This window comes from Sphingomonas sp. EU05-FHT14C10 (assembly GCF_058790595.1).
This window is the reverse complement of the sequence record NZ_JBYTEN010000008.1, coordinates 1-113,101: the sequence shown is the minus strand read 5'-3', so window position 1 is coordinate 113,101 and position 113,101 is coordinate 1. Positions and strand designations below refer to the sequence as shown.

Sequence of the window (113,101 nt, the reverse complement as noted above, 5' to 3'; positions counted from 1 at the left end):
GAGACTGGTGTCGCCATGCTTGTCGCTCGCGGCGTGGCCGATCCTAAACGGATCGGCATAACGGGGTTCAGCGACGGAGCGTCCACGGTTCAGTTCGCGCTTTTACATAGCAATACCTTCGCGGTGGCCGCCATGAGCCAATGCTGCTGGGATCCTTCATTGCCGCTTCGCGTCGGCTCAGGCGCGATGCGCGATTTCAGAGCTCAGGGTTACCCTCGCCTCGTTGATGAAGCGGCTTTCTTCTGGTCGCAAATTTCGCTTGCGCGCAACGCGGCGAAAATTCGCGTTCCGATTCTGCTCCAGGTTGCTGACATGGAATATATGAGTTCGCTCGAGAGCTTCACCGCTCTTCGCGAGGTGGATGCTCCGATCGAGATGTATGTCTTTCCCGACGAGCAGCACGTCAAATGGCAGCCAGCGCATCGGCTGGCGATTTATGAGCGGAGCGTCGATTGGTTCGTCTTCTGGCTGCAAGGCAAGAGAGGGGCGCATAGCGAGCGCAGAGCGGAATTTGACCGATGGGAAACGCTTAAAGAAATGTCTAAAACACTTCACTGACATGAACCGATCCGCCATCCCAAGATGCGGCCCAGGCTTCGGCATCAACCAGATGGAGTATCTTCACCTGTTCGATGCCAATATTCGGCCCAGCATCGGACAAAGTTTGTTCGAGAGCGCGTCCGTCAATGACGCCGTGCTTGGCAAGCCGGCCGTCTAGCAATCGATCTCGGATTTCGGCTCGGCGGTGCTCAATGATCTGAGAGCCGAAGGCATCCGGGCCACCCTTCGTGCGCCTCGATATTAGGACCTCGGGTAGGTCAGGCGTGAAAGCCTGCCTCGCGACTGACCTGTTCATACCACCATCGCACCACTCCCAGCTCTGAATTCCCAGGCAAGCCTCCATGATTGGTTGTGCCATGAGGGGGTCGATGATCGGTGCGTATGTGCTCCGCTGCGAGCAACCGAGGCTTTGCTGGGCGCGCAGGAGGGAGGCAATATGTGCGGATTTACCCGGTAGAGCGCCTGAAGGCGCAGTTAGCCACGGATGGGAAAATCCCTTTTCGGCAAAATCAGCGCAGCGCTGTGGGTCCAACAGCCGGGCATCAGGCCGCCAGGAATAGGATCGGCGCCGCGACAGAGCGACGCGCGAGGCTGCGCGCAGGGCTTGCCAGACGCTGCACCCATTCAGTCGGCATATGTCGCCAATCGTCCGGAGAAGATCGCAACTGGGGCCTTCACCGAGCAATCGGTCCAAGATCGCGGTCGCTGACTGGGAATAGCCGAAGACATTATCGCCGCCATTGCCAGTAAAAAATGCCGGGATTGAGTGAGCCTGTGCGATCCGAATGAATTCTGCGTCGAATGCCTGGGCAAGGCTTCTCCCGATTGGCCGCGGCAAATGTGCAACTGTCGATTTGCCGAGATCGACATCCTCGAGGCGATAGAAGGATTCGTACAGAGGGACGCCGAGATGAGAGCAAAGTATCCTCGCGGGATCGCGCTCGTCACCGTCCGGATCATTGGTCGCCATCGTCAAGCAGTGGAGTTCGGCCCTACTTCGCTTCAGGCAAGCCGCGACGATGGATGAGTCCAGACCTCCCGACACGCCGAGCAATACCTTATTGAATAGCGAGGCCCATGCGGAGATCGACAAAGTCACCGCTCGACGCAGCAGTTCGATCGACTCGGACGGCGGTCGGCCCGGCAAAGGGCGCGCAAAGTCCCAAGGGTTCCACATGGGTTTCGTGCATGACGATTTCTCGACACTGGAAACCTGAGTACCGGGGAGCACTTCCCGTACATTCTTGAGCGCGGTTGCGGGAGCCGGAAGCCCCGCGCTCCAGAGCTGCCAGGCAAGGCAGTCCCAATCGATCTCGGCGCGTGATGCAAGCGCCGCATAAATCAAGGAGACGTTAGAGACAAAGATCGTCATCTCCGGTTGGTGGACCCAATAGCAGGCCAATCCGCCCGAAGGGTCCCGCAGAACCGAAGGCTCCCTCCCGCCATGATAGGCGACATATGCGCCCCAGTACCGCTCGATCAGCGCGACCCCGTTCGAAGCCAGGATCGCCTTTTCCCGTGTAGCATCGAGCGATGTCATCTTCGATGGAGGACCATGTTTTTCAAAGAGGGTCCCGATGATGACGCCCTCGCCATTACCGAGGTCAAAAACGTTCAGCCTTTCTGACGAGAGAACCACCGCAGTATCGGAGGTCCAAACCACGCTCAGCTTCGTCTTGGCGCAAACCCGTTCGACTGCCCGCTCCCTGATGGAGGGCTCGGCTGCGATGATCAACGCGTATGCCATCGGGTTCAGACCGCGAGGATCGGCGTGAACAGGCGTATGTTCTCAACGCTGTCGTTGAGCACATGTGTGTCGCTCTGGACCCAGCAATGAGCGGTGAAGGGGTTGATGCGCACGCCAAGCACTAGCGCGGTCGGGATTTTACGGCGCTGGCAAAGCTTGAAAAATGCGATCGACCTGGGAAGGCACCGGTCGGCGGGACTGAAGAGCAGCGCCGATCGCGAAAAGCCGTCCGCGATCGCCTCGGCTCCGACATGGGGCTCGGGCCACGTCTCCACGCTCTCCTTTCGGCGAGAGAGTGTCGCAACGACAGAGCCGAATGACTGCGTCCGCAAAATGGCTGTTGACCATAACTGGGCTGCGATGGATTGGCAGCAGACCGTCAAGGAAGCGCGGCGTGGATCAGGAAGTATTTGGGCGCTCGGCCGCGGCACTTTCGTGGGCTCGATCTGAGTTCCAACCTCCACTCGTTCCAAGATTCCGGCCTTGATCAAATTATCAAGGCGTAAGGTTGGATGTCTGTCAGGAAATTCGGGCGACGATAAACTCCGAAAGTCGGACTCCCAATCTTGAGGAAGACAGAAATACCTGCCTGTTGCGACATTGATAAAAACGAGACGGTCGCCGCAATCACAGAAGCTCAGATCCCCTTTCAATGCGTAAGCCATCGTTCGCGCACGCCCCGGATGTAAGTGCGGCGCGTACCGGATCGGCACGCGCCGCGAAGTGAGACGTCAGTCGATGCCGAGTCCGGGAACCAGACGCTGACCGATGTCCTGATCGTTGAAGTTCTGGGCGCTGCCCTTTGTCTCGTCGACGATCGCACCCAGGTCGATCAGATGGTCATCACGATTTTCGTCATTGCGCTGCATGGGATTACTCCTCGTGTTTCGCCGCAAGAAGTTGCGACAACGCGAAAATAGCGTGGAGCGGCACCATGCTGGCGAGGATATTCCCCGCCAAATTGGCGTGGTATCCGCCACGAACGCAATGGGGCGAAACACAGATACAGCTGTGTTTCAACAATCACTTGGGATTATGGGATATTCCACCAGCACGGCGGTCAGGGCGCAAATACGCCCGAGCTCTTCAGGCGGTCAATTCTCCGCAGATGATAAGATTCAACGCGTCTCCGCATGCTCTTGTGGATATCCTTCACGTCCGCATTTATGAAATTTTGCAATTCCCTGACGGCAGTTGACGAACTGAATGGTTCCGCGATTCGCACATAGTGCAATCGTTCATTCGTGCGGCGAACATCTGCAGCCAACCGGCGATTGCCGGTGTCCGCCGAGAGCGCCACGAATATCTCGGTCGTAAGCTGAGCCATGTCGATGGCAGTCGGAACGATGATGACGTCCGCGAACCGGAGCAAGGTGCGGCGAACCGCAGATTCTTTCAGCCCGGAAATGACGCCCAATATCATCTGCATATGGCAATCGTACAGATCAATGATGTCTCTCGGTTCATCAACCGGGACGGTAAAGCCGCCGTCAGGGTGATGCACCAGAAGGCCTTGCCCAACCATGATGCAGGCTGCCTCCCGCACCGGCGTCTTGCTTGCCCTGTGCCGCATTGCGAGCTCTTGAATGTCAAGCCGCCGTCCGGGAACGAACGTCCCAGCCAAATAGTCGGCCTTCAGCGCGTGATAGACGCGTTCCTGAAGCAGCGGATCCATCGCCGCCATCAAAGGCTCGCTCCGGCCGCAAACTGGGGTGATCGCCAGCGAGGCGTCAACGCTGTGGTGAGTTGGCTGAGATTCCGCTCGGCGATGACCTCGATGCACAACCTCTCGAGATCGCAAAGGTCGCCCATGGCGAGCTGCTTTGGGAAGGACATGCGCTGTCCCGCGAACAGCAGCGGGATCAAGATATGGCCAGTCGAAAGGCCAAGCCGATAGGTGCAGAGCAGATGATCGTCGAGTTTGGACTTGGGGTTGCCAGACTCGATCTCGCGCAGCCAGCGAACCCCCATTCCGAGGTCCATCGCCAATTGGCGCTGTGTTATGCCTTCGCGCTTCCGTGCTTCTTCGATCTGCCGTCCCGACTGCAATTTGACGTACGAGAGCGGGCTTTCAGCAACGGACGCCGCGCATTCAAGCGACATTTCCGCGTCTCCTTTACGGGAGATACTGCCCGCCAAGGCCATTGTGCAGAGCAAAAGCTAGGTGTGCATACCACCACTGTCAAACGGAACCTCGGCCATTCTGTCGGGATCTGTCCATTGCAGCCGCTTGAAATCGCTCAGCTATCTGCGGTTGGGCAGACGCCGATCCTTTTGACCGGCCCCTGCGCGCGATCGAATGCGGCGAGGAGGTCCGCGCCATCGGCGAGCGTGAGCTGCCGGAGTGCGAGGATGTAGATTGTTCCCAGCGTTGGCGGCGCCCGATCCGGCATGGCGCAGCGCAGCCGATCGGCAATATTGGATGCGACATCCCAAAGGCGGTGGGACGCACCGACATGATGCTCTTCGCTACCGCTCAGCCTTGCCTCCCGCAATTCCTCCAGTTGCGCGACCAATGCGCTCGCCGGAACGGTGTCGAGATAGTTGACCGCGACATGCAGCGTCGTCCCCCAGGCAATGAGGCAGCGGGTCGTTCGAATTAGGTGGCAATGTGAGTCGATAAGAAGATCCACGCCGGCGGGTGAGAGCCGGAGCTTGAAGCTGCGTGTCGGTCTGCCCATTGCGCCTTCTACCTCCTTCCCAACGGGGATCGGCCACCGTCTCGGTTCCGAAAATGCGCCTGTTTTCCTTTCAAATTGCCCCAAGCGGCAATGAAATGCCGCTTTGGTCCGTTTCATGCGCATCGCGAAGATTATCTGTCTTCAATACTCCAATCATAAACTTCTGAGCTTTCTCTCGCCGGTTCGGCACTTCAGTGCCCTCCCTATTGCGGGCAATTCGGGACATCGGCATTGCTGCTGCCACACCGGATCGAACGTGGTCGGCGACCTTAGCTAACGCCCGGCAACGCTCGACCCGCACCTCCAACAACCGAAGCAACGCGCGGCACCGCGCCACGAGGAGACGCGTCTCATGAATTTGCCACGCCCTTTGTCCGGCCTCATCGCGACGCTGTCGCTCGGGCTCATCGCCTTCCAGGCCCAGGCCCAGGATTACCGTCCCGATGCCGAGGGCTATCCGTGCGATATGCGCAACCGCCTTGCCGTCGTTCAAGACGATCAGGGCTATTCGATCCGAACGCACCCTGGCCTGAGGGCGACCGACCAGGCGCCCGTCCTCTCCACGATCGCAATCGGAACCTCGCACAAGATCGACACCGGGATCGTCGCGCGGTCACCTCTTGCCAAGGTGGAGGTTTCTCATGCCCCGCGCCGTTGAACTGGTGGCAACGGCCCTGCTCGCCGTCGCGACGCCCGCTCTCGCTCAGAATGAAACCCAGCAGGGGACTCTCGAAACGGCCGCACAAGACGCCCAGCGCCAACTGCGCCAGACCTTCACCAACCTGCAGTTCGAGGATTTCGGTCCGGCGCCTGTGAAGGGGCCAATATATCAGGCGATTGCAGGCGGACGAGTCATCTATTTCGCTCCGGAGAGCGAACATCTGCTCTTTGCCGCCATCTACGACAAGAACGGGGTCAATGTGACGGCGCTGGCGCAGGATGCGAGCGCTCGCAAGCGCCTCGGCGCCGTCAATCCTGCCGATGCCCTTGTCATCGGTCCGACAGGCGCGCCAAAGGTGATCGAGTTCACCGATCCCGATTGCCCCTATTGCCAGGCGCTCGAACGCTTCTGGACCGCCAAAGCCGCGGAGGGCAAGCCGGTCCAGCGCCTGATTTATTTCGTGAGCGGCATCCATCCCGATGCGGCGGCCAAGGCCGAGCATATTCTCTGCTCGGACGATCAGACAGCGACCTTCAGGGCGATGTACACCGGCGCCAGGCCAGCGGTGCTGGCCAAGTGCCGCGCGGGCGCCGAGAAGGTCGCCCGGGATGCCGAAACCGTCCGCAAGATGGGCATATCCGGCACGCCGACGCTGTTCGTGGACGGGAAGCTCATATCGGGCTTCCAGCAGGCCGAACTCGAGGCGTTCCTCGAACAGAAGAGGGAAAACGCCGATGCGCGCCGCTGATCGTCGCATGGCGGCGGCCGCACCCTCTGTAACCACCGTACTGGCGGGTCTCGCCGTCACCCGGAACAGCCGCTCACACGAGCATGCGGCGGGCGATGCGAGGACCGGGATGCCGGCGGCCGCGCTCCTCCTGGAGCCGTCCAGCGTCGCCGCCGGCCGGACACGATCTTCATCGCTGCCGGCAGGCATGAAGCGGACGGCTCCCATTCCAAGGAGACCATCAATGTTCACTTTGCCCGCGTTCAGTTTTCTGGCGCGACGGACGTTCCGCACGATCGACGCGGCTGTCCTTTTCCTCCTGGCCGCAATCGCGGCAAGCGGCGTCGCCCATGCCTTCCAGGCGCCCGCCGCCGGCGATCTCGGCTACGACATCTACGACATCGTCGTAAACCAGGGGGTCAAGGGTCCGCTCGGCTTCGTCGGTGGCGTCGCCGCCTTCCTGTTCGGCGTCTCGCGCCTGTTTTCCAACATCATGATCGGCATCCCGACGATCGTGGCGGCGGTCTGCCTGATCAAGGCGGATTCGATCCTCCAGACCTTCGGCATGGTGATCTGAAGCCTTGGGCGCCGCGCCGGAGCTTCCGGCAAGCGGCCGCCTTTCGAGACGGGGGGTGATGGTCACCTCTCGGAAGTCACGCCGACGCGTGATGAAGCAAGGGAGAAGGGCGTTGGACGAACGTCTGCCGCAGTTCCTGCACCGGCCGGTCCAGATCCTCTGGTTCGACAGTCAGGAGTTCATCGTCGTGATAGCCACGATCTTCGTCGCGGTCATCGTCGGCGGGATCATCGGCTGGGCGCTCATCGGCGTCCTTCTCCTCTTCATTCCCTGGAAGCGCACCAAGCCGCGCGGGTTCATCCCGCATCTGGCCTGGCGCTGGGGCCTCACCCGCTTCCGCCACTATCCGGGTCCGACCCAGACCCGCTTCTTCGAGTAGAGCCGATGGGAAATCCATTTCGACGCAATACGCCCGACCTGATCGGGGATGTGCGCCCCAGCTGGCATCTGCACCGCTATCTGCAGGGCTCTGCCAATCTCTTCGAAGAGAACCGGCTGCTCAAATTCGCCTTTGCCGGGCTGTTCGGGATCACCGCCGTGCTCGGCACGGTACTCTATACCTCGAACCAGAACCAGCGAACGGTGATCGTGCCCTTCGGATCGGGCGGCGATCTCTATGTGACCGGCAACAGGCCGTCGCAGACCTATTTGCGCACCATCACCTTCAACGTCGTCAGCCTGGCCGGCACCTATTCGGCCTATTCCGCCGACCGGCAGTTCCAGGAACTGCTGACCCTTGTCCATCCCAGCGCCTACAATGCGCTGCGCGACAGTCTCAATCGGCTGCTGGACGAGCTCAATAACAATCCGACGCTCTCGATCGCCACCTATATCCGCAGCGACCAGCCCGTCACCTACACCGCGTCCGAGATCGTGGTGCCCGTCGAGAAGGTGCGCGTGATCGGCGGTGTGATCCGCAAATTCCGGGGAAATCTGCGCATCCGCTACGCGGTCGAGAATGGCCGCTTCTGGCTGACCGCCCTTCAGGAGGAGAATTTCAATGCCGAGATTCGGTAATCGGAGTCATATCCGTCCACTGGGGCTTGCCTGCCTGCTGGGCATCCTGCTGTCGTCCTCGCCGGCCTTCGCTCAATCGATCGCAGCGCTCCCCGATCAGACCAGTCGGATCAGGCTCTCCAACCGCGACGTCAATCATGTCGTCTGCGTCGGCGGCGACATCGAGGATGTCAAATTCTCCGCCGAAAAGGGTCTCTCGGTCGAACGCGGCGGATCGGATGCCTGGGTCAAGTTCCTCGTGCTCGAGACCGACGATCCAAACATCGGTGGGGCCGGCGCCAAGACTCGGACCTATGTGACAACGCCTTCGGAATTCTTCGTCGCCTGCAATGGTTCAATCTACCCGCTCTATGCCGAGCCCTCGGACATCCCTGCCCAGACCGTAACCCTGATGCCGGGCAGCCCGCAACGGGCTCGCGCCAACGAGGCGCTGCTGGGACCGTTGGTCGAGGAAGAACGCGCTGTCGGGATCGCTCTCGCGATCCTGCAGGACCGGGTACCGGCATCATTCGCCGAAGTCGCCCCAGGCAGCGCTCGCGTGATCATCGCTGATCTGCCCGCCGTGTCGCTCGTCGAGCGCAGGCGTCTCGAGATCGAGGGCGCCGGCCTTTCCGCGAGCGAATATCTCGTTCGCGCGGCGGCCCCGGTCACGCTCGACGAACGCGATTTCCTCGACAGCGCCCTTGGATCCGATATCTTCTCGGTGACGCTCGATCGGCTGACGCTCGGGCAAGGTGAGAGCGCGCGACTGATCGTGGTGCGCCGGAGTGCCGGACAATGACCGGCACCACCGATCCCCAAGCAGTCGAATCCGGCCCAATCTCGCCTGCCCATGCACATGAGGATTCCACGCAGCGTGAAGATCGGCCGGCTCTGCTCGACCTGCGCGCCCAGTGGGAACGTTTGACCTCCGACCAGAAGCTGCGCGCGAAGCAGCTCGGTGTCGTCACGACGATCGCTGTGTTGGGCTATGGCCTCTACACGGCGAGCACGAGCGGCACCCAGGAGGCGCCGAAGCCCCCTGAAGCTTCCAAGCTCGACATGGGCGCCGGGCTGCGCGGCGACAGTCTCGAGGTCAAGCTGCGCGGCGATCTTCAGAAGATCCTCGACGGACAATCACTGCTCGGCGACCGTGTGACCGCGATCGAGGAAGGTCGCGTCGTGCCCGGCTCGGGCGGTCCGAAGTCCGGCATGCAGCCAACGGAGGATGGGCTCCCGCCCGCGCTTCCCGGTGATGCGCCGTCTTATCCTCCGGCGCCGGCCGAAGCACAGGCCGAAGCCGGGCAACTGCCTCCGCCACCGGTGGCACCATCGGCGCCCCCTGCCCCGCCGGCACCGCCAACCGAACGGCAGATCGGCGCCATCGGCGCAGCGACGACCGCGGTTGCAGCGGAAGGAGGCGCGGCCGGCGGGGCACGATCAAAAAAGCCCAATCGGACGATCTATTTGCCACCTGGTTTCATGAAGGCCAGGCTGCTGACCGGCATCGACGCGCTGGCGAGCCGGGACGCGACCAATAATCCCGAGCCGATCATTGCCCGGGTCCAGGCGCCTGCAGTGCTTCCCAATGACGTGAAAGCCAATCTCGCGGGCTGCTTCGTCATTGGCAACGCCACCGGCAGTCTGGCCAAGGAGCGGGTCGAGATCCAGCTCGTGTCGATCTCCTGCGTGGATTTCGACGAGCATGCGGTTGTCGACCAGCCCATCAAGGGCTTCTTCGTCGATGCCGATGGGAAGAAGGGGCTTTCCGGCAAGGTGGTGACGCGCGCCGGTGCGACGCTCGCGCGATCCTTCATTGCCGGCACGATCGCCGGGATTTCCCAGAGCGTGGAAGGCACGTTCGGCAATGTGTCGACCTCGGCGCTCGGCAGCGTCCGGACGCTCGATGCGGGCGATGCCGCGAAAACGGGCATTGCAGGCGGCCTGTCGCGCTCCTCCGACAAGCTCACCGACTTCTATCTCGACCTCGCGCGACAGGCCGGCCCGGTCGTGGAGGTCGGCGCGGCGAAGGACGTGGTCGTCGTCATCCAGGAGGGCCTCGCCCTCGAGATCAAGCCGTCGGTCGGAGCCAAGTTCTGATGCGCCGGACAACCTCATCTCAAGGAGCGTTCATCATGCCGATCCAGGCATCACGCCTCGCCATGTGCGGGATCCTCGCTGCCACGACACTGCTCGGTCTTTCGGGTTGCGCGACGATGGGATCGCTCATGTCGCCCTATTCCGAGAAATTCTCGTGCAAGAATGATGACCACGGCCAGTGTATCCACCCGGAGAAAGCTTACGAAGATGCTGTTGCCGGCGTCGCGTCGAAGTCGGATCCGGCGGTCACCAACGACAAGCGCATGCTGCGCGGCACGGCTGTCGAAAATAGCGGCCGGCGGAGCCGATCCAGGGCGGATGCCAATGCCTATGGCAGCTACAAGGATAGTGTCTTCCGCGAGCTCAAGGGACTGATCGATGCCCCCGTCACGCCGATGCTCAAGCCGGCGCGAACGGTCCGTACCCTGATCCTTCCCTATGCCGACCGGCAGCGGCCGGACCGGCTCTACATGCCCCGTTATGTCTATTCGATCGTCGACCGGCCCGTCTGGGTCGTCGGCGGCACGCTGGTCGCGCCACCGAGCAGAGCCGAACGCGCACCCGTCTTGGGCCAAATCAAGGAGCCTGCCGCCTCCGCAGTCGCTGATGCGCCGGAAGGTGCTCAGGTTACTGAGCAGGAGCCGCGCAAGTGATCGGCACAGCGTCTCGCAATGGGCTCAGCTATGGGCGCATGCGGAGCGCCGTGCGGCGCGACAGCTATTCGGACTTTCTTCCGCTGGTCGCCTGGGATCCCGAGACCGAAGCCTTCCTCTGCATCGATGACAGCTGGGGTCATGCCTGGGAGGTGCTGCCAACGGCATATATGTTCGCCCATGTTCAGGGCGCGCTCCAGGGGCTACTCAACATCCATTTTCCCGATGGGACCGTCCTGCAGCTCCATACCTTCGCCGATCCGTTGATCGACGATGCGCTCGACGCCTTTCTCGACATGAAAACCCGCGACGATCCGCTGATTCAGGCCTCCGCGCGCCGCACGCATGAATATCTGAGCCGCGGTCGCCATGGCTTGAAAGCCCTGCACGACATACCGGTGCGAAACTTCCGCACGCTGCTTTCGATCAAGACACGCCGTCCGCTCGGCGAGGATCTGCGCCGGCAGGTGGAGGAGCAACTTTCCAAGCTTGGCATTCGCAGGCTTGAACCGGAAGAAATGGTCGCCTTCTATCGGCGCGTCTTCAACGGGGTTGCCAGTCCTGCGCCGGGCGTCTTCGCCGATGGTACGACGATCGGGGCGCCGCCGATCGCGAAACAGATCATCGATGCCGGACCCGATCTGTTGTTCGAAGGACCCGAGGTATTCCTCGGCAACCAGGTCGCACGTTGCCTCACGCCCAAGGCGCCCGCCCGGCGGATCACGGCCGAGCGCGCCAATCGGCTGCTCGGCGGCATGCGGGGCTCGTCCGAAGACAGCGACCAGATCGGCGGGCCGTTTCTCTACACGCTCAATGTCCTGTTCGATCACTCGCAATTCGAAATCCACAAGCGCGCACAGATCCTCTCTGCGCAGAAGGCGGCGGGCAGTTTCGCGGTCGAGGTGGGCAAGCAGATCGAGGAGATCGGGTGGATCCTCGATGAAGCCGGCAATTCCAAGTTCGTGCGCGTGATCCCTACGGTCTGGGTGTTCGGCCGCGATCGCGCCCATGCGCGCGAACTCGCGGCGCGCGCCAAACGGCTGTGGGAGGGCGAGCCCCTGCCCTTCTCCATGCAGGAGGAAAGCTATCTCAACCCGACGCTGCTGGTGATGAGCCTGCCCTTCGGCCTCTATCCCGACCGCACCATGCTGCGGATGCTTGAGCGGGATTTCCGGATGCCGGTGAAGGCGGCCGTGCTGATGGCGCCGATCCAGACCGATTTCGCCGGAGGCGGGCGCCCGGCGCTCCTTTATACCGGCCGCAAGGGCCAGCTGATCACGCTCGATCTCTTCGATCCGCGCATCAACAATTACAACTTCATCGTTTCGGCCGAAAGTGGCGCTGGCAAGAGCTTCCTCCTCAACAATCTGTGCCAGCAATATTTCGCCTGCGGCGCGCTCATCCGCATCATCGACATCGGCGGCAGCTACAGGAAGCTCTGCACCCTCTGCTCCGGCCGCTACATCGATATCGGGGAGGAGCATCTGGTCCTCAACCCATTCGACATGGGCCTCGCACTCGACGGCGACGACAAGCAGTCGGCGATCACCATGGCGGTCGCGATCGTCGCTGAGATGGCCAATGCATCGACGCGCAAGGGCGTCACGACGTCGGAATGGAATCTTCTCAAATCCGCCGTCCAGTGGACGATCGATACCGGCCGCGCGGATCATGGCATCGACGCCGTGCGGGAATGGCTCGGCACCTATCCGGCACATGCGGGCAGCGAGCTCGATCGGGTCGAGCACCTCGTTCCGACGGCGCGCGAACTCGCTTTCAATCTGCGCGATTTCGGGTCGGAAGGGGCCTACGGCCATTATTTCAACGGTCCCTCGACCCTCGACATCCGCGCCGACGAATTCGTGGTGCTTGAGCTCGAACGCCTCAAGGCAATGCCCGACCTGTTCAACGTCATCGTCATGGTGGTGGTGAACGCGGTCACGCAGGAGCTGTACCTCTCGGCCCGCGACCGCCCGCGCTTTGTCCTGTGCGACGAGGCGGCCCAGTTCATGACACGGACCGAGGGCCAGGATCTTTCACGCCTCGCGGAAGCCTTCGGCCAAGGCTACCGCCGCGCGCGCAAATATCGCGGGTCCTTCGGCATCGTCCTGCAGAGCATGAACGACCTCATGCTCTTCGGTGGCACGGGCCAGGTGATCCTCGAAAATGCCGCGACCCGCTTCCTGCTCCAGGGTTCGACCTATGACCGCGCGGTTGAGAACAAGATTCTCGATTATTCGGGGTTCGTCCTCGATCTTCTGAAATCGGTCCGCAATTCCAAGCCGAACTATTCCGAAGTCTTTATCGATTCGCCATTGGGGCTCGGCATCGCCCGCCTTGTCGTCGATCCCTTTTCCTACTGGATCAACACCTCGGCTCCCGACGAAGTGGCGGCTTTCGAGGCGCTGATGCGGCAGGGTCTCTCGCCGCTTGAAGCCGTCTGCCGTCTCGCCGGCGTCGACCAGCAAGAAATCCTCGGGCCAGGGCATCTCCGAGCCGCGGCGGAGAGCGGACGATGAGACGCCCGAGCAATCACCATCCGGGCCAACTGACGATCGAGTGGCCGGACGAGGCCGAGATCGACCGGTTGGTGGAAGCCCGCCTTGCCGAGCGGTTCGAGGCGGAGTCCTTCCGCTGGCGTTTCCGTCTGATCGCGATCGAGACGCTCATGATGGGGCTGCTCGTCCTTGTCGCCGGGCTGATGCTCAATCAGCCGACCATGATGGTGCTGCGCGCGTCCGTCCTGGTCGCGGCATCCTGCTTCGCAACCGGACTGCTGCTGCTCGGCCTCTCCGCTTCCGCGGCCAAGCTCGTCACGCGCCTGCGGCGCCGGAGGGCATCATGACCGGCCTGCTCTCGACATGTCCCTCCCAGTCCGCGATTCGCTTGAGCCTTGGCGGAAGCCTGCTTTCGATCGTGCAGTCCGCGCTGCTGCTTCTGATGCCCGACCTAGAGGGCGCGGTACGAGCGCTCATTTGGTTCATCACGAGCCTGTCGGCGCTCGCGCTGCTGACCGCCGTGATCGGCTTGCCGGATCCTCCGCCCCATCATTGGAGGCGCCGCCATGCACGTTAGCCGTTTGCCGCAAGGGTCCGTCCTTGCCGCCACGAGCATGGCAGGCGTCCTGGCGCTGAGCGCGGGCATCGGTGCGGCCGCCGGGACCAATGGCTCCAGCGCCACCATCGGGCGCACCTGGGCGATCGCCGAGCGCGATGCGCTCGAAGAGATCGAGGCGAAGGTGGCGACGCTGCCGCGCGACATGAGCAAGGCCTATGGGCCGCGCAGCCAATGGAGCGCTCTCAAGGCCGCTCCGCTGGCCGCGGCGACCGCCGATCGCGTGCGTTCGGTCGTGCCCTTCTACACGCTCGAATTCGACATCAGGCTGCCGGACGGGAAATTGCTCTACCCCAAGGGCTTCACCTTCAACCCGCTCACTTATGTGCAAATGCCCCAGCGCCTCGTCGTCGTGCATCCGCGCGATCTTGGCTGGGCGCTCAATATCGCGCGACCAAGCGATTTCATCCTGCTGACGGCGCTGGGCACGCAAAATGGCGACGCTATCGATCTCACCGAAAAGACCGGACGCGCGATCTACATTCTCGAAGAGCGGGTGAAGGAACGTCTCGGGCTCACCGTGGCGCCGGTGATCGTCTCCCAGACCGGCCCGAAGCTGGTCTTGACCGAATATGGGCCGAAAAGCCGGACGCTCGTGAAGGGAGCAGCCCAATGACGCGGCGGCTCCCCATCTTCCTGATCGGCGTCCTCCTCGGGCTCGGCATGATGCTCGCCTGGCCCGGCGAGGCCTATGCCTCGAAATGCGAGGCCGGAACAGTCTTCAACCCCATCACCAAGGTTCGCTGGACCTGCATCTTTCCGATCACGGTCGGCGGCGTGAGGGTCGGCAGCTTCGACAAGCTCGACAAGGCGCTCGATGCGCAGTCCGCTTCGAAGCCGCTCTGCGCATGTCGCAAGGGTGTCCAGTTCTGGTTCGGGGTGAAGGTCTCCTACTGGAGCCCCAACCGCATGGTCGATGTGGTGACCGAGCCGGGCTGCATGATGGCGCTCGGCGCCGACCTTATGCCGACCGGCGGCAAGCTCCAGGGCAGCCAGTCGTCGATCTCGGACGGGACCAACACGCGCAAGATGTTCGCGCAGATGCACTATTATATCTCACCGGTCTGGGCGATGCTCGACATGTTCACGGATTTGCCCTGCCTCGAAAATGACGGGTTCGACGTCGCGCTCATCACCGAGGTGCTGCCGACCTGGCAGTCGGGAACGCTGGGTGCGATCATCCAGCCTGAAGGCATATTGTTCGGTAATCCCGCCGCGGGTCTCGCCTGCATGGGCGACAGTGCGGCGGCGGCAGCCGGCAAGGTCATCGACCCGCTCTTCTGGTGCATGGGAAGCTGGGGCGCGACCTATCCGATCGCTGGCGACATCCATTTCGACGACAGCGTCGAGGCCTGGGCCGGGCTTGCCGCGCGCGGCACCTTCATGATGGGACGCTTGGGGGCGCTCACGATCAGTTCGGCCGATGGCTGCTCGTTCATCCCTCAGCCGATCTGGACCAAGAGCCGATACAAGCTCCAGATCATGGAGCCGGTGAAGGGCGGCAAGTGCGTCAATATCGGGCGGCCCGGCGCGCTCTGGTCGAGCGGCAAGCACGCGCCCGGCAAGGACAATGCCCAATTCATGCTCTTCGAAAAGGTGATCTGCTGCGCCGGGATTCCGGTGCCATGACAGACGAGCTTTCCCCCAAAGCCATTCAAGAACGCCCCGTGCAAGCCGCCGACCTGGATCGGAGGTCAACCCGCCAAGGCCCTTACGGCCGCCGGTGGCTGCGCGGGACGGGAGCGGCGCCGACAAGCCCCCTTGGCGCCGCTCCACCCCCGGCCAGCGCGGTTGCGGCGCTCCCCCGGCGGCTCGGGCGTATCCTCTCCGCCCGAACCGTTCTCGCAGCCGCGCTGGCCACCCTGGTTTCATCTCCGTCTGTGCTCGCCCAGACGATGGAAGAGCGCGCCCGCTCCGCAGCAGACGCGGCTCGCGCCAAATCGAGCGACAGCGACGCGCTCCAGCAGAATTATCTGACGCCGGGTCTTTCCGGCCAACCCATTACGACGGTGGATAGCAGCCGCACCTTCACACCCGATATCGCGTGCCAAAAGACCGCGACCTTGATGGAAGTTCTGGTCCAGCCTTCATCGACCGGCGATCTCGGCAGGGTCAGCATTGCCCGCGACACCGATCTCGACGGAACGGTCGACAGCCGGAGCAACTTGCCGGTGCCCGTCTCCGGCATTTGCGCCAACGGGGTCATCGCCTGCCAGCCCGGGACATGGGGGCAATGCAGCTATTTCCGCTGGGACGTCGACAGCGCCCGCGCTCTCAAGCTGACCCAGGTCGACATGCCGCAGCTTTCGGGCTGTTATTGCATCAATAACAGCTGCGGCTCGAACCTCGCCTGGGGCAATATGCCCCAGGTTCTGCGTGATCTGGGCGGCGGCATGATCGGCGCGCTCACCACCGCCGATCCGCGCTATGGTGTGGCCGAGGCGGTGATCGATGGACCCGCGATCCGCTATGTCGGTGCGCAATCGACCGCCTGCTCGACGAATCCCGCGCTGCCGCAGACCGCCTATCGCGCCAATCCGACAGCGATCGCCGCCGACGCCTATGCGAGCTCGACCGGCAGCGCGGTCTTCCAGGCGCTCAAGGGTTCCGCCATCGGCACGGGCACGGCGCTTGGGTTGAGGCATTGCACGATCGAGCGGCGCGTGACCGTACTCAAGACCGCCGCACAGGACGTCATCAGTAGGATCGCGGGCGGTTATGCGACGCTGAAGAACGGCTCGTCGTTCGACTTCCTGATGGGGTCGCCTGCCGATAATAGCCTGAATGGCGGCAGTTGCCGCCTCTTCGATTTCCGCATGACAATACGGGTCGGCGAGGCCGACCGGATTGTCGACGCCCGCCTCTTCCAATATTTCGCGGACGACTGGGCGCAGGTCCGGGTCGACGGGACGCTTGTCGCTTCGGGACCGAGTCCCTGGACATCGATGGGCTTTCCGCCGGGCAAATGCGAATTGAAGCGGACCTTCTATTCCTATCCCAATATCGACCTTAAACCGTTCCTCACCCCCGGAGATCATGAAATCTGGCTACGCGCGGCCGTGGGCAGCGGCGGCGAGGCGTTCGCCCAGGTCCGTGTCGACGTAGATGAAAGCTGCAAGACGATCGAGCAGCTCGTCGATCAATGCGGCATCATTGCCACTGACCCGCAATGTCGGCTGGACAGCGAACTGGTCGATGGCGTTCAGACCTTCATCAATGGCGTCGCCACAGGCCTCAAGCCCCTGCCCCAGACTCGCGTCATGGGCAATTCGGCCTGCCCCGTCGAGCTGACCCGCGATTTCTTCCTCAAGGACCGGACCTATCGCTGCAAGATCGATGACATCGCGCAGCCTGACACGAGCCGCGGCACCTATATCATCGATCATTCGACAGAAACGATGCTGGCGGACAGGACCAAGGCGAGCGACGGCAGCTTTGCGGCATCAACACGGGCCTTCAGCCTGCCCGACCGTGGCTCGGTCCCGGCCTGCGAGGCGATCTGCAAGACGCGTGCGCCCAAGGCAAACAACGACGCGGCGCTCTCGGGTGTCGTCGGCGACAAACAGAATGTGCCGACCGGCTATGATATCTTCTATCACGCCTGCGACAGCGCCGCTCGTTGCCCCGCAGGCCCCGGCGAGGAGATCGTCTCGGCCTGTGGCTGTCTCGACGATTTTCCAGAAGCGGTCGTCATGATGCAGACGGTGCGGCTCGCCGGCGCCGACCTCGTCTGCACGGGAGCAACGCGATGACGCGCCGGCATCTCATGTGGTCTCGCGTCGTGACCGCCGCGACGCTCATGGCGCTCTCCTGCCTCCTGGTCGCGTCGCCCGCGCAAGCGCAGACGGGCCAGCAACTCTGCGCGGCCGATCTCAATGGCAATGGCGACGCCGCTGATCCGGGCGAGATGGCCTATTGTGCGCAGACGCCATCGGGGCAGTTTCTGTGCCCGATCCAGGAAGTCGCCTGTGTGGCCGATGCAGCAGGCCAATATAGCTGTCCGGCAGGCCCCCAATTTGCCTGTCTCGCCAAGACAACGGGGGGCATTCCTGCCTGCTCGCCCAACCAATGCGCGGACCTTGCCACCAATCCGATCGTCGATGAGCCCCCGATCGACGATGCCGGCATCGATCCTGACGCGCCGGTAGACGCCGACGGCAATTGTCTTGGCACGGTCGAGATCTTCGGCGGTCGCGGAATGCGATGCCGCCCTCCGGGTCTCAGCACGACGTTCGCCAATTGCTGCAAGGACAAGGGCAAGATCGTGAAGGACGGCATGGGCTCGTCCATCTCCTCGATCGGCACCAAGATCGCCGTCGCCAAGGGCGTGATCACCGGCATGAAGGCCGCCTATACCGCCTTCAAGGCCGGCGCGACCGCGAGCCAGGCAGCCAGCGCTGGCGCGAATGCGCTTGTCGTCGGCCTCGACCCCACCTCGATCGCCGTCAGCCTCGCCATCAACTTCATGATCGATTTCCTGTTCTCCGGCTGCGACCAGCAGGACATGGAGACCGCAATGCTGCGCTCGTCGGGCATGTGTCACGAGATCGGCACCTACTGCACCTCGAGCTTTCTCGGCATCTGCCTCCAAAAGGCACGCGGTCACTGCTGCTTCAACACCAAGCTCGGCCGCATCATCCAGGAGCAGGGCCGGCCTCAGCTCAAGGCATTCAACGGCAATCTCTGGGGCACGGCGAAGAAGCCGATGTGCCGGGGCTTCACGCCCGAGGAGTTCCAGGCGCTCGATTTCAGCAAGATGGATCTCTCCGAATATTATGCGGACATTGAGGCCCGCACCCAATCCGACATCCAGATCGATATGAAGGAACGCGTCGATGCGTATCTCAAGGCCGTCGGCCCATAGCGCCGTCGCACTGACCGCGCTTGTCCTCGCGACTGCCGCGCTCGCGCAGGATTCGCCTCGCCAGTCGATCCAGAATGAGGGCGAGAGCGCATTGAAGCGCATCGAGGGCGCCGTTTCCCGAGCGCAACGGCCCCAAGAGGGGGCCTCACCCCAATTGCCGGAGGAAACGCATCCCGCAGAACGGCGCCGCGCCTTCGAAGCGCTCCGCAGACGCGCGCCGATGCCGAATATCGATGCCAGGGCGCGCGCAGCGCTCGACGCCGGCGAAGCGAAGATGGCGGCCGAACGCGAGGTTCAGGCGAAACGTCTTCGCCAGGCCCTCGGGCTCGAACCATCCGAGATGGAGGCAATTGCTAAAGCCGGCGCAAGGCCCGCGGCTAAGAGTTGGGTGCCAGTCCTGTTCGTCTCATCCTCGATGCCGGTTGCCGTGCTGCGAAGCTATGCCGTCCAACTCGAGCGGGTCCATGGCGTGCTTGCCTTCCGCGGTATGCCTGGGGGTCTCAAAAAGGTCGGGCCGATGGCCAAGCTGTCGGCGGAGATCCTCCGGCTCGATCCTGGATGCGAGGGACCGAACTGCGCGATGCGCAGCGTCCAGCTCATCGTCGATCCGATCGTCTTCCGCCAGCACGGGATCGCGCGCGTGCCGGCCTTGGCCATGATCCCGGGCGATCCGACCGAAGCCTATTGCGAGCGGGACGACGAAAGCCCGAGGGCGGCGCACGTCGTCTATGGCGACAGCGCGCTTTCCGGCCTGTTCGAGGAATATGCCCGTCTGGGCGGGAAAGAGGAGGTGCGTGATGCTCAGGCTCTTCTGGGCGCTCGCTAACGCGCTCCTCGGGCTCTGGCCGAGACTGCGTGGTCTGCCGCGCAAGGCATCGGTCGCGTTAGGCGCACCCAGCCCCGACCTGCCCGCACGGCCGGAACGCCTGTGCCTTGCGGTTGCGATCGTGCTCCCGATCGCACTGCTCGCTGCGCTGCTGGTGCCACAGGTGACGCTCGTGATGAGCCCATCGATCGAGGCCTGGGCGGTCCGCAAGGCCCCCGGCCCTATCGCACGCGGAGACTATGTGATGTTCATGCTGAACCACCCGATCGCAGGCCCCAATCCGGTGCCGGTGACCAAGCATGCGCTTTGCATGCCGGGCGACCGGCTGACCATGATCGAAACCCCGTCGATAACGGCGCCGCGAGCCTTTGACGGACGCTATTTCTGCAATGGCGAGTTGCTCGGCGTCAGCCTGCCCTTGGCGCATAATGGGATGAAACTCGAGCATATGCGCTGGAGCGGAATTGTCCCGCCCGGCATGGTCTATGTCGGCTCGCACCATCCGCGCGGGTTCGACAGCCGCTATTTCGGGCTGCTTCCGATCCAAAGCCTGACGCGCATGGAGCGGCTCCTGTGAGCCGCCGGTCCGCCTTGGCCGTTCTCGTCGTCCTGCTGCTGCCCGCCGCGGCAATGGCGCAGGAGCCCGGCATCCCTGCGAAGCCCAAGCAGGGCTATTGGTGGTATGAAGCGCCGAAGCCACCGCCAGCACCCGACGATCCCGATGCGCTCAAAAAGCCTGTGATCCCTCCAATGAAGGAGCTGGCCACCTGGACACCGCCCAGGATTCGTAGGCTGATTGAGGCGCAGCGCGATTATGCGGCGACCGTGCTGACGGTCGATGCTGTTGCCGATTTCTGGCGGCTGCAGGATTTTGCGCGGCGCAAGGCCCGCGCCTTCGCCGGGGTCACGCAGATCGCGATGCTCCAGCACCCCGAGCTCAACTCGAAATCCGCCAATCCGATGGTCGGGGATGCACGCTCCGAACTCACAGCGCAGAAGGATGCGCTCCGCCGTACCTATCTGCGCGCCCACGCCAATGAGTTCGCGCTCGTCATGTTCTCGCGCGCGACCTGCGGCTACTGCCGTGTGCAGTGGCCGATCGTGCAGAGGTTCCAGGAGGAAATGGGCTGGCAGGTCACGCTTCTTGACGTCGATCGGCGAGCGGATGTCAAGGAACGGTTCGGCGTCGAGATCACGCCCACCACCATGGTCATCCGCCGCAACAGCCAGCAGCGCATGATCATCGCCTCGGGCGTGGAGGCTTATCCCAACCTCGCGCAGATGGCCTATCAGGCCGTCCGCCTGCTGCGCGGCGACATCCGTCCCGAGCAGTTCATGACCGGGCCAGGCGAGGACGATGGCTTCTTCGACGCGCTCGGCAATGGCCCCGTCTCCGCCACCGATCCGCGCGCGCTCGGTGGCGACCTCATCGATGCGAGTGCGGGAGAGAGGCCATGAAGTTGCTGGTCCTACTCGGCATACCCGGTCTCGTCATTGTTACCGGTTCCGCGGCGACAGCGCAGACGATCACCCGCGAGCAGGCCCTGCGCGCGGCGATCCATCCGGTGGCAGAGGTGCGAACGATGCAGTCGTGGTTGTCTCGCGTGCCTGTCACACGAGACTATCCGGATGATTTTGCCGCGACACTTCAAAATCGGGGACCGGCTTTTGTGATCGAGATGACGACGAGCCCCGGGTGCATCCCCTGCGGGGATCTATGGACCAAGCTCGTCACGCTGGGGAAGCGCTACGGCTGGAAAGTCCAGGTGCTGGGCACACAGGACGCAATGATCCGCTCAGGAAGGCTCGGCCTCCCGTGGGTTGGCAATCCCGTAGCGTGGGTGAGACCAGTCAACGATCCCGGCAGGACGGTGCCGGTGGCCATCGGCACCGATCATGCACCCAATCTCGCTCGCAATCTCTATCTTGCCGCGAAGATGCTGACCGGAGTTAGGCCGGCGGTAGGCGTGCGGGCCATGTCCAAGTTCACAGGCATCGTCGGGTTACCGACATCGTACACCGGGAGGCGCTGAGCAATGGCGGGCGCTGTCTCTCTTCCCCTTCCATCTCCACAGGAGCCCGCCATGTTCGTTCCGGCCACCCGCGTCCGCATCGTTGTTGTTGGTCTGACTTTCGCGCTTTCCGGAGCGGCAATGCCGGCCCACGCGCAGAGCTGGGCGGAAAGCTGGTTCGACAATGTAACCTATACCTCGCCCGGCAGCTTCGAGGACCAGACCCGGGGCTATGTGACCGCCGGCGGCATGTCAGGCAGGGTCGATGTCCATAACGACTATCTGATGTCCGTGAGCCTGCCCAAGGTGCGCGCCGGCTGTGGCGGCATCGATATGTTCCTGGGCGGCATGTCCTTTCTAGACCCGGACTATCTGGTCCAGAAGCTCGAGAGCATCCTCCAGGCGGCGCCGGCGGTCGCATTCCAATATCTGCTCGAGACGCTCGACGAGAAGATGGGGAACATCATCTCGAAAATGGAAGCCGCGACGAACTTCCTGAACTCGATCCAGGTCAATGACTGCCGCCTCGCCAACCGCATGGTCCAGATTGCCAAGGGTGACGACAATATGTCCGGGATCATCGAGGAGATGACGGGTTACCGCTCGGTCAAACAGGGGTTCGCCAAGAGCTATCAGCAGTCGCGCGAGAAGATTGAGGCGAACAACAACAATCCGACCGAGGATCTGAAGGATGCTCTTGCCAACTGCCCGGCGGAGGTGACCGAGATATTCCGGACCGGGTCGTTGCTCTCCCATGCAGCGGCCAGGGTCGGTGCGGGCGATTGGGCGAGCGTCATGCGTGCGCGGGTGGGCGACGTCTATATGCGTTGGGATCCGGCCGACAAGGTGCCCCTCTTCACGGCAATCCCGCAATGTCCCGCCCAGGATACGGAGAGCGCACAGGATTTCCTGACTGGCCGTGTGCAGCGCCGCGCGCTCAACGTCCCTCCGACTGGTGCTGATTGCAGCCAGGACGGCAGTGGGCGCGGTGCCCTCATCCTGGCGCGCGAGAGGATGCAGTCGATCGCGACCAAGATCCGGACCAGGTCAGCGCTGACAGCGGAGGAACGTCAGTTCGTCGCTAATGTCCGCACATTGCCCATCTACCGGATGCTCGAATGGGGCGTGCGGCAGGGCGTGATCGACTCCGTCATCGGCGATACCGACGAACTGGTCGCGCTCACCCTCGCCTATCAGATGCTCAACGACCTGACGCGCACGATCGATTTCACCGTCAGCAATGCCGAGCGCGGCGCGACGGTGGCGGGCGCCGCCGACGGTAACGCCGCGAATGTCTGCCAGACGAGGATCCTCGCCAAGGGGATCGAGCAGTTGCGTGATCTGCGCGATGAGGTGCTGCGCCAGCGCGCGCAGATGCGTCAGAGCTATATGGCCGCGCTCCAGGCGGCCAATCTCTCGGCCAATTATGCGGGTCTCATTCGCGAGCGCGACCAGGATGCCCGGAACGCCGCCGGCGCCGCTGCGGCACGCAATCAGTAACGGAGCCAGTCCCCATGCGCCGTTTCCCCCGACTGATCGCCGCTGCCCTCGCGGCTATGACGGCATCGCCTGCATTCGCAGTCGACACGAGCTTTCATACTTATGATGGCTTTGCCGAAACGGTGGATGCTTTTCGCCTCGTCTCGATGATCTTTGCCGACCCCCGCTATGAGACGCTGGTGCTGATCGTGGCGACCGTCGGCATCGGTCTTGGCGCTGTCATCGCCAGCGTGCGCGGTTCGGGCATGGGGCTCGTCGCGTTCGGTTTCCAGATCCTGTTCGGCATCGGTCTGTTCGTCGGGCTGATCGCCACGACGGGGACCGTCCATGTCTACGATCGGGTCCGCAATGCCTATCAGCCGGTTGGCGGCGTGCCGAACCTGCTCGTCCTGGTCGCGGGGGCGACCAACATGATCGAACGCGCCCTGGTCGAGACCATCGACGACAACACGATCGATCCTGACGCCAAGATCGAGTTCGGTGCGGGTGGCCACAGCTTCGACCTGTTCCTGAACGCAGTTTCTCCGCGCGGCCCGATGACCGACACTTTCCTCGACGCGACAATCAAGGATTATGTCCGGCAATGCTATCCGGTCGCCCGCGTCTCGGCCGCGTACGGCGTCGATGACGACAAGCTGTTCCGCACCACGACCGATCTGCCGGCGGCGTTCGCGGCGATGGCGGGTCCGGCGACCTTCTCGACCGTCTATACGGAGACCGACAAGGGCGGGACGACGGTGAGCTGCAACGAGGCCTGGCAGCATATTTCCGATCGGCTGTCGGACCCGACGCTCTTCGACGGCTATACGCTGCAGATCTGCGCGCGGACCGGTTTCGATACGGGCAATGCACAGCAACTCGCGCGCTGCCGCCAGCAACTGGGTGAGATGGGCCAGATGATGCTGGATCGGCCAATGACCACGCAGGCGCTGATGACCCATATCCTGCTCGGCAATACGGTCGGCGACGTTCTGTTCGAGGATTCCCCGGCAAGCGCGGCCAGGGTCATGGCGAACCGGGCAGTGATCTCGAACGGCCTTGCCACGCTCTCGGTCGCCAATGAATGGATGCCGACGATCCGGGCTACCGTGTTCGGCATCATGCTGTTCATGGTGCCCGTGGCGCTGCTGTTCATCCTGACCCCGATCAATCTGCGGGTCGCAAGCTTCGCGCTCGGCCTCTTCGTGTTCGTGGCGCTCTGGGGCGTAATCGATGCAGGCATCTATCAGCTCACGCTGGGCCGGGCCTCGGCAGCGCTCGAGGAGGTGCGCTCGAATGCTGTCGCGGCCAATGCGTGGCTGCTGGCGCCATCGGCCGCGATGAAGGCCTTGGCGATCTTCGGGAGCTTCAGGACGGCGGCCGCCGGGCTTGCCGGCGCGTTCGTGTTCACCGTGTTCCGCTTTTCCGGCAATGTGTTCACCTCATTTACATCGGGCACTCTCGGCATTGCCGGCCAGGGCACCGCTGCTGCGGCGCCGATGGCCACGACCGAGGGGCGCGCAGCGGCGCTGGAGGCCCAGGCCTCTGCATTGGGAACGCGCGCACGCGCTGGCGCGACATCGAGCTTCGGTGACTTCGGGGAACGATCGAGCTTCGGGGCCAACAGGAGCTTCGGGGAAGCCGACCGAATCCTCGGGGAGCGCCCCGGTACGAGTGGCGGGACGGCGCTGGCGCTCGGCGGGATCGAAGGTTCGCGCCAGTTGGGGAGCCTCTCCCCTGCCCTCAATGGCCGTGATCTCTCCGACCCGCAGGTCGCGCGCGCCGTCCAGGCCAACGCCGCGACAACGGCGATCCATCAATTTGCGGAGAAGGATGCGCTCAGGGGACTCGGCACGACCTATTTCGGGCAAGGCGAGACAGGAGAGAAGGCATTCGCCGCTTTCGCCCAGAATCTGGTCCAGTGGCGCGCTTTCGGGGACCATAGAGCCTATGGCATGATGATGCAGGCGGCCACCCGTCATTTCGAGCGGGCGGGCTATTCGGCCAAGGATGCGGAGCTGAAAGCGTCGGGCGTGATCGGCGAGGCGCAAAGCGACCCGACCTTCGCGAAGCTCATCGCTAACGCCTATGACCAGGAGCAGATGCTCAGCAACGACCTTACCGCCGCCCAGGTTCAGGTCGGCGCCATGGAAGGACGGCGCGATTTCGCGGGCGACAATGTCGCCGGTATCGAGCGCGCGAATGTCGCGACCGAGCAGGCCTGGCGGACGGGCGGCAATCAGGGTCAGCGCGATGCGTCCGCGATGCTCGGGCTTCCGGTTCAAGAAACCGCCCGCCGCATCGGCTTCATCAATGCGCTGTCCGGCGAAGCGCGCAGCACCGCGATCTCCCAGCTCGCCCGCGCGACCGGCCGCAACGAGGCGCAGGTCGAACGGGCACTGGAGCGTTACAATGCATCGGTTCAGGTCGGGACGGCGGACGGTGCCACGGCCGAAGCAGCGCGCGAAGGGACCAGCGTCTATGGCCGCACGCGGGAAGCCGCCGGCTACGACTTTGCCGAGCGATCGGGCAAGCTTGACGCGCAGCGCGAGGTTGGCACGAGCGGCACGCGCGCGGCGGCGCGGATCGGCGAGCAGCGCCGGCAGTCCGAGAATTTCGGCTTTGCCGAAGGGGCGGCCGCGGCCGGCGTTTCGACGCGAGAGGCGGCACGCCTCGACAGCTTCATCCAGGCGCTCAGCCGCACCGCCGGCAACCAGGTGGACATGGCAGAGGGCGGCGCGGCGGGAGTGGCGGATCGTGCCCGCAATGAGCGCCTGACCCAGATCGTCGATCGCGAACGGCTTACCCGCATGCAGGGGCTGCTGCGCAGCCAAGGCATCGTCATGTCGAAGCGCGATCTGGCGATGGTCCAGAATGGCGATCTCGCGATGAATCTGACGTCCGAACAGGCCAACCAGCTGCTCCGTGCCGGACTTATCAACGAGAGCCAGGCCGGTGCCCTGGCGCAAGGCGGCGTTGCCCGTTTCAGCTTCGCAAACAACGACCTTTTGGTTTCAAGTACCGCCGGGTTCCAGCAATCGGCGCGGAGCGACACCAGCACACGGTTCGAGGCCGGCAAGCAGGCGGGCCCCGACACGATCGAGCATTTCATGGGTGGCGGCGATGAGGGCCGCAGAGCCATGGCCAACTGGCTGCGCGGCGGCTTCGAAATGGATCGGCATGGAAACTGGCGCCTCAAGCCCCAGGTCGCCGATACGCTGCAACGCGACGTTCAGGCGATCATGGCCCAGACTGGTTGGACGCGGAGCATCTCTCGGGTTGCAGAAGATCAAACCACAATGGGTACCGAAGTGGGGGCAAGAATAGGCGGCACCATCGAAGCCGCGAGTTCCGGTACAGGCAAAAAACAAGCGGCCGGCCGATCAACCTCCGGTCGAGTGGGAGGTGAGCTAGGCTTCACCAGTCGTGACATTGGGATGACAAGCGAAACGGCGCAAAGCCAACTTGATATTGTGAATTACGATGTACGGAGCGCCATCGCTGCTGCTGAACGGGCTGCGTCGCACTCATCGACGCCTTCCGAGGCATTTTCTCAGGAATTGGGGCGACAAATCCTCGGCCCAGAGGGGCTCAGGAATCGCTATCTTGGACAGGCAGACTCCGGTCGTGGGACAGCGGATATTACGGGGCCGCTCACTTCTATCGAACAGTCATCGGTCCTTAGCAGCGGTAGTTTCTCGACCGATCTCGCCAATGGTCCATTTGACGGCAACTCTGAATTCAAGAAGAGATGACGTTACTTCAGAACCGATGATGGCGGCGATAGATCGAGCCCGAGAGCGGATTGCTAGGATCTGTATAAGGATCGATCAGCGGACGATGAAACAATTCGTCTTGCTTCGGCTCGACGAATTCCCAGTCACCCCTCGCAAACCACGCACGCACAAGACCAAGGCCGAGCACCATCAACGCTACAGGCGGGAAAAAGGCCACGTTTAGGAAACCTGCCAATGCGCTGGTATAAAATTCATCCAGAGCGGGCACAGTGAGGGAGATGGCCTTTCCGATCCAGTAGGTGGCAATTCCTGTCCACCAGAGCTTTGCGTACCACGGCCGCCAGAGCCAATCGCCGATACGCAATGTATCGACCTGCTGTTCCGGGACTTCGTCTTCCGCAGTGTGGTTGTTGTGATCGTGCGCCATTGCTGATCTCCACCGCAATAGTAGCACAGCGCCTATCCGGCGGAAGCGCTAATCGCTCAATCGCCTGCCGCTCCCTCCCCTTCCTCGCCGGCTTCGCATGCTGGGGAGCCGATGGCTCCCCGGATCACTTCACGGATTCAAACGATCCTTCACGGCTTTTGCGGGCGTGAAGCTCAGTTTCTTCGAAGCTGCGATCTTGATCGTCTCGCCGGTTGCGGGGTTGCGGCCCTCGCGCGCAGCCGAATCTTTCACCTTGAACTTGCCAAAGCCATTCAAGGATATCTCACGCCCGCCCGTTGCCGCATCGGTAATCGCCGCGAAGACGGAATCGACGATTTTGCGAGCATCAGCTTTGGTGAGGCCATGCTGGGACGAGATCTGCTCAGCAAGTTCAGTGTTATTTGTCAATCGGCGTCCAAAAAGGACCCCCTATCGGCGTGCAAAAGGGACCCCCTTCGTCGAGCAGCGTAACGGGTATGACGGGCGCACTGTTCGTGCTGGTTGCGGCGTAGGGCGGGCGTAGCCCGACCGGAGGCGCAACCAGCACGAAGCGTTCTCTGCCGGTGCCCCAGGCTTCAGCTTCGATGTTTGAAGCGCCAGCTGTCGTTGCCGGTTTCGACGATGTCGCAATGGTGGGTAATGCGGTCGAGCAGCGCGGTGGTCATCTTGGGGTCGCCAAAGACGGTCGGCCACTCACCAAAGGCCAGGTTGGTGGTGACGATGACCGAGGTCTTCTCGTAGAGCTTGCTGACGAGGTGGAAGAGCAGTTGACCGCCCGAGCGTGCAAACGGCAGGTAGCCAAGCTCGTCGAGCACCACGAGATCGAGGCGCGAAAGCTGGGCCGCCAGCGTGCCGGCCTTGCCGAGGCGCGTTTCCTCCTCGAGCCGGTTCACCAGGTCCACTGTGTTGAAGTAGCGTCCGCGGGCGCCGGCTCGTACCACATTGGCAGTGATGGCGGTGGCGAGATGCGTCTTGCCGGTACCCGTTCCACCGACCAGCACGACGTTGCGTTGGCCCGGAAGAAACGAGCCGCTGTACAGCGAGCGCACCAGTCCCTCGTTGATGGGAGTGTCGCCGAAGACGAAGGCGTCGAGGTCCTTCACCGCGGGTAACCTGGCGGCCGACATCCGGTAACGGACCGAGGCTGCATGGCGGTGCGTCGCCTCGGCACGCAGCAGGTCGGTCAGGACCTCCATGGTCGTGCGCTTGCGCTGGAGACCGGTAGTGACCGCCTCGTCGAAGGCGCCAGCCATGCCCTTCAGCCCCAACTCGGCCATGGCCGTCATCATCTCATGCCGCTGCATGGAGACCTCGCAGGCTGTCATAGCGGTTGCAGTCGGCACGGGGCGGATGGCGCAGCGCCAGATCTTCTGGCGTGACAATAGTCAGCGGTCGCGGCGGTTCGCGCCGGCGGGCCAGGATGTTGACGATGACGTCGTCGCTGGCGACGCCGGCCAGCAATGCTTCGCGCACGGCCACTTCTACCGCCTCCAGCCCGTCGTCGAGCACCGCTGCCAGCACCCGCACGAACCGCCGGTCGGCATCGTCGCCGGTGCCAAGCTTGCGCCGCAGTCGTGCCAGCGCAGGCGGCAACTCCCAGCCCTGGAACGGTGCGCCGTTGCGCAGGGCACCCGGCTTGGTCACCAGCACCGGCAGATAGTGCCACGGGTCGTAGATGGTCCGGTCGCGGCCGAAGAACCGGGGATGGTCGGCGACGACTTCACCGTCGCAGCGCACGACGATGCGGTCGGCATAGGCGCGGACCTGGACGGCACGTCGCACCACCCTGGCAGAAACGGAATAGCGGTTGCGGTCGAAGCTGATGAGGCATGTGCCGCTTACCGCATGCTCGCTCTCGTGGAAGCCGTCGAAGGGTGCGACAACAGGCTGGAGCACCGCCCGTTCTGCTGCCCATGCCTGGGCGACTGTCAGCTCCTTCTGCTCGGGATGCTGGTGCAACTCTGCCCAGCGCCGACACTCCGCCTCCAGCCAGCCGTTCAACTCCTCGAGGCCGGTAAATCGCAGGCGCGGCTGGAAGAAGCGACCGCGTGCGGTCTGCACCTGGTTCTCGACCTGACCTTTCTCCCAGCCCGACGCCGGCGAGCAGGCGGTCGGCTCGACCATGTAATGGTTGGCCATGACCAGGAAGCGACGGTTGAAGACCCGCTCCTTGCCGGTGAACACGCTCGTCACCGCCGTCTTCATGTTGTCGTAGATGCCGCGCGTCGGCACGCCTCCGAAGAAAGCAAACGCCCGTGCATGCGCGTCGAACAGCATCTCCTGTGTCTCGCGGGGATAGGCCCGCACATACATTGCCCGCGACGCGCACAGCCGGACATGCGCGACCTTCACGCGCATCGGCTTGCCCGAGATCTCGACGTCCTCGTGGCTCCAGTCGAACTGGTAAGCCTCGCCCGGCCGGAACAGCAGCGGGATGAACGCCGGCGCATTCATCACGTCGCGACGCTGCGCCTGCCGCCAGCGCGCCGCATAACGGCGAACCGCGTCGTACGAGCCATCGAACCCCTCGCGTAGCAGCAGGTCGTGGATGCGCGTGAGGCGCAGCTTCTCGCGCCGCGGCCGTGCCTCATCTTCCTCCAGCAACGCATCCAGTCGCGCCTGAAACGGCCCCAGCTTCGGCAGCGGCTGCACCTCTCGCCGATAACCCATGTCCGCTTCCGGCGCCCGGATCGCCTTGCGCACCACCTTGCGCGACAGGTGCAGGTCCCGCGCTATCGCCTTGATGGCCTTGCCCGACGCGTGCTCGCGCCGGATCCTCAACACCGTCTCCAATACCAGCATCCCGATCTCGCCGCCTGACACACCGCCAAGCGAACAGCCTAGAACACCAGGATGAGGGGTCCCTTTTCGACGCCGATCACCCCGCTAACGGGGTCCCTTTTCCACGCCGATCCACAGTGTTATTCATGTCGACTCCTTTTGACGTAGGCGGATAGGCGGGGGATAGAGCTAGCGGCGGCGCGCTTCAACAGCGCGAGGGGGCCTTTAATACCACCTGCCAGACAAACCGTTTTCCGCAGACCTTTGCGCGCGAGGGCGAAACGGGCGACATTTCGGGTGGCCAGCTCAGCGGATGATTGCAGCAAGCCGCCAACCTTTGCCCTGAAAAAGATCGATCTGGAATCGACCGCTCCTTTGTGGTAGAAAGGTAGAACGTTTATCAACCAGGTGGAATATGGGTATCAGTCTCAACATCAAAGATCCCGAAGCCCACAAACTGGCGCAGGCGATCGCGCAGGCGACTGGCGAGCCTATGACGCGAGTGGTAGTTGAGGCACTTCGGCAGCAACTGACCCGGCTCGAACAACGCCGGCAACGGGCGAGCGTATCCGAGCTTCTGGCCATCGCCAACCGGTCTGCCGAATTGGTGCGCGGTCCCTATGCCACGCATGGGGAGGAGCTCTATGATTCCGATGGGCTTCCCAAGTGATCGTCGACACATCGGCACTGGTTGCTATTCTCTATGGCGAAGAAGAGGCTGCTCAGTTTACCGGGATCATCCATGACGCCGAAATTTGCCGATTGAGCGTCGCCAGTTTTCTCGAGCTTACGATGGTCGTCGAGAAGCAGTTGGGGCCAGAGGCAACCCGCCATGCCGAGGCGTTTATTCGGCGCGCGGGAATTCGGATCGAGCCTGTCACCGTCGAGCAAGGGCTGATCGCGCGGCAGGGATTCTTCGATTTTGGCAAGGGGCGCCACAAGGCCCAGCTGAACTTTGGGGACTGTTTCTCGTATGCCCTCGCGAAAGCCCTTGAAGAGCCGCTGCTGTTCAAGGGTAATGACTTCGCCCTGACAGACATCGAACGTGTCGCCTAATAATCCCATCATTCGAGCCTATTCTTAATGAAAACCGACCTCGACCATCTCCCGGCAAAGAAGCAGCGTGAGCTCGAGCGCGTTGTCCAGATCCTGTTCGAGGAATTTGCGGATGCCCACGGAGAGCCGACCGGCAAGCGCAAGATGGGGCGCATCCTCAAGATCATCCTCTACGGCTCCTATGCGCGCGGCGGCTGGGTCGATGAACCGCACACCGCCAAGGGCTACCAATCCGACTTCGACCTGCTGGTCATCGTCAACCAGAAGGAGTTGACCGATCGCGTCGATTACTGGGAGCGGGCCGAGGAACGGCTTACCCGCGAGCGCGCGATCACGAGAACGCTCAAGACGCCGGTGAACTTCATCGTCCATAGCCTGCAGGAAGTGAACGACGGGCTCGCCCATGGCCGCTATTTCTTCATGGATGTCGCCCGCGACGGCATCGCCCTCTACCAGTCCGATGAAGGCGAGCTGCTAACCTCGAAGCCCAAGACACCGCAGCAGGCCTTTGATCTAGCGACAGAATATTATGACTATTGGTTCTCGCTGGCAGTCAGCTCGCAAAAGGGTTTTAGGTTCTTCTTATCTCAAGATGAATATCGCGACGCCGCCTTCAATCTGCACCAGGCCTGCGAGCGGCTATATCATTGCGTTCTACTCGTCTGCACCTTCTACACACCCCACGTCCACAATCTCAATTTCCTGCGCACCCAAGCCGAACGCCTCTCCCCGCGCCTCGTATCCGCCTGGCCCCGCGGTAACCGGCAGGATCGCGCCCGCTTCGAGAAGCTCAAGGACGCCTACGTGAAGGCCCGTTTCTCGAAGCACTATAGCATCTCCACAGAGGAACTTCTGTGGTTGGCCGAGCGTGTCGAGGAGCTCGGGAAGGTCGTCGACGAGATTTGCACGGCACGGCTTGCCGAACTGAAAGCGGCTCTTTGAATCGGCGGTCTCTGATCTTCGCAGTGGCCGTTCTTACGCTGTCCGCGAGCCCGGCTCTCGCCGATCCATGCACAGGTGCCCTTCCCCGCCCGGGTTCGACTTTCACCGGCGCCGTCCGGTATATCGGGGACGGTGACAGCCTGTGCCTGGGCGTATCCCGCAGCCCGGCTTCCTGGGTCGAAGTCAGATTGGCGGACTTCAACGCACCGGAACTGCATGACCAGGGCGGCATCCAGGCGAAGCGCCGCCTCAATGCAATCGCGATGGGACGAACTCTGGTCTGCCGGGCAAAACATCGGAGCTATGATCGCATCGTCGCGTACTGCACGCTCAATGGCCGCAGCGTTGGCACGCTGCTGCGTGAAAGCGGCGGCGTCGAAGGCGGTCGTTAGACCGCAGCGAAGGCAGCACTGAATGGCGTCATGCCTGACGGCCTGCGGTTACCGATCAGGATGCCGGGGCCTTCGGCTTCCGGCCGCGCCGCTTGGTCGGCTCTGCTGCGGGTTTCGGCTCGGGCTGCGGTGGCGCTCCACGTCCCTTGCGACCAAGACCGATCTTCTTGGCAAGGCTCCGACGCTGTTCGGCATAGGCTGGCGCGACCATCGGGTAATCCGAAGGGAGTTTCCATTTCGCGCGATAGGCATCGGGCGTCAGCTGATAATGCGTCATCAGGTGCCGCTTCAGCATCTTGAGCTTTTTCCCATCCTCAAGGCAGACGATGTAGTCCGGCTTGATCGAGGCGCGAACGGAGACGGCGGGCTTTAGCTCCTCGTCGGCCGCGGACGCTGGTGTTGCGCCGAGGCTCGCAAGCGAACGATGTACGTTGGAGATCAGCGCGGGAAGATCACCGACCGCGACGCTGTTGTTCGCCACATGCGCCGAAACGATATCAGCCGTGAGCGCGAGAAGATCGGGTTTGTCGGCGATCGTATCGTCCATCGTCGTCCTTTGCAGTGCTGAGTGTCGGCCGCCCACAGCCGATTTCATCCTGTGACCTAAGTCGAATAGGCCATCCTTGGCAATGATCGAACAACCCATGCCTCACGCCGCCACCGAAGCGGTGTCGTGCCGACCCTGCGACCGAACGTGTTGGTGAAGTGGCTTTGATCGACAAACCCGCACTCGAGCGCGATTTCAGCCAAGGGTGAAACGGTGTGCGCCAGCAACTCCTGGGCATGCGCGATCCTTTGTCCAAGGAACCAGTCATAGGGAGCCGTTCCCACGGTGTTGGCGAATGCCCGGATGAAATAGCTGAGCGAGAGCCGGCAGGCGCAGGCGACATCGGAAATCGAAACAGGTTCCGCCAGATGTTTTCGCATCAGTTCCTTGGCAAGGTGCTCCTGCCATGGCGCCAAACGCGGCCCAGCACCCGACCGGGTCTCGCGGCGTGCAGACCGGGCGGCTGGCAGACGGCCAGACAACGCTTCGTGGCCCTGCAAAGCGCACGCGCTCGTCCTCCTGCCCGTCATCAAACGTGCGCTGCCGCCATTGCGACCCCCGTGGGACAATGGGCTGGCTGCGGACGCCGAAGGGTGTCTGGTCGCCGATCCCTTTAGTCGACACGCGCGGATCCGGAGCGTCTGTCGAAGCCAGACGAAGCGGGAAGCGGCGTGAGGACCCTGTTACTCCCTATTCTCCTTGACACCTGGGATGCCCCAAAGGCGGCGCTGCAATGCGCATTTTTTTGCGGGAGAGGACGCAACCGACTGGAACGGGCTCGGCAACTTATCGGTGGGATGCCTGAACATTTGGCTATAGGCGATCGAACAATCCGGGCGTCCGGAGCATGACTGCATGCTTGATCGCTGCTACTTTCGCGGCTTTTCCCTGCCAAGCGCGGCCCGCAGATGCCGCTCGGCGCGGGTCAATTCCTTCTGGACGGTTCGTTTGTGGAGCCGAAATTCCTCCGCGATTTGGGCCTGCGTTTTGTCATCACGCCAACGAGCGAGGAAAATCTCGCGCTGCCGTGTGGGCAGAGCAGAGAGCGCTGAGAGCGCGCGAGCCATCTCGTGCTGCGCGCCCACCACATATTCGGGGTTCGGCGCGTCATCAGGAAGCGTGTCGAGGTCAGAGATGTCGACAGGCGCAAACCGGGTTTCTCGCCGCCGACGATTCTTCGCCAGGTTGATTGCCATTCGGTAGAGATAGGATAGCGGCTGCCTGATCTCACCGACTGCGGCTCCGCTTCCGAGCTTCAAATAGGCATCATGCAGTGCGTCGGTCGCCGCATCTGAGGAACGCAAGCTGGACGTGAGCCTGGCAAGCAGCCGGCCATATTCGGCTTCCAGGAGCCTCAACAGGTGATTGAGCGATGTGTTGCCGGCGTCATCAGTGCGGGAAGCGGCTCCACTTAGTTCAGGCGGCATGGACGCATCGATCTTCATGAAAAGCGTCGAAGCATCTCCATCATTCATGAGCAGCGCCGCCTCCGACCAGCGCCGGCCCATTACGCTGGGTTGTGCTCGTATCGGCGATAGAAGCCGTTCCTACATCCAGGAAATGGCTGACGCTGAAAGCAAACATTGCTGAACCGGCGATTTCCGCTCGACCAGCGCATTGAGCGATGGTCGAGCGCTCGATCCCCGGATTGTCGCAGACTACGCACGCATTGTCTTGTTGAAAAATCGACTGGAGTCGGATCAGGAAATCTCGCCGCCGCCATTCGGCGAATACTGGAGGCGATCGATGATCGGACAATCCGGTCGGTCATCGCCATGACAATGATCCGCAAGGTCGAGCAGCGTCTGGCGCATAGCCTGCAGGGCCTCCGCCTTGCGTCCGAGTTCGGCGGCGCGCGCCTCGGCCAGCGCCTTTACCTCGGCGCTCGAGCGCCCGAGGTCGGACCACAGGCCGAGAAGCATCCGGATCTCCTCAACCGGGAAACCGAGGTCGCGGGCATTGGCGATGAAGCGCAGGCGATGCACGTCCGCATCGGCGTAATCGCGATAGCCGCTGTCGCGCCGTGGCGGCGCGGGGATCAGACCGATCTTCTCATAGTGCCGGATCATCCGCTGCGAGACGCCGCTCGCGTCCGACGCCGCCCCGATATTCACAATGTCACCCGATTGAGGCGGAGCGCGTTCATCACCACGCTCACCGACGACAGCGCCATGGCTGCCGCCGCGATGATCGGCGAGAGCAATATGCCAAAGAACGGATAAAGCAGTCCGGCTGCGATCGGCACGCCCGCGGCATTATAGATGAAAGCGAAGAACAGGTTCTGCCGGATGTTGGACATGGTCGCTTCGCTGAGACGCCGTGCCTGCGCTATTCCGGTCAAATCACCCTTGAGCAAGGTGACGCCCGCGCTCTCGATCGCGACATCCGTTCCCGAACCCATGGCGATGCCGACATCCGCCGCCGCCAGGGCCGGTGCGTCGTTCACGCCGTCGCCGGCCATCGCAACCACGCGACCTTCGCGCTTGAGCCGCTCGACCACGGCGCTCTTTTGATCGGGAAGCACCTCGGCCTCCACCTTCTCGATGCCGAGTTTGCGCGCAACGGCTTCGGCGGTGATGCGATTGTCGCCGGTCAGCATGACGATGGTGATCCCTTCGTCGCGCAGCGTGGCGAGCGCCTGCGGCGTCGTCTCCTTGACCGGATCTGCGATCGCAAGAATGCCCGCGACCGCGCCGTCGATTCCGATGAAGATAGCGGTCGCGCCATCGCCGCGCAGTGCATCGGCCTGAGTCACAAGCTTGCGCGCGTCGATGCCGCTCTCTTCAAGGAAGCGCGCGTTGCCGAGCGTGATGCGCTTGCCATCGACCGTGCCGACGGCGCCCTTGCCGGTCGGCGAGTCAAAATCGGTCACCTTCGGAAGGTTCATCTTCCTTTCCTGCGCGGCGGCAACGATGGCCAGGGCGAGCGGGTGTTCGGAGGCGCGTTCGACGCCGGCGGCGAGCCGCAGCAGTCCACCTTCATCGAAGCCATTGGCGGCTACGATGCTCGTGACTGATGGCTTGCCCTGCGTGAGTGTCCCCGTCTTGTCGACAATCAGCGTGTCGACCTTCTCCATGCGTTCGAGCGCCTCAGCATTCTTGACCAGCACGCCCAAGCCCGCCCCTCGCCCGACGCCGACCATGATCGACATCGGCGTGGCGAGCCCCAGGGCACAGGGACAAGCAATGATGAGCACCGCCACCGCGGCGATCAGCCCGTGCGCGAAGCGTGGCTCTGGCCCCCAGATACCCCATGCTGCGAACGCGGTCACCGCGACCAGCAGCACGGCAGGAACAAACCATCCCGCAACCTGATCCGCCAGCCGCTGGATCGGCGCGCGCGAACGCTGCGCCTCGGCGACCATCTGGACGATCCGCGCCAGCATCGTGTCGCGGCCGACCTTCTCGGCGCGAATTACGAGGGCCCCGCTCTGGTTCAGCGTGCCGCCGATCACATGATCGCCCGTGGCCTTTGTAACCGGCATGGATTCGCCCGTCACCATGGACTCATCGAGGGCCGAACGCCCGTCCTCGACGATCGCGTCAACTGGCACCTTCTCTCCCGGACGCACGCGCAGCCGATCGCCGACCGCGATCAGGTCGAGCGACACTTCTTCATCGCTGCCGTCTTCGCGGATTCGCCTGGCTGTCTTCGGCGCCAAATTGAGCAGCGCCTTGATAGCCCCCGAGGTCCGTTCGCGGGCGCGCAACTCGAGCACCTGTCCGAGCAGCACCAGCACAGTAATGACCGCTGCCGCCTCGAAATAGACGGCAACCGAACCGTCGGTGTCGCGGAACGCCGCCGGAAAGATTGCAGGCGCGATTGTCGCAATGACACTGTAGGCCCAGGCGACGCCAATACCCATGGCGATCAACGTGAACATATTGAGATTGCGGGTCTTGAGCGACGTCCAACCACGCTCAAACAGCGGCCACCCCGCCCACAGGACAACCGGTGTCGCCAGCAAAAGCTGTGCCCAGGCCGACATCTTGGCTGGTATGAGATGCTCGAGCTGCGGGATCAGATGACTCATTTCGAGAGCCAGAATGGGAAGGGTGAGTACCAGACCGATCCAGAACCGACGGGACATGTCGACGAGCTCGGCGCTCGGGCCGGAATCGGCGGTAATCATCTCGGGTTCGAGCGCCATGCCGCAGATCGGACAGGCGCCGGGATGATCCTGCCGGACCTCAGGGTGCATCGGGCAGGTCCAGATGGCCCCGGGCGCAGTATCGATTGGCGCCTCGGATCGACCGGTCAGATACCGATCGGGATCGGCCACGAATTTCGTCCGGCAGCCGGCGCTGCAGAAATGATAGTCATGGCCGGCATGGGTGGCATGATGGGACGTCATCGCCGGATCCACCGTCATTCCGCAAATCGGATCGATCACCGTCGCGTCGCCCTTGTCCTTGCTGGCCGCACAGCAGCTATGGGCGTGAGCATGGCTCGTGGGTTTGGACTCGGGCACAACACGTCTCCTTGTTGACGTTCCCTATCTGGGGTCTGACATTATGTCAGGGTCAAGCGCTCTGCTGAATATTTTTACCCGCGAAGCCCTGTCTATCCGGACAAACGATTGTGAATTGCGGTCGCCGCGATGGCCGCCTGACCCGCAGCAACGGCGATCTGATCCAACCCCTCAACGATGTCGCCGGCCGCAAACACACCATCAATCGTCGTTTGCTGATGCTCATCGACAATGATGCAACCCGATGCGCTCAGCTCAGCACCAGCCATCATCGCCAATTCCGAGCGGGCGGAGGTTCCAAGAGCGACGTAGAGGCTGTCGAAGCAGAGCGATTGGCCATCGACCAGGCTCACGAAGATAGAGTCATCCTCAATCGATAGGTTTTGGATGGGCGCAGGCTGGACCACGATCTCGCTTCGGACCAGTTCATCCTCATCGGTTCGTGACAATTGCGAGACCTCTTGGGTTAGCAACGTCACGGTATCGCTATAGCGACGAATGAAGCGCGCCTCGGCCGCGCCATGGTTAGAGCGACCCAGGACGGCTATGCGTTTTCCGCGGACTTCAAACCCGTCACAGATTGGACAATAGCGAATAAGCCCACGCGCGACGGCACGGTCATGGACCTTAGCGGCGAGCCTTGGCTGGCGATTCGTCACGCCTTGGGCAAGCAACAGGGTCCGCGCTTCGACGGTACGCGACCCTATATCGACAACAAAGCCGGATTGAGCTCGCGTAATCCCATGGACGCTGCCACTGACCAATTCCGCGCCGTAGCGAGCGGCATGCCGATGCATGCGTGCAAGCAGGTCTTCACCGGATATACCGTCTGGGAATCCAAGGAGATTGTGCGTCTTGGGAATACGGGCGGCGCGGCCGCTCCCGGCATCCACGAGTAGCGTTCGGCGGAGAAACCGCCCGAGATAGGTCGCGGCCGTTAGACCTGCGGGTCCCCCACCGATGATAACGCAGTCGTACATGCGCGCCTTTCGCTGACGTCTATCCTCACTCCTATTACGCGGCACACCGCGTCTGCCCTCAAAAGCCTCTGCTTTTGGGAAAATGCAGCGCGGCGCGAGGGGTTGGCCTCGTCGATGCGTAAATCAAATGTAGCCCAGTAAATGAGGCAGAAAATGCGGTTGCCCACGGGTCGCAGCGTGGGGCGGGGACGGACGGAAATGGAGAAGGCGGATCGGGAACATGATTCCACTCCACATCCGCCCGCCCCCGCAACAGTTCGCATCGCGAAACAATCCCATGGCCGCGGGAGGATGCATGCAGATCGACAGTCCCTTTTCCGTCTCAGTGGGGCGCGCGCTTTGGGTGATGGCGATGGTGGCCGGGCCGCCTCTGCTCATCATGGGGCTGGTCGGACTGGTCATTTCGATCATCCAGGCCGCGACGTCGGTCAACGAGCAAACCGTCAGTTTCGTCCCTAAATTGCTGGCGCTCCTATTCGTCCTGGCCGTCTTCGGCGCCGCGATGGGAGGATTGCTCATTGACTATACGCGCGACCTTCTGATGCACATACCAGACGAAATTCAATGAACGGCTAGTCCCGTGGCATGCGTTCATCCGGGCGATGTCGATCAGAAATCTGGTTTGCCGCCTGACCTGATGCTAGCGTCGCTGAGGAACGGCGAGATTTAATGGGGGGCGGTTTGGCGGACTTTGAATTGCTGGCGAGGCAACTGATCCAGCGATGGAAGGAAGACCCGAACGCAACCTATCAGAGCTGGTTTCTGTGGGATGAGCGCATCAAGAATTTCCGTTCCATCCGCCGCGGTCTGGCCCAGGTTGTCGCCGAGATCGAGGCGGGGCGATTTGGCGTCGCCTATCGTGGATCGTCGCTTGAAACCGTGGTCCATTCGGTCGCGGAGCAGCGGCAGATCTTCAAGGGCGCGGATCACGCCTTTCTGTGGAAACCCAAGCTCCGAATACCCGACATTTATGAAAATTCGGCGCACCAGCGCGCCTTTGGACGGCTGCTGGATCATTGCGCCTGCTGCGATACCGCTGAAGAGATCATCGCGGGCATCCACACGATCGATCGCATGAACATCAAGGGACTGGGGCCAGCGGTCGCCAATCTCCTCTATTTTCTGCATCCCACGCTGGTTCCGCCGTTCAACACGGCAATCGTCAACGGCTACAACAAACTTACGGGCGGGAAGGTCAAGCTCGGCAGCTGGCAGCATTTTCTCGCGATGCGGTCGGGTATCCTCGATCTCAATGAGCAGTTTCGGGACTTACTGTCGAACGATCTGGGGGCGATTGGCGGGCTGTTGTTCGATATCGGTTCGGGGCGATATCCGGCGCCGCCGCGGGATGAGGAAGATCAGGCCGCTGGAGCCTGGACGATCCGGCTCGAACAGGCGCGGGCCGAGGCGCAAAGCCTCAACAAGGCCGTCCAAAAGCAGGGCGAAAGCGATCGAACGCATTCGGAGATCCAGGCATGGCTTCGCGATATAGGGCGTGCATTGGGCTATGATGTCTGGATCGCGGCAAACGATCGGGGTCGTCTCCATGACGGGGTGCGTTTGGGAGAGGGGTGCCTTGAGAGCCTGCCCGCGTCGATTGCCACTTCGACCGGCGGTGATGCCATCCGCCTGATCGACGTGTTGTGGCTTGAACGGGATAGTGATCGCGTCGCAGCCGCGTTCGAGGTGGAGCACTCGACCTCGATCTATTCGGGCATCGTTCGCATGCTCGACCTGGCTCTGAGCGGCAGCGAACTGCATGCCGCCGCGGGTCTATTTCTGGTCGCTCCCGATGCCCGCGAGGGCGACGTGCGGGCGCAACTGGCGCGGCCCGCCTTCAGTCGTATCGCCGATCTTGAGATCGCCTATCTTCCCTATGGCGAACTGGAACGTCACAAGGATGCGATTTCCCGGTTCGGGTCGGGGCTCAAAGCGATCAAGGCCATCGCCCGCGCTCTACCCTGAAAACCGCTCTCACATACCCGATGCCGGCGGCGCCAAGAGTCCGAGCCAGGCAACCAATGCGAGGATCGCGATGGCGCAGCCGCCTTCGACCAGGAGGCTCCGCCGCAGCGCCCGGACCGCAGAGAGACCGTCGCCCTCTTCCAACGCCGCCCCGAGCGCCGGCGTCAGGAAGAAGCGGTTGGCAGCCGCCAGCGCCAGCATCGCGCCGAAAAGCAGCAATTTCGTCAGAAGCAGTACACCATAGAGGCTCGTGAAGAGCGCGCCCAGCTTTGACGGGCCGATCAATATCCAACTGTTTATCAGGCCGGAGACGATGAGCAGACCGACTACGATGGTGCCGACCTTTGCAAAGCCGTCCAAGGCCCGGTGCGAAAGATGGATATGGTCCCGCGCCATGCGCGCCGCCGGTCGAAAAATGAGCAGACAAAGGGCACACAGCGCCCCGATCCATATCCCGGCGGCGAGAAGATGGGTGATGTCGGCGCCCAGATGAATCCAGCCAAGCGCGCCTTCATCCGCCGCACCGTGCCCCGTCCATGCCAGCGTCGCCAGGGCTGTTGCCGCCGCGGTCGACAGCGCGGTCAGAGCGAAGGTCGGCCGTTGCCAACCTGCGATCGAAAAATAGAGTATCAGCAAGAGCGCGGCGATACGCACTTGCCAGACGGTGCCGGCAGTCGTTCCCGATATGACCATATTGACCGTAGCTCGGTCGATTTCACCGATCGGGACGCCTCCCATGGACGCCGACAGCACCATCATGCCCAATATCGACAACCCGATACCGACGAGGGCGATGGTGGCGAGAACAGGGCGGAAGCGCAGGACCGAGCCGGATTTCCGCTCGGCCCCGCGCAGCGTGTAGAGCCCGAACATCGGCAGCCCAAAGAGAAGCATGAGGTCAATATAAAGACCCAGCCTGACGGCAGTCGCCACCATGTCCGGCACGGCCTTACTTCACCTTGAACGTATAGCCGCCCTGGATGCGATGCGTATCGGTCGATACGACGTGATAATCGACCCTATATGTGCCGGCCGACAGCGGCTTCGCAAACGTCGCAACAAGGGTCTTGCCGTCAGGGGCAAGCTCGGCCTTGACGCCATTGATCTTCATCGGACCCATCTTCATGCCGGGCATCTCCGTCATCGTCAGGTCGATGCCGGAAAATTGTGCGACCAGCCCCTCGGTGAAGACGAGCTGGATCTTGGTCGGGGCGGAAACCACTGCATCAGCCGCGGGCGACGCAGTTGCCAGCCTGGGGTGCGCCTGCGCGGCGGTAGTGACCAAAGCCGAAGCCGCCAGGGCGACCGCAAAAACTGTTTTACGAAACATCGATTTCTCCATTGGCGGCGGTACTGCCGACACAACCAATTACGCACGGAAGCGCACGCCCCCTCATCGATACAACCATATTTCTTTGTGGCGCGATCCATCCGGCCGCACGGCATCGCACCCGTATGATTTACGCGTCCCGTGAGGGGTGAGGACGGCGCGTGCGTATGATCAGATGGGCGGGTCTGAAATAACCGCTCGTCCAGGCACTTTTGCTGGGGAGGATGCGATGACAGATTCCAGGGCAACAAGATTGAGGCGGCATCTGCCGAGCGGCCCGTTCGTTGTCGTAGCGGCGCTTGCGGTCGCCGCGGTCGGGGGCATGGTTGTATATGTCGGAGCCTATAATATCGGCGCCGACGCGCCGCATAGCAAACCTGTCTATTGGCTGATCGATCAATTGCGCCATCGATCGGTTGCTGTTCGGTCACGCAACATCGTCGTTCCGGCAAACCTGATGGACGTGAAGCGTCTCCAAAGCGGAGCCGGGCTCTATACGGAGATGTGCAGCGGCTGCCATCTCGCGCCGGGCATGGAAAAGACCGAGATCAGCCAGGGGCTCTACCCCAAGGCGCCAGAACTATTCCGCGACCCGCAACTGTCGGCGAGAGAACAGTTCTGGATGATAAAACACGGCGTCAAGCTGACCGCCATGCCGGCTTGGGGCAAGACGCATAGTGACGAGTTGATCTGGGATATGGTGGCCTTTGTCCGCCAACTGCCGAAGATGTCGGCGGCGCAATATCAGGCCGCTATCGCCAGCGCCCCCGAGGATCATGACGCGATGATGAAGGACATGCCCGGCATGGCGAAGCCGATGCATTAGATCGGCATGCGCGAGTCCATCTGCCCCGCGAATGCGCCAGGGGCAGGCACCGATTCCCTGCGTGCTGCCCGGGCGGTGAAAGACAAGGTAGGGTGGCCGCAGTATCGAAGGGCCAGATTGAACGATTGGGAATATGTGATGAATACAGACCTTGATGGGCTTTTAAGCCGCCTTCGCACCGAAGCCGTTCATCCCGGGCTCGCCGGCCTGGAGGAGGCTGTGTTCAAGCGCCTCGCAGCGCGGCCGCAAGTTTCCACCGCTCAGCAGTTGAGCCTTGGGATGGTTGCTGCGTTCGGCGCCGTACTCCTCGGCGTTGCCAGTAACGGTCTGGCGCCGCCCGCCGAAGCCTCTGTCATGCTTTCCCCCTTCGGTCCCTCCAATCCCCTAGCGCCCTCGACGCTCCTTGCAGGTCCGCGATGAGACCCAAGCTGTTTCTGTTGATCGCGCTTGTCGCCTTCTTCGCGGCCATGGCGGGTGTGTGGCTTGGTCGCCATTTCTTCCCGCAGCCGGCGACTGCGGGCGTCGAGCTGCATGATGTGCTGCATAGCAAGCTTGATCTCGATGACCGTCAGAAACGCCAGATCGATCTTCTCGAGCAGCGGTTTGCCGTGCGCCGCAGTGCACTGGAGTTTGAACTGAGGGCCGACAATGCGCGGCTCGCCGACGCAATCGAAGCCGAGCATGGCAACGGTCCACGCGTGACGGCGGCCGTCGACCGGTCGCATCAGGCGATGGGCGAGCTGCAAAAGGAAACGCTCCGCCATATCTTCGCCATGCGCCAGATCCTTCGCCCGGATCAGGCCAGGACCTTCGACCAGGCGGTGGTCCATGCGCTCACCGACAATGTGCGGTGAGCCTCGACCTCAAGGCGTGTTCGGACGGTGAACTGGCTGCGCTGACCCTGGGTGGACGGCAAGCGGCATTCGCCGAAATAATGCACCGGCATCAGACCCCGATCTTTCGTCTGGTGCGCGGCCTGGTGGGCAATGCCGAAGAGGCGCTTGATCTCACCCAGGACTGCTTCGTGTCAGCCTTCGGGCATTTGCGGAAATATGATGGGGATCGCCCGCTGCGCGCCTGGCTGTCGCGGATCGCGATCAACAAATGCCGGGATTGGCGGCGGCGGCAAAAAGTGCGGCAGTTTTTCACCTTCGGCGCGGCGACAACCGAACAGGAGTGGGAAGAAGTGCCCGATGATAGCCCGTCGGCACATGACAGCGCAGCAGGGAAACTGGAGCTGAGGCGCTTGAACGCGGCGATTGCCGACCTCTCGGCACCCTTGCGCGAAGTGCTATTGCTGCGGACCGTCGAGGGAATGACGCAGGCGGAAACAGCAGCCGCTCTCTCGATCAGCGGCAAGGCTGTCGAGACCCGATTGTATCGGGCTCGAACGCGACTTGCGGAAATTTTGGCGGAACGATGAGGGATCGGCCTTCGTCGTGCGTAAGGCTGAGAGAGTGCGGTAGATAAGGAAGTTCCCCGAGCCCGCGTCCGCCATATGCAACAAGGGAGATTACATGACCCCGGTATTGACCCGCCGCGATCTGATCCGTGGCGCCACGCTCGCCGGAGGGGGCCTGGCCTTTTCTGCCTGGATGCCGGCATGGGCTCAGCCAGTCTCCGCAGGGATCGTGAAACCACTCCCCATGGTTTCGGGCGCCGACATAGCCCTGACAATCGCCAGACAGACGATGATGATCGACGGCCGGAAAATGCGGGCCATTGGAATCAACGGAACCGTCCCGGCGCCCCTGGTCCGGCTGCGCGAGGGGCAGACTGTTCGTCTTCATGTGACCAACGACCTCGATGAGGACAGCTCGATCCATTGGCATGGCGTCCTTGTCCCGCCGCAATTCGACGGCGTGCCCGGTGTCTCCTTCCCCGGCATTCGACCCAAATCCACGTTCGTCTATGAATTCCCGGTCATCCAGAACGGCACCTATTGGTATCACAGCCATTCCGGTCTTCAGGAGCAGCTCGGCCATTATGGCCCGATCGTGATCGATCCTGCGGGCACCGATCCGGTCCAATATGACCGCGAGCATGTCATCGTGCTGGCCGATCATAGCGTGCTTTCGCCAGAAGCGATCTTCCGGCGGATGAAGGTGGATGCGGGCCATTTCAACTTCCAGCGCCAGACGCTTGCCGGCTTGTTGTCCAAGCGGGACCAGACGCTCAAAGATCGCCTCGACTGGGGCAAGATGCGGATGGATCCGACCGATATTTCCGACACTACCGGATCGGCTTACACCTACATCATCAACGGCTATGGGCCGCGCGACAACTGGACGGCGCTCTTCACGCCGGGCGAGCGGGTCAGGCTGCGCTTTATCAACGCCTCGGCCATGACGACCTTCAACGTGCGGATACCGGGACTCCCGCTCATGGTGGTGCAGGCCGACGGCCAGAATGTGCGACCGGTCACGGTCGATGAATTCCAGATCGGCGTCGCTGAAACCTATGACGTGATTGTCACCCCTCCCGATGACCGGGCCTATACGCTGGTCGGCGAAGCCATCGACCGCTCGGGCATGGCGCGCGCAACGCTCGCACCGCGCGCAGGCATGACAGCCGAGGTGCCGCCGCTCCGCGAGCGGCCGCTCGCCACGATGAAAGACATGGGGATGGACATGTCCTCGATGCCCGGCATGGAAGGCATGGATATGTCGGGAGGCGGAATGTCTCCGATGCGAGGCGTCGATCCGACTGCCGAGCAAAACCCTTCCGGGAAGCTGGCGACCGCGGGCGCCATGGCGATGGGCGCGGCTCCTGGCGGAAGCGCGATGGCTGGCATGGATCACACCGCCATGGCCGGGATGGATCATTCCAATGTGGCAGGCGTGGCCGCAAGTGGCGGTGCGATGACCGGCATGGACCATGGCGCCATGGGTGGCCAGCAAGGCGCGATGCCGGGGATGGATATGGAATCCATGGAGATGGGCCCAATGAACATGCGCGATTTCTCCAAGGCCCCGCAGGTCAAGAAGTCGCCTGGAGTCCAGACGATCTCACCCATGCCGATGGACCGCACCGGCGAACCCGGGCAGGGCCTCGAGAATGTCGGCCACAAGGTGCTTGTCTACAAGGATCTCATGGCATTGGAGCGCAACCCGGACGTGCGGGCACCAGACCGCAGCCTGGATATCCATCTCACCGGCAACATGGAGCGCTTCATGTGGTCGTTCGACGGCGAGAAGATGTCCGACGTCCATGAGCCGATCCCGTTCATCGAAGGAGAGCGCGTCCGGATCAATCTCATCAATGACAGCATGATGGGCCACCCGATCCACATTCATGGCCATTTCTTCGAACTGGTCACGGGGCATGGCGATCACGCGCCGCGCAAACATACCGTCATCGTGCAACCCGGCGGCAAGGTCACCTGGGATTTTACCGCCGATGTGGTCGGTGACTGGGCGTTCCACTGCCATCTTCTCTACCATATGCACGCCGGGATGATGCGCGTCGTGAGCATCCGCCCGAAAGGAGAAGCGGCATGACCCGCACTTTGACGGCACTATTTGCCGGCTCGGCGATGCTGCTCGCCATGCCGGCGATCGCTCAGAATCGGTCGATGCAGGGCATGGACCATTCCAGCATGCCTGGCATGGCGATGCCGGCAAAGAAGCCCACGCCCACGAAGCGCGCAAAGAAGCCGGCGCCTAAAAAGCCAGCACCAAGGAAGGCCGCACCAAGGAAATCAGCGCCAGCCAAACCCGCGGCCAGCCACAATATGGAGGGCATGGATCATTCGGCCATGCCTGGGACGGCGATGCCCCGGGCGGCTCCTGCGGGCGACAAGGCTATGCCGACGATGGATCACAGCGCCATGCCAGGCATGGACATGGGAAACAGCGGTTCGACGTCGAAGGCCGACGGCATGCAGGGCATGGATATGTCTGGCGATCATGCCGGTCACGATATGGGCGCCATGCAAGGCATGGAAATGACCGGAACCGCACTTCCGGCAGGAAATGCTCCGCCCCCCAAGCCGCCGATGGATCATTATGCTGACAGGCAGTTCCCGCCCGCCGCGATGGAACGATCCCGGATGGCGATGATGCACGAACAGGGCGGGCAGACTTTTTCTCAGGTGATGTTCAACGTTGCCGAGGTCCAGGTAAGGCAAGGCCGCGAAGCCTATCGTTGGGATGGAGAGGCCTGGTTCGGAGGCGACATCAATCGCCTCACGATCAAGTCCGAAGGGGAAGGCATCTTCAGGCAGGGCGTTGAACATGCCGACGTTCAGGCGCTCTACAGCCGAGCGGTCGGCCCCTTTTTCAATTTACAGGCGGGTATTCGGCATGACTTTCAGCCAAGGCCGTCCCGCACCTATGCGACCATCGGCTTTGAGGGGCTCGCGCCTTACTGGTTCGAGGTCGAGGGGGCCGCTTTTCTGTCCGACAAGGGCGATGTTCTCGGCCGCCTCGAAGGCTATTACGACCAGCGACTGACGCAGCGGCTTGTCCTTCAGCCCCGCGTGGAACTCAATCTCTCCGCGCAGGATGTCCCTGAAAATCGGATCGGTTCCGGCCTCGTCGACGCGGAATTGGGACTGCGGCTTCGCTACGAGATCACCCGCCAGTTCGCGCCCTATATCGGGGTTTCCTATGAAGCCAAGACCGGGCGGTCTGCGGATTATGCGCGTGCCGCTGGCGAAGATCCAACCACAACTAGCGTCGTCGCAGGCGTACGTATATGGTTTTGATCCGAATTCGCTATCCTGATCGGTTTACGAAAAAGCGTGGGCCGGCGCATGCGCATTCATCTATAAATTAGTAAGGAGAATTGGAGTGACGAGGATCTCACGACTTTATGCTGCAGCTTGTCTCAGTTTGGCTGCAATCACCGTCTCACAGCCGCTGACCGCACAAGGGTTGGGACATACCTTTTTCATGCGGGGCCAGGTTGTGAAGGCAGCCGGCCCCGACGTCGTCGTATGCATCGGAAAAGCCGATGGTGCGCAGGTGGGCCAAACGCTCAAGGTTGTTCGCGTCATTGAACGACCCGGCCCTCCCAAGGGGACGGCTCAATTTGATCGCCGAGATGTGGGAAGGGTCACGATCACCCAAATCATCGACGACCATTTCGCCCGTGCGTCAATAGCGAGCGGCGACGTCAAGAAGCATGATTTGGTCGAACTGCATAGGTGATTCAATACGAGCCGAGCATGCGCCAACCTGGCGCGCGCTCGGCAATTGGCGAGGCGTCGGAAACGCTAAGAGCGTGGCAATTTCACACGAAAATGGCCGCCGTAGTAGCGAGCAGATCTCCAGCCCGACACAACCGAACGCGCCCTCTCCGAGACTGAATCCTTCCGTCGTGAGACCGCTTCAATTTGCTGACTTGTGGGCGCCAACACATGTGGCGCCCGCGTCCAATTTTACGCCCGAGATTACCTCCGAGTTCACTGCGGCCTCCCGGCCTGGCCGTTGACTCGCATCACCTCAGGCCGGGTGCCGCGCATCAGCGAGATCGCTGCCCGCTCACTCCAGAGGCGGACAGGTTCGCCGTGCTGCTGCCACAGCGCGTCATGCGCACAACAGATTTGGGAGGCTCTCAGTCAACGTACCTGCCCATCCTATTCGGCATTTCTACACCTAACACTATGTAACATCACGATAGTTTGTCATCCCATGCGAAACATGTGTGATCCAATCACAACAGGCAGCTCGAATATGGAATGCTGCCGAGATGTTTCTTGTGCATTGCACAACATTTCTACAATTTACCCATCTTCGCTAGCAACTTGGCCCCATCCCCCAGGATCGAGAGGTATGAGCGCGGTGAAGCGCAGGAGAACAAGGAGAACGATCAGGTATAGTAAAAGGGGGAATCTTCATGCGCAAATCCATAGCCGCGCTTTCTGCCATAGTGTTCGCGAGCGCCGCCTCTCCTGCGCTCGCTCAAGATGCCAATAGCGATGCGGCTCCCAAGGCCCCGGCGAGCTGGTCTGACACCATCAAGCTCTCCGGTCATGTCGAAGGTGGCCTGACCCTGAACACGGCCAATCCGCCCGATGGGCTCAATTTTGGCCACTTGTTCACGGACAAGGAAGGCAAGCCGCTGCTCAACCAGGCGATATTGACGATCGAGCGTCCGATCGATGCCTCTTCGCCGAATGTCGATGTCGGGTTCAAGCTCCAGGGAATGTATGGTTCCGACGCCCGCTATACGCATTTCCTCGGCGAGCTTGATGATGTCACGAATGATCGTAATCAGTTCGACATCGTCGAAGCTTACGCACAAGCGCACCTCCCGATCCTGACCGCCGGCGGCGTGGACATCAAAGCCGGACAATTTGTCACGCTGGAGGGTGCTGAAGTCATTTATGCGCCCCAAAACTTCTTTTATTCGCACACCTACATCTTCAACTTCGGTATTCCCTTCAAGCACACGGGCGTGCTGACGACGACCCATGTGAGCAAGACGCTCGACATTTATGCGGGCATCACCTCGGGCGTGAACACGACGTTGTGGAAAGGCGATAACAACGGCTCGCCATCTTTCCATGGCGGTTTGGGGCTCAACCTGCTCGGCGGTGGGCTCACAATATACGCCACCACGAGCATTGGTCCTGAAATTCCGCGTGGCACCGTCGGCGTCCGACCTAACAAGGATCTTCGCTATCTCAATGACGTCACCGTCATCTGGAAGATCAATGACAAGCTGACGTCCACAACCGACCTCAACTACATCCACGACGATGGCTTCGATGCGTCCGGAGGCGGTGTCGCACAATATTTCACTTATGCGCTAAACGAGCATTTTGGGATCGGTATTCGCGGTGAGGTCTGGCGTGATGACGATGGTTTCTTTGTCGCCGCCTTCCCCGGCAACCGCGATTTCGTCAACGTTGAAAAGGGCCGGCCGGCGCCAAACGTGTACGGAGGGGGCAGGACGACCTATGGCGCCGTCACCTTGGGCCTCAACCTCAAGCCGCCGATGCACAATGTCCCTGGTGCGCTGCTTGTGCGGCCGGAGATCCGTTATGACTGGTCGCTCAATGACACGACGCCGTTCGCGGCTGGAACTCGTGGGCATCAGCTGACCGCCGCGGCCGATGTCATCCTGATGTTCTGAAGGCCAAGGCATCGTCACATTGGCGGTGTCTTGTTCAAAAGGCCGCGCCCAACTTGACGACGAGAGCCGCATCTGCGCCATTCTTCAACTTGCCACCTTTGAGGAATGGCGCAGAGCGGTTGGTATCGACATAGCCGAGGCTGAGACTGAACGGATTGCGGACGTAGACAAGATCAAGGCTCCAATCCAGCTTGTCCCGGAAGAGCGCATTATCCTCCCAGCCGAGGTGGGACGCCACCGTCAGCGGCGTCCCTGGAATGCCCGCATCAAGGTCGGAATAGACATAGATGCCGCGCTTCCCGCCATAATTGCGCTGGTCAGGTGTGAATGCAAAACCAAGTTTGGCTGACAACGGCCCGAATTGCGTCTGACCTGAGCCAAAGAGTTCATAATAGTCTTTAGCTGACAGATCCGGGAACAAATAGCCGCGCCCGCCAAGGGACAGGCGAAAAATTCCGACCTGCTGTTCTACGCCAGCGTAGACTTGCGCTTGAAACGAACCATAATCCGGGTTGCCCTGGGTCAGGGATCCGATACCGCCGGAAAAAAGACTCGTTGAACCGCCAACTGGGAGCGTGGCATCAAGGCTCGCCTGTGCGACCGGCTCCTCCTGGCTGCGTGAATAGCCTCGGAACCGATAGTCTGAAGCCACCTCGACATCCCCGGAAATGTCTGGCGTCACGCGTTCCTGCGCCCATGCCCCTTGAGAGATGGCGGCACTCAGGAATGCGGTGCATCCCCAAATCAATCGAGCCGGCTTCAAGCTTTCCCTGCGGGATTCAATCATGTCTGGACCTTCGCGTCGCAACCAAAGCTGAAGATGGGTTTGGAGTCCCATACTTTTCCTCCATGGCAGATGCAGGTTGAGTGCTTGCTGCGCAATGGCATGTTGCAAATTTCTATCGTCCGCGCGCGGCTGGATCCGATGCAAGCGATCGGCGTTAAATCTGGTGAAGGCGCGATGTATCATTACCATTTTGAATATTTCTTTCTCGCACAGGCGCATGGGTATAGAATGGTGTAGTGATCCTAACGCGACAGGCATGCCAATGCATAACTGTCTGACCTTGCCAGTTCGGAGGGCGCCATCCGGCGGACGGCGCGGGCGGCTGCGCCGCGCTTCCGGACCAACGCATCGCGCGCTTTTGGTCCTTCTCATGATCGCATTGAGCTTGTTCGCGACGCAAGCCATTGGCCAGCGACCTTGTCCTGCAATGCCGTTGCAAGACTGTATGATGGCGGCGACCGCTGAAACTGCTGCATCTTCCGTATCGCAAGATCAGGACCCGCCCTGCTGCCCGCTCCAGCATATGGCAAATTGCACCGGCGTAGCATGTACCGGGACCTACATCGCAGCACCTCGAGCGATGGGCTTCGATATGCCTCTCGCTGTGCAGCGCCACGGGCTTCCGAGGGTCGCATCCGAACAGGCCCGCTCATTCACCGGCAATATATTCCATCCCCCGCGAATCAACTTCTCCTGATGCCCATGCGCCGCAATGGCGCACACGGAATCTTATTGGAGAGGTATAGCCATGATTACCTATCGAACGCTGGGCGCCTTTGTAGCGCTGACCATGATGTCGGTTACACTGAGCGCCTGCGCCGGCTCTTATGAGACGGCAAGGATGGAGGCGCCGCCACAACCGGGAATGAAGCAGCGATGCTTCACGCCGCCCAACCCCGGCCGGGCGGTGTCACCGCCAACGAAGTGCTGGTGGTATTGGCCGAAAACGCGGTCGCCCAAATAAGCTCGGCCACCTAGCGGCGAAGTCCGCGCAGTACCAGTGCCGTGACGATTGGCTGCGATGCGCCACCCCGACCAAGGGTGTGCCGTTAGGCGAACCGTCATGGCACGGCAGCGGTTTGCGTTCGACCACAACACCAAGGTCGTTGCTAATGGAACCCGCGGTTCCCCGGCATAACGGAGCGCGGCAGTCGCTATCGTCGCAAGCTTTTGATGCAGGATGCCGGGTCACCGATACGTTTTTGCAGACTGCTCAAGCCCCATGCCGACGGAGCGGGTCGTACGTTATTCGTCCGTTCAAATTCTCCCTCAATGAGTCCTATTCCCGATCGCGCTTGGCGGACGGTTGCGGACGCGGTCATATACGGTCGGAGACTGGATGACTGGCCGACCAAGATTGCTGCTCGAAAATAATTCAATATCCCTATTGACCTTATCACAGTGTCAAGGCGTAACCTCCTGAGCGTCACGGGGAGAAGGACACCACATTCGCGTCCACTCGTTCCAGGACAGCAAAATGACACCAATAAGGAAACTGAAACGATGAGAGTTCAGAAATACCTTCTGATAGCCGCGCTCGGCTTGGCGGCGACACCCGTCCTCGCCCAGTCGATGGGCGGCAACATGGAGGGCATGCCGGGCATGAAGCACGACATGTCGGCGAACAAGTCCGCGCAAGCCACAGGTACGGTCACGGCCCTCGACGTCAAGGCCGGCACGGTCACGATCAGCCACAATCCGATTGCGGCTCTCAATTGGCCGGCAATGACCATGTCGTTCAAGGTCAATCCGGTTTCGCTGGTCAAGACGGTCAAAGTCGGCCAAAAGATCCGTTTCACGGTCATGACGGGCGGCGCGGCTCCCGAAGTGACGACAATCCAGGCGATCTAAGGGACCGGGCGATCGAGAGATGAAGCGTCTGTTGCGTCTTGTCCTGTTCGTGGGAGCCTTCATGGGGCTACTCCTGCAGACTGCTGCCAATGCGGCAGGGCCGGACACGGGCGTCGCGGCCGTGCAATCCGCCCAAATGGATCCGGGTTGCATGGAGAAGATGCAGCAGTATGGGCAGCAGGCGCCGGAAAAGAAACCCTGCCACGGCCTGACCTTGAAATGCATCGCGACCATGGGTTGCATCTCAGCGGTCGGCTTGCCGAGCGATTTCGCACTCATGGCGGAACGCCTGTTTTCCCCGCCCCAGTCGTTCTGGACGACGTCCACGGTGCTTACGGGCACTGATCCCAGTCCCGAGCATCATCCGCCGCCCTTCCTTGGCTGAATCGACCGGCCGTAGCGGGACCTGATCAGGCGAACCAACGCCTGAGGCACCCGAAACGGCACCGTTTTGAACTCAGCTCAAGGAATACGATCATGAAGACCCTTACTGTCCTCGCCGCGATGGCGGCTGTTCTCACCGTGTCTGCGCCTGCCTTCGCGCAGAACACCACGCCCCCGGCGGAAACCGGCCATTGGGAATGGCAATCCCAGCCCAGCTATGGCCCCCGCGCACCGCTTCGTGCGCCCAAACGCGTCTGGGTCCCGGCTGCGAGCGAAACCGCCGCCAAGGATGACAAGTCCGGAAACTGCGACTGCGCTATGATGCACGCCTCGGCTGGCAAAGCCGCCGACTGCATGAAGATGGACAAGTCGGCGAGCTAGCCTCGGTCTTCCCCGGCGGGGCCTTGGAGCAGCGCTGGGGACGGACCTGTCGGCGAGACGGTTGCTGCCCCCATACCATCTCGCCGACAACGCTCCCCTAGGCTGGTCGCGCATGCAAGGATCGATTTCCCTGCGGCGCGAGCAGTCGGCCGGATATCCGTGGTAGCAAAACGCCAGCGCAGCGCGGCCCGCGTCCCGGGTTGCACCGATCTCCGTAACCGCCCTTGTCGCAGTCGGGGCCCGGTTCCATAGTCATCGTGGCTCCGCTGAGAGGACATAATTATGAATCAAAGGCTTCAGCAGAATAATACGCCTGACGCTTTTTACTTGCGGCACGAAACTGTCCCAACGGGACGGAAGAAGGCGAAACTCTCAAGAACAGTTGCCACCGCCCTCGCGCTCCTACTTTTGGCGCCGAAGCCGGTGCTGGCGCAGGAGAGTCGGAACCATGACGACGCTGCTATGACTACCGCTCCCGTTACTGCGGGACCGGAGCTTGGCCTCAACGAGGCGATTGCCCTTTCGCAAGGCGATCAACCGAGCCTCGCCGCTTATGAGCGCGATGCGAGGGCGTCCGAGGAAGCCGCCGTCGCAGCCGGCACGAAGCCCGATCCGGTGCTGCAGACCAGCATCCAGTCCTATCCAGTGACCGGTGGGAGGGCGTTCAGCCCGAACCGCGACGACTTCACCATGTACACGATCGGCTTCATGCGTGAGGAGGTCAGGCGCTCGAAACGCGAGGCCGCCGCGGCAGCGCTACGCGCAGATGCCGTGGTTAGCCGGACCCAGGGGACCGTCCAGGAACGCCGCATCCGGCGCAATGTCATGGTCGCCTGGATCAACGCAGTCGAGGCGAGCGGCAAGCAGAGGTTGCTTGCCCGGATCATCTCTGATCTGCAGGTCGCCCATCGGGTAATGGAGGCGGGCGTTCCAACAGGCGCCGCAACCCCCTCGGATGCGCTGCAGATGCAGGCGGAAATCTCGCTCGCAGAGGCGCAGCGCGTCGAGGCCCGCGGCCAGGAGCTCCGCGCGCGGGCGGAGCTCGCGCGGTGGATCGGCGATGCGGCGCGGCGCCCGCTGCCGACACGCGTCCCCACGATCGAACTGCCCGCCGGCGTCGACGCCAAGTTCGATCCGGCGAGCCATCCTGAGGTGCGGCTTGCCGATGCCGAGGAAGCGGCCGCGAAGTTGCGGACAGACGTCGCGCGCCGGGACCGCAGGCCCAATATCAGTTGGGGCGCGAGCTATTCATTTCGGCCCGACTATGGCGATTTCATTGGCTTGCAACTTAGCATTCCGCTGCAGCTCAATCGATCTAGGTTGCAGGACCGTCGCATTGCGGAGGCATCCGAACGCGAGTACGCCGCCCGGTTTCGCGCGCAGGATATGCGGCGTGATCTCGATGGCCAATATTATGCGGCGATCGCCGACTATCAGGCAGCCGACGCGCAACTTACGATCCTGACCAGTAAGTCAGTGCCGTCGCTCGAAGCTTCGTTCGATGCCGCAGAGGCTCGATACGGCGCCGGTCAAGGGACGCTCGAACTGCCGCTGTCGCTGGTCCGGCGCTACGTCGAGACCACGATTCAGACGCTCGAAGAGCAGGCGAAGCGCGCCCGCGCCGCCACGGACATCACCTATCTCACACAGGACGTCGCGAAATGAACAGGAAGAAGTCTATCCTCGCGGCGGGTGCCGCGCTCGCACTCCTGCTCGCCGGGGGCGGCAGTTATTGGCTCATCTCGGGGAATCAGGCCGCCTCGGGAGACGGCGGCAAGGGCGGTGTCATCGACGGCGTCGTGCAGGACGCCTCGGGGCGCCGGGTCAAATACTGGTTCGACCCGATGGTACCCGCAGAGCGCTACAACGCGCCGGGCAAGTCGTCGATGAACATGGACCTCATGCCCAAATATGCAGATGAGGCCGGCAACAACGGCATCGCCGTGTCGAGCCGGGTTCAGCAGAACCTAGGCGTGCGCACCACGCGCGTCGAATATGCCGACCTGTCGCCATCGGTCAGCGTTGTAGGCCGCGTCGACGTCGATGAACGCCGTATCGTTGCGGTCCAAACGCTCACGCCTGGCTTTGTCGAGCAGCTCAACGTCCGCGCGGTCGGCGAACATGTCTCGGCAGGGAGCCGCGTCGCTAGCGTTTATTCGCCCGAGCTGCTCGGCGCGCAGCATGAATATTCCGCGCTCCTGCGCATCGGCAAGTCGACCATCACGCCCGACCTGCAGCGCGCGACACGGCAGCGCCTGACGCTCCTAGGCCTGCCCGAGAGCACGATCCGCAACCTCGATCGCGGCGGCAAACCCCAGCGCACTTATGGTGTCTTCGCGCCGCGATCAGGTGTGGTCACGGAAATCGGCGCGCGACCCGGCGCCCGCGTCGAGGTCGGTCAGTCCATCCTGACGCTGGCCGATCTTTCGCAAGTGCTGGTGGTCGCTGAGGTGCCCGAGGTGTCGCTCGGCCAGGTGAAGATTGGCCAGCAGGTTCAGATCACATTCCCGAGCTATCCGGGCGAGGTGCGGCAGGGCCGCGTGGATTACATCTTTCCTACGCTCGATCCTGAAGCGCGAACTGCCCGGGTCCGCGTCATCCTGCACAATGGCGATAGCAAGCTTAAGATCGGAATGTTCGCCAATATGACGATTACCGGAAGCTCGACCAATGCGCTGGTTGTTCCGACGGAGGCGGTTATCGCGACCGGCAAGCGTAACGTCGTGATCGTACAGCGGGGAGCCAGCTTCATTCCGGTCGAAGTCCAGCTTGGGCGGACGGTCGGCGAGAAAACCGAAATCCAGCGCGGCCTAGCCCAGAACGATGTCGTGGTGGTCTCGGGCCAGTTCCTCATCGACTCGGAAGCCTCGCTGGCAGGCCTGATCGAACGACTATCGCGTGGGCAGCCGACACCGGGGCAGTCTGCGAAGCCGATGAACATGCCCATGCCGGGCGGACAACAGCCGCAAGAGCAATCCGACCTCATCGAAGGGACAGGCACCATCAAGTCGCTGGACACGGCGGGCGCCAACGTGACGCTTGCCCATGGCCCACTACCGGCGATCGGATGGCCGGCCATGACGATGACGTTCCCCGTGCAAAGCGCCGCACTGCTGCGCGGCCACAAGGCCGGTGAGCGCGTGCGCTTCGGCTTCAAGAAGCCCGACGCGGGCAAGACGCCGATCATCTCGCGCATCTCCGCGGAGGGCGCACGATGATCGAACGCATCATCCGATGGTCGGCCGCCAACCAGTTGATCGTTCTTCTGGCAGCGGCCTTCATTGCGGCCGCGGGTGTTTTCGCCGTCAACCGCACGCCTCTCGACGCCTTACCCGACCTGTCAGACGTGCAGGTGATCATCCGCACACCCTATCCGGGCCAAGCCCCGCAAATTGTCGAAAGCCAGGTCACCTATCCACTGGCGACGACGATGCTGTCGGCGCCCAAGGTAAAGGCGGTCCGCGCCTTCTCCTTCTTCGGCGACTCCTTCGTCACGGTGATCTTCGAGGACGGCACCGACCTTTATTGGGCCCGGTCGCGAACGCTCGAATATCTCAATCAGGCGGCGGGACGTATGCCAGCTGGCGTGACGCCCGCGCTCGGCCCTGACGCCACCGGCGTCGGCTGGGCCTATGAATATGCGCTGGTCGACAAGACCGGGCATAATGACTTGGGTCAACTTCGCGCCCTGCAGGACTGGCAGCTTAAATATCAGCTCAAGGAAATCCCCGGCGTCGCCGAAGTGGCAAGCGTCGGCGGCATGGTTCGCGCCTTCCAGGTACAGGCCGATCCCGAGAAGCTGCAATTCTATCGTATCTCACTCAACGACGTGATGGATGCGATCAAGACCGCCAATAATGAGACCGGCGGCTCGGTGATCGAGCGCGCCGAGGCGGAGTACATGATCCGCGTCGGCGGTTATCTCAAGACTCTCGACGACTTCCGCAACATCCCGCTCAAGGTGAGCGAGACCGGCGTACCGATCACGATCGGAGACATCGCCCGCGTCCAGATCGTTCCCGATTTCCGGCGTGGCATCGCCGAACTAAACGGCCAAGGTGAAGTGGCTGGCGGCGTCATCGTCGTCCGCGCCGGTGCCGACACCCGTTCAGTAATCGATGCAGTCAAGGCCAAGCTCGAAGACCTCAAGGCATCCTTGCCTCCGGGCGTCGAGGTCGTGACCGTCTATGACCGCACGAGCGTGATCGACCGCGCGGTTGAGAATCTCACTCATAAGCTGTTCGAGGAGTTCATGGTCGTCGCGATCGTGTGCGTGATCTTCCTCTTGCACTTCCGGTCGTCGCTCGTGGCGATCCTGACGCTTCCGCTCGGCGTGCTGACCGCCTTCATCGTCATGTATATTCAGGGTGTTAACGCCAATATCCTGTCGCTTGGCGGCATCGCGCTCGCAATTGGGGCGATGGTGGACGCCGCCGTCGTCATGATCGAGAACGCCCACAAGAAGCTTGAACATGCCGAGCACGAGCATGGTGGCATGACCGAGAAGCTCAGGCGCAAGACCCTCATCGACGCTGCCGTCGAGGTGGGACCGGCGCTGTTCTTCTCGCTGCTCATCATCACGCTCTCGTTCCTGCCTGTGTTCAGCCTCGAGGCGCAGGAAGGAAAGCTGTTCAAGCCGCTCGCTCTCACCAAGACCTATTCGATGGCGGCGGCGGCGGGCCTGTCGGTGACGCTGATCCCCGTGCTGATGATCATGTTCATCAAGGGCAAGATCCTCCCAGAGGAGAAGAACCCGATCAACCGCTTCCTGATCGCAGCCTATCGTCCAGCGCTGACCTGGGTGATGCACCGGCCGAAGCTGGTGCTGGGTCTGGCGCTCGCGGCCATCCTCGCGACGGCCTGGCCGATTTCGCGGCTCGGTGGCGAGTTCATGCCGGCGATAGCGGAAGGCGACCTTCTCTACATGCCGACCGCGCTTCCGGGCCTCTCGGCATCGAAGGCGTCGGAACTGCTCCAGACCACCAACCGGATGATCAAGACAGTGCCCGAGGTGAAGACCGTGTTCGGCAAGGCCGGACGCGCAGACACCGCGACCGACCCTGCGCCGATCGAGATGTTCGAGACGACCATCCAGCTCAAACCGCAAAATGAGTGGCGGCCGGGCATGACGATGGACAAGATCATCGCCGAGCTGGACTCGAGGGTCAAAGTGCCCGGGCTGGCCAATGTGTTCGTCCCGCCGATCCGCAACCGCATCGACATGCTCGCAACCGGCATCAAGAGTCCGGTTGGCGTGAAGGTCACCGGCCCAGATCTCGCGACCCTGGACCGACTCGGCGCCCATATCGCGCAGGTGGTCAAGGGCGTGAACGGCACCTCCTCGGCGATCTCCGACAAGATCCTGGGCGGGCGCTATGTGGACATCCAGATCGACCGTCTGGCTGCTGCACGCTACCGCCTCTCAATCAAGGATGTCCAGAATACGGCGGCGGCGGCGGTCGGCGGCATGCAGGTCGACCAGAAGATCGAGGGCCTTGCCCGCTTCCCGATCAACGTCCGGTTCCCGCGCGAGAGCCGGGATAGCGTCGAAGCGCTTCAGAACCTGCCCATCGTCGCGCCGACGGGCGGCATAGTGCCCTTGGGCGCGGTGGCAAAGATCGCGATCGCCGATGGTCCGGTCATGGTGAAGAGCGAGAATGCTCGTCCCTCGGCCTGGGTATATATCGATGTGCGTGGACGCGACATTGTCGGGTTCGTCAACGAGGCGCGCCAGCGCGTCGCCAGGGAAGTACCACTTCCGCCCGGCTATTCGATGATCTGGTCCGGCCAGTTCGAATATGCCGAGCGAGCGTCGCAGCGCCTGATGTGGATCGTTCCAGCGACGATCGCGGTCATCTTCCTGCTCTTGTACATGGCGTTCAAGCGGGCGCGCGAAGCGATGATCGTGCTCTCGACCTTGCCCTTCGCACTCGTGGGCGGCATCTGGCTCATCTATCTGTTGGGCCATGCCTTCTCGATCGCGACCGCTGTCGGATTCATCGCCCTATCGGGTCTTGCCGCCGAGTTCGGTGTCATCATGCTCGTCTATCTCGACCGCTCGATCGAGGAGCGCATTAAGGCAGGCAAATTCTCGACGGCCGAGGATCTCGAAGACGCCTTGATGGAAGGCGCGGTGCTTCGCGTGCGGCCAAAGGCGATGACCGCCGCGGTCATCCTCGCCGGCCTGTTCCCGCTCCTGATCGGCACCGGAACCGGCTCGGAGGTCATGCAACGCCTCGCGGCGCCTATGATCGGCGGCATGATCACGGCGCCGCTCCTGTCCCTGTTCGTTCTGCCGACAATCTACAAGCTGTTCGGCGTGCAGCGCTTCCTCCCCCGCGCCGGCGACCCCGAAGACGAGGCGCCGAAGCCAGCGGCCCACCCGGAGCCGGCCTAGCGCCGGCTCCGGGTGCAGGGCGCTGCACAACATCAATCACCGCGTTCGAATTTACCTGAAGGAGAATGAAGACCATGAAACCCATCTACACTGCGTCCGCGCTCGGCCTCGTCGCGCTGCTCGCCGCCTGCGGCTCCAAGACCCCAACCGAGGCGCCCACCACCGCTAACAATGCCGAGGCGAACAGCGCCATGACCGGCATGGAACCGACGGACGCCATGTCGAACATGAACAATATGTCGAACATGGCGAGCCCGGGAGCGATCGAGACCATGATGGCCAAGGCCACTGGCAAGGTGACCGCCATCGACGCCGCTGCCGGCACCGTCACTATCGCGCACTCGGCGATCCCTGAGGTGAAGTGGCCGGCGATGACCATGACGTTCAAGGCCAACCCCAAGCTGCTCTCCGGCATCGCGGCCGGCGATCAGATCGCGTTCGATCTCACCGTCAAAGGCAATGACGGCGAGGTCACCGCGATCAAGAAGCAGTGATCCCATGTTCGAGATGATCGCATGATCGAGGTCGCTGCGGACATTGTGATCGGGGCTGCGCCAGACCGGGTCTGGCGCACGCTCACCGATTTCGCGCGTTTCCGGCAATGGCACCCGTTCCTCGAGTTGGAGGGCGTGCCCGAGAAAGGAACGAAGGTCCATTATTGGTTCCGGCTGAAGCCTGATGGGCCGCGCCAATGGGATACGACAGCCTGGATCACAGAGTTGGAGACGCAGCGCGCGCTCGTTCTCGAGCTTGGCATCCCCTTCCTGCTACGGATCGAGGAACGGTTCGAGCTTTCGCGAGAAGCAAACGGGACGCTGCTCAAGCACATCGCGCGCTTCCGGGGGCTGTTGCCAGCGATGATGCCGCGCAAGTTCATCCAGCGGCGCGCGATCCATATTTACCGGACGCCAATCGAATGGTTGCAGCGCTATTTCGCGACCGCAACCCCGCCTGTTCCGCAGCCCCCGCAACAGGGGCCGAACCGCTTCCAGAGGCGGAGCGTGCGAAGCAGGCGTTGAGGCCCTTTTTGTTGCAGGTCGTTGCGCCTCGACCTGCCTGTTGGCGCGCCTTGGAGTTTGGAGGACCGGATGGTCGAATGTACGCAAACAGCTCCGCAGCATCTTCCGGCGACCCGGGTGAAAGGCTCGCCTTAATGATCACCAATGCTCATCAATATAAGGTCGCGCGGCGCGCGCTCCTGACGCTTCGGGCGAAAGCGGAACGCGCGAGGTCTCGGGCAGACGGCGACGACGGGAATAACCGGTCCGACATCGAGCAGCGCATCGTCGAGCTGACACGCGAGGTGGAACTCTATGAGAGCCTCCAGGCGGGCAATACGCCCTTGCTCGCGATCGGCAACCTTGAGGCTCTGGCGGACCTGCTCATCGCCGGGCGCATTGCGAGGGGCATGACGCAGAAGGATCTGGCCGATTTCCTTGGGCTCAAGATGCAGCAGATCCAGAAATATGAGTCCGACCGCTATCAGTCGGCGAGCCTGCGCCGGATCACGACGATCGCCGAGGCGCTCGGGCTCGATGTCCACCAGGCCGGCGGACTCGTCGGGCGGCCTACTCTTAGCGCGACCGATCTGTCGCGGCCGGCAGCCTTTCCGCTCGGTGACATCTACAAGCGCGGGTGGTTCGCGCCTTATGGCGGCACGGTCCTCAGCACCCGCGAGACGGCGAGCCAGCACCTCGCCGCCTTCTTCACCCAGGCCTTCGGCGGTCGGGCTGGTCCGCGCAGACGATATGCGAGGTCTGCAAGCCCTCCGCATGAACCCGCAATTTCCGCGTGGGAAGCGAGGATCATGATCCTCGCGGACGAACGCCCTCCCCCGCGCATCTCGATGCCGAGCCTCGTCAATGAGAACTGGCTTTCGGGCCTCGTTGGGCTCACCCGGGAGCGTCATGGCGCAAGGCTCGCGCGCGATTATCTCACGGAGATCGGCATCGCCCTGATCGTCGAGGATCCATTGCCGGGCGTGCGGCTCGACGGCGCAGCATTGCGGACGGCGGGAGGCCGGCTTGTCGTGGGCCTGACGCTGCGCGATCCGCGCCTGGAGAGCTTCTGGTTCACACTCATGCATTTGGTTGCCCACATCTTCCTGCATATCGGCCCGAACCGCTACGACGCGATATTCGATGACCTCGATGCGCCGGCGAATTCAGAGATCGAGGAGGAAGCGGACACCTTCGCGCGGGAATTGCTGGTTCCGAGCGAGAAATGGGCCAAGTGCAAGTCGCAATATAGCTGGAGCCGCAAGACGATCATCGAGGACGCCAGCCGCCTTGGTGTCGGTCCAGCGGTGATCGAGGGGCATCTCCGCCGACTATACGGCGACGCTCAGGTTCAGCCTCGCCTGACGCCCAATATCGACGTGAGGAAACTGCTCAAGCCCTAGCGTGCCCGGCGCGATCGATGGTGTGAGCACCATGCCAGCCTAGGTGAGGATGCGCCACGCCACCTCCGCGAACCGCGGGCGAGAAAATGCCGGCAGAGCCAGGGCCCTGCCAGCAAGGGTTGGAGGGAGGTTCGAGGGGTAGGCGTTACTTTTGCGAGCCGCTGTTCGAAGCCGCGGCCATTGGGTTATCGGGCACCCAGGTTCGCACCGGCGGGCGAAGCGGAGCGCGGGGACCATATTGCGCTTGCGCACGCCACTCCCAATGGCCGGGGCCGTCCTTCGGCCCGAGCGTGCGGGCGAGCTGGCGCTCGACGACGGGCTTCCCATCGGCATCGACCAGGACCCGGACCGGCGCGCGCAGCGGCGTGCGGGGGCCGTATTGCGGCGGCAGGCGCCACTCATAGTGGTTGCCGCTGGTAGCGATGCTGACCTCCTGGGCGTTCGCGACGGAGGGGAAAGCAGCCGCAAGGCCAGCGAGGATCGAAGTGGTGGCCGCAATGGTGGCAGCAGCGGTGATGAACTTGGGCATGATAATCATCCTTTGGATTGAGCTTAATGTGAATTCGTATTGAGGTGCGCGAGATCCGGATGAGCTGGATCGAAGGGCGATCCCCCAACGGCGCAGTCGCGCGAGCTACGAAGTCAGATCAAGCTCGGAGGATGAGGTTCTGGACCGTCGGATCGACCGGCAAGGGACGTGGCTGGCATCGGACCATAGTAGGGCGATGCGAGCGGTATGACATCGGCCGGGCCGAAATCTTCATTAAGGACAACGGGAGCGCTGCAGCTCATTTGAGCGATGCAGTCGAGAGTCATCTTCTTGCAAGGGACAGAGCTCTTGCCGTCATTGTGGGATGCCATCGCCATACCGGCGCAGTCCATGTCGCTCATCGCGGCGACCTGCTGCGTGACCGTTATCGGCCTCGCGAGGTCGGCGCTCTGCGCAAACGCCACTTGCTGGCCAAGCAGGCCAATCCAGGCGCCAAGCAGGAGCAGCAAGGGAAGTACGCGTTTGAGCACCGTCAGTTCCTATCCTGACCGATCAGCCGGTCATTGAGTAGTTCGTCGTCCTGGTCCGAAAGGTTACATTCCGATCCGCAAGAAAGTGCGACCTTGTTGCCGCCGCTCGAGATGCCGGCGAGGATCGGACAGTCGCCGAGATCGTCGTCGCCGTGGCACTGGCCGATGAGCTGCTGGAGCGCGCGGCGCATGGCTTCTAACTTGACCGCCTTGCGGCCCATCTCCTCGGCGCGCGCGACCGCCAGCGCCTTCACCTCGGACTTCGAACGATTGCGGTCGGCCCATAGCCCGAGCAGTCCGCGAATCTCCTCGATCGCGAAGCCGAGATCGCGTGCGTTTGCGATGAAGCGCAGCTTGTGGACATCACTGCCGGAATAGTCCCGATAGCCGCTGTCGCGGCGCGGGGCCGGCGTAATGAGGCCAATTTTCTCGTAGTGCCTGATCATGCGCTGCGAGACGCCGCTCGCACGCGAGGCTGTTCCTATGTTCATCATGTCTCCAGATTCAGTCGAAAGGCGTTGGCCACCACGCTAGCCGAGGACAGCGCCTTGACCTCCGCCGTGATAATGAGGGAAAGCAGGATGGCGAAGAGGGGATAGAGTAGCCCCGCCGCGATCGGGATGCCCGGCGTGATGGGCCGTGCTGGCGGGATCGACCGTCATGCTGCAAACCGGATCGAACACGGTCGCTCCGGGCGTTGCGCAAAATCCTAGATGGCGCGCGCGATCGCAGACCGGTGCATGCATATCGTTGGGCGACCCGGTCACGGTGTATCTCCTTCTCGATCGGCACCTTCCTGCAGACGAACATGATGTTAGGGCCAAGAAGGATTTTAACGACAGTCCGGCGATCACCAACGTAGCAAGCGCGGACCCAGAATGGCGCCGATCAGGGCGCAGAGGATCACCGGACCGCCGAACCAAAGCGCCACGAAGGGGAGTGAACCACCGGGATGATGGAGAGCGAAGGCAGTTGCGCCGATAGCGCCGGCAACCAGTCCAGCCACAGCGCCGGTTAGACGCAGGCGTGTCGGCGCCTCGTTACGCAAATACCAGACGAGCGAGGAGAACGGGATGATTGCCGCGAGAGGAATGCAAACAAGGCAGTCCGCCCATTGCGGACCGAAGATCATCGCGCTCCAGCCCGAGGGCCGTCCAAGCGAAAGGGCAATCACGGCAACAGCGATCAGGCCGAGAAGCAGTAGCCCAACGATCGCGAGCGCGCCGCGCCCGGCGTTGCCGGGACGTGCTGCCATGCTGAGAAAGCGCGCGCCAACCGCGGCTAGGCCGAGCATATAGGCCAAGGTTAGGATGGTGAGGCCAAGGAATTTGTCGCCAAGCGCCTCGCCGGGCACGCCGAATATCACGAAAATGAGGCAGAGGGCAGCCGCCGCGCCAATGCCCAGGGCAACAAGCAGCGCGCGGCGCCGTTCGCCGTCGGCGACCGGCTCGACATTCGTACCGAGCATGTTGATCAGATCATTTGTCTTCACGATGGTCTCCTTACGCGAACCAGCAGGCTCAGCGCCTTGAGTCCCCGATGTACCATCACCTTGATCGCCGACTCCGACATTCCGGATTGCTCCGCGGCCTCGCTGACGCTGAGGCCATTCAGTTTCACCAACCGGATGACTTGCCGGGTCTTGGGCTTGAGTTGGCCGAGAAGGTCATCCAGGTCCAGCCTGCTCTCGATCGCGGGTGCGTCGTCCAGGGCAACCAGATCCTCGGCCTCTTCCACCTGCACCATGAGCTGCGACGACTTAGTGCGCCGCAGAAAATCGATCAGACGATAGCGCGCGATTGCATGGACCCAGGGGGTCAGCAATTGGGTCCGGTCATAGGTGTGCCGGCGCGTGTGAAGCGACACCAGCGTCTCCTGGACCAGATCCTCTGCGTCGGCCGGACTGCGGCCCATGCGCGCGCACTGCCCAGTGAAGTAACTGCGAAGATAGGCGCTGAGTCTCGACAGGAGTCTCTTGTAGGACGCGTCATCGCCTTCGAGCCCAGCAAGCATCATTGCCCGCAACTGTGGTTCTTCGGAGCGTATATCCATTCAGATCGTGCAGTCGTCGTTGCGGATGCCCATCACACGCCCCTTCCAATAGTCCATGAGATTGGACCGATATCATAACATGGTCCCTCGCTATCAATGGAAATCCCCCTAAGATCGAACGGAACCGGCGGATCGGCAGGCTTCAGGATTGGGGCGTTTCGGCGTTGGCTGTATCGATGTTCAGCGCCGCCGGCCGCGCGCTCCGCTGCCCGCCATGGCCCTTCATGCACATGAACATCATTGCCATGCACGGGAGGAGGAAGAGCAAGGGTACGAGTTGGACCGCGAGTAGCCAATGCTGGTCAAGCGCCAGCGCGAGCATCGCCATCGCGATGAGCGCCATGCCGCGCCGTCCGCTTATGAAACTACCGGCGCCACCCTTGCCCGAATGGCAGGGAGCGGAAGGTTGGGAAGTGTCGGTGACACATTCAGTCATATTCATCGTTCAATCTCCGCTATGGTTGGGAAGAGCCCGCGGCAGCGCCGCAGCCGCGCGCAAGTCGATGGATTCGCCGACCGGCGAATGGCGGCGCCTTGCACTGAAGAAGCGCCTGAACAGCTTGATTCCGGCGTAGATCAGAACGCCGTCGAACAGGAGAGTTGAGATCAGCATGAGCCATCCTGGAGAAATACAGTTCAGGGCCGTGGCCATAAGCACTTGCTCCGTTGTCGGGTCGCCAGGATTTTCGATCTGGCGGATCGCAAAATATCGGGCGGTCGACACCACCCTCACGATGAAGTACGCAGCCGTGTCGGAAGAGGTTACCTTGCGCCCTCGACAAGCCCATCGAGTTGACCTCGCGCACGTAGAGCTACCGTGCTCCGGGCAATGGCGTATTGGCACGACCGGCTCGGAGGTCATGCAACGCTTGGCGGCGCCCATGGTTGGAGGAATGATCACGGCCCCGTTGCTGTCGATCTTCGCCTTGCCCGCAATCTACAAGCTTTTTGGCGTCAAGCACTTGCAGTGCATGCCAGTGCGCCAAGAGGCGATTCTGAGTGATGCGCATCGACTGGGATGGGCCTGCGGTCGTTGTGGGGCACATGCGACGGCTTTGCGGCGACGTTAAGCTATCAAGCAGTCTCTGAACTGGATGCGCGTAAGCAACTTGACGTGACGTTCAGAAAAATGGGCGGCGCAGGAAAGGTCAAGGAAGAACCAGGCCTGACACCTCATCGACGGGCAGATCCGCAACTTGAAACAACTCGACCGCATAGCAGCGAATATGCCTGCAACGATGTCGATGAGATTACACCGCGCATGTAACCAGTGGCCCACCGAAGAGGCGCGGGCGGGACGCTGGCTGTTATTGTAGTCGACCGTGAAGAACGCCATCAGGTGACGATTGACCGCTGGGTTGGCGTTCGAGGCGCGGAGAATGCGGCCAGGATTTGGGCGCAAAGAAGCGCGAGCCAGCGGAGCAGCAGGCGGAAGTTGTAGCCGACCGCGGCGAGGATGGCGTTAATGGCATCGCCGCTGGCATGGGCGAGGTAATTTCGCTCCATTCTGTGATCGGATTTGAGATGGCCGATGACTGGCTCGACGGCGGATCGTCGTTTGAGCTCGCGCTTGATGGTCTGGGTGACGCCTCGCTTCTGGCCTGAGGTGTAGACCTTGAGCTTGTGGCCCTCGGGGGCATTGTGGCCGCGATAGCCGGCATCGGCGACGATGCGGGCGAGACTGGCGCCGATCTGCGCCTCGGCGGCGGGGATGATCCTGGCGAGCGTATGGCCGTCATAAGGGTTGCCCGGCAGCGCCTGGACATGGGCGACGAACTGGCCGCCCTTGCAGCGATAAACCGGCGTCGCCACGGTGACCTTGACGCCGAACTCGTAGGGCTTGTGGGCTTTCCCCTTGCCGATGCACTCGACCTCGGGGGCGTGGAGCGAATAGACCTTCGGACCGCGCTGACGGCGATCCTGCCTGTGGACGCGGCCGGCCAGATGCAGGGGCCTGGCGAAGGCCTCCTCCAGCCCGCTCTGCCCCTGATCCTGCGCTCGATGTCGCGGATCACGCGGCCGAGCTGGGTTCTGAGCGTCCTGAGCGCCTTGCCGGCGCGCTTGAACTGATGGGCATGGGCATAGCGCTGGTACTTGATCAGCGCGCGCTTGCCGACCCGCGCATAAGACTGGCGCAGCGTCACGCCCTGCTCCTTCGCCAGCCGGACCAGCCGTTCGCGGGCGCGATGCAGCAGCCGGGCGTCGGTCGGGAACATCACATTCTTGGGCTGCACCGTCGTGTCGACGGTGAGCTTGGAAAAGTCGCTCGGCCTGGCCGCTCCCGTCCGGGTGGCCACGCTCAGGCTTTCCTGGATCAGCGCCCTCAGCCGCTCCTCGCCCATCCGCTGCCGCCAGCGGGTCAAGGATGACCGGTCGAACGGCGGCTTGTGCCGGAAAAACTCCTCGCCGCAGAAATATTGGAAGTAGGGATTCTCGACCCAGCGGTCGCACAGGCTCTCGTCCGACAGGTCGTGCATGTGCTTGAGGATCGCCAGCCCCGCCATCAGTCGCGTCGCCAAAGGCGGCCGCCCCGGCTTGTCCTCGTGGACCTCGCCGAACCGGCTCTCGAGAAAGGGCCAGTCGATCTTGCCCGCCAGCCGCACCAGCGGATGACCCATGTCAATGATCTGGTCGAGCCGCGACCGGAACATGTCTCGCTGGCCCGTCTCGCGTCGCTTGGTCGGCTTCATCCCCGCCCCCAACATCGTCGTCAGGCGCAGTGAATCATGCCCCCAAGGCAAAATCAATTTGCAAGAAAACCCCCGGCCTCATCGCCAAACCCGGCAAACTCGATTACTTCCAAGCTCCCGATTAACCGTTTATCCTCAGTTACTTGTCTGCTCTTCACGGTCGACTATTGTATCATTTGCCGCGACGCCGCAATCGAACGATTAATCGGATTGGTCAGCATTTCTTTTGCTCGCTGGGCGCGAGAAGCCGAACTTTCTGCTTCAGGCGACGAAGCGTCCAACCGGCCTTTTCCCAATTACCGAGGCGGGCAGCGGAGGCGAAATCGTCCAACAAACGCCGCGCTGCCAATCTCTGCAGCTTGCTTTGCGGTGCAGCGCAGTTGGCCTGATCGAGGCTGCCAATAATCTGGCCGAGCGTTTCGACCTGGCTTGATATCGCTTGCGCATCCTTGCGCGCCAACGCCACCGTAGCGTGGTTGAGCGCGGAACCCAGTCTTTCCCAAGCCATATCTTGAGCCGTCACGTGCCCGCCTTGCGCGGACAAGAGAAGGAAGAGCACCGCACATATTTTGGCGCTCAGGCGATGCGTGGCGGGACGTGGTTTGTTGCAAACGTCACGGCTTCCCGGAAGATATTTCGCTCGATACCGTTCGGGCCGACAATCCTTCTCCATGGCCCGGCATAATAGCAGCCTTTGCCCCGATCTTCCAATGTCTCGGCAACGGGAGAATGCTTGTGGAGGAGCTCCGTCACGACCTAAAGGTTCTCTTCCAATGTGGTCTGATCGCTGATCGGGAGGCCCAACATGAAGTATCATAGAGCGACCGCTATCGCACTTGTCGGGGCCGCGTTCATAAGCGTTCCCGCGATTTCAGTTCCGCACCGGCGGCGTGGCGCCTCCGCGGTCCCCGGCGCGTCCTTTCGATGTGCTGGAGCTTTCCGTCATCGGATCGGCCATGCCAGATCCTTTCGCCACGGGGGCGCTTCATCGCGGAGCTTTCGGCGGGAGGCGGCTCGGCCACAGGCACGGCGGCGGCGTCATTGGCTTCTCGGGGGTCGGGTGGGGCAGAGGCTTCGGCAACCCCTATTTCTATGATCCCTATCATTAGGGTGCTTCCTTCTATGGTCGCGGCTACCCGTACGATTATTATGATCATGGCCGTACCTACCGGAGCCGCTATTATTCGCGCCGGTGCCGCACCCAGTGGGTTTGGGACGACTATGTTGCGGATGAGGTGCCGGTACGGATCTGCCGATGACTGCCTGAAACATCCGTCAGCCCTGCCTGGCGATGATTTCGGCTTGACCTTACCACGATGGGAAGCCCGATAAGGCGGCGAATCGAATTGACTGGACATCGGTTGCGCCGCGCTCGCACAGCAGTCGGATCTCCGGCAGGTATTGGACAGCGAGCCGCGCACTCGCCAAATGAGCTTCGAAATTTTGATGAGTGCTTTTTTGCAATCTGAGCCATCAGCAGCGTTATGGGCCCTCGACCGGCGTTCATTCATGCTCGGCGCCGCAACTGCTGTGACGGCGGCGATCTCCGGTTGCTCACGACTGAGTTCCCAGGAAGGAGATATCCAGCTAGTAGCGGGTACAGGCCAGGCTCGGTTGCTCCGCGATTCGCAGGCGAGCACACAAATCTGGGCCTATGATGGGCGGGTCCCAGGCCGGGAGATCAGGATCCGTCAGGGTCAGAGATTGCGGGCCAGCGTCGAAAACCAGCTTGCCGAGGAAACGACGGTCCACTGGCACGGGATTCGCGTGCCGAACGCAATGGACGGCGTTCCCCACCTGACCCAAAAGCCGATCGCCGCAGGAGAGACCTTTCTCTACGATTTTGTCGCGCCCGACGCCGGGACCTATTGGTACCACCCTCACCATAACAGCTTGCGCCAGGTCGGACGCGGACTGTACGGCCCACTCATTGTCGAGGAAGCCGAGCCCATCACGGTCGACCGCGATATCACCTGGCTCCTTGGCGACTGGCGCCTGCTAGACGACGGCCAAATCAGCAACGACTTTGGCAACATGCATGATAACATGCACGCGGGCCGAATTGGCAATACGATCACCATCAATGGACGGCCGCCGGAACCTCTCGCCGTTCGCACTGGAGAACGGATCAGGCTGCGCCTCATCAACGCGGCGAATGCGCGAGTCTTCGGCCTCGAGTTCAGCGGGCACAAGCCAAAGATCATCGCCCTCGACGGGCAGCCGGTAACCCCTCACGAACCGGACGGGAAGATCTTGCTGGGGCCGGCAATGCGGATCGACCTCATACTTGACATGGTCGGGAAGCCGGGATCGCGGTTCGTCGTCGAGGATAATTTCTACAAGGGGCTCGAATACCCCCTTACGACGATCGACTATCGTGCGGAGCCGTTAAGGTCGGAATTGCTTGCCACTCCGATCGGGCTGCCTGCAAATCCGATCCCGGAACCTAAGCTCGAACAGGCCTCCCGGCATGAGATCCTGTTCAGCGGGGGCATGAGCACCGACAATCCGATGGACATGGACATGATGCGAACCGGGATGGTGTGGGCTGTCAACGGCGTCGCCGCCTCAGGTCACGTCCATGAACCGATGATGAGGCTCCCGAGAGGCCACACTGCCGTTCTGAACCTCAACAACAACACCGCATGGTGGCATCCGATTCACCTGCACGGCCACAGCTTTCGAGTCCTCTCGCGGAACGGAAAACCGACCGCGCACCGCGAATGGCAGGATACCGTGTTGATGCCGCCCCACGAAAGTGCCGAGATCGCGTTCGTAGCCGATAACCCGGGCGACTGGATGTTCCATTGCCATGTTCTGGAACACCAGGCCGCGGGCATGATGGCCACAATCCGGGTCGCTTAAGCAATTCACGAGGAGAAATCGCAATGAAGACGTTCATGAAGTCAGCCATTCTGGGAGCAGGCCTCGCGCTTGCCGGACCCGCAGTTGCTGCCGGCGCCGCCGAGCCTGTGGCCGTGCTTTATAAAAACCCGCAGTGCGATTGCTGTGAAACATACGCAAAGTACCTTCGCGTGCACGGCTATGAGGTCAAGGTTCAGGCGACGCACGACCTGCCGCTCATCAAGAAGAAGCACGCGGTCCCCAACGCGCTTGAAGGCTGCCATACGACGCTTATCGGCGGCTATGTCGTCGAGGGCCACGTGCCCGTGAAGAGCCTCAACAAACTTCTCACGGAACGCCCGAAGATCGCCGGCATCTCACTTCCCGGCATGCCAACGGGCTCCCCCGGCATGATGGGTCCGAAGCGGGTGCCGTTCAAAATTCTTGCCTTTAATAAAGCAGGCCGAACGGCCGTCTACTCCGTTGAGTAGGCGCGCAGCAGAACCGGTTGCGCAACGGATCAGGGCATTTATGACAGCCGATTACGGCGGCCACCAGGAGCCAGGCCACGGTGCGTCAGGGCGCTTGGGGAACCAGGCCCATGGAATGGTCATGCTGACTCTTGATAAAAACAACTTTCCGGAGACACCCGAGCGATACGCCGTTCCCGGCGACCGCTCATTCATCTTCGCCACCGGCATCGCGAACAGCTATCCCACGATCAGGGGCCGAGAGCCACCGCGCAGACCGTCTCGGTGCCCGCGTAGCTCTCTGCGACGATCGAAACTTTCACCTCGGGCGGCCAGTCCCGGCGCTTGCCCGCGTCGGTGAAGACCTCGAGGCAACACGACACGAGTTCCTGTTCGGTCGGCTAATAGACTGGCGTCGTATTCACACCCGCTACGACCGCTGTGAGCTGCGCCCACACCTTCATGAGCGCCATCGCGCTCGCCGCGATCGGCCTTTTCTGGCTACCCGGTTGTGAGTCCTGAGCCTGCCCGGGCGTTTACAACCGCTGTGGGCGCTCACGTCATCGACTCTGGGGATCAACCGTGCGCGGGAGATAAAGTATTCTGAGGTACAAGGAGATATAGTTAACTTATGTGCATTATCATACTGCCATGTTCATGATGTCTTTATAGGCAGACAGAATCTTGTTGCGGATTTGCAAGGTTGCTTCAAAGCCTATTCCGGAACGCTGCCGGGCCAGCATGACCTTCGCGATATCCGTTGTCTCGCCCCGCTCGTACGCGTCCGTAAGCGCTCCAGCTTCGGCATTAATCCCGTTAAGCTTTTGTAAAGCGGATTGAAAGGTTGAAGCAAAGCCGGTCGGGTCAGATGATCCAATAGGCTGCACGCCCACGCTGCCATGCGTGCCAGTTGCCGCGGATCCATCAACCGCCTGCAAAGCATGGTTCATCGCCGCATTGAATGCCGAACCGCGCCCGCTCTCGTCACTGCCGCCGATCGGTGACGCCTTGGCAACATTTTGGAGCGATACGTTCCTGTCCAGGATCGCACTCCTAATCGCTAGGACCTCACTGACCGACATACAACCTCTTGTTGCTCGCTAGGGCTGGCTTTATCCTGCCCTAGGTAATGGTTAACGCTGGCGGGAAAGTTTTGAGAAATGATTAACGTGGCCGACCTGCCCCGTTTCGCGGCCACCTCTCCGCCCGCTCGATATTACGTGTTCGTCGCCTCGATTATGGCGTTAGCCTCAACCGCCCGCTAGCGCACCACGTCCGCTTTAGGATTAGATGAACCGCCTTCGTCGCGCAGCCGGACGCCGATAATCGCAAGCCAACACGACAGAGTTTAATGGCCGCGATGACCGTCATGCTGACGCAGGTTGAGGTGGCCCCTGGGGTGACCTGACAAGGTCTAGCGTTTAGAAAACACTGAGGCGTATGACCGACGGTATCATCAGGCGCTACAATGACGGCGGGGCTCTTTCCGGTGTGTAGCGCGGGATGGCGAATTATCGGACAACTCCGAAGGTCGGACAATGGATGAAAGAGCACCGGCCGGAAACATCGCCGGAGATTATCGCCATCGCCTGGAAGGCCCAGCTAAGGCTACATAAACCCACAAAAGGCTGACCTAGCGAGGTAAACGATCGGTAGTGGCGACCACCTCTGTTGCGCGCGAATTGCTCGGCTTCATCTGGTCCATCATCCAACAGTCTGGCGAAGCGTGGCAGAGCTTGTCCGGCACCTTCCCTATCTCGCCCTCAGGCGAATCCTTGTGGACAGGCAACGCCGCACTCTTCGGGCGCTGCGCGCGTCGCTCCTCCCCACGCCGGTGCGCCCGTGGCAACTTCTGAGCCGCTGGTCGTTTATATCTGAAGACAGCAGCAAGACGACTGCACCTTCCGAATACAGAGCTTCCGGCTGGCACAATGGCCGAAAGGAACGGAACCATGGACAATCACATCTATTGGGGGCTGGCAGCGATCTCATCCGTGATCATGTCGTGGCTCCTTTATCGCTACCTTCTGCCGCGATCCTGGCGTGAATGGACTCGCGCCGGCATATTACAGGCGTTTATTATCGCCTTCTACGCCGAGATGTACGGTTTTCCGCTGACAATCTATTTGCTGACTCGCGTGCTCAAGCTCGATGCCAAGGGAACAAGCCTGTGGGACGGAAACCTATGGATTTACGTCACCGGCTCACCCGCAGCGATGCTGGTATCAATGATCGTCGGCTATGCGATCGCCATCTTTGGGATTGTCCTGCTGGCCGCAAGCTGGCGCGAACTCTATCGAGCAACGAAAGAAAAGCGGTTGGCGACCGAGGGGCCATTACGCCTTCGTGCGTCATCCGCAATATACCGGTCTCTTTCTTGCTGTGTTCGGAGAAGGCGTCGTGCATTGGCCGACGGTTTTCTCCCTTGCAGCTTTTGTGGTGATCGTTTTTGCTTATGTGATGCTGGCGCGGAAAGAGGAGCAGGACATGTTGAACAAATTCGGACCTGAGTATTTGCAGTACAAACAGTCGCGGCCGATGTTCTTCCCACGTCATAACGATTGGAGAGCCTCCGCCCGCCGAGCTTCTCACCCTGCAGAAGGAAAGCTAGGGCGCGGACTCATTACGCGGGGCACCAGAGGCGGGTGCAGATGAGTTTGACGGCGGCGAGGTAGTTTTCCGGGCACCTGTCGTAGCGGGTGGCGATGCCGCGGAACTGTTTGATCCGGTTGAAGAAGCGTTCGACGAGGTTGCGCTGGCGATAGAGCCAGGGCGAGAACCCGAAGCGTTGCTTGCGATTGGAGCGGTTCGGAATGTTGGCCCAGACGTTTTTGCGCGCCGCCTGCTCGCGGATGGCGTTGCTGTCATAGCCCTTGTCGCCCAGGAGCGTGGCCCCCTCGGGGATGGCCTCGATGAGCGCTTCGGCTTCGCATGCGTCGTGGACCTGCCCGCCAGTCAGGCGCAGGCCGACAGGACGTCCTTCAGCGTCGACAAGAGCGTGGATCTTGCTGGTGAGGCCGCCCCGGGAACGTCCCAGGCCATGATCGGAAGATCCCCCTTTTTGCCCGTCGCACCATGTTGGTGGACGCGCACGCAGGTGGAATCGATCATCACCAATTCGCCGTTGAAGCCAGCAGAAACCGCCGCCAACAGCCGGTCCCACACCCCGGCTTTGCGCCACCGGACAAACCGGTTGTAGCAAGTCGTGGGTGGCCCATAGCGTTCGGGTATCTCAGCCCATGGCGAACCGGTGCGAAACCGCCAGAGAATGCCGTTCAGCACTCGGCGATCATCCACCCGAGGAACGCCGCGCGGCTTGTTCGGCAGCAGCGGCGCGATGATCCCCCATTCCCGATCCGTCAGTTCGTACCGCCGCCGCGTCATCAAGCCTCCATCGCAATGGAAAGCCTGAATCACTCTGCCCCGCAAACCTCAAGCCCGTTTATGAGTTCACGGCCTAGATTCTAGAAGAGGAGCTTGAGATGAACACAAGCACAGTGTTGCTAATCTTCGCGGCCGTGATGCTGGCCTGCTGCGTCGGGCCGATGCTGTTTATGCGAAAGCGCCGGGACCGTTCTGACGATGACGGTTCCCAGCATCCACCTAGGGTGAACACCAAGGACGACATTTGATAGCCTTTTTTGCTTCAACGTCGGACGAGCGCGATGGACAAATTGTGATCACGGTGCCGGCGCATGAATGCAGGCAGCGGGGCCGCGTGCTTATTCGTTTCGTAGGTCGTCGTGACCGATGCCGCATGCGGATCGAGACAGTTGGAGCAGCAGGTCGGACCGCTTGACCTTCCAGGTGGCGGTCGTGGGTAGATCCGCCCAGCGACACTGAATTGGCCCGGCCACGGTCGGCAGGCCACGCACGGCCATTACCCACCGTGTTGGATCAAGCGGCTGATCATCGATTGTGCAGACAACGGGAGTGGGCAAGGCCCCATCAACCCCGGGGAGAAGCACCAATTCATTCAACTCAGGCAGGCGCGCCAGTAGTTTATCCTCCATTGCGAGGGCATCGGGCAAATCGGGAATCGCGTCAACCTGGCGCCCGAGAAGACGAAGAGTGCCCCATCGCGTCAAGCTCCCAACGTCCTCCATTCGCCACCACGCCCCATTCCAACGGGACAACGTACGCTCCTCTTCACCGAGATATCCGGCTATTTGTCCGACAGAACCGACCTCGATCTGTCCGACTGATCCTCGCGGGACCCGCTTCCCAGAAATGGTGTCCGTAATTCGAACCCTGGTCAGCCCAGGGATCGCCCAACCGACGTCGCGAGCATCGCCCGTTGGTTGCCGCTGACGGCGGCGGTACCGGATACTGAGCGTGGCGAGGCCAACTTCACTTTGCGCGTAGCCTTGCACCCACAATGGGAAGCGCCTCCTGGAAGCCCACAATAATCGTTGGATGGTCCGCGGGTGCACCGCGTCAAACGTCGAGATGAAGAAACGAACATTGGCGAGCGGCCCCCGCGGGTCGTCAGCGAACTGTTCCCAGCGAATGTATAGGTTGGGGAATGTGTCCACCACCGTTGGCCGGTAACGACTAAGAAATGTCGCCGTTGTGGCCGGATCGGGATCGAAGAGGGCAAGATGGCCACAGCCGACCGCCAGAAGGGCATGCCAGCCTGACAGAACCCGTGCGTGGATCGCCGTGGGACATGTCGCGAACACATCGCGGCGGGTCAGAAAGACCTTGTGGGCGATTAGTTGAACGCAAGCCTGACCGGCCAGACTGCGGCCGGTGTGCATGCATAATTTCGGGACTCCAGTCGTACCGGATGTGTGCGTAAGCACCGCCACCTCATCGGGCGCGCGCCTTACGACGGGAGGCGTTGATCCTCGATCCAGTTCGCTGAGACTAATTGCGCCCTGGAACGCTCCATCTGTGGCAAGGACATGGCTGGATTTCTCGGTGAACCGATGCAACTGGATCGCGGAGCGATCCGCAATCACCAGTGGCCATCCTAGGCGCGCGAGCAATATGGCCATTGCTTCGGGGTCAAGCGTTGGCGACAACAAAGCGGGAATCGCACCCAAACGACTTGCGGCGGCTGCCAGTACGAGAACGTCCATGTTGTCCCGCTTAACGATCGCAACGTAATCCCCGAGGGACACTCCGGCAGCTGCAAGCCGCCTCGAAGCATCAACGATCAGCGCGGAAAGTTGCACATAGTCTAGTTCGAGTCCGAGCTCAGGTGCGATATCGAGCGGACGGTCAAGCCACAGCGGAATCGGACCATGGCGGCGGACCGCGTTCTCGACGGTCAGACCCAACTCAACCGCCGCACTATCGCCAGCAAAGGCCAAAAGGCCCAGCCGCTTTCCGCGAATGCCTTCCGCATCATGCGGACCTGCGAGTTCGGCTCGGCCATCCCGGCGCGCCCAAGGGAAATAAATCCACTTGTACAGAGGACAATATCCAATGGCGCCGGTTATTACGAGTTCCACACAAGCGCCCAGAACCAAGGCCCACACCAAAAAGAGGGTTACGCCATCCCCTATGATGCCTCGCTGCGTGCCAGCAATCATGCCACCTAATAAACCCAGACCGAGCGCAATACGGATCACCCGCTCGAGCGGAGTTATGTTTTGATATGGAAAGCTGTATTTGAGGATTCTCATTTTCTCAACGAACCCCCATTGCTTACAATTTAGAATGTGTCGAGTTAGCAACGCCTTATAGGGTGATCGACTTCCCGGTCGTGGATGCTGATTATGGTTCTGACCTTTATGTGGTCGGCCGCTAGCGTCCCCGCACCACCATCCAAATTATACCGACGCACATTACGAGGCAGGGGAGAAGAAAAAGAATACTTATTCCTCCCAAAGTGGCCGTAAGCCATCCGCTCCATCCAAATGAGAAACCAGCAGCCACGATCCCAGCCAGCGCGATTGCCGCAATTATCATGACGCCTGCAGAACGCCCCATGCCCACCCTCGTTTTACGTTCGTCGCGGGAGGATCCGCTCGCCCGTAAATCGTTGGCGTCGGTCGCAGGATTTCGGGGATCGCGTGAGGTCGGCCGCGGATCGATACTGTTCATGGGAACATCCTTTTTTATTGCAATGGCCTGACAAGGCTGCCCTATCCATATCCTGGCAAGTGCGAGTCCCTGGAAAGCGGACGGGAGGCAGTTCAGCCGGGCAAGGTCTGCCCGGCCTTTCCGCAGTCGAGAGCCTTTGCGAAGCGCATTGCGCGTTCACCTCCGGTCGCCCGTGATTTGAAGAAGGAAGGTGAACATGTTTATGAAGTCCAGATAAAGCGCGAGCGCGCCCATGACGACGGTCTTGCCGATCATGTCGCTGCGCGCGACATCGAAGTAGAGGCCCTTGATGCGCTGCGTGTCGTAGGCAGTAAGGCCTGCGAATAGGAGTACGCCAATGAGACTCACCGCCAATTGCAGCACCGAGGACCGAAGAAACAGATTGATCAGCAAAGCCACAAGCAGACCCACTACGCCCATGATCAGGAACGTTCCGAACCGCGACAAGTCGCGCTTGGTTGTGTAGCCCCAAAGGCTGAGGCCCGCGAATGCAGCTGCGACCGCGAAAAAAGTCGTCGCGATCGACACGCCTGTGAAGACTAGGAAGACGGAGGCCATCGATAGGCCCATCACCGCGGCGAACGCCCAAAAGAGCAGCTGTGCGGTCGCAGCCGAAAGGCGATTGATGCCGAAGCTGAGTACCATCACGAACGCTAACGGCGAGAGCATGATGACATATTTGAGAAAGCCAGGCCCGCCAAGAATGGTGGCCGCATAGCCGCTCTCGGCGAACAGCAGCGCGACTACGCCGGTAAGCAGCACCCCCGACGCCATGTAATTGTAGACCGACAGCATGTAGGACCGCAAACCCACGTTGATGGCGGCACCTTCCAGACCGGCGCGTGCCGCGCCCGAGTTTGGCATCGGCCGCGCCTCGGCGGGCGTTCTTCGTTCAAATTCATTCGCCATCATCATACCTTTCCTGAGGGGAGCATGTTGACGATCCAGGACAGATCGGACCGACCGATCCGATCATCGGGCCGGAGCCAACCCCGGTGCGATCGCGCTTGGTGGCGTAGCCATAGAGCGACAGCGCCCCAAACGCTGCGGCGGCGGCGAAGAAGGTGGTGGCGATCGAGGTGGCAGTGTAGACAAATATGATCGCGCCCAGCGAGGCGCCCAGAAGACCGATCAACCCCCAATAGAGTAGTCCGGCACTGCGGAGTGTCACTTTGGCCGCGATGAAGCTCGCGCCAAGCAGGATCGCCAGAGGCGCAAATATCAAGATCATGCCGGCAACGGAGTAAACCGGCAGCCGGCCATCAGCCGCAAAGTGGAAGTGATAACTTGCGAAGGGCGGATGTGAGGTCACCCACGCCAGGGCGCCGGAGGCGATCAGGCCGCTGCCGACCTGGGCGTAGACCCCCAGCCTGAAAACACGCGGTCCCTCATCGGTGACGGTCGTGGCCGACAGTGCGAGCGACCTGGGCCGATATTGATCGAGGTGGGTCATATCAAACTCCGCTCCACATCAATGGCTGATGCCTCGTTATGATCCCCTTGACTGGCCACCCTTGCGGTGGGGCACGGCTGGCGCCGGAGGTGAGGCATGCGACCCCGCATCGGCCTTGCTCTTCATCATGCGTTCGCAGTCATCCATCATCTTCTCCATGCGCGTCATCATCGCCCTCATCCGAGCCATGTCGCTGGCTGACATGCCTCCCATGTTCATGCCGCTCATCTTAGCATCGGGCATCGCCTCTTTAGCGGCCTGGGCGAATAGCGGCGTGGCGATACCCAGCGCCAGGGATGCTGCAGCCGCTGCCGCGGCGCCCATGCGAAGCTTATTCATCGTCATCTCCATCGAGGTTTGAAGGGGCGGCGGTTATGCGTGAGCTCCGCGCTAGCGCGCGCTCGGGCGTCCTCAAGCTCGCGACCAGCCCCGCACACGCGGCAAGCAATAGCGAAATCTGCAAGCCTGCGATTGATGCCTGGACGGCGGCGGCGCGCGAACAAAGGGTGAAGGTCATGCAGACGACCGTCAGCGCGGCCAAGGCCAGTGCAAACCGACCCATACCAGTACCAGGGCTTGAGCGATGACGTTCGCACCTTGATCTCCGTCCGTATGCTCTATCCTCCTCTTTTCGCCCCGCGGCGCCCGAGGTTACAATCCGCGCGAGACTATGCGCCGAACTGCACGATTGCGGGGACGACCTACGAGCAGGAATGGTGACGACGAAGCAGGTGAGCCTCGATCGACATCGAGCGATCTCCGGAGACGGTCTTGTCGACCTCCACACGGCACGCCACGCATCGTCGCCTTGAAATCCGTGAAAATAGATATCCCGGCGAACAGGGGCGAGACCGGCCCTAGGACAACGTCAACTCGAGGCTCGGCGGGGGCCCACATCACCGCAAATCGTGCTGGGCGGAGCGAACCGGAAGTTTAGCAGCGCTTGGCATTCCGAACGAGCTCGCAAGACGTCGGCAAGGTTGCGTCCGCCGAGATTGATTACACCGTAGCGATAGCTGTGACCGTCCTGCATCTCTTCCGACAACAATCGGCCTTCGGTGGCTAGTACCTCCACGCGCGCGTCCATGTGGCGGGCTTCGAGCCGCGCTATGTCCTCCGCGTCCGGAACCCGGGTGGCGACCGCATCGGAAAAGGTCCTGAGCACGCAGCTTGCGGCGAATGCATGATGTCCCATGCCTCGGGTCAAGCGCGGCCGCCGGCCGACAGCCAGATCGAGCAGGACCTGATAACTATTGTAGCCGTCTACCTTCTCGTAGAGGTCGGAGAATTGGGACGCGATGCGGGGATTGACCTCAACGATCATCACCGTGTCGCTCTCGAGATCGTAGGTGAACTCGATGTTGAAAAGACCGTCTCGGAAACCGACGCCGCTCATGAGCCGGTGCGCGATCTCACCCATCTTCGCCTGTATTGTGGCGGGGGCCGCCGATGGGTAGTCGAACCGCTCGAAGGCGAGCGTTCCAGGACTGAATACGGAATCGACAATCCCCAGCACCTCGATTTCCTCGCCGCAGGCGTAGCCCTCCAAAGTGACCTGCCTGCCGCGCAGCAAACCTTCCGCCAGCAGGTGGCCGGTTATCGGCAGTGACGAATAGTGCTCCATCAGCCGCTCAAAGGGCGCGAAGAAAGACGATTTTCGAGCCCAGGATTGCTGGACTGCGTGCAGCTGAGACAGCGCCGAAACGGGCTGCGCGCCAATGGAAAAGAATGACTTCACGGGTTTCAGGAAGAAGGGGAAATCCAGCGGCCTAGCCTCGGGACAGGCGGCCTCAACCAGCGCGAAGGCAGGTGTGGCAGTCGGTGTCAGGCGACGTTGTGCGCAGCGTGCGTGGTACTTGTGCTGGAGTAGCAGGTTCACGGCGGGATCAGGCCCAGGAAGCCCCCGTTGCCGGGCCACGATGCTTGCTATCGTGCTGCCCGGATAGTCGTCGGCGCTGATCACGCCCGCCAGCGGCGTGCCCTGGTACTGGCGCAGGATCGCTTCGATCTCGAGAAGCGGATTGTTTACCGCCTCTGCGGCGTCGGCATTAGCCCCGGCGATCCGTTCGAGGGCGTCGCTCGCGTAAACGTGGGTGAGCACCTGATCCTGACGCAGACCAAGGCGCGCCAGCTCGCGAAGATCGCGATGGGTCGGACAGATCAGCAGATATGGCGCGGATGTCGCGCCGCGCGCATCGCCCTCCAAGCGGGACTTGGGAGCGGCACTCATGCTGCTCCCCGCAGGTGATTGTGAATGGCCGTCGCGGCGACCGCGGCCTGCCCCATGGCGACGCTGATCTGGTCGAGGCCCACCACGACATCCCCGGCGGCATAGAGGCCGGCGATCGAGGTCTGCTGATGCTGGTCCACCTCGAGGCAGCCCTTGGACCCGAGGCGCGCGCCCAGGCCGACAGCTAGGCCGTTTCGCACCTTATCTCCCAAGGCCGAATAGAGGCTGTCGAAGGCGAGAACGGATCCAGATTGCGTGATCAGGGCAGCGATCCGGCCGCGCTCCAGCTGCATCGAGATTATCGGTTCTTCGATCAAGCGCACGCCGCGGTGCTGCAGGCGCCGCAGATCATGCGGTTCCAGGCCAAGGGGCTGACCGAGCGACATGAGAGTGATGTCGCGGGTGTAGTCGGCGAGAAAGATGGCCTCGGTCGCTCCGCTCTCGCCGCAGCCGATTACACCCAGGCGGCGATCGATGACCTCGTAGGCATCACAGATGCCGCAATGGCGGATCAGGCCGCGATTGATGGCATCGGCCAGATCGGGGAGCTGAGGCTCGACGTCGACCTTGCCGGTAGCGATGACGACAGTGCGCGCGCAAACGGCAACGCTATCCACCTGAGCCTGAAAATTCCCGTCAGGCCGTTTCTCTAGCGCCGTCACTAGACCGCGCCGAATTGTCGCGCCGTAACGCCGGGCTTGGGCCGCCATGCGCTTGAGGAGCTCAGGGCCTGGAATGCCGTCGGGAAAGCCCGCATGATTGTACGAGCAAGGAATCAGTCGGGCGCGCGCAGCGCCGCCGTCAGCAACCACAAAATTTCGGCGGAACCGTGCAAGATAAATCGCGGCGGTCAGCCCGGCTGGGCCGGCGCCAACGACCAGGCAGTCCAAAGGTTTAGTTGGCATGAGGGTCCTAACAAGGGGAAAGTGGTCGTGCCATTCACCAGCGGAGAAGCCGAGGCCCTAAGGTCCATCCGATGAGGCTGCAGGCGAGAACGCTACCCCCATACCAAAGGGCGACAAACGCTGGAGATTGAGCGGTGCAGTGGAGGGCATACGCTGCAGCGCTCACAGCTCCCGCATAAAGACCGGCGACAGCACCCGCTTTTTGCAGATCGGTGGGAGCGAATTTGCGAAGCGCCAACAATAGACTGGTGAACGGCGCCGTGGCGATCAGGGGGATGGCGATGATGCATTCGGCCCAACTGCTGTGTAGAAGCGCGGCGTTCCAGTTCTCGATCGGGGCGGCCAGCAAGCTACCGACGCCGAACAGCACGATTGCGACGAAGGGGAGCAGCAAGAGCCCCAACGGGGTACGACGTTCGCCGCCTGGATAAGCTAGTCGGCTGAGACAAAAGCCAGCGGTCACGGCGCTGCCTAGGCTGAAAGCGAGTTTCAGGCCCAAGAGCGGCAGATGCTGCGGTGTCCAGGGGTCTGGCAGGATCCCGAGGAGAACGGCAACAAGGACCAGCGCAGCACAGAGACCGGCAAAGCCCGCGAGAGCCACAATGCGCGGTGCACCGCCAAGCTTGACGCTGTCAGCACGCGCCGCGAGCGCTTCGATTAGCATGTCGGTATTCAATGACCGCCTCCAGATCCGACGAGCTGGGCGAGCCGCTTCAACCCGCGATGAATACTCACCTTGACCATGGATTCCGACATCCCGCGCCGCTGGGCCGTCTTCGCCACGCTAAGGCCGTCTAGCTTGACGTCGCGAATCACGCCTTGGGTGACGCTGGGCAATTTCTGAAGCAACCGCTCGAGGTCGAGGGAATTATCCACTGAGGTAGGGTCGTAGGGCGACGGCAACTCCTGCGCCGCCTCAATCCCCACACGAGCGCCAGCGGGCGAACGGCTCACCCGGCGCAAGTGGTCGATCAGCTTATAGCGTGCAATTGCGTAGGCCCAGGCGAGCGCCGGACGGGCCGGGTCGTAGGCACTTCGCTTATTGTGAATGGCCAGCAACGCCTCCTGCAAAATATCCTCCACTTCGAACGCCCCTCCCGCGCGCCGGGCTTGACGCCGGAGATAGGTGCGCAATCTGAGGGCTATCCGCCGCAGGAATAGCCGATAGGCGTCGGCGTCGCCCGCCGCGCCCGCCAGAAAAAGGGCCCGGAGTTCGGCGTCCTCAGACATCGCCACCCATTCGGCTTTTCGACGCTTCTCGACCTGCGGTTACATCGGAAGCACAGAAGAATGGCCGCTGCGCGACGTGTCGTCCGATCGCGACACGGCTGCGCCATGGTGGCGGTCTGCTACGAAACCGCAGCACTGACCTTCGTTTGACATCGAGGCTGCGTCCGGTAAGGGATCGGCCGTGACCTGCGCTCCTGGCCTGTGCGGTAGAACGAAGCGGACTTACGACAGCCGAAAAATTAAGAAAGCCGACCGCTTCGACCGGTGCACTGCGCGGAAACCGTGGCGGACGCCGATAGAGCCTCATTGGAAGTATCATCGAGGCCTCCCTCCCGGCTGAGATTCCTGTCTTGAACTCGAAACGCAAACCGATGTTTCCCTGAGGTCAACTGACCCATCAAGATCACTCCGGGCGGCTGTGGGGCTAGCGGCCTCACATCCGCAATGATTAGATTCTCAATAACACGACGTCTCTTGCGGTCAGCACACGCGGGCCTCGTAAACGGTCGCGTCGGTCGTCACTCTCATGTCCTGACGCACGTATTCGTCTACAGTGACCAACGGTTAGCGGATGATCAATTCGATCGTTATTCCCAAATTGCGCGAAGTTGAATCTCCGGTATCCGGCCTCCTAAGGCGAAGCGACTGATATCAAGCGATAATAGCTTGATGGACGATGCGATGGCGAAGCGAATTGGCCGACTTCGCCGCCGCATAGCCATCATGTTACGAGCACGCTTCGACCCAGACTCGCTCCGGGGCCAGCAAGGGCGCGCGCGGGCCATATTGCGGCCGCGCCCGCCAGATCCAGTGACCGGTCTTGCCAGTGTAAGACGGATCGCACTTCGGTCCGCGCCTGTCCGTCCGCTGCTCACGCAGATCACCAACTTTCTTGCAGATCGGCGCACGCAGTGGCGCGCGCGGACCGGGCTGTTGCTGCGATTGCCACTCGCATTTGCTCGACGATGGTTTCTGAACGTCGGACTGCGCCGTCGCCGGAACCGAACCGGCCATGAGCAGCGTGAATGCTGCAGCCGAAGCGATGAATGTCAAAGTTTTCATGAGTCCTCTCCTTGACTGGGATCACCTACGGCGAACCACCGCAAGAGGCGTGGGAAGCGCTCCGCGCTGCCCAACCGCGGGAAGGCTCGCCTAGCGAATTATCAGGCCAAGGGGCTCGGGGGATGGGGTTCGGGTTGGACCGATCGGCCCTCCAGCCTGGAGACAATTTGCCACAGGCCGGGCTGATAGGTGAGTATCGGCGTGCCAACCGGCCGGGGTCCGCTGCTGAGCGTAAAGGTGATCGGGCATCCCATGCCGGCAATGCAGGCAAGCGTCATTCCCTCGCAAGGGCGCGCTTTCCCGTCTTTGCTCTTCATCATCTTGAGGCAGTCGGCCGACATAGTCATCGGCGCTCCGGTCGCCGCGACCATGCCATCAACAGGGCTCGCGGTCACCACGGCGGTTTGCGCGAGAAGCCCTAGCAGAACGCCTATGACCAGCACAAATTTGAGTGCCTGTCTCATAAAACCATTCTCTGCCTCACGAATAGGTTCGTCAAGTTTAACCGCGCGCTTCCTTGCCCGATCCGACGCGCTTTTCGGCAAGCATGACAAAGGCAGATCCCTGTAGAGTAACCCCTTCGGCCGCGCTGGGCTGTCACTTGAGGGCAGGCCAAATTGGGCTTCACGGAACGTCTGATCGGCTCAATTGTTTCGGGGGTGCAGCCTAACCACGCTCCCGCCGCTCTGGGCCCTGACTGCGATCGAGGAATCGCGGAACCCCTGGCGGCTTCTTCGGGGATGCAGGACGCAAACAAGCCACATGCCGCCGGACGGAACGCCGCGGCAAAAGAACTGTCGGGAATGGGACGAATGCAATGGACACGAACTGCATGGCAATGATGACGGGCGGGGGTGGCGGACTGATGATGATCGGCATGGGCCTGGTCTGGCTCCTCATTGTCGTCGTCCTTCTGCTCGCAGCAGCGGCACTCATCAAATATCTTCGGTCGGGACCCAGATAGCGATATCTGGTGCGCCGGAGAGCGCACCACGTTCGGAGAGAAAGGAGCGTGGATATGGCTGATATCGTCCTCATCACGGGCAGCAGCGGGTTCATCGGTGGCGCGATCATCAAGAAGCTGGCTGGTGCCTACACATTGATCGGATTGGATCGGCCCGGCCTGCCAAACGCTCCGGCACCCGCCGAAACGATCGATGTCGATATGAGCAGCGATGAGTCGGTTCAAAAGGCGCTCGAGACTGTACGCTCCCGCTTCGGCGATCGGATCGCCTCGGTCGTCCATCTTGCCGCCTATTACGACATATCCGGCGAACCCAATCCGCTATACGATGAGATCACCGTCCAAGGCACGCGCCGTCTAATTGAGGCGCTCCAGGCGTTCAAAGTCGAACAGTTCCTGTTCGCCAGCACGATGCTTGTCCATCGTCCGACCTATCAACCGGACGAGCGCATCAACGAGGACTCTCCGGTCGAGCCGAGCTGGGCCTATCCGGAATCGAAGGTGCGGACCGAGACATTGCTGCGTGATCGCCATGGCGAGATACCGGTGGTCTTCTTGCGGATTGCCGGCGTCTATGACGACCTCGGTCATTCACCGTTCCTTGCACAGCAAATCTCGCGCATCTACGAGCACCGGCTCACGGCGCACCTCTACCCGGGCATGCTCTGTACTGCACAATCCTTCGTGCATCTCGACGACCTTACCGATGCTGTTTCCCGCACCATCGAGCGGCGCAAGCAATTGCCTTCCGAGCTTCCGCTTCTGATCGGCGAGCCCGACGCACTGGGATATGACGAGACCCAGGACATCGTCGGCCGAACCCTGCATGGCGAGGATTGGACGACGCTGCGGATTCCCAAGCCGATCGCGAAGGTAGGCGCATGGCTGCAAGGCGAGGCGACCGAAGGCGAAGCCTTCATCAAGCCCTGGATGGTGGAGGAGAGCAATGCCCATTACATTCTCGACATCACCCGCGCGCAAGGGCTACTCGATTGGACGCCGACGCATTCGCTGCGCAGCACGTTGCCGATGATCGTCGAGGCGCTCAAAAAGGACCCCGCCGGCTGGTACAAGGCCAACAAGCTCAATCCGGCACTGGTCGCCTGGTACGGCCAATCGCCTGCCCGACCGAAAGACAAAGCTGCCGCAGACCATAGCGGCCATGACGGCGACGCCGCTTCGACGGACAAGGTCGGGCGAGACCAGATGGCGATGGCCGATGGTCATGATCATATGGCTATGATGGAGGAGGATGAGCGCAAGAAGCGCTGGGTCCACTTCGCCAATATCGGCCTCGGCCTTTGGCTGGCATCGACTCCATTCATCTTCGGCATCGTCGATTCCGCTTCGGTGCCCCAAGCTGTGCGCGCCGTCACGGTCGATCGCGGCCTTCCTTCGATCGAATGGCGCAGCGCGGCGCTCGCCTGGAACGACATCGCCATAGGCCTGCTCATCGCCGTGTTCGGCCTGCTGTCGCTGCCCAAGCGAACGGCGTGGTTTGGCCAATGGGCGAATTGCTTTGCCGGGCTCTGGCTCCTCTTCGCGCCGCTCATCTTCTGGGCGCCGAGCGCGGCGGTCTATTCGAACGAGATGCTCGTCGGCGCCCTCGTTATCGCCTTTTCGGTGCTGGTGCCGATGATGCCGGGGATGAGCATGGCGGGGATGATGGACCCGAAATCCATTCCGCCCGGCTGGACCTATTCGCCTTCGACCGCGGCGCAGCGCTTTCCGATCGTGCTGATGGGCGTAATCGGCCTCATCATTTCGCGTCATCTGACAGCCTATCAGTTGGGCCACATCAGCTCGGCCTGGGAGCCGTTCTTCGCCGGTTCGCCGAGCGATCCGCGCAACGGCACCGAGGAGATCATCACATCCTACGTGTCCAAGGCCTGGCCGATCCCCGATGCAGGCCTGGGTGCAGTCAGCTATCTGATCGAGATATTGATGGCGGTGATGGGTACGCGCGATCGCTGGCGGACGATGCCGTGGATGGTGACCTTTTTCGGCATCCTGGTTGTGCCGCTCGGGGTCACCAGCATCTATTTCATCATCATCCAGCCGATCATGCTCGGCACCTGGAGCACGCCCGCGCTGATCGCGGCGCTCGCCATGCTGATCATGATTCCCTTTGCGCTGGACGAAATCATAGCGATGGGCCAGTTCCTTTATTGGTCCAAGTGCCGCGGCAAGCCGCTGATCCGCACCTTCTTCAAGGGCGACGCAATCGATCGGGGCGAGGAATATAGCGAAGATGCGATGATCTCTACCCAGGCGGCTTGGTCGGAAGCGAAGCGCGGGGTGACGCTGCCCTGGACGCTTCTTGTGAGCATCGCGATTGGCCTATTCCTGATGCTGACACGGCTGACGCTCGGCACCGAAGGCGCCATGGCGAACAGTGATCATCTGATGGGCGCGCTCACGATCACCGTCGCGGTGATCGCAACGGCCGAAGTTGCGCGCCTCCTGCGGTTCATCAATGCAGCGTTCGGAGCCTGGCTCATTGCCGCGCCCTTCCTGCTGGCGGGTGGGAACAGTGTCGCGACGGTGATCAGCATCCTTCTCGGACTTGCGCTTATCGCGCTGAGCGTCCCGCGGGGGCCCCGTAGCAAGGAGCATTATGCAGGCTGGGATAGGTTCGTGATCTGACCTCTGCAAAAATGTCGCGAAAGCCGATGAGGCGAAATCTCGCTCGGTCTCTTTGGCTGGCAAATCGTCAATGTCGAGGACAAGGGTTGCTCCTGCTGCGGCGGCGCGCTCCGCCAGAGCGGCGAGGACGTTTCTGAGCGGCTCGAGGTCGCGCGGTCGCTTCGCCTCGTCAAGGTCGCGCTTGGAGCGTGGCTGGCCGCAGCACAGTTCGTGCTGGACGGTGCCGACACCCCCGCCGCCGCGGCAAGCATCGCGATAAGCCTCACCCTCGTTGCGCTGAGCCTGCTGCGGAGCAAGCGCCCGGAGCATTGTGCCGGCCGGGACCGTTTCGTTTTCTCAAGGCCGTCTGGACGGGATTGCTGGAAAGGGTGCAACCATACGACGGAGCCATGCATCCTGCCTCACACGCTGATAAATCAGGACTTGACTCCGTACCATGGTACGGAGGGTAGTATCACCGGCATGATAGCCTTACCGATCAGCAAGGCCGCACGCGCGGCCGGTGTCAGCGTCGAGACGATCCGCTTCTATGAGCGCGAGAAGATGATCGAGCAGCCGCCACGGCCGACGGGCGGCATGCGCCGCTACCCGCCGGACATCATCGAGCGCGTGCACTTCATCCGCGAAGCGCAGCAACTCGGCTTCACCTTGCGCGAGGTCCGCGACCTACTTACCCTTAAGACTGACCCGGCCTCGGATTGCGCTGAAGTTCGTAAACGGGCGGCCGCCAAGCTCGACGAGGTCAGGCGCAAGATCGAGCAGCTCCAGCGCATCGGCGACGCCTTGCAGTCGCTCATCGCTGCCTGCCCGGCCCACGGCCGCCTCGAGGTCTGCACCGTCATGAGCGCTCTGGCCGGGCCGCAGGTGCCCTGCGACGGCACCTGCGACACCAGCTCCAACCTCAGAGGAGATGCCTGATGTCGGCCTCGATAGTTTCCGGCGTCGATCAGCGCGAGCGCCTGCTTCGGGTACTTGCCATCGCCACCTTCATCATCTTCTTCCAGGCCTTCATGGTCGCGCCGATCATTCCGCGGTTGGCGGCGACCTTTGCGGTCTCGCCGCAGGAGGCCGGCCTGGTCGTCCCGGCCTATCTCATTCCCTATGGGGCGGCGACGCTCGTCTATGGTCTGCTCGGCGATCGGTTCGGACTTTGGCGCATCATGGCCGGATCGCTCGCTGCCTTCTCGGTGCTGACCCTGCTTACCGCCACGGCTTTCTCGGTGGAGACGCTCGCTTTGTGGCGGGTCCTGACCGGGCTGGGGGCCAGCGGCGTAGTGCCGCTCGCGTTGGTGCTCGTCGGTCGCCTGTTTCCGTACGAGAGCCGCGGGCGTCCGCTCGGCTGGCTGTTCGGCGCCATGGCCGGCGGCATGGCGTTCGGCTCGACCTTCGGCGCATTACTCGAACCCAATATCGGCTGGCAGGGGATCTTCATCGCTGTAGGGGTGGTCGGCGCGGCGGTGCTGCTAGCGCTTCTCCCCTGTCGTGAGATTATCGCTGGCGCCGCGCAACCGGTCGCTGGCGGCCTCGCTGTTCTGTTTCGTGGGTATCGCGAGCTGCTGGGCAGCGAGCGTGGACGCCGCACCTATGCATATGTCTTCTTGAATTCGATCTTCCACTCGGGCGTGTTTACCTGGCTCGGGCTCTACTTCGAACACCGTTACAGCCTCGGGCCGGTGGGTATCGGCCTGGCGCTGCTCGGCTATGGGATTCCGGGCTTCCTGTTCGGACCGATCATTGGCCGGCTCGCCGATCGCCGCGGCCGCGGCCGGCTTCTTCCGATCGGCCTCGCGATCAGCGCCATCTTAAGCGCGGTGATGATCCTCAATATGCCGCTTGTTCTTGCCGCGCTGGCTGTGACGCTGCTGTCGCTCGGCTATGACATGACGCAGCCACTGTTCGCCGGCATCGTGACGACGCTCAGCGCGCAGCGCCCCGGGCAGGCGATGGGCCTGAACGTGTTCATGCTCTTTACAGGCTTTGGGCTGGGCAGCCTTCTCTTTGGCGAGCTTCTGCGTCTCGGCTTCGGTGCGGCGCTGGGGCTGTTCGGGGCAGTCGAGTTGGCGCTGGCCCTCATTGCCATTAAACTCTTCCGCGCCGAAGCACCTGTTACGCCCCGATCAACGGGAGCACGCGTATGAGGCATCGACGGCATTGGACGCGGTTTCACCGCGACCAGCAGGCTGGGCGCTCGCTGGGATGGGCGGCCTCGCCGCGGCCGTCGGCGTGGCGTCTTGCTGTGCACTGCCAATCCTGCTCACGGCGGCGGTCTCAGCTCCGCATGGCTTAGCGGGATCGCAATGGCGACGGCGCCATACCGCGATCTCCTGTTGTGGCTGAGTGCGCTCAGCCTCGCCGGCGGTGCGCTGTTACTCTGGCGGATGCAGCGTTCGGCCACTGCCTGTGGCTCAGGCCGTGTCTGCACACCCGGATGGCTGCGTCTTGCCCTGCTGATCGGGCTGATCTCAGGCGCGATCCTGCTGTGGCTGGGTTATTCACAGTCAATAATAGTCGGTGAGCCTGATTCGTCGGACCGAACCGTCCGCCAAGGTCAGCGAAACGACGGCACCCGCTGGCCGGTAGCGCCATCGCCAAAGCCGCGAGCGCGTATAGCTGGGACCGACAGGCTCGCCGTCGATCGCTACGATCTGCTCGCCTGCCTTCCAATCGTCCCGCTCCGCCGGACTGCCACTTGCGACATGCACGACTGTCAAACCGCTCGATCGCGAAGCGACACCAAGGCCCGTGCGATCCTTAAGAAGCAGATTGTGGCGGCTCCGCTTGGGTTTGCGCAACCATAGCCGCGAAGCGGTGATATCGATCACGACGTCGAACTGTGCGATCAGCGGGAGACCGATATTCGCGACCGCGCTGGTCGATAGCCAGTTCTCAACCACGGCAGAAGGAACGGCAGCGACAGGTAACCCTACCAGGGCGACGGTATCCATCATCGCCGCCTTCGCAACGTGCATTCCCTCCATTCCGCCGATGGCGACTGTGGATACCTTGCGGTGGTCCAGCAGATGGTGATCGCCGACGAACGCGCTCGAAATCATGAGCGCGATTCCGCTCCCCATATCCAGAATCATCGGCGCGGGAGGAAGACCATCCAGGGATGCCGAAACCAGCAACTCGTGAGCTGTGCCGAGCTTGAGCGGTAGCACGCTCCATCCATTGCCGCCTGCGAACGAACCAGTCGGCACCAAGGCAAGACGGGCCTCCGCGAAATCGAGCGCGAGGGCACGATCAGCAAGCATATCTAATCCCAGCAACAGATCGATCGGCCGGCCGAACGCGGCAGATGTGGTCGAGAGATCGGATATGACGACCATGGGCAACGAGCGAGGTTGGCCATCCAGAGTCAACTGAACGTCATGTGCGATCTTCACGACCGTGCGGCCGCTAGTCGCGCGCACCCGAGCGTCCGTTCCGCTAATGGCCAATCGCGAGGCAAGCGTGCTGCTGAGCACCGACACCGCACTCCCGCTGTCGAGCACCGCATCGACATCCAACGAGCCCGCTTGTGCCCGCACAATGATCGTGTCGTCGGTTGCAAGTTCGAAGGGTGTCCAGCGCGGCGCGCTCGCAAATCCGCTCCAGATCGTCTCGGAAAAGGTCTTGCCCCTTATGCTCTTGATGCTGCCTGCCGAAAGGGAAGACGCGATGCAGCCTATGCCGGCGAGAACGAGCCGACGTGAAATAGCTGGTGCCGTCGTCAGTTCCGCCATCGTTTCGTTTCACCCATGCTAGCGCCGGCGTCCGACGGACTCACCGAAGTTCCGCGCCCCGCCCCCGAGGCCAATTCGATCTAGCTATGCTTTGGTCGTAACCTGCCCCCGATCCAGGAAGCGCGCCCCGCAGGCCCACCTCATCATCCGAGCACTTCCAGAAGACGGGTATCTTTTTGCCAGTCATAATTCGTTCTCCTTCGCGGCGCTCGTCGACAGAGGCATGGTAGGGCGACCGCCAAAGAGTCCAATGCGGAGCAGGTGACCAAACGCCTTCGCGTTCGACGCCACGATTGCGGCCGCGAGCGCGAGATACCCCCAAGCCATCCATGTCAGACTGGCAATCGTCCGCGCTTCATCACCCGTAAAGCGGAGCGCCAATGCAATCTGGATGACGAACAGCCCTGCGAGGGCGAGTGCTCCCCAGAGGCTTAGCTTAAGCCTGAGCAGCAGGGCGATACCGAGAAGCGACTGTGCTGCTGTCAGGAAGAATTCTTCGTGCTGGCGGGCATCGAGCGGCAGGGCTACGAATTCGCCGGCGCCAAGGCTCATCGCCAACGGCAGCATGCCGACCAGTAAGGTCCATTGGTTGATCTTGTCGGATATCATTGTCGTGAGCCCGTTCGCCGCACGTCCGGACAGAACAAACAGCACCGCGATTGTCACCGCCGGCGCTTCGCTGGCAAGCGGCGCCAGCCATTGAATGAGCAAAAACTCATCAAACCCAAGCCGTCGGCCGGAATCGATCATCGCTTCGGCGAACGGCTCTGCCGATACGAGGATGATTACGGCGGCGATGATCGTCAGTCCCCCCATGGAGAGCCACTGCTGCGCTGACGAAAGCGTGGTCAGCACAGCTGCCGGGCCGGGTTCATCCTCTTCGTCCTCTTCCGCCTTGGGAAGATGGCTGACCCGCCAGACATAAGCCGCGAACACCCCGATCAGCACGACAGTGTCAAGGATCCCAATCTGGTCGCGGAGCAGGATCATAAAGGACCAAATGCTACCGATCAGAAGGAAGATGATTTCCACGGCATTTAATGGCGCCAGGTCGATTCGGCGTGTGCGCGTTCGAAGCCAATGGAGCAACACCAGCAAAGGCCACGCAAGTCCAACCAGCAGGCGGTTGGCTCCAGTCATATTGGCGGCGGCGTAGTGAACGTAATTAGACGCGGGGTCCTTTCCCGCAGCGAAAGCATAGTAAAAATCAACCGCATATTCGGGAAGCACCGTCACAAGGGCTATTGCAGCGATGATGAGTCCCTGGCCCACCCGTTTCTCGGCTGCCTCGGCGCCCCATGACAGCATGAAGCCTCCTGCCAGGATTGCGAAGCCAAAGATGGCGGCATCGAGCAGCGGATCGGGTCGCCAGCCCGCTGTACGCAATGCGACGGCCGGAATGGCTGTGATTAGCGCCGCGCCGAAATACGCGAAAAACCGACCAAAAGTAGCCTCCGCCCGGTCTGTCGTTTGCATCGTAAAGCTCCTCAATTGGCGCTAAGGTCAAATTTATGGGACTTAAAAACGAGCACCGCATCAGAGTCTTACGTTCGGCGCGTTATTCGTATCCAACTGAATATTGACTTCTTGCTATTGCCGTTGGCGTTTATGCAAAATTCCAAATATTCGCCGATCAGGCGAGTCGACCCAGTGCGACAACCGAGATGAGAAAAACGCCGAGCGCGCCTCGATAGATCACGAATGGCCAAGCCGAAAAGCGCTCGAGCACGCGCATCAGACCCCAGATTGCGAAGAATGCCGAGACGGAGGCCACAACGAGCCCGACCAGAAGAATGGACCAGCCATCAAAAGACAGATGAGCTTTGTGAAGCTCCCACAGTTCCTTGAAGCCGGCCAGAGCGATAGCCGGCAGGCCAAGCAGGAACGAAAACCGCGCTGCCTCTTCCCGTTCAAAGCCGAGCGCAAGCGCAGCGGTCAAGGTAGAGCCCGAGCGCGACACTCCTGGGATCAGTGCGCCGATCTGCGCGATGCCCACAATCATTGCATCGACGAGGGACACATCGTCGAGTTTTCGTCGGTGACGGGCGTAGATCTCCGCAAGCGCGAGAAGGATGGCCATAATGATGCAAGCCCAGCCGATAACTGAGAGGGTCCGTAGCGGAGAACCGCATACGTTCAGCGTCGCCGACAAGGAGAGGCCCGCCATGCCGATCGGGATAGTTGCAAGGCCAATCCAAACAGCGAAGCGAAAATGCCGGTCCCGGAAATCCCGATGTGCAACAGCGCGAAGGGAGTTCGTGGCCAATTGGCTGACGTCACCCCAAAAATAGCTGATGACGGCCACCAGCGCTGCGAGCTGCATGGCGGCCGAGAAAGCCGAGCCCGGATCTTGCCAACCTAGCAGCGCAGGCACGATCCGCATGTGCGCCGTCGAGGAGATCGGCAGTAGTTCGGTAATCCCCTGGACGACTCCGAGCACCGCCACCTTAGTATAGCCTAGCGCCACGAATCCGGTGTCGACGCCCTGCGTACAAGCTGCGGTCATGCAAGGCTCCTCTGATGTGCGATCGGCGGCTCAAAGGGGTTGGGGAAGCGTTCGCAGCCCGCACATCGGGGCAGACGCTCAAGCCGACTGTTGCGCGAGCAAAGCAATCCGTTCAACGCTGTGCCCCGAACCATGTTAGACGCATGGATGAGCGCCATCGTCAGCGCCTGGCACGGCTCGACCGCTTCTGAGTGAGGATCAACGACTCCGTCGGCCAAAATGAGCTTGCGATGAGCAGGACTACGCCGCTCACTATCATCGCATCTGCCATGTTGAAGGCGGGCCAATGCCAGCCGCCAACGTGGAAATCGAGGAAATCGGTTACGGCACCTTGACGCATCCGGTCCAACACATTGCCGGTGGCACCGCCAGCAATCAGACCGAGACTGATCGTCTCGGATGACCTTGTCGTTCTCAGGGCCCAGACGATAAGACCGACCACGATCACCAGCTTGATACCGGCAAGCACCATTGGGCGATCAAGGAAGAGCTCACGGAACATCCCAAAGCTGACACCCGGGTTGAAACCAAGTGTCAGATTGAAAAAGGGCGCGATTTCGATCGTGTGCGGCGGCACCATCACCAGATTGATGATCAGCCATTTCGTGACGACATCGACCGTAAGGGCAGCAGCGAGGGCACCACCGGCCAATGTAGCTCGTCTTGTCCATCTCGGGTCCGCCACAATCAATCAGTCCTCATTGCTTAGCCGCTCTCCGCGGTCACTATCCACGCTGGCTCGAATTCGCACCGAAGGGGACTCTGGGCTACGCCCGCGGGGTTTCGGCGATCGCACGGGCTTGATGCCGGTGCGCCGCAATTCCGAGACCCTCGGAAGGGCCACCTCGCTGAGTGCTGGCCTGATCCCGGTTGAGCAGACGCAGGCCGTTGAGAACAACCAGCAGCGATGCGCCGACATCGGCCGCGATGGCGCCCCACAGGGATGCAAGACCAATCACCGTCAGAGCTGTGAACAGCAGCTTCACGGCAATTGAGAAGCCAACGTTCTGCCGGATCACCGCGAGCGTCGCGCGCGAATGGCGCACCAGCCAGGGCAGCTTCGAGAGGTCGTCCGACATAAGGGCCACATCAGCCGTTTCGATAGCGGCATCGCTGCCCATGGCCCCCATTGCGATACCGAGATTTGCACGTCCCATCGCGGGCGCGTCGTTGACACCATCTCCGACCATAGCGACCGACCCATAGCGCCGCACCAGAGCTTCGACCGCAGCGACCTTGTCGCCTGGCAGAAGTTCCGCCTGGACCTCATCAATGCCGGTCTGCTGCGCAATCGCCTCCGCCGTTGGCCGATTGTCTCCCGTAAGCATCACGACGTGTTTGACGCCGGCGCGGTGAAGCGCGGCAACGATGTCCTTTGCTTCCGGTCTCACGGCATCAGCGACGGCTATGAGCCCCCAGACATCCTCTTCATCGCCGATTGCTACGATGGTGCGACCGGCACTCGAAAGGGCATCGGCCCGCTCCAGAACCATATCCGAGCTGACACCCCGCTCCTCGATATAGCGGCGCGAGCCAAGCCAGACCTGGCGACCGGCCACACGACCGGTAACGCCTCGGCCCATTATCGCCTGGACACTCTCGGCAGGTTCCGTGGCTATCTTGAGTTCGATCGCCTTCGCAAGGATGGCGTGCGCAATCGGATGCTGGCTACGTGCCTCCAGAGCTGCGGCCAAGCGGAGAAGCTCCGTTTCGCTGCGGCCATCGAGGGGCACGATCTCGACCACCTGTGGTCGTCCCTCGGTGAGCGTGCCCGTCTTGTCCATAGCGACGGCTTTGAGGTGAGCAGGTGTTTCAAGATGGGTGCCGCCCTTTACGAGGACGCCCTGCTTCGCCGCTCCGGCGAGCGCCGCGACGATGGTTACGGGCGTCGAGATCACCAGAGCACACGGGCAAGCGATCACGAGAAGCACGAGCGACCGGTAGAACCAGACATCCCAGGCGCCGCCCAGCAGCAGAGGTGGAGCAAGAAAGACCACAATGGCGAGCGCCATCACGACGGGCGTGTAGATGCGGGCGAACTTCTCAACCCATTGCTCACTCGGCGCGCGCCGGCTCTGAGCCGAGCCAACCATTCGGATAATCTGCGCCAGCGTCGTATCGTTCGCCGCCTTGGTGGTTACGACATCAAGTGCGCCTTCGCCGTTGATGGTACCTGCGAAGACCTCGTCGCCCTGTGCTTTGAACAGAGGGACGCTCTCGCCGGTGATCGGGGCCTGATTGACCTCGCTCTCGCCGGCGGCAATTCGGCCATCCAATGGCACCTTGTCGCCCGGCCGGACGATTATGTGCGTTCCGACCCGAATCTCGGCCGCCGGGACATCACGCTCAGAGCCGTCTTCGAGCCTGACGCGGGCGGTCGGCGGAGCGAGTTCCATGAGGGCCGCAACCGCTCGGCGCGCGCGGCCGAGGCTCCAAGCCTCCAGCGCCAGAGCCAGGGCGAAAAAGAATGAAACCGTGGCCGCCTCGAACCAAGCTCCAATACCGATGGCGCCCGCAACGGCGACCGTCATCAGCAGATTCATGTCGGGACGCAGCCGCTTGGCGGCGAGCCAGGCCTTGGGCGCGACATAGCGCGCCGCGAGCAGCACTGCGAGCGTGTAGAGGATGACGCTTGGCAGAGGGGTGGAACCCAAAGCGTGTTCGCCGGCCTCGAATGCCGCAATGACACCTCCTCCGAGCCACGCATGAACTGCAAAGCCTAGTGCGGTGAATACACCGCTTGCTGTCGTCAGCCACGATTGCACGCGCCTACGCTGCTCTTCGGCATGTGCGGCTGCGCTGGAGTCCCCTTCGGTCCACGGCTCAGCTTTCAGGCCCGCGTGAGCGACTGCCTTCTCAATACGTGCCTCGAGCGCCGGATCGGGTGTCATGTCGATCGACATGCGCCCATTGAGAAGATCGAACGCGAGCTTGTTCTCTCCGACGAGTGGACCAACTTCTCGCTTCAGTGCCGCGATCTCGTCGGCACAATCCATTCCATGAATCCGGAATACGACTTGATCGGACAGGTGGGTCGGGATCGGCGGGCTGACGGCCTCCTGCACCTCTGACGAACAGCCGCACGCGGCTCCGTCCTGAGCTGCTGCCGGCTCGGTCGCGCCAGGCGGAATCGCTGGCGGCGACCATCGCTCGGCACGCATGCCGGTTCGCGCCACAGCATTTTCGATCATGTCGGGATCGGACGGGTTCTGCGGGCTCACGGTCATCAAGCCTCGCGCGGTGTCGAAGGCGAGCCTGTCCTCGCCGACAAGCGGCCCGAGTTCCCTGGAGAGCGTTGCCACCTCGTTTTTGCAGTCGAGTCCATGAATGCGGAAGAGCATTGCTTCCGCTTCGTTGGCAGCAACTAGCGAGGCGCGCATCCCAGCCTCTGCGATGCACCTGATTATCTCGTCAGCCGTCGCTTGCCGCTGTGGCGCGACCGTCATCATTCCTTTGCTGGTGTCGAATGCCAGCCAGGCATCTCCTCCCACGAGTGGCGCGATTTCCCTCTTGAGGGCCGCGACTTCGTTCTGGCAGTCCAGTCCGACAACCTTGAACAGCAATGCCGATTCGAGACGTGGCCTCGGCTCCGCCAAAAGATGCGCGCCCATACCGGTGGCAGCAACGGCTGCCGGAATAAGGTCAATCTTTGCGGCATCGTCATGTCGCACCGACATGACGCCCGCTCTGGTATCAAATGACAGCCTGTCCTCTCCGACGATTGGCCCCAAGGCAGCGCGCAGTGCACGAACTTCGTTCTGGCAATCCAGACCATCGATCTTGAAGCGCCATATACGCGTTCCGGCCGTGTCCAATTCGTCAGCTTTCATGGTATCCTCGGGTTTGCGCCGGTCAGCTCGGCTCTGAGCTTCGTCCATGCCGGAGGAGGCTTCTACACCCTGTAGTCGCTACAGAATCAAGGGCTTTCAGAAAAAGGCCGCAAGCGCCGAAACCATGTGCTCAGCTGGCTATGCCGTTTCTCCAAACGCGCGAAATGATGACGGCCAGTGAGATGACGAAGGCGATCAGGCCGGGGATCCCCGTGACCACAAATCCGAATGCGCGTCCGCCGGCACCCTTTGGGTAGCCGCGTAGGAAGCTGATGCGGCCGATAGCGAACAGGACGACCGTGGCGACGATGAACGGCATCGCCGGCGCGCCGACCAGCAGGATGAACGCGAGCAATATGAAAGTGGTCAGCACGAACTGCTCGAGTGTGTTCTGGAGGAAAGCAAGGGGGACAGCGATCTTGGGACTTGGCGGGGAATAGGCCGATCCCTGGATGTCCTGGGCCGAATAGCGCCGGAGGGTCGATACCATGCCGAGCCCGGCCATGACCCAGACGAGCAGGAACAGCACGGCCACGGCCCAGAAAGTCAACCGCGACTCCAGGTCTGCCTCGGGGAATTGGATGAGCCGCGGGAGAAAGACCTGCGCGGCCCCAAGTACAGCTGCGCAAAACACAACGCCAACGGTCGCGTTGCGATAGACCTTGCGCTGTTCCTGCCTGAGCTCGGTTTCGGTTGCAGGGATCTCCGCCATGTCAATTCTCCCGGACATTTCGGATTACGAATCTCGAGCGCGGCAGCGCCGGAAGCCAGCCCCAGTCGGTGTCGAGGCCCTGCTCCGGTACGTCGTAGCGGATGCGGCGGGTCAGTATCTCCACGGCCTGCCTCATCAGTGCAAGCACGATCCACTCGCCCGGGCAGCGGTGGTTGGCATGGTCGCCACCGCCCTGCGGAAACCTTTCCAATCTCGCAGGGCTTGCAGGCGCAAGATGCAGGCCCACGCTCGTCATCTTCTACCCCATGCAAAGTAGATGAGCAGAAGTAGAATGATCGCCCAGACAACAGCGGCGATCGTGTTCAGTCGTTGGCTGTAGGCGATGCCAAAGAGAGTGAACTGAATGCCCGCCGCGGCTAAACCCCCATGGGTGAGCGCCTGGTTGGCTGCAAACCCAGCGAAGAATTTTGCGACCTCTTTCTTGCCGCCTGCCATTGCCGTTCCTCCTACCCGATTAACCCACGTCAAGCCCTTTCCAACGGAATGACCTCCCGGAACTTGCCGCCCGCTGTCTGCTCGGGCGGCTCGTCGGCGCGCTGTACGGCAACGTGACCCAGTTCGTGATCTGCGAGGACACGCTTCAATTCCGCCTGTGCCTTTTCCCAAATGGCGTCACGATCGGCGCCAGGCTGGGGCATGAAACGGACGCGCAGGCAATCGGGCGCCATCTGCACGATCTGCGACAGCGCGACGCCCGCTATGCCGTCGATCTCGAACGCCAGCGGCGGGATCGCGACCTGCTCCCCGCCTTGCGTCGCAAAGCTGAGGACTTCGGCGGAACGGCCTTCCACCCGGATTGCCGGCAGGGGATTTCCGCACGGACAAGGGTCGGGTCGCTGAACGACGCTGTCGCCAAGGTCGTAGCGCAGGATCGGCTGCACGCGGTTGGCGAGATTGGTGAGCAGAACCGTGTGCGAATGCTCCCCCGGAGCCACCCGGCGGTAGCCGGCGTCGACTGGTTCAAGAATGGCCCAGTCGGCATCGACGTGCAGCCACTCGTACTCGCAGCTGTAGCTCAGGAAGGGGCACTCGCTGGCGGCATAAGTGTTGCCGACCTTGGCCCCGAACGCGTTCGCGATCTCGTCTTGGTCGTCCGGCGAAAGTCCTTCCGCAAAGGACACGACCAGAACCGGCTTGATCTTGAGGCGCCCTGCCTTTTGCTCGTTGGCGAGGAGCCGGGCGGTGCTGGCGTAGGCCGCCAGAATGGCTGGCCGAAAAGCGTTCAGTCGGGGAACGAGCTCCGTCACGGGCATGTGCACGGGCATCGGCAGGAATCGCTTGCGCCCCCTGGCGGACCGTTGGGAGCGCGCGGCAGGAATGCCCGTTGGGGTATGCCCGGGCGCGACGCTGAAGGCCGCTCGACTGCCACCACGCACGATTCTCACAAAATCGCCAAACCCGAGCCAGGCGGTCATCGTGCGCAGGGCCATTGCCGAGACCACGGACATCGTCCGCTCGTCCGTGAGGAACAGGCCGGGTCTTCCCGTTGTCCCCGAGGTGCCACCCACCGTGTAGCGTCCGAGGAAGCGTTCGCCGACGCGGTCCGGATCGGCGACCAAGGCACGGACCTTCTCGAGCGTCACCTCCCGGTCCGCGACCCAGTCGTCGAAGCGCCCCATCAGCCTCTTCTTGTCGGTGACGGGAAGCTGCTCGGCACTTTCTACCCGCTCGGGCAGATCGCGATACAGCTCACGATAGTAGGGGGAGCGAGCACGGGCGTGGGCCACGATTTCAACGAGGCGCGCGCGCTGCCGCTGCGCGATTGCGTCGGCGCCCTTCTTTTGTGTGCGCCAGGCGTCCCAGATCAGGCTTACGACATCCTCGGTCATCGTCGTTCTCGGTTCACAGGCCTCGGGTCAATTGCTACACCTACCTCCTGTAGCCACTACAGAATCAACCCCGATGATCATTATCGAAGACATGATTGATCTGTGCCCCCGCGGGCGGCCGATGCCGCTTAGCTTTGCCAGCATCCAGGCATCGACAAGCTATGAAGATGAGATCGGCTTATGAGCTTCTATTCCATCTATCAGCAGGGCTTCGTCCGCGTTGCGGCCTGCACGCCAAAATGCGAGGTCGGCGATCCCACCTACAATGTCGCCGAGACACTGACGTTGGCCCGAGATGGCGCAGGTCAAGGCGTGGCGCTCATGGTCTTCCCAGAACTCGGCCTTTCGGCTTATGCCATTGATGATCTTCTTGGGCAGTCGGCCCTGCTGCAGCGCGTGGAACAGGCCATCGGAGAGGTTGTCCTTGCAAGCCGCGAACTGTCGCCCGTCCTGCTCGTCGGTGCGCCGCTGGAGCGGGAGGGACGGCTCTACAACTGCGCTGTCGCGGTGCATCGTGGGCGCATTTTGGGCGTGGTTCCGAAGGGTCACCTGCCGAACTACCGCGAGTTCTACGAAAAGCGCTGGTTCGCATCCGGCCGGGATCTGAAGGACGCGACAATCGAGATTGCGGGGCAGACGGCACCGTTCGGCATGGACATGATCTTTGCGGCCGAGGACCTGCCAGGCTTCGTGTTCCACATCGAATTGTGCGAGGATGTGTGGGGGCCGGGGCCACCCAGCGACTTCGCCGCCCTGGCTGGCGCATTGATCCTGGCGAACCTCTCGGCCAGCAACATCACCGTTGGAAAGGCCGAAACACGCCGACTGCTCTGCGCGACCCAATCGGCAAGGTGCTGGGCCGCCTACATCTATTCCGCTGCCGGTCCGGGCGAGTCGACGACTGACCTTGCTTGGGACGGCCAGGCCTGCATCTATGAGCTCGGCGCGCTCCTCGCCGAGACCGACCGCTTTCCGCAGGAATCGCAGATGGCAATCGCAGACGTTGATGTCGAGCGGCTCAAGCTTGAACGCCTGCGCACCGGTACGTTCAACGAGGCGGCGATTGCCCAGAATATGCCGCAAAATCGGTTCCGGCGGATCGGCTTCCGATTCGACCCGCCGATGGCCGATCTTGGGCTGCGCAGGGCCGTCGCACGTTTCCCCTACGCTCCGGCCGATCCCTCGCGCCTCGATCAGGACTGCTATGAGGCCTACAGCATCCAGGTGCAGGGGCTTATGAAGCGGCTGCAGGCCACGGGCATTTCGCGTCTCTGCATCGGCGTATCAGGCGGCCTGGACTCTACTCACGCGCTCATCGTGGCCGCCAAGGCATTCGACCGGCTTGGCTGGCCCCGGTCCGACATTCTCGGCTTCACCATGCCTGGCTTCGCGACAGGCGACGCCACCAAAGCAAATGCCTGGGCACTGATGCGCAATCTCGGAGTCACCGCCGAGGAGATCGACATCAAGCCGCTAGCGCAGACCATGCTGGCGGCTCTGAAGCACCCGTTTGCACTGGGCGAGCCGGTCTACGATGTGACGTTCGAGAATGTGCAGGCGGGCTTGCGCACCGACATCTTGTTCCGCGCAGCCAACCAGCGAGCGGCAATGGTGCTCGGCACCGGCGATCTCTCGGAGATCGCGCTGGGTTGGTCGACCTACGGCGTCGGCGACCAGATGAGCCACTACAACGTCAACGCTTCGGTGCCCAAGACACTCATCCAGCATCTCATCCGTTGGGTGGCGCAATCGGACGCCTTCGACAAGAAGACCAGCCGCACCTTGCTCTCGGTCCTCGACACCGTGATCTCGCCGGAGCTGGTGCCGGCAGAAGCTGACGGTGCCGTGCAAAGCACCGAAGAGAAAATCGGGCCATACGAGCTGCAGGATTTCACTTTGTTCTATTTGACGCGCTACGGCCTGAAACCGTCAAAAATCGCATTTCTGGCCTTCCACGCTTGGCGCGATGCCGCCACCGGCGCCTGGCCGCCGCAATATCCGCACGAGCGCCGCCGCGCCTATGATTTAGCGACAATCAAGTCCTGGATGGAAGTGTTTCTCTACCGCTTCTTCACGATCAGCCAGTTCAAGCGCTCGGCGTCGCCCAATGGACCAAAGGTGACTGCAGGCGGCTCGCTCTCGCCACGCGGCGACTGGCGCGCGCCATCCGACGGCAACGCCCGACTTTGGCTGGAAGAGCTCCGCGCCAACACGCCGTCGGACTGAACCAGTGCCCGCTCCTGGACTCGCTGCAGGTACGCCCACTTCCTGTCACGCTTGCTTCCGATCATTCGGGCTTCAAATGCCAGTGGCTGCTTGCTATACCCGCTCCTGTAGCTGCTACAGAATTGATTGCGATGATCACGATCGGGGTCTTGTCCAAGCGCACGGGCGTCAACATCGAGACGATCCGCTACTATGAGCGGATCAGGCTCATACCCCCTCCTCCCCGGACCGACAGTGGACGACGTCTCTACGGCGCAGAAGACGTTCGACGCCTTACATTCATCCGCCATGCCAGGGATCTCGGTTTCGACATCGCGGCTATCAAAACGATGCTCGCTCTGCAGGAGGAGCCCGACGCATCCTGCCAGCAGGTGACCCAGATCGCCGCCGATCAGCTCGAAGCCGTCGAAAGCCGGATCCGTCGCCTACTCGGGCTTAGGACTGAGCTCACTCGGATGATCAAGGAGTGCGACAACGGCAAAGTCGCGACTTGCCGGATTATCGAAGTTCTCGCTGATCCTCCCGGTCATTCGAACGGCCCATAACGTCTCGAGCACCAAGATCGCGACGCCGCAGACAATTGCCGCATCAGCGAAATTGAACGCTGGCCACTCGTGGTCCCATGCGTGAATATCCAGATAGTCGCCAACAGCACCAATCCGAAGACGGTCAAAGACGTTGCTCAGGGCCGTCCCCGAGTATGGCTCCGAGGGCCAGCGCTGGCGGCCGCCTGCTTGTCCGCCACTCGGCACGCAGCACGATGATACCCGTCACGATAGCCGCCGAGATCAGGGGACGACCGGAGAACCACCCGCGAAGCTCCCTAACGAGATGCGTTCATTGAAGCGTAAGCGCTGTTCTGCCCCCACCTTGCGCGTGTGAAGCGTAGCGCCGAGTTTCCGCGCCCTGATTGGGCTGGAGTGCGCTGCGACTATGATAATCTCGGGTGATGATCCTGTGAGCAAGGGCGCGCAGCGGTTCGAGGTGTTTACGGGCGCGGGCAAGCGGCGAGAGTGGCCGCCCGAAGTGAAGGCCTCGATTGTTGCAGAGTGCTATTCGGGCCGGGACGGGGTCAGTGCCGTGGCTCGCCGGCATGGGCTCGATCCCTCTCAGGTTTACGCCTGGCGGCGGGATTTGCGGAAGCAGCTTGAGGCTAAGGGGGGGATCCTGCCTTCGGAAGAGCCGGAAGCGGTCGCGTTCGTGCCTGCCGTAATCGAGCCCAGCGCGGTGTCCGATCCTGCTCCCACGCGGCGTCCCCGCCGTCGACGTCGCACCGCAGCTGCAGCTGTCGAGCTGGAGATCGACGGTGTGGCAGTGAAGATCGGCCGCAGTGCCGACGTCGGTGTGATTGCCGCGGTGATCGAAGCGCTCAAGGCGACGCGATGATAGGACCTGGGGCTGGCGCGCGCGTGATGGTCGCGACGCGCCCGGTGGATTTCCGCAAGGGACCTGACGCCCTGGCCGCGCTGGTCGGAGCCGAGTACGGCGGCGATCCCTATTCGGGCGTGATCTACGTGTTCCGGGCGAAGCGTTCGGACCGGATCAAGCTGGTCTGGTGGGACGGCACGGGCCTGTGTCTGATGGCCAAGAAGCTCGAGACCGGTGGCTTCAAGTGGCCGGGCATTCAGGACGGCGTGATGCGCCTGACCTCGGCACAACTCGGTGCCCTTCTGGAGGGTCTGGACTGGCGCAGAGTGCATGGTGGACGCCGTCCCATTGTCCCGCAGATTGCCGGTTGACGGGGCCTTCGCCTACTGATTCACTGCCTTCCATGCTCATGGAAGCGGACCTCCCCGACGACGTTGAAGCGCTGCGTGCGCTCGTCCTCGAACAGGCCCGCGAGCTCGATACGCTCAAGGTTTTCCAGGCTGAGGTGGAACGCCTGAAGGCGATCATCGAGGCTCTGCAGCGCCACCGTTTTGGACGCCGGTCAGAGCAGCTCGATCCTGATCAGTTCGAGCTTGCCCTGGAAGAAGTCGAGACGGCGTTGGCCGAAGCCGAGCATGCCAGGGACAAGGCAAGCCGGACTCCCGCCGAGCGCCCCCGCAAGAGCAACCGCGGTTCGCTCCCAGCCCATCTCGAACGGATCGAGCAGATCGTCGATGTCGAGGACAAGGCCTGTCCGTGCTGCGGCGGCGCGCTCCACCAGATCGGCGAGGATGTAGCCGAACGCCTCGACGTCGTGCCCACGACCTTCCGTGTCCTCGTCACCCGCCGTCCGCGCTACGGTTGCCGCTCGTGCGAGAGCGCCATTGTGCAGGCCCCGGCACCGGCGCGGATCGTCGAGGGGGGCATTCCCACCGAAGCGCTGATCGCCCAGGTGCTGGTCGCCAAGTACGCCGATCATCTACCCCTGTACCGCCAGGCGCAGATCTACGCTCGGCAGGGTGTTCAGCTTGATCGATCCACCCTGGCAGACTGGGGCGGACGGGCAGCTTGGTATCTGCGCCCCTTGCGCGATCACATCCTTGAGCGATTGCGACGATCAGAACGACTATTTGCGGACGAGACTACGGCGCCGGTGCTCGATCCGGGGCGTGGGCGAACCAAGACCGGCCAGCTATGGGCCTATGCCCGCGATGACCGACCTTGGGGCGGCGATGATCCGCCGATGGTCGCCTATGTCTATGCAGCCGATCGCAAGGGCGAACGGGCAGAAGCGCATCTCGGTGATTTTGCAGGTATCCTGCAGGTCGATGGCTATGGCGGCTATGCCGCGCTCGCCAGGCGCCGCCAGCAGATCAGCCTCGCTTTTTGCTGGGCACACGTCCGGCGCAAGCTCTACGAGCTGGCCGACAGCTCGCCGGTGGCAACGGAAGTGCTGCGCCGTGTCGCTTTGCTCTATGCCATCGAGGATGAGGTGCGAGGATTTTCGGCGGAGCAACGCCGGGCTGTTCGCCATGACCGCAGCCGCATTATCATCGATGATCTTCGCCAGTATCTCGAAGCCCGCAATCGCCAGGTCAGCGCCAAAAGCAAGCTTGGCGAAGCGATCCGCTACGCGCTCACCCGCTGGGATGGGCTGTCACGCTTCCTCGACGATGGCCGCATCGACCTCGACAGCAACACCGTCGAACGCTCTATCCGGCCCCTCGCGCTGAACCGCAAGAATGCCCTGTTCGCCGGTTCCGACGAAGGCGGCGACAACTGGGCGGTGATCGCCACGCTCATCGAAAACTGCAAGCTCTCCGGCATCAACCCGCATATCTGGCTGACCGATACGCTGACCAGCCTGGCCAACGGTCATCCGGCAAACGGCGTCGCCGAACTCATGCCTTGGACCGCCGTGGGCTGAGAACACCGCTTACATTGAAGCCGAGCCGCACAGTGAAAAACGGGGCGATGGACGCGCCCACGCCAGGCGCGAGATTGCTCAAGGCGATCTGCTTGGCGACTTGGGTCCAATCGAAGGGCGAAAGCCGCTGTCGCCAGGCCGATGACTTGCGGAACGCCTCGCGTCTCGCGTCACGCTGCGCGGATCGCGCGGTAGAGCGAGATTGAGCCGCTCAGCGTTGGAATGACGAGCGTTTCCTCCACGTCGCAGAATCCGGCTGTTTGCATCAGCTCCGGTAAAATCCCATCGGCGTTCGGTTGAGTATTCCCGTGACCGTCGAGGTTCTGAATGATTGCTCTGAAGAAGCCCCGCATGAGCGGCGTGCGCTGGTGACCATAGTCCGCAATATGCACCTCGCCGCCGGCTCCGAGCGCGGCGTACATCGCGTTGAGCGCGGCCACCTTCTCTTCCATCGGCACCTGATGAAAAACCAGGCTCGACACAATCTTTGTCGGCCGGCGTCCCTCCAGCAACTCAGCCGCTTGCCGCGCGAAGCCGATGCGCAGCTCAGCCGAGAGTCCCGCGGCGTCGATTTTCTTTCGCGCACGCGCCAATACCGCGGAGTCAGGATCAATCCCTATGAGCCGGGCGGACGGCACAGCGTTCCCCAGGCGCATGAGAAACGATCCTGTGCCGCAGCCAACATCGACGATTACATCATCCGCTCTCGGACACACCTGCTCGACGAGAGCGCGCCTCCATCGACCCTCGCGTGTGAGCACGGCTACCCCAACGTCGTAGAACGGGGTGAGCCAGTGGTGCCCGGCGGCAGGCGTGTAAGTCAGGTCAGACGGCACGGAGTTTCCCTCGGCTTTCCGTACTATTAAATCCTGTAGTCCCTACAGATTCAAGCGTGAATCGCCGCGGAGACATCCGAGTGTCGCAACCCATCAGTTTGATTAGCCCCGCCGTGCAAAAGATGCCGGCGATTCTACCCGGCCCGATTCTCAAGCCTCGCGAGCCGCGAAATCGGTTTTGCAAACTGCGAAGCGTTGCACAGCTATGCGTTGGCGCAATGCTAGCGCTGCAGGCGATGTCGTCAGGTCTCCCGCACCGCGCCTCTGCCATTGAACCAGAAGCCCACCATTAGAATTGCCAAGACGACGAACTGGGCCAGTATTGTCTCGGTTGTAGGGAACAGTCCGAGCATCTGGATGCGCGGTACACCCGTTAGCGGTATAACTCCTAGAATTCCTGCCTCCTGCAGACCCGCAATTCCCTTTCCGGCAAGGACGACGGCAAGGATCGCGATGAGAATGGCGCTCCATGAAAAGAACTGGGTGATCGGCAAGCGCGTACTGTAGCGGAGCATGATCCAAGCCAGCACGGCGAGCAGCGCCGCAGCCGCGCCCGCACCGCTCAGCATCGCCAAGCCATTTCCCTGGGCCCAGAGGGCGGCATAGAAAAGGATGGTCTCGAACACTTCCCGATAGACGACGACGAAAGCCAGCAGGAAGAGGAACCAGCCTGAGCGCCGGGACAAAGCGTGCGTCATCTTGTCCTTGATGTAACGCTGCCATGCCTCCGCGTTGCTCTTCCCGTGCATCCAGATCCCCACCGTCAGCAGGATGATTGCAGCGAACAGCGAGCCGAAGCCTTCGGTAAGCTCCCGCGAAGCCCCGCTGACACTGATGAAATAAGTGGCGATGAACCAGCTGGCTACGCCGGCAGCAAGGGCCGCCATCCATCCGCCGTGAACGAAGCCGAGCACTTCGGTCCGCTCCGTCTTCCGGAGGAAGGCGATCATTGCGACTACGATCAGCAATGCCTCAAGTCCCTCACGCAGCAGGACGCCGAATGCGCCAAGAAAGCTTGATGTGCTGCTTGCGTTTTCTGGCGCGAGCGCGGCCTCGGCATCGCCGAAGAGGCCCGCGAGCTCCTGATTGGCGGCTTGCACCTCAGCGAGCGGGCGCGCCTTGCCGATGGCCGCCCGAAGTGCCCCCATCGCTTGTTCGATCTTCGCCATCAACGCCGGATCGCGAGCGGCGAGCATCGGTTCCACTGGCTCGAATCCGTCGAGATAGGCGGATAAGGCAAGATCGGCGGCTGCCTGCCGATTCCCGGCCGCATAGGCTTTGAGGCTCGCGTCGAGACGTTCGCGGGTGAGCGCGAGCGAACCGGTAGCGCGCGCCGTGACCGAGTCTGGATGACGGCGCAGATAGGCAGTCACGGCCTCAGCCTTGCCAGGACCGACTTCGGCGGCCAGCGACGCTGGTGTTGCGCCAACGAACGCCGCCATGTTGGGATATCTCTGACGGAGCGAAGCGTCATCGCGCCACAGCCTCTGGCCCTGTTCTACCCCCGACTTCGGGTAAGCGAAACTGCCGACATAGAATGCCAGCGCCCAGCGATCTTGGTCGGGAAGCGAATCGAAGCTGGCCATCGCCGTGCCGTCGAGGCCTTGGGTGATGACCTGATAAAGGCCAAACAAGCTGCGTTGATCGGCGCGAACCTTATCGCTGAACGCGATCGGCGGTGGATCAAGCCGCACCGAACCCGGTCCATGTCCATCGCCCGTTACGCCATGACAGGATGCGCAATTCTGGGCGTAGAGCGCAGCCCCGCGCGCGAGGTCGGGCGGCGCCGTCGGGGCGAGCGGCACGGGATAGGCAGCAAGCAAGGCGGACGCGAGCGCCCTTGATTGCGCGGACACTGCAGCGGGCGCCGCCTTGGCTGCGATCGCCGCGCGCAATGCCCTCGTCTGACGCAACAGGTCGGATTTGCCGCCCTTGTCGGGCAAAGATCCGAGCCTGGTTTCTACCTGGCCCGCGAACTCCACCATCTCCGCATATTCGGCCTCGCTTTTCACGCGCCCCCCAGAGACCGCACCGGCATAATCTACTGCGACATAGTCGAGCAGCCGCCACACGGTCTGGACGTCCATGTCGCTCGCAATCGCCTGACTCGGCACGATTTGCGATAGAATGGCGGAAAGCAGCAGTAGGAGCGTATGACGCCACGGATTTTTAGTGCCTCTCATACGGGGCGAACAGGACGATGGGAAAGGCGCATCTACAAGCCTCTAGTTGAGAATCATTCGCATAATATTCCTGTAGTCCCCACAGGATCAAGCGCCAATGCGCACCATTGTTGGATTAAGTGGCTAAACGGAGATTCTTCCTCTCACTGACTCGAAGCTGCGGGCTCGAAAATTCGGATCAAGCGCGTCGCGCCTCGCGCCGAGACGGCGCCATGCTGCTCGCGTAATTGCCTGCGCGACGCTGCGCTACAGGTGTTCGCCGCCGATCGGAAATTTCCCGCCTACATCTCGAGGCTTCGTTGCTCTCGCGCTGGTGTTTGCCCGGAAAGGAAGGCAGGGCTTCAGGTCGCCGGGCTCATCGACAGGACGCGGTAGCGCATATGTGAAGGCTGTCGATGCGCGGCACCTTACCGTCGCTACAAACCCTGCTGGTCCAATTTCTTGCGCTAGCGGTTCTCTGGATCCAGTTCCGTTACAATGGAAGGAAACATGCAGTGCACTCGGCCGCCGAGTAAGAACGGGTCTCGACCACGCTGGCCGAGCGCGTTCAACCTGCATCTGAAAGCGTATCGATCAACGGGCACCCGGCGCTATCGCCCCCGTCACATGCCCGCACGGTTTCGTCGAGAACGCGCTCCATGCGTTGCAGATCGGCGAGGCGCGCACGGACGCTGTGCAGATGCGAAGCGGCGATCTCGCGGGCTTCCGCACATGCCACCTCGCCTTCGGCCGCAATCCCGAGCAGCGCGCGGATTTCGTCGAGCGTGAAGCCGAGCTCACGAGCACGACGGACGAAGCGAAGACGGCGGACATCTGTCGCGCCGTAACAGCGATAGCGGCCGCGACGGGTCGCCTTGGGCGTAAGGCCGATCCGCTCATAATAGCGGACCGTCTCGATGTTGCAGCTTGTTTGTCGCGACAGTTCGCCGATCGTGATCACCCCGCTGGCCGTCATGCGTCACTCCCGGAAAAAAGAGCTTGAGTCTGTAGTTGCTACAGACGGTACGACCCAGACATGACCGGTTCAAGGAGTCGTTGATGTCGATCAACCCAGGCGATGCTACGCGCCTCGTACGCGCGCGGGGCGCTGTTGCATTGACGCTGGGTGGTATCGTCGCCGCCTTCGGCGTGGCGTCTTGCTGTGCGCTGCCAATCCTGCTCACGGCGGCGGGCCTCAGCGCTGCGTGGCTCAGCGGGATCGCAGTGGTGACCGCGCCATACCGGGATCTTCTCTTGTGGCTGGGTACGCTCAGCCTCGCTGGCGGCGCGCTATTGCTCTGGCGGATGCAGCGTTCGGCCATTGCCGGCTGCTCAGGCCGTGTCTGCACACCCGGATGGCTGCGTCTCGTCTTGCTGATCGGGCTGATCTCAGGCGCGATCCTGCTATGGCTGGGTTATTCCTATGTCTGAGCGCCTGCCCCGGCTCCAATCGACGCTCACTTGCCCGCATTGCGGGTTCGTGAAAACCGAAACCATGCCGACCGACGCGTGCCAATATTTCTACGACTGCACTGGCTGCGGCGCGATCCTGCGACCCAGGCGCGGTGATTGCTGCGTCTTCTGTTCCTATGGTAGCTTGCCATGCCCGCCAATTCAGCTCGAAGGCAAAGATGCGGGTTGCTGCGGCGACGGCTAGGCCAGCGTGCTTGTCAAACGTCCCTGGCGATCCCCGGGCGCTGGGGTGATGCCGACTGATGCCACACTGGCCAGGCGCTGCGCAGGACCTTGACGGCCGAGCGTAGGAAAATGGCGGCAATAGCCGCGCCCACGATGATGTCCGGCCAGGGCGACGCGAATAGGCCGACCAGCGCGGCGGCGACCAGTACTCCGACATTCGACGCGACGTCGTTGCGCGAGCATTCGAAAGTACTGCTCATGTTCACATTGGCTGTGCGGAAACGCCATAGAAGCGCCAGACAGCTGAGGTTCGCGACGAGTGCGACCGATCCCACCGCCAGCATCAGACTGCTCGAAGGCGGCACGCCATGGATGATCTTTATCGCCAACTCGGCCAACACGGCGATCCCAAACCCGAGGATGATGAAGCCCTTCGCCAAGGCTGCTCCAGCCTCCCACCGCGGTCCCCGCGAAAGCGCGAACAGGCTCAGCGCATAGACGAAGGCATCGCCAAGCATATCGACCGAATCCGCCATCAGCGCCGACGAACCGGCAACGAGCCCGCCCCCGAACTCAAAAAGGAACATCACGGCGTTGATGATGAGAACGATGATGAGCACGCGCCGCTGATCACGCTTGGCCGCGAGCCTTGCGAGTTCACTTCCCTTCTTTGAGCAACAATCGTCCACCTGAATACATCCTCGACTCGAGCAATGGGCAGGATTATCCACCCTGCACCAACTAGAGGGTCAAGCAATCGTTGCGCCTGGCAAGCTCGCCCATAAGCCGGGCCATCTCGAGGGCCACAGGTAAGGCGGTTCAAACATGCTGCTGATCGGTGAACTTGCCCGGCGGACGGGAACGAAGGTGGAGACGGTTCGCTTTTATGAGCGCGAGGGGTTGCTCCCAGCGCCCAAGCGTACTGCTGGAAACTATCGGGCTTATTCCTATCGACACCTCAACCGGCTTTCCTTCATTCGCCGTGCGCGCGATCTCGGCTTTACATTGGACCAGGTGCGCGAGCTTCTCGACCTCGCCGATGACACGAACCGGTCCTGCGCGGCCGTGGATGCGATCGCGAGCACGCATGTGGCGGAAATCGACCACAAGATTGCGGATCTGAACGCGCTTCGCGAGGAACTGGTACGCCTGCTTGACCAATGCGAGCAGGGCACGATCGCCCACTGCCTTATCCTCGATGCGCTCGCGCCGGCTGGTCTTGAAGGACAGAACACCGACGCGACGTTTCAGCGCCGGACCCCGGACGAGAGCAAATGACAATTTCAAGTGGTCGAGGCTGGATCGGCTGGCCCGGGGTTCCAATGGCGCTGCTCTCGGCGACGCTTTTCGGCGCGAGCACACCGCTTGCCAAGCTGCTGCTAGGCGAAGGCATCACTCCCTGGACCCTGGCTGGCCTGCTGTATCTTGGATCCGGTATTGGTCTTTCAGCCATCCATCTGTACCGGTGCTTCTTGCCTAGCAAATCGAAGGAAGCGCCGCTCCGTCGCGGCGACTTGCCCTGGCTCATGCTCGTGGCCCTGTTCGGCGGTATGCTTGGTCCGTTTCTGCTCATGCTTGGACTTGCATCGACTGCCGGTTCCACCGCTGCGCTTCTCCTCAATCTCGAGGGGCTTGCGACAATGGCGATTGCCTGGCTGGTATTTAAAGAGAATGTCGACCGGCGGCTGCTGCTCGGTGCCGCTACGATTCTGGCAGGGGCGATTGTTCTCTCCTGGACCAGTGGTCCGGGCGGCTTCAGCCTGGGGGCGCTCGCGATCGCCGCCGCCTGCCTTTGCTGGGGGATCGACAACAATCTGACGCGCAAGCTTTCCTCGGCCGATCCAGTCCAGATCACGGCCATCAAGGGCATCGTTGCTGGTAGCGTGAATCTTCTGCTCGCGATTTTCGCAGGCGCCTATCTCCCGACCGTTCCAACGATGCTCACCGCCAGCCTTCTCGGATTTTTTGGCTATGGCGTGAGCCTCGTCCTGTTCGTGCTGGCGCTACGGCATCTCGGGACAGCCCGGACAGGCGCCTATTTTTCAGTTGCACCGTTCATGGGCGCTACATTGGCGATCGCGCTTCTGCATGAACCGATAACCCTGCAACTCGTGGCGGCTGCCGGATTGATGGGACTGGGGGTCTGGCTGCACCTGACTGAGCGCCACGATCACGTTCACAGCCATGAGGCGATCGAGCACGAGCATAGCCATATCCACGACGCACATCATCAGCATGCGCATGGGCCGGAATGCCCAGTGGGTGAACCGCACAGCCACCGGCATCGTCATGAGCCGCTGATCCATGGTCATCCCCACTATCCGGACTTGCACCATCGACACGCTCACGCACGAGCATCGGATCCGGAAGACAAGCTCAACGAGCATATTGCTCATTTGCCGCACCGGTATCAGGCTTAGTGATAAGAAGTTTCTATTTGGAACCCTTGCCTCTACTCAATGTTCAACATTGTGTGATTGCAGTCATCGTTAAGTACGAAGTCATACGCGATCAACGATTGCAAAGATTCAAAGTCAATTCCGACATACATACACGTTTATTTGGACGTTTTTCGAGTGTTTTCGTAAAAATGCTCGATGTGATACCATAACATCTGCAAATCGGAAGATATACATGGTGCGGATTGGCGAAGGTTACAATTATCTCTTTCCTTCCGAGAGCAATGGCGATAGGGCCTCCATATATGAAAGGGCTGCTCGCGCTCATTGTCAGTCTTTTTGTCGCCGCCGGCCTGGTGGCGTGCTCGATGGCGCATGCGGCGGAAATGGGCGGTGGCCGGAGTGCTGTTGCTTCGTTGAACGGCTGCCTCGACGTGCCCAGCGAAGCCAAGGACGGTCTTGACCAGGGTAAAAGCTCCTCAACGGAAGATGGCAAATCGCAGGTGAAGTTCCACGCTTGCCATTGTCACCATATCGGCGTGCCGGTTGAGCCTGCGGTCGATAAA

Annotated in this window: 114 protein-coding genes and 4 pseudogenes (1 of these 118 cut by a window edge); 63 read left to right on the top strand and 55 right to left on the bottom strand. The window is 61.9% G+C overall.

The annotated features are described in order from the left end of the window. A protein-coding gene (locus tag AC3WT0_RS10310) for an Atxe2 family lasso peptide isopeptidase (RefSeq protein WP_492753424.1) crosses the window boundary here: on the top strand, positions 1-558 show its final stretch. The gene continues 1,554 nt to the left of window position 1, outside the view; the window shows 558 of its 2,112 coding nt (coding positions 1,555-2,112); the start codon falls outside the window, past its left edge; the stop codon is at positions 556-558. Here AC3WT0_RS10310 and AC3WT0_RS10305 read toward each other — a convergent pair. From AC3WT0_RS10305 to AC3WT0_RS10280, 6 genes are all read right to left on the bottom strand, one after another. Further along, positions 542-2,296, bottom strand: coding sequence for an asparagine synthase-related protein (locus tag AC3WT0_RS10305; RefSeq protein ID WP_492753423.1), 1,755 nt, complete (start codon positions 2,294-2,296; stop codon positions 542-544). The genes AC3WT0_RS10310 and AC3WT0_RS10305 overlap by 17 nt on opposite strands. Positions 2,297-2,313: 17 nt before the next feature. Then, a complete protein-coding gene (locus tag AC3WT0_RS10300) occupies positions 2,314-2,973 on the bottom strand; it encodes a lasso peptide biosynthesis B2 protein (protein WP_492753422.1) in 660 nt (219 codons plus the stop codon). A 66-nt stretch (positions 2,974-3,039) separates the two neighbouring features. Further along, positions 3,040-3,177: a benenodin family lasso peptide gene (locus tag AC3WT0_RS10295; RefSeq protein ID WP_492753421.1), complete on the bottom strand. Its 138-nt coding sequence runs from the start codon at positions 3,175-3,177 to the stop codon at positions 3,040-3,042. Positions 3,178-3,368: 191 nt separating this feature from the next. Beyond that, on the bottom strand, positions 3,369-3,992 hold the full coding sequence (locus AC3WT0_RS10290) for a GntR family transcriptional regulator (protein WP_492753420.1): 624 nt from the start codon (positions 3,990-3,992) through the stop codon (positions 3,369-3,371). Beyond that, positions 3,992-4,411 carry a helix-turn-helix domain-containing protein gene (locus AC3WT0_RS10285; RefSeq protein WP_492753419.1) on the bottom strand — a complete coding sequence of 140 codons (420 nt, stop codon included), beginning with the start codon at positions 4,409-4,411 and terminating at the stop codon, positions 3,992-3,994. Before AC3WT0_RS10285 ends, AC3WT0_RS10290 begins: the two co-directional genes overlap by 1 nt. Before the next feature lie 137 nt (positions 4,412-4,548). Continuing rightward, complete coding sequence (locus AC3WT0_RS10280; RefSeq protein WP_492753418.1) at positions 4,549-5,106, bottom strand: hypothetical protein; 558 nt, start codon at positions 5,104-5,106, stop codon at positions 4,549-4,551. A gap of 235 nt (positions 5,107-5,341) precedes the next feature. On the opposite strand from AC3WT0_RS10280, the gene AC3WT0_RS10275 reads away from it, so the two are divergent. The 21 genes from AC3WT0_RS10275 to AC3WT0_RS10175 all read left to right on the top strand — a co-directional run bounded on the left by AC3WT0_RS10275 (position 5,342) and on the right by AC3WT0_RS10175 (position 26,753). Continuing rightward, positions 5,342-5,647: a hypothetical protein gene (locus AC3WT0_RS10275; RefSeq protein ID WP_492753417.1), complete on the top strand. Its 306-nt coding sequence runs from the start codon at positions 5,342-5,344 to the stop codon at positions 5,645-5,647. Then, on the top strand, positions 5,631-6,398 hold the full coding sequence (locus AC3WT0_RS10270; protein ID WP_492753416.1) for a DsbC family protein: 768 nt from the start codon (positions 5,631-5,633) through the stop codon (positions 6,396-6,398). The genes AC3WT0_RS10275 and AC3WT0_RS10270 overlap by 17 nt, the downstream gene beginning before the upstream one ends. Before the next feature lie 223 nt (positions 6,399-6,621). Continuing rightward, positions 6,622-6,954 (top strand): hypothetical protein, encoded by a 333-nt coding sequence (locus AC3WT0_RS10265; RefSeq protein ID WP_492753472.1) that lies wholly within the window; start codon positions 6,622-6,624, stop codon positions 6,952-6,954. Between the two features lie 112 nt (positions 6,955-7,066). Next, the gene (locus AC3WT0_RS10260) at positions 7,067-7,333 is read left to right on the top strand and encodes a type IV conjugative transfer system protein TraL (protein ID WP_492753415.1); all 267 of its coding nucleotides are present in this window, start codon (positions 7,067-7,069) and stop codon (positions 7,331-7,333) included. A gap of 5 nt (positions 7,334-7,338) precedes the next feature. Continuing rightward, on the top strand, positions 7,339-7,971 hold the full coding sequence (locus AC3WT0_RS10255) for a TraE/TraK family type IV conjugative transfer system protein (protein WP_492753414.1): 633 nt from the start codon (positions 7,339-7,341) through the stop codon (positions 7,969-7,971). Further along, complete coding sequence (locus tag AC3WT0_RS10250; protein ID WP_492753413.1) at positions 7,955-8,752, top strand: type-F conjugative transfer system secretin TraK; 798 nt, start codon at positions 7,955-7,957, stop codon at positions 8,750-8,752. Before AC3WT0_RS10255 ends, AC3WT0_RS10250 begins: the two co-directional genes overlap by 17 nt. Next, on the top strand, positions 8,749-10,050 hold the full coding sequence (locus tag AC3WT0_RS10245) for a TraB/VirB10 family protein (RefSeq protein ID WP_492753412.1): 1,302 nt from the start codon (positions 8,749-8,751) through the stop codon (positions 10,048-10,050). The genes AC3WT0_RS10250 and AC3WT0_RS10245 overlap by 4 nt, the downstream gene beginning before the upstream one ends. 35 nt (positions 10,051-10,085) lie before the next feature. Then, complete coding sequence (locus tag AC3WT0_RS10240) at positions 10,086-10,703, top strand: TraV family lipoprotein (protein WP_492753411.1); 618 nt, start codon at positions 10,086-10,088, stop codon at positions 10,701-10,703. Positions 10,704-10,741: 38 nt separating this feature from the next. Beyond that, positions 10,742-13,222 (top strand): TraC family protein, encoded by a 2,481-nt coding sequence (locus AC3WT0_RS10235; RefSeq protein ID WP_492753471.1) that lies wholly within the window; start codon positions 10,742-10,744, stop codon positions 13,220-13,222. Beyond that, the gene (locus AC3WT0_RS10230) at positions 13,219-13,548 is read left to right on the top strand and encodes a hypothetical protein (RefSeq protein ID WP_492753410.1); all 330 of its coding nucleotides are present in this window, start codon (positions 13,219-13,221) and stop codon (positions 13,546-13,548) included. Before AC3WT0_RS10235 ends, AC3WT0_RS10230 begins: the two co-directional genes overlap by 4 nt. Beyond that, positions 13,545-13,778 (top strand): hypothetical protein, encoded by a 234-nt coding sequence (locus AC3WT0_RS10225; RefSeq protein ID WP_492753409.1) that lies wholly within the window; start codon positions 13,545-13,547, stop codon positions 13,776-13,778. Before AC3WT0_RS10230 ends, AC3WT0_RS10225 begins: the two co-directional genes overlap by 4 nt. Next, positions 13,768-14,433, top strand: a complete 666-nt coding sequence (locus AC3WT0_RS10220; protein WP_492753408.1) for a conjugal transfer protein TraW — start codon at positions 13,768-13,770, stop codon at positions 14,431-14,433. Before AC3WT0_RS10225 ends, AC3WT0_RS10220 begins: the two co-directional genes overlap by 11 nt. Then, positions 14,430-15,446: a TraU family protein gene (locus AC3WT0_RS10215; protein WP_492753407.1), complete on the top strand. Its 1,017-nt coding sequence runs from the start codon at positions 14,430-14,432 to the stop codon at positions 15,444-15,446. Before AC3WT0_RS10220 ends, AC3WT0_RS10215 begins: the two co-directional genes overlap by 4 nt. Positions 15,447-15,712: 266 nt before the next feature. Then, a complete protein-coding gene (locus AC3WT0_RS10210) occupies positions 15,713-17,569 on the top strand; it encodes a hypothetical protein (protein ID WP_492753406.1) in 1,857 nt (618 codons plus the stop codon). Between the two features lie 47 nt (positions 17,570-17,616). After that, positions 17,617-18,681, top strand: a complete 1,065-nt coding sequence (gene traN / locus AC3WT0_RS10205) for a conjugal transfer protein TraN (protein WP_492753469.1) — start codon at positions 17,617-17,619, stop codon at positions 18,679-18,681. Further along, positions 18,653-19,507, top strand: a complete 855-nt coding sequence (locus AC3WT0_RS10200) for a type-F conjugative transfer system pilin assembly protein TrbC (protein WP_492753405.1) — start codon at positions 18,653-18,655, stop codon at positions 19,505-19,507. The genes traN and AC3WT0_RS10200 overlap by 29 nt, the downstream gene beginning before the upstream one ends. Further along, positions 19,479-20,084, top strand: a complete 606-nt coding sequence (locus AC3WT0_RS10195) for a S26 family signal peptidase (protein WP_492753404.1) — start codon at positions 19,479-19,481, stop codon at positions 20,082-20,084. Before AC3WT0_RS10200 ends, AC3WT0_RS10195 begins: the two co-directional genes overlap by 29 nt. Before the next feature lie 53 nt (positions 20,085-20,137). Next, complete coding sequence (locus tag AC3WT0_RS10190; protein ID WP_492753468.1) at positions 20,138-20,965, top strand: conjugal transfer protein TraF; 828 nt, start codon at positions 20,138-20,140, stop codon at positions 20,963-20,965. Continuing rightward, positions 20,962-21,540: a hypothetical protein gene (locus AC3WT0_RS10185; RefSeq protein WP_492753403.1), complete on the top strand. Its 579-nt coding sequence runs from the start codon at positions 20,962-20,964 to the stop codon at positions 21,538-21,540. Before AC3WT0_RS10190 ends, AC3WT0_RS10185 begins: the two co-directional genes overlap by 4 nt. Positions 21,541-21,660: 120 nt before the next feature. Continuing rightward, positions 21,661-23,019, top strand: a complete 1,359-nt coding sequence (locus AC3WT0_RS10180; protein ID WP_492753467.1) for a conjugal transfer protein TraH — start codon at positions 21,661-21,663, stop codon at positions 23,017-23,019. Between the two features lie 14 nt (positions 23,020-23,033). Further along, complete coding sequence (locus AC3WT0_RS10175; protein WP_492753402.1) at positions 23,034-26,753, top strand: conjugal transfer protein TraG N-terminal domain-containing protein; 3,720 nt, start codon at positions 23,034-23,036, stop codon at positions 26,751-26,753. 7 nt (positions 26,754-26,760) lie between these two features. On the opposite strand, the gene AC3WT0_RS10170 is transcribed toward AC3WT0_RS10175, so the two are convergent. The 4 genes from AC3WT0_RS10170 to istA form a co-directional block, all read right to left on the bottom strand. Next, the gene (locus tag AC3WT0_RS10170; protein WP_492753401.1) at positions 26,761-27,162 is read right to left on the bottom strand and encodes a hypothetical protein; all 402 of its coding nucleotides are present in this window, start codon (positions 27,160-27,162) and stop codon (positions 26,761-26,763) included. A gap of 129 nt (positions 27,163-27,291) precedes the next feature. Then, entirely contained in the window at positions 27,292-27,570 is a 279-nt protein-coding gene (locus AC3WT0_RS10165) for an HU family DNA-binding protein (RefSeq protein WP_492753400.1), read from the bottom strand. 167 nt (positions 27,571-27,737) lie between these two features. After that, entirely contained in the window at positions 27,738-28,466 is a 729-nt protein-coding gene (istB, locus tag AC3WT0_RS10160; protein WP_062127353.1) for an IS21-like element helper ATPase IstB, read from the bottom strand. Next, the gene (gene istA, locus AC3WT0_RS10155) at positions 28,453-29,964 is read right to left on the bottom strand and encodes an IS21 family transposase (RefSeq protein ID WP_078462179.1); all 1,512 of its coding nucleotides are present in this window, start codon (positions 29,962-29,964) and stop codon (positions 28,453-28,455) included. Before istA ends, istB begins: the two co-directional genes overlap by 14 nt. Positions 29,965-30,358: 394 nt before the next feature. Here istA and AC3WT0_RS10150 point away from each other — a divergent pair, with 394 nt between their 5' ends. The 4 genes from AC3WT0_RS10150 (at position 30,359) to AC3WT0_RS10135 (ending at position 32,333) form a co-directional block, all read left to right on the top strand. Further along, a complete protein-coding gene (locus AC3WT0_RS10150) occupies positions 30,359-30,613 on the top strand; it encodes a type II toxin-antitoxin system VapB family antitoxin (protein ID WP_492753399.1) in 255 nt (84 codons plus the stop codon). Then, complete coding sequence (locus tag AC3WT0_RS10145; protein WP_492753398.1) at positions 30,610-30,999, top strand: type II toxin-antitoxin system VapC family toxin; 390 nt, start codon at positions 30,610-30,612, stop codon at positions 30,997-30,999. The genes AC3WT0_RS10150 and AC3WT0_RS10145 overlap by 4 nt, the downstream gene beginning before the upstream one ends. Positions 31,000-31,026: 27 nt before the next feature. Further along, the gene (locus AC3WT0_RS10140) at positions 31,027-31,941 is read left to right on the top strand and encodes a nucleotidyltransferase (protein ID WP_492753397.1); all 915 of its coding nucleotides are present in this window, start codon (positions 31,027-31,029) and stop codon (positions 31,939-31,941) included. Positions 31,942-32,129: 188 nt separating this feature from the next. Then, positions 32,130-32,333 (top strand): thermonuclease family protein, encoded by a 204-nt coding sequence (locus AC3WT0_RS10135; RefSeq protein WP_492753396.1) that lies wholly within the window; start codon positions 32,130-32,132, stop codon positions 32,331-32,333. Between the two features lie 55 nt (positions 32,334-32,388). Here the strand turns inward: AC3WT0_RS10135 and AC3WT0_RS10130 are convergent, their stop codons facing one another. The 6 genes from AC3WT0_RS10130 to AC3WT0_RS10105 all read right to left on the bottom strand — a co-directional run bounded on the left by AC3WT0_RS10130 (position 32,389) and on the right by AC3WT0_RS10105 (position 38,331). Beyond that, positions 32,389-32,880 (bottom strand): Ros/MucR family transcriptional regulator, encoded by a 492-nt coding sequence (locus tag AC3WT0_RS10130; RefSeq protein WP_492753395.1) that lies wholly within the window; start codon positions 32,878-32,880, stop codon positions 32,389-32,391. A 56-nt stretch (positions 32,881-32,936) separates the two neighbouring features. Next, positions 32,937-33,260, bottom strand: a complete 324-nt coding sequence (locus tag AC3WT0_RS10125; RefSeq protein ID WP_492753394.1) for a helix-turn-helix domain-containing protein — start codon at positions 33,258-33,260, stop codon at positions 32,937-32,939. 489 nt (positions 33,261-33,749) lie between these two features. After that, positions 33,750-34,355 carry an RNA polymerase sigma factor gene (locus tag AC3WT0_RS10120; protein ID WP_492753393.1) on the bottom strand — a complete coding sequence of 202 codons (606 nt, stop codon included), beginning with the start codon at positions 34,353-34,355 and terminating at the stop codon, positions 33,750-33,752. Between the two features lie 225 nt (positions 34,356-34,580). After that, entirely contained in the window at positions 34,581-34,994 is a 414-nt protein-coding gene (gene cueR, locus AC3WT0_RS10115) for a Cu(I)-responsive transcriptional regulator (protein WP_492753392.1), read from the bottom strand. Then, positions 34,991-37,273 (bottom strand): heavy metal translocating P-type ATPase, encoded by a 2,283-nt coding sequence (locus tag AC3WT0_RS10110; protein ID WP_492753466.1) that lies wholly within the window; start codon positions 37,271-37,273, stop codon positions 34,991-34,993. Before AC3WT0_RS10110 ends, cueR begins: the two co-directional genes overlap by 4 nt. 170 nt (positions 37,274-37,443) lie before the next feature. Then, entirely contained in the window at positions 37,444-38,331 is an 888-nt protein-coding gene (locus AC3WT0_RS10105; RefSeq protein WP_492753391.1) for an NAD(P)/FAD-dependent oxidoreductase, read from the bottom strand. Positions 38,332-38,626: 295 nt separating this feature from the next. Between AC3WT0_RS10105 and AC3WT0_RS10100 the strand changes: the two genes are divergently transcribed. Next, a complete protein-coding gene (locus AC3WT0_RS10100) occupies positions 38,627-38,899 on the top strand; it encodes a flagellar biosynthetic protein FliQ (RefSeq protein WP_492753390.1) in 273 nt (90 codons plus the stop codon). A gap of 113 nt (positions 38,900-39,012) precedes the next feature. Continuing rightward, positions 39,013-40,296 carry a type II restriction enzyme NmeDI-related protein gene (locus tag AC3WT0_RS10095; protein ID WP_492753389.1) on the top strand — a complete coding sequence of 428 codons (1,284 nt, stop codon included), beginning with the start codon at positions 39,013-39,015 and terminating at the stop codon, positions 40,294-40,296. 9 nt (positions 40,297-40,305) lie between these two features. Here AC3WT0_RS10095 and copD read toward each other — a convergent pair whose 3' ends face one another. Together copD and copC are read right to left on the bottom strand one after the other, a co-directional pair. After that, entirely contained in the window at positions 40,306-41,232 is a 927-nt protein-coding gene (gene copD, locus AC3WT0_RS10090) for a copper homeostasis membrane protein CopD (protein WP_492753388.1), read from the bottom strand. Positions 41,233-41,245: 13 nt separating this feature from the next. Continuing rightward, positions 41,246-41,626, bottom strand: a complete 381-nt coding sequence (copC, locus tag AC3WT0_RS10085; RefSeq protein WP_492753387.1) for a copper homeostasis periplasmic binding protein CopC — start codon at positions 41,624-41,626, stop codon at positions 41,246-41,248. A 175-nt stretch (positions 41,627-41,801) separates the two neighbouring features. Between copC and AC3WT0_RS10080 the strand changes: the two genes are divergently transcribed. The 8 genes from AC3WT0_RS10080 to AC3WT0_RS10045 all read left to right on the top strand — a co-directional run bounded on the left by AC3WT0_RS10080 (position 41,802) and on the right by AC3WT0_RS10045 (position 49,535). Beyond that, positions 41,802-42,452 (top strand): c-type cytochrome, encoded by a 651-nt coding sequence (locus tag AC3WT0_RS10080; protein ID WP_492753386.1) that lies wholly within the window; start codon positions 41,802-41,804, stop codon positions 42,450-42,452. A 6-nt stretch (positions 42,453-42,458) separates the two neighbouring features. Continuing rightward, positions 42,459-42,872: a hypothetical protein gene (locus tag AC3WT0_RS10075; protein ID WP_492753385.1), complete on the top strand. Its 414-nt coding sequence runs from the start codon at positions 42,459-42,461 to the stop codon at positions 42,870-42,872. After that, the gene (locus tag AC3WT0_RS10070; protein ID WP_492753384.1) at positions 42,869-43,306 is read left to right on the top strand and encodes a periplasmic heavy metal sensor; all 438 of its coding nucleotides are present in this window, start codon (positions 42,869-42,871) and stop codon (positions 43,304-43,306) included. The genes AC3WT0_RS10075 and AC3WT0_RS10070 overlap by 4 nt, the downstream gene beginning before the upstream one ends. Further along, entirely contained in the window at positions 43,303-43,875 is a 573-nt protein-coding gene (locus AC3WT0_RS10065) for an RNA polymerase sigma factor (protein WP_492753383.1), read from the top strand. The genes AC3WT0_RS10070 and AC3WT0_RS10065 overlap by 4 nt, the downstream gene beginning before the upstream one ends. A 94-nt stretch (positions 43,876-43,969) precedes the next feature. Further along, positions 43,970-45,952: a copper resistance system multicopper oxidase gene (locus AC3WT0_RS10060; protein WP_492753382.1), complete on the top strand. Its 1,983-nt coding sequence runs from the start codon at positions 43,970-43,972 to the stop codon at positions 45,950-45,952. Further along, positions 45,949-47,160 (top strand): copper resistance protein B, encoded by a 1,212-nt coding sequence (locus AC3WT0_RS10055; RefSeq protein WP_492753381.1) that lies wholly within the window; start codon positions 45,949-45,951, stop codon positions 47,158-47,160. The genes AC3WT0_RS10060 and AC3WT0_RS10055 overlap by 4 nt, the downstream gene beginning before the upstream one ends. An 85-nt stretch (positions 47,161-47,245) precedes the next feature. Further along, entirely contained in the window at positions 47,246-47,605 is a 360-nt protein-coding gene (locus AC3WT0_RS10050) for a hypothetical protein (protein ID WP_492753380.1), read from the top strand. 688 nt (positions 47,606-48,293) lie between these two features. Further along, on the top strand, positions 48,294-49,535 hold the full coding sequence (locus tag AC3WT0_RS10045; protein ID WP_492753379.1) for a porin: 1,242 nt from the start codon (positions 48,294-48,296) through the stop codon (positions 49,533-49,535). 34 nt (positions 49,536-49,569) lie between these two features. Here the strand turns inward: AC3WT0_RS10045 and AC3WT0_RS10040 are convergent, their stop codons facing one another. Then, positions 49,570-50,511: a TorF family putative porin gene (locus AC3WT0_RS10040; protein WP_492753378.1), complete on the bottom strand. Its 942-nt coding sequence runs from the start codon at positions 50,509-50,511 to the stop codon at positions 49,570-49,572. Between the two features lie 1,353 nt (positions 50,512-51,864). Here AC3WT0_RS10040 and AC3WT0_RS10035 point away from each other — a divergent pair. From AC3WT0_RS10035 to AC3WT0_RS09995, 9 genes are all read left to right on the top strand, one after another. After that, positions 51,865-52,173, top strand: a complete 309-nt coding sequence (locus AC3WT0_RS10035; RefSeq protein WP_492753377.1) for a copper-binding protein — start codon at positions 51,865-51,867, stop codon at positions 52,171-52,173. Between the two features lie 19 nt (positions 52,174-52,192). Beyond that, complete coding sequence (locus tag AC3WT0_RS10030; protein WP_492753376.1) at positions 52,193-52,558, top strand: hypothetical protein; 366 nt, start codon at positions 52,193-52,195, stop codon at positions 52,556-52,558. Positions 52,559-52,650: 92 nt separating this feature from the next. Further along, positions 52,651-52,938, top strand: a complete 288-nt coding sequence (locus AC3WT0_RS10025; protein ID WP_492753375.1) for a hypothetical protein — start codon at positions 52,651-52,653, stop codon at positions 52,936-52,938. A gap of 462 nt (positions 52,939-53,400) precedes the next feature. Then, positions 53,401-54,603 carry a TolC family protein gene (locus AC3WT0_RS10020; protein ID WP_492753374.1) on the top strand — a complete coding sequence of 401 codons (1,203 nt, stop codon included), beginning with the start codon at positions 53,401-53,403 and terminating at the stop codon, positions 54,601-54,603. Next, positions 54,600-56,156, top strand: a complete 1,557-nt coding sequence (locus tag AC3WT0_RS10015) for an efflux RND transporter periplasmic adaptor subunit (protein WP_492753373.1) — start codon at positions 54,600-54,602, stop codon at positions 56,154-56,156. Before AC3WT0_RS10020 ends, AC3WT0_RS10015 begins: the two co-directional genes overlap by 4 nt. Continuing rightward, the gene (locus AC3WT0_RS10010; RefSeq protein ID WP_492753372.1) at positions 56,153-59,335 is read left to right on the top strand and encodes an efflux RND transporter permease subunit; all 3,183 of its coding nucleotides are present in this window, start codon (positions 56,153-56,155) and stop codon (positions 59,333-59,335) included. The genes AC3WT0_RS10015 and AC3WT0_RS10010 overlap by 4 nt, the downstream gene beginning before the upstream one ends. A 65-nt stretch (positions 59,336-59,400) precedes the next feature. After that, the gene (locus AC3WT0_RS10005; RefSeq protein WP_492753371.1) at positions 59,401-59,829 is read left to right on the top strand and encodes a copper-binding protein; all 429 of its coding nucleotides are present in this window, start codon (positions 59,401-59,403) and stop codon (positions 59,827-59,829) included. 21 nt (positions 59,830-59,850) lie between these two features. Next, entirely contained in the window at positions 59,851-60,354 is a 504-nt protein-coding gene (locus AC3WT0_RS10000) for an SRPBCC family protein (RefSeq protein WP_492753370.1), read from the top strand. Positions 60,355-60,488: 134 nt separating this feature from the next. Further along, positions 60,489-61,736, top strand: a complete 1,248-nt coding sequence (locus AC3WT0_RS09995) for a helix-turn-helix domain-containing protein (RefSeq protein ID WP_492753369.1) — start codon at positions 60,489-60,491, stop codon at positions 61,734-61,736. A 145-nt stretch (positions 61,737-61,881) separates the two neighbouring features. Here the strand turns inward: AC3WT0_RS09995 and AC3WT0_RS09990 are convergent, their stop codons facing one another. The 7 genes and pseudogenes from AC3WT0_RS09990 to AC3WT0_RS09960 all read right to left on the bottom strand — a co-directional run bounded on the left by AC3WT0_RS09990 (position 61,882) and on the right by AC3WT0_RS09960 (position 65,460). After that, positions 61,882-62,265 carry a hypothetical protein gene (locus tag AC3WT0_RS09990; RefSeq protein ID WP_492753368.1) on the bottom strand — a complete coding sequence of 128 codons (384 nt, stop codon included), beginning with the start codon at positions 62,263-62,265 and terminating at the stop codon, positions 61,882-61,884. Positions 62,266-62,378: 113 nt separating this feature from the next. After that, positions 62,379-62,756: a hypothetical protein gene (locus AC3WT0_RS09985; RefSeq protein WP_492753367.1), complete on the bottom strand. Its 378-nt coding sequence runs from the start codon at positions 62,754-62,756 to the stop codon at positions 62,379-62,381. 119 nt (positions 62,757-62,875) lie between these two features. Continuing rightward, a pseudogene (locus AC3WT0_RS09980) lies at positions 62,876-63,247 on the bottom strand (MerR family transcriptional regulator); the annotation flags it as partial. A gap of 359 nt (positions 63,248-63,606) precedes the next feature. Beyond that, positions 63,607-64,248 (bottom strand): NrsF family protein, encoded by a 642-nt coding sequence (locus tag AC3WT0_RS09975; RefSeq protein WP_492753366.1) that lies wholly within the window; start codon positions 64,246-64,248, stop codon positions 63,607-63,609. Then, on the bottom strand, positions 64,245-64,808 hold the full coding sequence (locus tag AC3WT0_RS09970; protein WP_492753365.1) for a sigma-70 family RNA polymerase sigma factor: 564 nt from the start codon (positions 64,806-64,808) through the stop codon (positions 64,245-64,247). Before AC3WT0_RS09970 ends, AC3WT0_RS09975 begins: the two co-directional genes overlap by 4 nt. Before the next feature lie 142 nt (positions 64,809-64,950). Beyond that, entirely contained in the window at positions 64,951-65,151 is a 201-nt protein-coding gene (locus AC3WT0_RS09965) for a DUF2933 domain-containing protein (RefSeq protein ID WP_492753364.1), read from the bottom strand. Positions 65,152-65,253: 102 nt separating this feature from the next. Then, positions 65,254-65,460 carry a hypothetical protein gene (locus AC3WT0_RS09960; RefSeq protein ID WP_492753363.1) on the bottom strand — a complete coding sequence of 69 codons (207 nt, stop codon included), beginning with the start codon at positions 65,458-65,460 and terminating at the stop codon, positions 65,254-65,256. A gap of 184 nt (positions 65,461-65,644) precedes the next feature. Between AC3WT0_RS09960 and AC3WT0_RS09955 the strand changes: the two are divergent. Both AC3WT0_RS09955 and AC3WT0_RS09950 read left to right on the top strand, forming a co-directional pair. After that, positions 65,645-65,878 (top strand): annotated as a pseudogene (locus tag AC3WT0_RS09955) (hypothetical protein); the annotation flags it as partial. Continuing rightward, positions 65,827-66,075, top strand: a complete 249-nt coding sequence (locus tag AC3WT0_RS09950; protein ID WP_492753477.1) for a hypothetical protein — start codon at positions 65,827-65,829, stop codon at positions 66,073-66,075. The pseudogene AC3WT0_RS09955 and the gene AC3WT0_RS09950, both read left to right, overlap by 52 nt. A gap of 68 nt (positions 66,076-66,143) precedes the next feature. Here AC3WT0_RS09950 and AC3WT0_RS09945 read toward each other — a convergent pair. Then, positions 66,144-67,498, bottom strand: a pseudogene (locus AC3WT0_RS09945) (IS5 family transposase). A 214-nt stretch (positions 67,499-67,712) separates the two neighbouring features. Then, positions 67,713-68,021: a hypothetical protein gene (locus tag AC3WT0_RS09940; RefSeq protein ID WP_492753362.1), complete on the bottom strand. Its 309-nt coding sequence runs from the start codon at positions 68,019-68,021 to the stop codon at positions 67,713-67,715. Between the two features lie 905 nt (positions 68,022-68,926). On the opposite strand from AC3WT0_RS09940, the gene AC3WT0_RS09935 reads away from it, so the two are divergent. Together AC3WT0_RS09935 and AC3WT0_RS09930 are read left to right on the top strand one after the other, a co-directional pair. After that, positions 68,927-70,363, top strand: a complete 1,437-nt coding sequence (locus AC3WT0_RS09935; RefSeq protein ID WP_492753361.1) for a multicopper oxidase family protein — start codon at positions 68,927-68,929, stop codon at positions 70,361-70,363. A gap of 23 nt (positions 70,364-70,386) precedes the next feature. Beyond that, positions 70,387-70,833: a DUF411 domain-containing protein gene (locus AC3WT0_RS09930; RefSeq protein ID WP_492753360.1), complete on the top strand. Its 447-nt coding sequence runs from the start codon at positions 70,387-70,389 to the stop codon at positions 70,831-70,833. 230 nt (positions 70,834-71,063) lie between these two features. On the opposite strand, the gene AC3WT0_RS09925 is transcribed toward AC3WT0_RS09930, so the two are convergent. Both AC3WT0_RS09925 and fliE read right to left on the bottom strand, forming a co-directional pair. Further along, positions 71,064-71,195, bottom strand: a complete 132-nt coding sequence (locus AC3WT0_RS09925; RefSeq protein ID WP_492753475.1) for a hypothetical protein — start codon at positions 71,193-71,195, stop codon at positions 71,064-71,066. Positions 71,196-71,453: 258 nt separating this feature from the next. Next, positions 71,454-71,894, bottom strand: coding sequence for a flagellar hook-basal body complex protein FliE (gene fliE, locus AC3WT0_RS09920; RefSeq protein WP_492753359.1), 441 nt, complete (start codon positions 71,892-71,894; stop codon positions 71,454-71,456). 1,159 nt (positions 71,895-73,053) lie between these two features. On the opposite strand from fliE, the gene AC3WT0_RS09915 reads away from it, so the two are divergent. Next, the gene (locus AC3WT0_RS09915) at positions 73,054-73,467 is read left to right on the top strand and encodes a methyltransferase family protein (RefSeq protein WP_492753358.1); all 414 of its coding nucleotides are present in this window, start codon (positions 73,054-73,056) and stop codon (positions 73,465-73,467) included. A gap of 40 nt (positions 73,468-73,507) precedes the next feature. Here AC3WT0_RS09915 and AC3WT0_RS09910 read toward each other — a convergent pair. From AC3WT0_RS09910 to AC3WT0_RS09860, 11 genes and pseudogenes are all read right to left on the bottom strand, one after another. After that, a pseudogene (locus tag AC3WT0_RS09910) lies at positions 73,508-74,196 on the bottom strand (IS5 family transposase); the annotation flags it as partial. Between the two features lie 338 nt (positions 74,197-74,534). Beyond that, complete coding sequence (locus AC3WT0_RS09905; protein ID WP_492753357.1) at positions 74,535-76,445, bottom strand: AMP-binding protein; 1,911 nt, start codon at positions 76,443-76,445, stop codon at positions 74,535-74,537. Positions 76,446-77,022: 577 nt separating this feature from the next. After that, positions 77,023-77,730 carry a Bax inhibitor-1/YccA family protein gene (locus AC3WT0_RS09900; protein WP_492753464.1) on the bottom strand — a complete coding sequence of 236 codons (708 nt, stop codon included), beginning with the start codon at positions 77,728-77,730 and terminating at the stop codon, positions 77,023-77,025. 34 nt (positions 77,731-77,764) lie between these two features. Continuing rightward, positions 77,765-78,319: a Bax inhibitor-1 family protein gene (locus AC3WT0_RS09895; RefSeq protein WP_492753356.1), complete on the bottom strand. Its 555-nt coding sequence runs from the start codon at positions 78,317-78,319 to the stop codon at positions 77,765-77,767. A 36-nt stretch (positions 78,320-78,355) separates the two neighbouring features. Continuing rightward, positions 78,356-78,658: a hypothetical protein gene (locus tag AC3WT0_RS09890; RefSeq protein WP_492753355.1), complete on the bottom strand. Its 303-nt coding sequence runs from the start codon at positions 78,656-78,658 to the stop codon at positions 78,356-78,358. A gap of 529 nt (positions 78,659-79,187) precedes the next feature. Further along, positions 79,188-80,549 (bottom strand): ATP-grasp domain-containing protein, encoded by a 1,362-nt coding sequence (locus AC3WT0_RS09885; protein WP_492753354.1) that lies wholly within the window; start codon positions 80,547-80,549, stop codon positions 79,188-79,190. Beyond that, positions 80,546-81,454, bottom strand: a complete 909-nt coding sequence (locus tag AC3WT0_RS09880; protein WP_492753353.1) for an NAD(P)/FAD-dependent oxidoreductase — start codon at positions 81,452-81,454, stop codon at positions 80,546-80,548. Before AC3WT0_RS09880 ends, AC3WT0_RS09885 begins: the two co-directional genes overlap by 4 nt. 34 nt (positions 81,455-81,488) lie before the next feature. Continuing rightward, positions 81,489-82,130, bottom strand: coding sequence for an NrsF family protein (locus AC3WT0_RS09875; protein WP_492753352.1), 642 nt, complete (start codon positions 82,128-82,130; stop codon positions 81,489-81,491). Further along, complete coding sequence (locus AC3WT0_RS09870; RefSeq protein ID WP_492753351.1) at positions 82,127-82,684, bottom strand: sigma-70 family RNA polymerase sigma factor; 558 nt, start codon at positions 82,682-82,684, stop codon at positions 82,127-82,129. The genes AC3WT0_RS09875 and AC3WT0_RS09870 overlap by 4 nt, the downstream gene beginning before the upstream one ends. Before the next feature lie 726 nt (positions 82,685-83,410). After that, on the bottom strand, positions 83,411-83,746 hold the full coding sequence (locus AC3WT0_RS09865) for a hypothetical protein (protein ID WP_492753350.1): 336 nt from the start codon (positions 83,744-83,746) through the stop codon (positions 83,411-83,413). A 101-nt stretch (positions 83,747-83,847) separates the two neighbouring features. Then, positions 83,848-84,210 (bottom strand): hypothetical protein, encoded by a 363-nt coding sequence (locus AC3WT0_RS09860; protein ID WP_492753349.1) that lies wholly within the window; start codon positions 84,208-84,210, stop codon positions 83,848-83,850. A 554-nt stretch (positions 84,211-84,764) separates the two neighbouring features. Here AC3WT0_RS09860 and AC3WT0_RS09855 point away from each other — a divergent pair. The 3 genes from AC3WT0_RS09855 to AC3WT0_RS09845 all read left to right on the top strand — a co-directional run bounded on the left by AC3WT0_RS09855 (position 84,765) and on the right by AC3WT0_RS09845 (position 89,494). Next, entirely contained in the window at positions 84,765-87,356 is a 2,592-nt protein-coding gene (locus tag AC3WT0_RS09855; RefSeq protein ID WP_492753348.1) for an NAD-dependent epimerase/dehydratase family protein, read from the top strand. 462 nt (positions 87,357-87,818) lie between these two features. Next, complete coding sequence (locus AC3WT0_RS09850) at positions 87,819-88,274, top strand: MerR family DNA-binding protein (protein ID WP_492753347.1); 456 nt, start codon at positions 87,819-87,821, stop codon at positions 88,272-88,274. Continuing rightward, positions 88,274-89,494, top strand: coding sequence for an MFS transporter (locus AC3WT0_RS09845; protein WP_492753346.1), 1,221 nt, complete (start codon positions 88,274-88,276; stop codon positions 89,492-89,494). Before AC3WT0_RS09850 ends, AC3WT0_RS09845 begins: the two co-directional genes overlap by 1 nt. A gap of 360 nt (positions 89,495-89,854) precedes the next feature. Here AC3WT0_RS09845 and AC3WT0_RS09840 read toward each other — a convergent pair whose 3' ends face one another. The 9 genes from AC3WT0_RS09840 to AC3WT0_RS09800 form a co-directional block, all read right to left on the bottom strand. After that, positions 89,855-91,081 carry an aspartyl protease family protein gene (locus AC3WT0_RS09840; protein ID WP_492753345.1) on the bottom strand — a complete coding sequence of 409 codons (1,227 nt, stop codon included), beginning with the start codon at positions 91,079-91,081 and terminating at the stop codon, positions 89,855-89,857. Between the two features lie 183 nt (positions 91,082-91,264). Next, complete coding sequence (locus AC3WT0_RS09835; protein ID WP_492753344.1) at positions 91,265-92,557, bottom strand: calcium:cation antiporter family protein; 1,293 nt, start codon at positions 92,555-92,557, stop codon at positions 91,265-91,267. Between the two features lie 157 nt (positions 92,558-92,714). Beyond that, positions 92,715-93,587, bottom strand: coding sequence for an undecaprenyl-diphosphatase UppP (gene uppP / locus AC3WT0_RS09830; RefSeq protein WP_492753343.1), 873 nt, complete (start codon positions 93,585-93,587; stop codon positions 92,715-92,717). 160 nt (positions 93,588-93,747) lie between these two features. Continuing rightward, positions 93,748-94,239, bottom strand: a complete 492-nt coding sequence (gene lspA / locus AC3WT0_RS09825; RefSeq protein ID WP_492753342.1) for a signal peptidase II — start codon at positions 94,237-94,239, stop codon at positions 93,748-93,750. Between the two features lie 115 nt (positions 94,240-94,354). Then, positions 94,355-97,417 carry a heavy metal translocating P-type ATPase gene (locus tag AC3WT0_RS09820; protein WP_492753341.1) on the bottom strand — a complete coding sequence of 1,021 codons (3,063 nt, stop codon included), beginning with the start codon at positions 97,415-97,417 and terminating at the stop codon, positions 94,355-94,357. Between the two features lie 130 nt (positions 97,418-97,547). Continuing rightward, positions 97,548-98,129 carry an MAPEG family protein gene (locus AC3WT0_RS09815; RefSeq protein WP_492753340.1) on the bottom strand — a complete coding sequence of 194 codons (582 nt, stop codon included), beginning with the start codon at positions 98,127-98,129 and terminating at the stop codon, positions 97,548-97,550. 1 nt (position 98,130) lies between these two features. After that, positions 98,131-98,385 (bottom strand): hypothetical protein, encoded by a 255-nt coding sequence (locus tag AC3WT0_RS09810; protein ID WP_492753339.1) that lies wholly within the window; start codon positions 98,383-98,385, stop codon positions 98,131-98,133. After that, positions 98,382-98,585: a hypothetical protein gene (locus tag AC3WT0_RS09805; RefSeq protein ID WP_492753338.1), complete on the bottom strand. Its 204-nt coding sequence runs from the start codon at positions 98,583-98,585 to the stop codon at positions 98,382-98,384. The genes AC3WT0_RS09810 and AC3WT0_RS09805 overlap by 4 nt, the downstream gene beginning before the upstream one ends. Before the next feature lie 29 nt (positions 98,586-98,614). Next, positions 98,615-99,979, bottom strand: coding sequence for a hypothetical protein (locus AC3WT0_RS09800; RefSeq protein WP_492753337.1), 1,365 nt, complete (start codon positions 99,977-99,979; stop codon positions 98,615-98,617). A 180-nt stretch (positions 99,980-100,159) separates the two neighbouring features. On the opposite strand from AC3WT0_RS09800, the gene AC3WT0_RS09795 reads away from it, so the two are divergent. Then, complete coding sequence (locus AC3WT0_RS09795) at positions 100,160-102,205, top strand: NAD(+) synthase (protein ID WP_492753336.1); 2,046 nt, start codon at positions 100,160-100,162, stop codon at positions 102,203-102,205. A gap of 131 nt (positions 102,206-102,336) precedes the next feature. Further along, positions 102,337-102,750, top strand: coding sequence for a MerR family transcriptional regulator (locus tag AC3WT0_RS09790; RefSeq protein ID WP_492753335.1), 414 nt, complete (start codon positions 102,337-102,339; stop codon positions 102,748-102,750). Here AC3WT0_RS09790 and AC3WT0_RS09785 read toward each other — a convergent pair. Then, the gene (locus tag AC3WT0_RS09785) at positions 102,631-102,957 is read right to left on the bottom strand and encodes a signal peptidase II (protein WP_492753334.1); all 327 of its coding nucleotides are present in this window, start codon (positions 102,955-102,957) and stop codon (positions 102,631-102,633) included. The two genes, AC3WT0_RS09790 and AC3WT0_RS09785, sit on opposite strands and share 120 nt — an antisense overlap. A 205-nt stretch (positions 102,958-103,162) precedes the next feature. On the opposite strand from AC3WT0_RS09785, the gene tnpA reads away from it, so the two are divergent. From tnpA to tnpC, 3 genes are read left to right on the top strand one after another with little or no spacing between them, the layout of a single operon-like run. Next, entirely contained in the window at positions 103,163-103,591 is a 429-nt protein-coding gene (gene tnpA, locus AC3WT0_RS09780) for an IS66-like element accessory protein TnpA (protein WP_492753333.1), read from the top strand. 26 nt (positions 103,592-103,617) lie between these two features. Continuing rightward, positions 103,618-103,944 (top strand): IS66 family insertion sequence element accessory protein TnpB, encoded by a 327-nt coding sequence (gene tnpB, locus AC3WT0_RS09775; RefSeq protein ID WP_206434212.1) that lies wholly within the window; start codon positions 103,618-103,620, stop codon positions 103,942-103,944. A 32-nt stretch (positions 103,945-103,976) separates the two neighbouring features. Continuing rightward, complete coding sequence (gene tnpC / locus AC3WT0_RS09770) at positions 103,977-105,500, top strand: IS66 family transposase (RefSeq protein WP_492753463.1); 1,524 nt, start codon at positions 103,977-103,979, stop codon at positions 105,498-105,500. Positions 105,501-105,670: 170 nt separating this feature from the next. Here the strand turns inward: tnpC and AC3WT0_RS09765 are convergent, their stop codons facing one another. The 3 genes from AC3WT0_RS09765 to AC3WT0_RS09755 form a co-directional block, all read right to left on the bottom strand. Continuing rightward, entirely contained in the window at positions 105,671-106,261 is a 591-nt protein-coding gene (locus tag AC3WT0_RS09765) for a class I SAM-dependent methyltransferase (RefSeq protein ID WP_492753462.1), read from the bottom strand. 317 nt (positions 106,262-106,578) lie between these two features. Beyond that, positions 106,579-108,423 carry an FTR1 family protein gene (locus AC3WT0_RS09760; protein WP_492753332.1) on the bottom strand — a complete coding sequence of 615 codons (1,845 nt, stop codon included), beginning with the start codon at positions 108,421-108,423 and terminating at the stop codon, positions 106,579-106,581. A gap of 643 nt (positions 108,424-109,066) precedes the next feature. Beyond that, entirely contained in the window at positions 109,067-109,474 is a 408-nt protein-coding gene (locus AC3WT0_RS09755; protein ID WP_492753331.1) for a MerR family transcriptional regulator, read from the bottom strand. Between the two features lie 83 nt (positions 109,475-109,557). Here AC3WT0_RS09755 and AC3WT0_RS09750 point away from each other — a divergent pair, with 83 nt between their 5' ends. Continuing rightward, a complete protein-coding gene (locus tag AC3WT0_RS09750; protein ID WP_492753330.1) occupies positions 109,558-109,929 on the top strand; it encodes a mercuric reductase in 372 nt (123 codons plus the stop codon). Beyond that, entirely contained in the window at positions 109,922-110,155 is a 234-nt protein-coding gene (locus AC3WT0_RS09745) for a GDCCVxC domain-containing (seleno)protein (RefSeq protein WP_492753329.1), read from the top strand. The genes AC3WT0_RS09750 and AC3WT0_RS09745 overlap by 8 nt, the downstream gene beginning before the upstream one ends. 13 nt (positions 110,156-110,168) lie before the next feature. On the opposite strand, the gene AC3WT0_RS09740 is transcribed toward AC3WT0_RS09745, so the two are convergent. Beyond that, positions 110,169-110,867, bottom strand: a complete 699-nt coding sequence (locus tag AC3WT0_RS09740; protein ID WP_492753328.1) for a cation efflux transmembrane domain-containing protein — start codon at positions 110,865-110,867, stop codon at positions 110,169-110,171. A gap of 94 nt (positions 110,868-110,961) precedes the next feature. Here AC3WT0_RS09740 and AC3WT0_RS09735 point away from each other — a divergent pair, with 94 nt between their 5' ends. From AC3WT0_RS09735 to AC3WT0_RS09725, 3 genes are all read left to right on the top strand, one after another. Next, on the top strand, positions 110,962-111,414 hold the full coding sequence (locus tag AC3WT0_RS09735; protein WP_492753327.1) for a MerR family transcriptional regulator: 453 nt from the start codon (positions 110,962-110,964) through the stop codon (positions 111,412-111,414). A 44-nt stretch (positions 111,415-111,458) separates the two neighbouring features. Continuing rightward, complete coding sequence (locus tag AC3WT0_RS09730) at positions 111,459-112,556, top strand: DMT family transporter (protein ID WP_492753326.1); 1,098 nt, start codon at positions 111,459-111,461, stop codon at positions 112,554-112,556. Positions 112,557-112,840: 284 nt separating this feature from the next. Then, positions 112,841-113,101 (top strand): hypothetical protein (locus AC3WT0_RS09725; RefSeq protein ID WP_492753325.1); only part of this gene is annotated, 261 nt, incomplete at its 3' end.

Excerpts from the sequence above, each read along its gene's own strand:
- AC3WT0_RS10300 (WP_492753422.1), bottom strand. The coding sequence starts at position 2,973 with ATGGCTTACGCATTGAAAGGGGATCTGAGCTTCTGTGATTGCGGCGAC.
- AC3WT0_RS10295 (WP_492753421.1), bottom strand. The coding sequence starts at position 3,177 with ATGCAGCGCAATGACGAAAATCGTGATGACCATCTGATCGACCTGGGT.
- AC3WT0_RS10290 (WP_492753420.1), bottom strand. The coding sequence starts at position 3,992 with ATGGCGGCGATGGATCCGCTGCTTCAGGAACGCGTCTATCACGCGCTG.
- AC3WT0_RS10285 (WP_492753419.1), bottom strand. The coding sequence starts at position 4,411 with ATGTCGCTTGAATGCGCGGCGTCCGTTGCTGAAAGCCCGCTCTCGTAC.
- AC3WT0_RS10280 (WP_492753418.1), bottom strand. The coding sequence starts at position 5,106 with ATGAAACGGACCAAAGCGGCATTTCATTGCCGCTTGGGGCAATTTGAA.
- AC3WT0_RS10275 (WP_492753417.1), top strand. The coding sequence starts at position 5,342 with ATGAATTTGCCACGCCCTTTGTCCGGCCTCATCGCGACGCTGTCGCTC.
- AC3WT0_RS10270 (WP_492753416.1), top strand. The coding sequence starts at position 5,631 with ATGCCCCGCGCCGTTGAACTGGTGGCAACGGCCCTGCTCGCCGTCGCG.
- AC3WT0_RS10265 (WP_492753472.1), top strand. The coding sequence starts at position 6,622 with ATGTTCACTTTGCCCGCGTTCAGTTTTCTGGCGCGACGGACGTTCCGC.
- AC3WT0_RS10255 (WP_492753414.1), top strand. The coding sequence starts at position 7,339 with ATGGGAAATCCATTTCGACGCAATACGCCCGACCTGATCGGGGATGTG.
- AC3WT0_RS10250 (WP_492753413.1), top strand. The coding sequence starts at position 7,955 with ATGCCGAGATTCGGTAATCGGAGTCATATCCGTCCACTGGGGCTTGCC.
- AC3WT0_RS10245 (WP_492753412.1), top strand. The coding sequence starts at position 8,749 with ATGACCGGCACCACCGATCCCCAAGCAGTCGAATCCGGCCCAATCTCG.
- AC3WT0_RS10240 (WP_492753411.1), top strand. The coding sequence starts at position 10,086 with ATGCCGATCCAGGCATCACGCCTCGCCATGTGCGGGATCCTCGCTGCC.
- AC3WT0_RS10235 (WP_492753471.1), top strand. The coding sequence starts at position 10,742 with ATGCGGAGCGCCGTGCGGCGCGACAGCTATTCGGACTTTCTTCCGCTG.
- AC3WT0_RS10230 (WP_492753410.1), top strand. The coding sequence starts at position 13,219 with ATGAGACGCCCGAGCAATCACCATCCGGGCCAACTGACGATCGAGTGG.
- AC3WT0_RS10225 (WP_492753409.1), top strand. The coding sequence starts at position 13,545 with ATGACCGGCCTGCTCTCGACATGTCCCTCCCAGTCCGCGATTCGCTTG.
- AC3WT0_RS10220 (WP_492753408.1), top strand. The coding sequence starts at position 13,768 with ATGCACGTTAGCCGTTTGCCGCAAGGGTCCGTCCTTGCCGCCACGAGC.
- AC3WT0_RS10215 (WP_492753407.1), top strand. The coding sequence starts at position 14,430 with ATGACGCGGCGGCTCCCCATCTTCCTGATCGGCGTCCTCCTCGGGCTC.
- AC3WT0_RS10210 (WP_492753406.1), top strand. The coding sequence starts at position 15,713 with ATGGAAGAGCGCGCCCGCTCCGCAGCAGACGCGGCTCGCGCCAAATCG.
- traN (WP_492753469.1), top strand. The coding sequence starts at position 17,617 with ATGGCGCTCTCCTGCCTCCTGGTCGCGTCGCCCGCGCAAGCGCAGACG.
- AC3WT0_RS10200 (WP_492753405.1), top strand. The coding sequence starts at position 18,653 with ATGCGTATCTCAAGGCCGTCGGCCCATAGCGCCGTCGCACTGACCGCG.
- AC3WT0_RS10195 (WP_492753404.1), top strand. The coding sequence starts at position 19,479 with ATGCTCAGGCTCTTCTGGGCGCTCGCTAACGCGCTCCTCGGGCTCTGG.
- AC3WT0_RS10190 (WP_492753468.1), top strand. The coding sequence starts at position 20,138 with ATGGCGCAGGAGCCCGGCATCCCTGCGAAGCCCAAGCAGGGCTATTGG.
- AC3WT0_RS10185 (WP_492753403.1), top strand. The coding sequence starts at position 20,962 with ATGAAGTTGCTGGTCCTACTCGGCATACCCGGTCTCGTCATTGTTACC.
- AC3WT0_RS10180 (WP_492753467.1), top strand. The coding sequence starts at position 21,661 with ATGCCGGCCCACGCGCAGAGCTGGGCGGAAAGCTGGTTCGACAATGTA.
- AC3WT0_RS10175 (WP_492753402.1), top strand. The coding sequence starts at position 23,034 with ATGCGCCGTTTCCCCCGACTGATCGCCGCTGCCCTCGCGGCTATGACG.
- AC3WT0_RS10170 (WP_492753401.1), bottom strand. The coding sequence starts at position 27,162 with ATGGCGCACGATCACAACAACCACACTGCGGAAGACGAAGTCCCGGAA.
- istB (WP_062127353.1), bottom strand. The coding sequence starts at position 28,466 with ATGCAGCGGCATGAGATGATGACGGCCATGGCCGAGTTGGGGCTGAAG.
- istA (WP_078462179.1), bottom strand. The coding sequence starts at position 29,964 with ATGCTGGTATTGGAGACGGTGTTGAGGATCCGGCGCGAGCACGCGTCG.
- AC3WT0_RS10150 (WP_492753399.1), top strand. The coding sequence starts at position 30,359 with ATGGGTATCAGTCTCAACATCAAAGATCCCGAAGCCCACAAACTGGCG.
- AC3WT0_RS10140 (WP_492753397.1), top strand. The coding sequence starts at position 31,027 with ATGAAAACCGACCTCGACCATCTCCCGGCAAAGAAGCAGCGTGAGCTC.
- AC3WT0_RS10130 (WP_492753395.1), bottom strand. The coding sequence starts at position 32,880 with ATGGACGATACGATCGCCGACAAACCCGATCTTCTCGCGCTCACGGCT.
- AC3WT0_RS10125 (WP_492753394.1), bottom strand. The coding sequence starts at position 33,260 with ATGCGAAAACATCTGGCGGAACCTGTTTCGATTTCCGATGTCGCCTGC.
- AC3WT0_RS10120 (WP_492753393.1), bottom strand. The coding sequence starts at position 34,355 with ATGAATGATGGAGATGCTTCGACGCTTTTCATGAAGATCGATGCGTCC.
- AC3WT0_RS10105 (WP_492753391.1), bottom strand. The coding sequence starts at position 38,331 with ATGTACGACTGCGTTATCATCGGTGGGGGACCCGCAGGTCTAACGGCC.
- AC3WT0_RS10100 (WP_492753390.1), top strand. The coding sequence starts at position 38,627 with ATGCAGATCGACAGTCCCTTTTCCGTCTCAGTGGGGCGCGCGCTTTGG.
- copD (WP_492753388.1), bottom strand. The coding sequence starts at position 41,232 with ATGGTGGCGACTGCCGTCAGGCTGGGTCTTTATATTGACCTCATGCTT.
- copC (WP_492753387.1), bottom strand. The coding sequence starts at position 41,626 with ATGTTTCGTAAAACAGTTTTTGCGGTCGCCCTGGCGGCTTCGGCTTTG.
- AC3WT0_RS10080 (WP_492753386.1), top strand. The coding sequence starts at position 41,802 with ATGGGCGGGTCTGAAATAACCGCTCGTCCAGGCACTTTTGCTGGGGAG.
- AC3WT0_RS10075 (WP_492753385.1), top strand. The coding sequence starts at position 42,459 with ATGCGCGAGTCCATCTGCCCCGCGAATGCGCCAGGGGCAGGCACCGAT.
- AC3WT0_RS10070 (WP_492753384.1), top strand. The coding sequence starts at position 42,869 with ATGAGACCCAAGCTGTTTCTGTTGATCGCGCTTGTCGCCTTCTTCGCG.
- AC3WT0_RS10060 (WP_492753382.1), top strand. The coding sequence starts at position 43,970 with ATGACCCCGGTATTGACCCGCCGCGATCTGATCCGTGGCGCCACGCTC.
- AC3WT0_RS10055 (WP_492753381.1), top strand. The coding sequence starts at position 45,949 with ATGACCCGCACTTTGACGGCACTATTTGCCGGCTCGGCGATGCTGCTC.
- AC3WT0_RS10045 (WP_492753379.1), top strand. The coding sequence starts at position 48,294 with ATGCGCAAATCCATAGCCGCGCTTTCTGCCATAGTGTTCGCGAGCGCC.
- AC3WT0_RS10040 (WP_492753378.1), bottom strand. The coding sequence starts at position 50,511 with ATGGTAATGATACATCGCGCCTTCACCAGATTTAACGCCGATCGCTTG.
- AC3WT0_RS10030 (WP_492753376.1), top strand. The coding sequence starts at position 52,193 with ATGAAGCGTCTGTTGCGTCTTGTCCTGTTCGTGGGAGCCTTCATGGGG.
- AC3WT0_RS10025 (WP_492753375.1), top strand. The coding sequence starts at position 52,651 with ATGAAGACCCTTACTGTCCTCGCCGCGATGGCGGCTGTTCTCACCGTG.
- AC3WT0_RS10020 (WP_492753374.1), top strand. The coding sequence starts at position 53,401 with ATGACTACCGCTCCCGTTACTGCGGGACCGGAGCTTGGCCTCAACGAG.
- AC3WT0_RS10015 (WP_492753373.1), top strand. The coding sequence starts at position 54,600 with ATGAACAGGAAGAAGTCTATCCTCGCGGCGGGTGCCGCGCTCGCACTC.
- AC3WT0_RS10010 (WP_492753372.1), top strand. The coding sequence starts at position 56,153 with ATGATCGAACGCATCATCCGATGGTCGGCCGCCAACCAGTTGATCGTT.
- AC3WT0_RS10005 (WP_492753371.1), top strand. The coding sequence starts at position 59,401 with ATGAAGACCATGAAACCCATCTACACTGCGTCCGCGCTCGGCCTCGTC.
- AC3WT0_RS10000 (WP_492753370.1), top strand. The coding sequence starts at position 59,851 with ATGATCGAGGTCGCTGCGGACATTGTGATCGGGGCTGCGCCAGACCGG.
- AC3WT0_RS09995 (WP_492753369.1), top strand. The coding sequence starts at position 60,489 with ATGATCACCAATGCTCATCAATATAAGGTCGCGCGGCGCGCGCTCCTG.
- AC3WT0_RS09990 (WP_492753368.1), bottom strand. The coding sequence starts at position 62,265 with ATGCCCAAGTTCATCACCGCTGCTGCCACCATTGCGGCCACCACTTCG.
- AC3WT0_RS09970 (WP_492753365.1), bottom strand. The coding sequence starts at position 64,808 with ATGGATATACGCTCCGAAGAACCACAGTTGCGGGCAATGATGCTTGCT.
- AC3WT0_RS09965 (WP_492753364.1), bottom strand. The coding sequence starts at position 65,151 with ATGGCGCTCATCGCGATGGCGATGCTCGCGCTGGCGCTTGACCAGCAT.
- AC3WT0_RS09960 (WP_492753363.1), bottom strand. The coding sequence starts at position 65,460 with ATGGCCACGGCCCTGAACTGTATTTCTCCAGGATGGCTCATGCTGATC.
- AC3WT0_RS09950 (WP_492753477.1), top strand. The coding sequence starts at position 65,827 with ATGGGCCTGCGGTCGTTGTGGGGCACATGCGACGGCTTTGCGGCGACG.
- AC3WT0_RS09935 (WP_492753361.1), top strand. The coding sequence starts at position 68,927 with ATGAGCTTCGAAATTTTGATGAGTGCTTTTTTGCAATCTGAGCCATCA.
- AC3WT0_RS09930 (WP_492753360.1), top strand. The coding sequence starts at position 70,387 with ATGAAGACGTTCATGAAGTCAGCCATTCTGGGAGCAGGCCTCGCGCTT.
- fliE (WP_492753359.1), bottom strand. The coding sequence starts at position 71,894 with ATGTCGGTCAGTGAGGTCCTAGCGATTAGGAGTGCGATCCTGGACAGG.
- AC3WT0_RS09915 (WP_492753358.1), top strand. The coding sequence starts at position 73,054 with ATGCGATCGCCATCTTTGGGATTGTCCTGCTGGCCGCAAGCTGGCGCG.
- AC3WT0_RS09905 (WP_492753357.1), bottom strand. The coding sequence starts at position 76,445 with ATGAGAATCCTCAAATACAGCTTTCCATATCAAAACATAACTCCGCTC.
- AC3WT0_RS09900 (WP_492753464.1), bottom strand. The coding sequence starts at position 77,730 with ATGCCAAACTCGGGCGCGGCACGCGCCGGTCTGGAAGGTGCCGCCATC.
- AC3WT0_RS09895 (WP_492753356.1), bottom strand. The coding sequence starts at position 78,319 with ATGACCCACCTCGATCAATATCGGCCCAGGTCGCTCGCACTGTCGGCC.
- AC3WT0_RS09890 (WP_492753355.1), bottom strand. The coding sequence starts at position 78,658 with ATGAATAAGCTTCGCATGGGCGCCGCGGCAGCGGCTGCAGCATCCCTG.
- AC3WT0_RS09885 (WP_492753354.1), bottom strand. The coding sequence starts at position 80,549 with ATGAGTGCCGCTCCCAAGTCCCGCTTGGAGGGCGATGCGCGCGGCGCG.
- AC3WT0_RS09880 (WP_492753353.1), bottom strand. The coding sequence starts at position 81,454 with ATGCCAACTAAACCTTTGGACTGCCTGGTCGTTGGCGCCGGCCCAGCC.
- AC3WT0_RS09870 (WP_492753351.1), bottom strand. The coding sequence starts at position 82,684 with ATGTCTGAGGACGCCGAACTCCGGGCCCTTTTTCTGGCGGGCGCGGCG.
- AC3WT0_RS09865 (WP_492753350.1), bottom strand. The coding sequence starts at position 83,746 with ATGAAAACTTTGACATTCATCGCTTCGGCTGCAGCATTCACGCTGCTC.
- AC3WT0_RS09860 (WP_492753349.1), bottom strand. The coding sequence starts at position 84,210 with ATGAGACAGGCACTCAAATTTGTGCTGGTCATAGGCGTTCTGCTAGGG.
- AC3WT0_RS09855 (WP_492753348.1), top strand. The coding sequence starts at position 84,765 with ATGGCTGATATCGTCCTCATCACGGGCAGCAGCGGGTTCATCGGTGGC.
- AC3WT0_RS09850 (WP_492753347.1), top strand. The coding sequence starts at position 87,819 with ATGATAGCCTTACCGATCAGCAAGGCCGCACGCGCGGCCGGTGTCAGC.
- AC3WT0_RS09845 (WP_492753346.1), top strand. The coding sequence starts at position 88,274 with ATGTCGGCCTCGATAGTTTCCGGCGTCGATCAGCGCGAGCGCCTGCTT.
- AC3WT0_RS09840 (WP_492753345.1), bottom strand. The coding sequence starts at position 91,081 with ATGGCGGAACTGACGACGGCACCAGCTATTTCACGTCGGCTCGTTCTC.
- AC3WT0_RS09835 (WP_492753344.1), bottom strand. The coding sequence starts at position 92,557 with ATGCAAACGACAGACCGGGCGGAGGCTACTTTTGGTCGGTTTTTCGCG.
- uppP (WP_492753343.1), bottom strand. The coding sequence starts at position 93,587 with ATGACCGCAGCTTGTACGCAGGGCGTCGACACCGGATTCGTGGCGCTA.
- AC3WT0_RS09820 (WP_492753341.1), bottom strand. The coding sequence starts at position 97,417 with ATGAAAGCTGACGAATTGGACACGGCCGGAACGCGTATATGGCGCTTC.
- AC3WT0_RS09815 (WP_492753340.1), bottom strand. The coding sequence starts at position 98,129 with ATGGCGGAGATCCCTGCAACCGAAACCGAGCTCAGGCAGGAACAGCGC.
- AC3WT0_RS09810 (WP_492753339.1), bottom strand. The coding sequence starts at position 98,385 with ATGACGAGCGTGGGCCTGCATCTTGCGCCTGCAAGCCCTGCGAGATTG.
- AC3WT0_RS09805 (WP_492753338.1), bottom strand. The coding sequence starts at position 98,585 with ATGGCAGGCGGCAAGAAAGAGGTCGCAAAATTCTTCGCTGGGTTTGCA.
- AC3WT0_RS09800 (WP_492753337.1), bottom strand. The coding sequence starts at position 99,979 with ATGACCGAGGATGTCGTAAGCCTGATCTGGGACGCCTGGCGCACACAA.
- AC3WT0_RS09795 (WP_492753336.1), top strand. The coding sequence starts at position 100,160 with ATGAGCTTCTATTCCATCTATCAGCAGGGCTTCGTCCGCGTTGCGGCC.
- AC3WT0_RS09790 (WP_492753335.1), top strand. The coding sequence starts at position 102,337 with ATGATCACGATCGGGGTCTTGTCCAAGCGCACGGGCGTCAACATCGAG.
- tnpB (WP_206434212.1), top strand. The coding sequence starts at position 103,618 with ATGGTCGCGACGCGCCCGGTGGATTTCCGCAAGGGACCTGACGCCCTG.
- tnpC (WP_492753463.1), top strand. The coding sequence starts at position 103,977 with ATGCTCATGGAAGCGGACCTCCCCGACGACGTTGAAGCGCTGCGTGCG.
- AC3WT0_RS09760 (WP_492753332.1), bottom strand. The coding sequence starts at position 108,423 with ATGGACGTCCAGACCGTGTGGCGGCTGCTCGACTATGTCGCAGTAGAT.
- AC3WT0_RS09755 (WP_492753331.1), bottom strand. The coding sequence starts at position 109,474 with ATGACGGCCAGCGGGGTGATCACGATCGGCGAACTGTCGCGACAAACA.
- AC3WT0_RS09750 (WP_492753330.1), top strand. The coding sequence starts at position 109,558 with ATGTCGATCAACCCAGGCGATGCTACGCGCCTCGTACGCGCGCGGGGC.
- AC3WT0_RS09745 (WP_492753329.1), top strand. The coding sequence starts at position 109,922 with ATGTCTGAGCGCCTGCCCCGGCTCCAATCGACGCTCACTTGCCCGCAT.
- AC3WT0_RS09735 (WP_492753327.1), top strand. The coding sequence starts at position 110,962 with ATGCTGCTGATCGGTGAACTTGCCCGGCGGACGGGAACGAAGGTGGAG.
- AC3WT0_RS09730 (WP_492753326.1), top strand. The coding sequence starts at position 111,459 with ATGGCGCTGCTCTCGGCGACGCTTTTCGGCGCGAGCACACCGCTTGCC.